The sequence below is a fragment of the Bradyrhizobium sp. SSBR45G genome (genome assembly GCF_030159255.1).
Lineage (GTDB): Bacteria > Pseudomonadota > Alphaproteobacteria > Rhizobiales > Xanthobacteraceae > Bradyrhizobium.
In genome coordinates this window covers 173015-288357 of record NZ_BSCT01000006.1, presented here as the reverse complement: position 1 = coordinate 288357, position 115343 = coordinate 173015, and the positions used below count along the sequence as shown (strand labels likewise).

Here is a 115343-nt window from a genome sequence, read left to right as displayed (position 1 = left end):
ACATGCTGTGCTCGCTGGCCGGCAATCTGCGCGTCACCCAGCTGGTCGACGGCAACAAGGGCATCCACATGCTGCTGCCGAAGGCGTATCTCTAGGTCCTCCTCGACCGGTTGAAGCTTGTTGTCAGCGACTAGCTTGCGAGTAATGGGCTGTCGCGGTGATGGCGCGCGGGCGACGCTTGCTCGCTGCCCGCCTCTCCCCGCGCGCGGCAGGGCTATCGCACATGACGCTCCTCGTATCGAACCCGTCTGTTCCCACGTCGTCATGGCCGGGCTTGTCCCGGCCATCCACGTTGTCCGGCACCTTTGGAAGGACGTGGATGCCCGGGACAAGCCCGGGCATGACGGAGACACTAATTGGCAGACGTAAGTGCTGCCATGTCCCATTTCGTCCAATCGACGCACATCATGCAATCCTGATCGACATGTCCGGCAGGCCCTCCAGCTTGCACAGCAGCACGTCGCCCTTGACGACCGGGCCGACATTCTCCGGCGTGCCGGAATAGATGATGTCGCCGGCCTTCAGCTCGAACGCTTCCGACAATTTCGCGATCTGCTCGGCGACGCTCCAGATCATCTTGGTGAGATCGGAGTTCTGCCGGACCGTGCCGTTCACCGCGAGCGAGATCGCGCCCTTGGTGAAGTGGCCGACCTTCGCCACCGGGTGGATCGGGCCGATGACGGCGGCATGGTCAAAGCTCTTGCCGATCTCCCACGGCTTCTTCTCGGCGGCCATGCCGTTCTGCAGGTCGCGCCGGGTCATGTCGAGGCCGAGCGCGTAGCCGTAGACGTGGTCGAGCGCAGACTCGACCGGGATGTTGGTGCCGCCGGACTTCAGCGCGGCGACCAGCTCGACCTCGTGGTGATAGTTCTTGGTCAGCGACGGATAGGGATGATCGGCGACCTCGCCGACGGCGACGTTCTGGATCGCATCGGTCGCCTTCTGGAAAAAGAACGGCGGCTCGCGGGTCGGATCGGAGCCGCGCTCGATCGCATGCGCCGCATAGTTGCGGCCGATGCAGTAGATCCGGCGGACCGGGAATACGCTCGGCTCGCCGACGATCGGAATGGTCGTGGCCGGCACGGCGAAGATCGGCTGCGGGCCCGCTTGTGCCGCGGCGGGGCGGCTCTCCGCCATGATTGCAGCCGCGGCAGCAAGGCCGCCGGCACCGACGAGAAGGTTGCGACGCGAGGTGTCTGTCATCTCTGTTCCTCCTGGGACAGCCGTTGCGACCGGCCGCTTGTTTGTCTGGGAGCGCTGATGTCGGCGCGCTCCAACTGATAAGCATATCCAGTATGCCAGCGCCACCATGCGCGCAGGCGCAATCGCTCTCGCGGCGCAACAAACGCCCGAAGCGATGATCGAGACCCTCACGTGAGACGCGAGGGCGCGGGGAAGACCGAGTGCCGACTGGCACCCGTGGCCCGCCTGCGGAAAAAATGCAGGCGGCAGGAACCACAGGTTCAGCCGGAACGACCCGGCCTTCCCCGCGCGATGGTCTTCACGGCTGCTCCGCGCTCTCCCCGGGGACCGGCTTGTTTGCCCCCGTCACCTGCCCCACACGTCATGTCGACAGCAAGCTTGGCGCCAGCATCGGGGCGCCAGGACCACACGGCTTGACCGTCCACGAGCTGCCAATCGTCCAGCGCAAAAGCACCTGGCAAGCCTGCGGCCACCGCTCCCCGCCCCTACGTATCGTGACGACGCGTACGCCCCTCTGCACGAGGCGGGATGCAGGGAGCAGAACATGATTTCCGATAAAAAGAAAGTCGAAAATATTTGCGCGGGGATCTGACGGAAGTGATCGTCCTGAGCGGACGGCGGAATTTCGTTTTCGGCGCACTCGCTACCCGGAGCTTGAGAGCGCCTCCAAACGCTGCCGGCAGCGCAGTTCGCGCTCCGCACCCAGGCTGAGTCGCCCGTCGGGCAACCGGGCGGCTGCACAGCAACGCGTTGCACTGCTTTCTCCGGCACGATGGAGGCGGACAGATCGGGGCCTCATGGTTCGAGACGCGCCGCAATGTCCACTGTTCGCGAGGCTTGACCGGTTGTACGGCGCTCCTCACCATGAGGGGCAAAAGCCGAGGCACTGCACACCGGACCTGAACACGCCGAGAGGCGTGTTCAGGTAGAGGAGCGACAATCCGCCAGACATGCCCGCACAACCTCGGACCTCATCCTGAGGAGCCCGCCGCAGGCGGGCGTCTCGAAGGATGGCCAAGGGCGAGACAATCACCGCCTGATCCGCAGGACCTTCGTCCTCGTTCCCTCGTTGACTCCAACCAGACGGCGCAACGCCATGACCGACACGACACCCCCGAGGAGACGCCGCATGCTGCTCTGGCTCACCGGCATCGTCGTGCTCGTGCTGGCCGGCGCCGCCATCGCCGCGGGGCCGCTCATGAGCCGGGTCGAACAGCCCAAATACGACGTCATCTCACGCGACGGCGACTTCGAGATTCGGGCCTATGCCCCGATGATCATTGCGCAGGCCGAGGTTCAGGGTGCGCGCAAGCCCGCCATCGAGGAAGGGTTCCGCATCGTCGGGGCCTACATCTTCGGCGCCAACCAGGCCAAGGCGAAGATCGCCATGACCGCGCCGGTGCAGCAGCAGGCCAGTGCCGCCACCGCACCGGACGATGGCGTCGCAAGCGATCGCTGGAGCGTCAGCTTCGTCATGCCGTCGACCTGGTCGCTCGACACCCTGCCGCCGCCGGCCGATACCAGGATCAAGCTGACCGCGCAGCCGGCCCAGCGCATGGTCGCGCTCACCTTTTCGGGCTCGTACTCAGACGGCATCCTCGCCGAGAAGACGCGCGAGCTGCGCGACTACGCGCAGCGCAAGGGACTGACCGTCACCGGAGCGCCGCTGCTCGCGTTCTACAACCCGCCGTGGACATTGCCGATGCTGCGGCGGAACGAGGTGATGCTGGCGTGTGGTTGTTAGAAGTGGCTGTTGCGACGTCAATGCAGCGCCTGATGCGTTAGGCCTCCGCTTTCACCCTGACATCGGTGCGCTCCCTCTCCCCGTTCTTACGGGGAGAGGGTTGGGGTGAGGGGCAGCCACGCCCACCGACCTTGCGGAGAGTCCCCCTCACCCGGATCGCATCTGTCGATGCGATCCGACCTCTCCCCGCAAGCGGGGCGAGGTGCACCGTGATTGCCGCTCGACCTGGTGTACCTTGCGGCGCACTCACTCAGAACTCAGTCCCGCCTCACCCTTCGATGATCGCCACCGCGCGTGTCCAGCCGGCCGAGGCGCGCTCGATCTTTACCGGGAAGCACGACACGGTGAAGCCGGTCGGCGGCAGCTGCTCCAGATTGTGCAGCTTCTCCAGGTGGCAATAGCCGATGTGGCGGCCGGCCTTGTGGCCTTCCCAGATCAGGCTGGCATCATGGGTCTCGGCGTATTTCTTTGCCGTAAACACAAAAGGCGCGTCCCAGCTCCAGGCATCGGTGCCGGTCAGCCGCACGCCGCGCTCGAGCAGATACATAGTGGCCTCGTAGCCCATGCCGCAGCCCGTGTTGACGTAATCCGGCTGGCCAAAGCGGGCGCCGGCCGCGGTATTGACCACGACGATCTCCAGCGGCGACAGCGTGTGGCCGATGCGCCTCAGCTCCTCGTCGACGTCCTTTGCCGTCACGACATAGCCATCTGGGAAATGGCGGAAGTCGAGCTTCACGCCCGGCTGCAGGCACCATTCCAGCGGCACCTCGTCGATGGTCCAGGCACGCTCGCCGCGGTTCATGGTCGGATGGAAGTGCCAGGGCGCATCGAGATGCGTGCCGTTGTGGGTCGACAGATTGACCTGCTCGACGGCCCAGCCCTGCCCGTCCGGCAGATCCTCGGCCTTCAGCCCCTCGAAGAACTGCAGCATGCGCGGCAGTCCCTGCTGATGGTCGATATAGGTGATGGTCGGATGCGTTCCCGGCGGGTCGGCCGGCACGTCGTTCTGCAAGGGCACGGAGATGTCGATCAGCTTGCGGGCCATGGGCGGTCCTCTCTTGTTGTCATTGTTCGTTTTTGTGATCGTCGGGAGGTCAGACGTCCTGCCGCTCGACCTTGTTCTTGAGCACGCCGATCTTCTCGACCTCGAGCTCGATGACGTCGCCATGCTCGAGATACCAGCCGAGCTCCAGGCCGCAGCCATTGCCGACCGTGCCGGAGCCGATGAATTCGCCCGGCATCAGGGTCTCGTCCTTGCTGATATAGGCGATCAGTTCCTCGAACGAGAACAGCATGCCCTCGCTGACGCCGCGCGAACGCACCTCGCCATTGACGCGCGCCTCCATCTTGAGGCGATAGGGATCGCCGATCTCGTCCGGCGTCACGATCCACGGACCCATGACGTTTCCGCCATCAAAGCTCTTGCCCTTGGAGGGACCGAGCCGGCCATCCATCTCGATGCGCTGGGTGTCGCGCGCGGAGAAATCGTTGAAGATGGTGAAACCGAAGATGTGGTCGCGCGCCTTGGCGGCCGGGATGTCCTTGGCACTGCCCCTGGTGATGATGCCGAACTCCAGCTCGTAGTCCATCACCTGGCTGTAGCGCGGCCACTTCACGATCGTGTTGGGGCCGCGCACGCTGAAGCGGTTGGTGATGTAGAAGATCGGGACCTTGCGATAGACCTCCGGCAGCTCGCCGAGCGGCTCGGCATCGATGCGCGCGAGTTCGTCCATGTCACCACGCTGGCGCGCCGCGAGCTTCCGCTGGCCGCGCGGCGCCTGCAGGATGTGCAGCGGGAACGACATGCCGTCGCGCATCTGCCGCGGCTCCGGCACCGGCGCGAGCAGCTCCGTGCCGGCGACGTCGCGCGACAGGCTCTCGTCACTGCCATAGCGCTCGACCAGCGCCCGCGCCGCATCGAGCGCGGCCTCGCCGGCGTCGATCAGCGACAGCATCGAAGCGAAGGCGGGGTTCGCCTGCCCGGCGCGATCAGCCGCAGCGGCAAGGTCGAACAGCCTGGAATCGCCGGCGTGGACCACGCCGATCCGCTCCCTGCCCTCGGTTCGAAATGTCGCAAGTTTCACGCCGGCCTCCCCTTGTGTTCTGTGTTAAAATATACAAACATAGAAAATATCGATAAACAAGAGGGGTCCGCCAATGGACCTCCGGGGGAGGAGTCACCAATGCGTCATCGGGTCATGCGTGCTTGGGTCGGGTCAGCGCTCACGGCGCTCGCCCTGGCGGTCAGTCCCGCGCGGGCGGACAAGATCCAGATCGGCTGCACCGCGACGACAGACTGTGCCTCGGCGATGGTCGCGGTCGACGAGGGCCTGTTCAAGAAGCACGGCCTCGATGCCGAGATGGTGTTGATCGGGATCAACTCGAACATCCCTGCCGCCATCCTGTCGAACTCGATCCAGATCGGCGGCCCGACCTCGACGGTGTTCCTGCAGGCGGCCGATGGCGGGCTCGATCTGGTTGCGATCTCGGGCGCCTCGATCATGAACAAGACCTCGAACGAGGCGGTCGCGGCCTTCGTGCGCAACGGCATCACCATCACCGGGCCGCAGGACTTCAAGGGCAAGAAGGTCGGCGCGCCCGGCATCGGCGCCTTCCTGCACGTGCTGTTCGTGAAATGGCTGGTCGAGAAGGGCGTCGATCCCCGAAGCGTCAACTTCGTCGAGGTGACGTTTCCGACCATGGCCGACACCATCAAGTCGGGCGGCGTCGATGCGGTGCTGACGGCCGAGCCGTTCTTGACGCGCATGACCAATGCCAGTCTCGGCACGGTCGGCGCGCGCTACGCCGCCGAGCTCGCCCGCACCGAGCCGATCATCTTCTATGCGGCCTCGCGCGAATGGGCCGAGAAGAACCCGGAGACGGTGAAGAAATTCCGCGCCGCCATCGCCGAGGCCGCCCCGATCGTCAACAACGACCGCGAGAAGGCCTCGGCCGCGGTCGCCAAATTCACCAAGCAGCCGCTGGAGCTGGTCAAGCTGACGGCGCCGAACTACGCCGAGCCGGTGCTGAAGCCCGAACAGCTGGCATGGTGGATCGACGTGATGTCGGCGCAGAAGATGCTGCAGAGCAAGCTCGATCTCAAGAAGCTGATCCTCGACTGATGACGGCAACGAACCCGATCCCGCAGACCGAGCCGACGAGCGACACGCTCAGCGAGCGCGCTGCCGCCTTGATCGAGCGCGACATCGTCGCCGGGGTTCTCGCTCCCGGCTCGCGTCTCGGGATCGTCGAGCTCGCCAAGCGCTATGAGATCGGGCCGACGCCGCTGCGCGAGGGGCTGTCGCGGCTGGTGTCGCGCGGCCTGATCGTCGGCATCGGCCAGCGCGGCTTTCGCGTCGCCGATGTCAGCCGCGACGATCTGATCGACATCACGCGGATGCGCACGGTGGTGGAGAAGGAGGCGCTGCGGCTGGCGATGCAGGGCGGCGACGATCGATGGGAGGCTGGCATCATCGCCGCGCTGCATCAGATGCGCCGCTACATCCAGCGCATGCAGAGCGAGTTCCGCGAAGGTGCGCCGGAGTTCGATCGGCTGCACAAGGCCTTCCACACTTCGCTACTCGCGGCCTGCGGATCGCAACGTCTGCTCGCGGCGCATTCCGATCTCTACGACCAGGCCTATCGCTATCGCCGCGTCATGATGCGCAGCTTCGACGACGGCAGCGGCTTCATCCGGGAGCACGAGGCGCTGGCCGATCTCGTGCTCGCGCGCGACGCGGCCGCGGCACAAGCGCGGCTGGAGGCGCATCTGCGCTCGACGGTCAACATCGTTTATCCCCAATCGAAGGGAGCCTGAGATGGCGGAGCCTGCCCTCGCACTGGTGCAATCGTCTCCCTCGCCTGCGCGCGCGCAGATTGCGTTCGACAATGTCGCGCTGATGCTGGGCGGCAAGGCGATCATCAACACGATCAGTCTCGACGTCGCCGCCGGCGAGATCCTCTGCGTGGTCGGCGCCTCCGGCTGCGGCAAGACGACGGCGCTGCGGCTTGCGGCCGGCCTCTATCAGCCGACCGGCGGCAGCGTGCGTTTCGAGGGCGAGGCGATGCGCGCGCCCCGGCGCGAGATCGCCGTGGTGTTCCAGGACTATGGCAAGGCGCTGCTGCCGTGGCGCACGGCGGCCGGCAACATATCGCTGGCGTTGGAGACGATCGGTATGCCCTCCGCGCAGCGCGAGGCGCGCATCACCGAGCTGCTGGCCAAGGTCGGGCTCGCCGGCCATGCCGCCAAATATCCGACGGAGATGTCGGGCGGCATGCAGCAGCGGCTGCAGATCGCGCGCTGCCTCGCGCAGGATCCCAAGGTGCTGCTGATGGACGAGCCGTTCGGCGCGCTGGACGCGATGACGCGCCAGGGGCTGCAGGACGAGATGCTGGCGCTGGTCGCCTCCACCGGCGCCACCGTCGTGTTCGTCACGCATGATCTGGAAGAGGCGATCTATCTCGGCGACCGCGTGATCGGCCTGTTGCCGCATCCCGGCCGCGTCGGCCTGGAATTGAAGATCGACCTGCCACGGCCGCGCGACCAGCTGGCGACCCGCGAGCATCCGGAATTCCTGCGGCTGCGTCGCGCGCTGTTCGACTTCATCAAGGCGAGCGAATGATCCTACCGGAGCGCATCAAGCCCGCGCTGCTGCCGCTCGCGGCGCTGCTGATCTTCGAAATCTGGATGCGGCTCGCCGACGTGCAGAGCGACTCGCTGGCGCCGCCGAGCGCGATCGCGCTCGCGCTGGCGGGCGCGCTGACCGACGGCTCGCTGCTTGCGGCGACGCGCGACACGCTCGCCGCTGCGTTTGCCGGGCTCGCGCTCGGCGGCGCCATCGGCCTGGTGCTGGGCATCGCGCTTGGCCTGTCGCATGTCTTCGACCGGCTGATGGAAGTCACGATCGAGGCGATCAGACCGATCCCCTCGGTGGCGCTGCTACCGATCGCGCTGATCGCACTCGGCTTCGGCTATCGCATGGAGATCGCAATCGTCAGCTTCGCCTGCGTCTGGCCGGTGCTGATCATGACGCGCGCCGCCGTCGGCGGCATCGAGCCGCGGCTGATCGAGGTGGCGCGCGTGCTGCGGCTGTCGCAACTCGATCGTGTCAGGAAGATCGTCATTCCCGCCGCCCTGCCCCGCATCTTCCTCGCCTTCCGGCTCGCGGCCGGCATCGCGCTGATTGTCGCAGTCACCGTGGAGATCGCGATCAATCCGCTCGGCTTGGGGGCTGGCATCATGACCGCGCAGCAGGCGCTGCGGCCGGACCTGATGCTCGCTTATCTGGTGTGGATCGGCGTCACCGGCTTTGCGCTCAACGCTGCGCTGATGGCGGCACAGAAGACGCTGTTCGGCCGCGCGGCAGCGATCGGAGACCAGGCATGAGATGGTCGGTGCTCGGCTGGCGCCTCGCGAGCTTCGCCGTCGCCGCCGGCATCATCGCGCTGTGGCAGCTCGCGGCCAATCAGCGCCTGATATCGCCGGTGTTCCTGCCCGGCCCCGATCGTGCCTGGGCCTCGCTGATGCGGGGCTTCACGAGCGGCGATCTCCTGACCAAGCTCATGGGGACGCTGACGCACATGGCCTATGGCTGGCTGCTCGCCTCGATCGCCGGCGTCGCGCTCGGCGCCATGATCGGCTCGTCCAAGGCGATGCGCATCTACGTCGCGCCGACCCTGGAGCTGCTGCGGCCGCTGCCGGTCTCGGCGATCATTCCGGTCGCGATCGCAGCGCTCGGCCTGAGCCAGGGCATGGCGCTGTTCGTGATCGCATTCGGCTCGCTGTGGCCGATGCTGCTCGGGACCGTCCACGGCTTCGCCGCGGTCGAGCCCAGGCTCTATGAGGTCGCGCGGGTGCTGCACATGTCGCGGCTCGCGGTCATCTTCAAGATCGCACTACCCTCGGCGGCCCCCGACATTCTCGCCGGCATGCGGCTGAGCCTCACGGTCGCGCTGATCCTCGCGGTGGTCTGCGAGATGCTCGCCGGCCTCGACGGCCTCGGCCAATGGGTGCTGCTGTCCGCGCGCTCGTTCCGCTCCGCCGACCTGTTCGCCGGCGTGATGCTGCTCGGCGTGATCGGCTACGTCACCGCGCTCGCGATGGGCGCCGCTGAGAGCCGGCTGTTGCGGTGGCAGGCCGCGCGGCGGTGATGACGTTGATCGTTGAGCCGAAGCCTCTCTTCACCTCTCACGAAGGGAGAGGTGGACGGAGGTCGCGGCTGGTGGCTCGGCCAAATCGAAATAGAGTGGATTTCGAACTGAAGTCAGCGTGCCAGGCCGGCGACGCGGCCGAGCGCGACGGCGGTCAGCAGGCCGTTGCCGGAAAGATAGCCCGAGGCATCGGCGCCGGAGACGCCGCAGGCGGCGCCGCCGGCTGCGAACAGATTGTCGATAGCAGTGCCATCCTTACGCATGACGCGGGCGCGGTCGTCGATGACGAGGCCGCCTTGCGTATGGAACAGCGCGCCGGTGACTTTCACCGCGCGATAGGGCGGCATCAGTTGCGGCACGCCGGCAAAGCTGCGGCCGTAGCGATCGGCGCACTGCTGCGCCTTGGCCTCGCGCACCTCATCGCATGTCGCCGCAAGCGCATCGGCCGGCACGCGCATCGCTGCCGCAAGGCCCGCGACATCGTCCGCTTCGAGCACCGCGCCATGGGAGACGGCGTTGCGAAAATCCTCGAACTGCGCGGCGATGCCGGCAATGCGCGCATCGAAGATCGTCCAGGCGATGCCGTCCGGCTGCGCCAGCACGTTGGCCGCCTGCTCGGAATAGCCTGACGCCTCGTTGGAGAAGCGCTCACCCCGCGCATTCACCTGGAAGCCGCCCTCGGTGATCGTGGCCCAGCTGATGAGAATGCCGGCGGGATGCGCCACCGAGCCGTGGCCCTGATGGCCGCCGAGATGACGCGTCGCCGCGCCAAGCTGCTCGCCCCAGGTCAGCGCATCGCCCTGATTGCCGACATGGCCGAAATAGGTCGCGCTCGCCATCTGCGGAATGTGTCGGCTGACAAGCGCCGGATTGCCCCCATAGCCGCTGCAGCCGAGGATCAGGCGGCGGCAGCCGACCTCATCGCTGCTACCGTCGGGCCGGATGAAACGCACGCCGGCGGCGCGCTGACTGGGATCGACCAGCAGCGTCGTTGCATGCGCGTCGCAGAGGATGTCGATGCCGGCGGTCTCGGCCGCCGTACGCAGCCGGTCGATCAGCTCGCGCCCAGCGCGGCTCGGCAGGCCGTGCATGCGATAGCGCGAATGACCGGGATAGGAGAAATTGTCGACCAGCGAGAACGGCAGCTGATGCCGGTCGGCCAGCCATTCGAGCGTCGGGCCGATGGTGGCGGTGACGAGCTGCACCAGCGCCGGGTCAGGCTCATCGTGCGCCTTGTGCATGATGTCCGCGGCGAAGCGCGCCGGACTGTCGTCGATGCCGAGCGCCGCCTGCCAGCGCGTGCCAGCCGCCGGGATCAGTCCGGCCGACAGCGCCGTCGAGCCCTGCGGCACGCCATCGCGCTCCAGCACCAGCACGCTCTCGCCGTTCTCGACCGCCGAGAGCGCCGCGACGAGCCCAGCCGCGCCCGCGCCGATGATCAGGCAGTCGACGCCGACCTCAGGCGCGCGGTCGATGATTTCGATGCCACTCATGTGCGCCCCTCACCACGCTTGCGACCGTCCTTCGAGACGCTCGCCTGCGGCGAGCTCCTCAGGACGAGGATCTTGTTTGCGGCAAGACTTTCAACCCTCATGGTGAGGAGCGCCCCTTGGGCGCGTCTCGAACCATGAGGCCCCGCAGGTGGCAGCGGACGACGACTTGGCTCATGACGCCGCCAGCTCCGTCATCGCCTCCGCGATCGAGGCCACGCGGCACACCGGCTTCAACGCGGCGATCGCGGTGGCATGCGTCTCGGCGGTGAACGCCGCGCAGCCGTCTTCCAGCACGACCGTCTCGAAATCGCGGATATGCGCATCACGCACGGTGGAAGCGACGCCGCCATTGGTGACGATGCCGGCGACATAGAGTTTTTCGATGCGGCACTTGCGCAGCACCCATTCGAGCCGCGTCATGTAGAACGCCGAATAGGCGATCTTCTCGATCGTGATATCGGCCGGCTGCAGCAGATCCACGAGCTGATGGCCCCAGGCGCCGGGCAGGAAGTCGCCCTTGGCCAGGAACGGCCGCAGCTGCTTCAGGTGCGGCGAGATCAGCGGCTCGCCACCCTTGCCCGGCACCAGGGTGAACTGCGTCGAGATCACGAAGCCGCCCTTGCTCCGCATCAGATCGGCGAACGGCTTGATGCGTGGCGGCAGCGCCGCGATGTCGGCGGCCGTCTGTCCGGCCCGGCCATAGGCGCCCTGGGCATCGAGGAAATCGTTCTGCAGGTCGACAATCAGCAGCGCGCTCTGCGCGGCCGGAATGCTGTGATCGCTCATGCGCTGCGCTCCACGATGACGTTGCCGAACTGGTCCACCCGCGCCTTGAAGCCGGGCGCGATCACCGTCGTCGCATCCGGCTGTTCCAGGATCGCCGGCCCCGCGATGTCGCTGCCGACCGGCAGATCGAGCCGCGCATAGATCGCGGTGCTCCACCATCTGCCATCGAACCAGACCTCGCGGCTGCCGAGCCGTGCCTTGGCGAGATCGGCGCTGCCGTCGGGCGCGAGCGCAGAGAGATCGAAGCGCGGCCGCACGCCGATCGCTGCTGTCCGCAGGTTGACGATCTTGATCGGCACACCCGGCAGCAGGCGGCTGAAGCTCTTCTGATAGGCCGTCTCGAACGCCTTGCGCACGTCCTCGACCGTCAGCGCGAGAACGCCGTCGCGCATCTCGGCCGGCAAGGTCGCGCGGATGGTGTGGGTCTGGCCGACATAGTGCATGTCGAGCTCGAACAACGTGTCGATGCGCTCGACGGCGAGCCGCGCGTCCTTCACCACGGCCTGCGCATGCTCGGCTTCGGACTGCATCCAGCGCGTCAGCGCGGCGATGTCGAGGCCATCGACGAACATGTTGAGCGTCTGCACCTGGTCGTGGCGGATGTCGGCGATGACGCAGCCGAGCGCCGAGGTGACGCCGGGATAGCGCGGCACCAGCGCCGCCTTCAGGCCGACATCCTTGATCAGCGCCGAGACGTGCAGCGCGCCGCCGCCGCCGAACGGGACCGCCGCGAAGCGCGCCGGATCATGGCCGCGCTCGATCGACATCAGCCGGATCGCGCCCGCCATCTTGCTGTCGGCGATGCGCACGATCGCTTCCGCCGCTTCCATCGTGCCAAGGCCCAAGGGCTCGCCGACATGCCTGGCAATGGCGCGCTTCGCCGCCTCGACGTCGAGCGCCTTGAGCTTGCCGCCGATCGGCCTGTCGGCATTGATGCGGCCGAGCACGACATTGGCATCGGTCAGCGTCGGCCGCTCATTGCCGCCGCCATAGCACACCGGCCCCGGACGCGAGCCGGCACTTTCGGGGCCGACCTGCAGCAGGCCGCCGGCATCGACATGAGCGATCGAGCCGCCGCCGGCGCCGATCGTCGTGATCTCGATCATCGGCGTACGCACGACGAGGCCGAAATCGATCGTGGTCTGCGCCGCCAGCGACGTCGCGCCATCGACCACCAGCGACACGTCGAACGAGGTGCCGCCGAGATCGCCGGTGATGACGTTGGGGAAGCCGGCCGCCTTGGCGATCTCCGCCGCAGCGATCACGCCGGCCGCAGGACCCGACAGCGCGGTGCGGATCGGGAATCGCCGCGCCGCGTCGGTCGACATCACGCCGCCATTGGACTGCACGATGTGGAAGCGGCCGTCGAAGGCTTCGCCCGCCAGCGCGTTCTGCAGCTTCTGCAAATACGAGCCGACCACCGGCTGCAGATAGGCGTTGAGCGCGGTCGTCGACGTCCGCTCGAACTCACGGATCTCAGGCAGGATCTGGCTGGAGCAGGCCACGTTGTCGTTGGGCCAGATCGCCTGCACGGCTTCGAGCGCACGGCGCTCATTGTCGGGATTGGCGAAGGCGTTGACGAACACGATCGCGAGCGCCTGCGCGCCCTTGGCGAGCAGCTCGCGCGCGACAGCCGTCACCTGCGCGACATCGATGGCGGTGCGGACCGTGCCGTCGGACAGCACGCGCTCGTCGACCTCGGCGCGCATGTCGCGCTCGACGACGGGTATGAAGTCGCCCCACAGGCCCCAGGTGTTGCGGCGGTCGCGCCGGCGCATTTCCAGGACGTCGCGGAAGCCACGCGTGGTGATCAGGCCGATGCGCGCGCCCTTGCGCTCCAGGAGCGCATTGGTGCCGACGGTCGTGCCATGCACGATCGAGCTGAGGTGCGAGACCGCGCCAAAACCTTGCAGGCCTTCGAGGAAGCCCACCGCCTCGTCGCCGCGGTTCGACGGCACCTTGTTGGTGCGGAAGGTCCGCTTGGCCTCGTCGAAGTAGAAGAGATCCGTGAAGGTGCCGCCGACATCGACGCCGACGATGGTGCCGAGCTTGCTCATGCCGCACCTCCCGCGCGCAGCGTGCGCGTCGCGGCTTCATCGACGGCGCCGTCGGCTGCCACTGCGACCTTGTAGACCTCACGCGCCTGTCCTGGCGAGACGAAGCCGAGCGCGACGTCATGGGCGACGGCCGCAACCGGCCGCGCCTCCGGCGGCCCCCAGCCACCGCCCCCTGGCGTTTCCAGACGCACGCGCTTGCCGGCCTTGAGATGCAGGTCGGTGATCTTGGAGACCATCGGCGGGCTCGCCTCGCCAGAATCGGTCTGCCAGGTGAAGCGGTTGAGCGCCGCGCTTCCGCCGCCGGCGACGCCGAACGGCGCCGCCTTGCCGCGCTCGCCGAGCAGCGCGACATCGGCATCGGCCAGCAGCTCGACCTCGTAGATGGCGCCGACGCCGCCGCGATGCGTGCCGGCACCGGCGGAATCCGGGCGCAGCGCCCATTGCGTGAACATCACGGGATAGGCTGCCTCAAGGATTTCCACAGGCGGGATGGTCGCGGTCGAGATCGGGTTGTTGGCGTGGTTGAGGCCGTCGGTCGCGGGATTGCCGCCGAGGCCGCCGCCGAAGAACGAGAACATCACGAAGCGGCTGTTGTCCTTGCGATGGCCGGCGATCGACAGCGCGTTGATGGTGCCGAAGGGGGCAGCGGTGGCGCGCGCAGGATCCGCCTTGGCGAGCGCGCCGAGCACGACGCCAATCAGGCGCAGGATCGTTTCGGTGTAGCCCGCGACCGGCTTGGGCGGCCCGGCTGCGAGCAGCGAGCCGTCGGTGATCGCAAAGCTGATCGGCCGGAGACAGCCGGCATTGGCGGGCACCTCGGTGAAGACGTGCTTGAGCGCGACGTAGCAGGCCGCGATCGTGGTCGAGCGCGAGATGTTGATCGGGCCCTTGCAGGCGCCCGACGATCGGGTGAAGTCGAGCGCCATCGTGTCGCCGGCAATGGTGACGTCGAGCGCCACCGTCAGCGGCTCGTCGACGATGCCGTCATTGTCGAGCACGTCCTCGAACGAATAAATGCCGTCGGGCAGCGAGGCGATCGCGGCACGCATCAAAGTCTCGGCGCGATCGGAGAATGCCTCGAACGCGTCGGCCACGGTCGCATCGCCGTAATCGTCGAGCAGCGCGCGCAAGCGGCGCTCGCCGAGATCGAGCGCGTTGAGCTGGCCGTTGAGGTCGCCCCAGTTCGACATCGGCACGCGCGAATTGGCCTCGAGGATGCCGAGGATGTCGTGGTTCATGCGCCCCGCGGCGATCAGCTTGACGGGTGGAATGCGCATGCCTTCCTGAAAACTCTCGACCGCCTTCGGATTGTAGCCGCCGGCGACGTTGCCGCCGATGTCGAGCCAGTGGCCGACCGAGGCGATCCAGCAGAACACGTGGCCGTTGCGGAACACTGGACGCACCAGGCGGAAGTCGTTGAGATGGGTGCCGCCGTCATAGGGGTCGTTGAAGATGAAGGTGTCGCCCTCCTCCAGGCCGCCATCCTTCTCGACCTTGGCGATGACGGCGCGCACGGCAAAGGCCATCGCGCCGACGAAGATCGGCAGGCCGCCCTGCCCCTGCACCAGGGTGTCGCCGGTGGTCGCATGATAGATGCCATGGCAGGCGTCGCGCGCTTCGGCGATGGTCGGGTTGAACGCCGAGCGATACAGCGTCGCGTCCATCTCGTCGGCGATCTGCTCCAGCCTTCCCTTGAGCACCGCGAGCGTGATCGGATCCAGGGTCGTCATGCCCGCGCCTCCTCGTCATCAGTCGCGTAACGGGCGCCATGGGCCAGGATGTCGGCGGTGCCCAGCATCGCGTTGAGCCCGGTGAAATCGAGCATGCGGTCGGCGAACGGCCGGGTCGAGCCGGCCTCGGCCAGCGACGCATAGTAGGCGCGCGCCGCGAAGGCGAGCGCACGCACGATGCCGCCGGGGAAGATCACGAGCTTGAAGCCGAGCGCGCCGAGTTCGGCCGCGGCATGGATCGGCGTCGAGCCGCCCTCGACCATGTTCGCCAGCAGCGGCCGCTTGGACGCCAGCCGTGCGGCGATGGCCGACAACTGCTCGCTGCTCTTCGGCGCCTCGACGAACAGCACGTCGGCGCCCGCTTCTGCATAGCGCCCGGCGCGCGCGATCGCGGCTTCCATGCCCTCGATCGCCAGCGCATCGGTGCGCGCGATGATCAGCGTCTCCTCGGACTTCCGCGCGTCGAGCGCGGCCTTGATCTTGCCCACCATCTCACCTGTGCCGATCACCGTCTTGTCGGTGAGATGGCCGCAGCGCTTCGGCGTCGTCTGGTCCTCGAGCTGAATCGCGGAGGCGCCCATGCGCTCGAACAGCCTGACAGTGCGCTGAACGTTGAGCGCGTTGCCGAAGCCGGTATCGGCATCGACCACCAGCGGCAGGTCGACGCGGTCGCGGATGACGGCGATGGTGTCGGCGACCTCCATCATCGACACTAGCCCGATGTCGGGACGGCCGAGCCTGGTATAGGCGATGCCGGCGCCCGTCAGGTACAGCGCCTTGAAGCCGGCCTCGGCGGCGATGCTCGCGGTCAGCGCATCGTACACGCCGGGCGCGATCGTCGTCTCGGCTGATGCCAGAGTGGATCTCAGGCTCATTGTCGTTTCCTTGTTTCTCACAATTGGACTGAAGCGCCGATCTCTAGAGACCGAGATAGGCCCGCTTCAGTTCGGCATTCGATTTCAGCTCATGGGCTGGTCCGGAGAGCGTGATCAGGCCGTTCTCCATGATGTAGGCGCGGCCGGCGAGCTCGAGCGACTGCACCACGTTCTGCTCGACCAGCATGATGGCGAGGCCAGAGGCTGCGAGCCGCGCGATCAGCGCGAACATCTCCTCCACCATCAAGGGCGACAGGCCGAGCGACGGCTCGTCGAGGATCAGAAGCTTCGGCTCGCTCATCAGGCCGCGACCGATCGCCAGCATCTGCTGCTCGCCGCCCGAGAGCGTGCCGGCATATTGCCGCGCGCGCTGCTTCAGCTTCGGGAAGGTCGCGTAGACCTGCTCGATCTTCTCGGCCCGGCCGCGCCGCGGCCGGCAATAGGCACCGAGCTCGAGATTCTCGCGCACCGACAGGTTCGGGAAAATCTTGCGTCCCTCGGGCACATGGATCAGGCCGGCGGTGACGATCTCTGGCGCTGCGGCGCGCTCCAGCGCCGCGCCATTGAAGCGGATCGTGCCCGATGTCGCCGGCACCACGCCGGAGAGCACCTTGTTCAACGTGGTCTTGCCGACGCCGTTGGATCCGAGCACGGCGACGACCTCGCCGGCGTTCACGTCGAGGCTGACGCCGCGCAGCACTTCCGTTCCGCCATAGCCGGCGCGGAGATCGCGGATCTCAAGCATGGGCCTGCTCCGCGCGCAGCCGCTCGGCGGCGCCATGGCCGAGATAGGCTTCGATCACCTGCGGGTCCTCGCAGACCGCCTTCGGCTCACCCTGCGCGATCATCCGTCCCTGCGACAGCACATAGACCTTGTCGCAGAGATTCATCACCGCCTGCATGATGTGCTCGATCATCAGGATGGTGACGCCCTGGTCGCGGATGGCGCGCACCAGCGGCAGCACGTCGCGGATTTCCGACGGATTGAGACCGGCCAGCACCTCGTCGAGCAGCAGCAGGCGCGGCTTGGTCGCCAGCGCGCGCGCCACCTCCAGCCGCTTGCGGCCGGCCACGGTGAGATCGGACGACGCCTTGGTCAGATCGGCGCCGAGGCCGACACGATGCGCGATATCCGCCGCCTGCTGCATCGCCTCCCTGGCGTCAGGCGTGTGCAGATAGGCGCCGACCGCGATGTTCTCCTGCACGTTCAGGCCTTCGAACGGCTGCACGATCTGGAAGGTGCGCGCGATGCCCGCGCGCGCCCGAACATGCGGGGCGAGCTGCGTGATGTCGCGACCGTCGTAGCTGACAGAGCCGCCATCGGGCTGCAGGAAGCCCGCGACCATCGCGAACAACGTCGTCTTGCCGGCGCCGTTCGGCCCGATCAGTCCGGTGATCGATCCCTTCGCGACCGAGAGCGAGGCCTGATCGACCGCAACGAGGCCGGAGAAGCGCTTGGTGAGCGTGTTGACCTCGAGCATCACGCCTCCCTCGCCTTGGCCGGCGCCCGCAGCCCGAGACTCTTCATCAGCATCACCAGGCCGTTCGGCGAATAGGCGACCGACAGCACGAGGATGACGCCGAACACCAGCAGGTCCATGCCGGGAATGCCCCCCGACACCATCTTGGTGAGCTCGCCCAGGCCAAGCAGCACGATCGCGCCGAGCAGCGGGCCGATCACGGTGCCAGAGCCGCCGACGATGGCCGCGAACAGCGCCTCGATCGAGATCCAGGAGCCAAACGCGACATTGGCGTCGATGAACAGATAGTTCTGCGCGTAGAGGCAGCCCGCAGCCGCCGTCAGCGCGCCGGAAATTGCGATGGCTTTCATCTTGACCGCGAACACGTCGACGCCCAGGGCCTGTGCCGCCTGCTCGTTCTCGCGCAGCGCCACCAGATAGGCGCCGAAGCGCGAATGCTCCAGCCACCAGCTCACCAGCAGGCCGATCGCGACGAAGCCGAGCGCGATCAGCAGGAAGTAGCGGCGGTCGGCGAATTGCAGATATGGCAGGCCGGTCTGCAGCTTCAGCAGGATGCCGGCCGCGCCGCCGGTGAAATTCGTGCTGTTGGCGAGGATGCGTGCGACCTCGGCGAAAGCGAGCGTGATCAGCGCGAAGTAAGAGCCCTTGAGACCGGAGCGGAAGCTGAGAAAGCCGATGAAAGCGCCGACCAGCGCGCCGAGCGCGATGCCGATCACGAGCGCGATCCACGCATTGACGCCGAAGCGGGTCTGCAGCACCACCATCGCATAGGCGCCGGCGCCGAAGAACGCAGCGTGGCCGAACGACGACAGCCCGGCATAGCCGCCGAGGATGTTCCAGCCCTGCGCCGCCAACGCGATGATCATCATGAAGATCATCAGATTGAGCAGGCTGCCCGAGAGGCCGGCCAACGGGACCACGGCGAGCGCGGCGACGATGATCGCCAGAGTGGAGAGACGCGGCCTGGTCATGCGCGCGCTCCGAACAGGCCGGTCGGGCGCACCAGCAGGGTGACGATGAAGATCAGGAAGATGCCGATCTGGCCGAGGCTGTCGCCGAGAAAGAGACTGGATGCGGCTTCGACGACGCCGATCAGCAGGCCACCGATCAGCGCGCCGGGGATCGAGCCCATGCCGCCGAGCACGACGATGGTGAAGGCGACCAGCACGAAGGCCGCGCCGGTCTTCGGGCTGACGTAGAAGGACGGCATCAGGAGGCCGGCCGCGACCGCGAGACAGGCGCAGCCGATGGCAAAGGTCATGGCGTAGACATGCGGCACGCTGATGCCGACGAGGCTGGCGCCGAGCTTCTCTTTCGCCACCGCGCGGATCGCCTTGCCGATGTCGGTCTGGTGCAGCACCAGCCAGAGCAGGATCGTGGTGGCGATGGTGACGCCGAAGCCGACGACGCGCGGGAACGACAGCAGCAGCGGTCCGAGCTCGACGACCTTGAATGAATAGTCGCTGGTGATCGTGCGCGTGTCCGACTGGAACGCGGCGAGCAGCGCGTTCTCGATGATGATCGACAGACCCAGGGTGACCAGCAGGATGCCGTTGTCCTTGCCGTGGCTGGCCGGGCCGATGATGAAGCGCTGCAGGCCATAGCCGAGCGCGAACATCGCCGGCGCGACAAACAGGATCGCCAGATACGGATCGAGCCCATAGCGCGCGCAGGCGAGCCACACCATGAACATCGCCACCGTCAGCAGCGCGCCGTGGGCGAAATTCACGATATGCAGCACGCCATAGATGAGGGTGAGGCCGAGCGCGATCAGTGCATAGATCGCACCCAGCATCAGCCCGTTCAACAGCGCCTCCACGACGATCTGGGGCGAGTACATCATATCCTCTGGTCGTCGAGAAAGCCCAACGCTTCCTCGGAGTGGCCGGACCAACTCCGGCACTTCGGGGCCTCATGGTTCGAGACGCGCCGCAGAGCGGCGCTCCTCACCATGAGGGTTTGCAGACGAGGCCACATACTCAGTCCTCATCCTGAGGAGCCCGGCGAAGCCGGGCGTCTCGAAGGATGGCCGCATCCACCGTAGCAGGCACGCCAGCTTTCACCGGTGATGAGGCTTACGCGCCTGGACCGATTACCCGTTGATCGGGAACACCGGCTTGGCGTCGGCATACTCGGCCGGGTAGATCACCTTGATGTCCTTGCCCTGCACCTGCGTGTTCAAGGGCAGCGCGCTCGAATTCTGGCCCTTGGCGTCGAACTTGGTCTTGCCGTAGGGCATGATGCCGCTGTCGAATTCGTTCGCTGCCAGGGCTTCGATGATCTTGGCGCGATCGGCGCTGCCGGCCTTCTCGACGGCCTGGGCAAATACCTTCACCAGCGAGTAGTTGATCGGCGTGTTGTAGGCGTAGAACTTGCCCGCGGCGGTGACCGTCTCGCGCAGCTTGGCCGTGATCGGGCTCTTGGGATCGCCCCAATGGTTGCAGTCCATCACGCCCTGGGCGGCCTCGGGGAATTCGTTGACGAAGCGGTAGCTCGAGGCGGCGCCGCCGAACACGGCGTAGATGCCCTTCGGCCGCACGCGTTGCTGCTGCAGGGTGCGGGCCATCAGCACGAACTCGTTGAAATAGTGCGACGGCACGATCAGGTCGGGATTGAGCGCACGCAGCCGCAGCACGACGTTGGTCATGTCGCGCGCCGGCGTCGGATGGGCGATGGTCTCGACGATCTGGAAGCCGAGCGGCGGCAGCTTCTCCTGCATGATCTTGGCGAGGCCCGAGCCGAACAGGCCATCCTCGTGCACGATCGCCACCGTCTTGATCGGCTTGCCTGCGTCGTCGTTGAGCTTGACGAGGTTCTTCAGCGCGACCGCGGTCGCCATGCTGAAATTCGGATTGAAGCGGAAGGTGTTCTTCAGCCCGCGATCGGTGATGGTGTCGGCCACGGCGCAGTCGACCACGAACGGCAGATCATAGCGCGCCGCGGTCTGGGTCGCGGTCAGCGTGATGCCCGAGGCAAAGCCGCCGAGCACGGCGGCGACGCCGGCCGACTGCAGCTCCTCGGTCGCCTGCGCGCCGGCTTCGGCATTGGAGCGGCTGTCGCCGATCACGAGCTCGAGCTTGGCGCCGCCGAGCGCCTTGATGCCGCCGGCGTCGTTGATCTCCTTGATCGCGAACTCGGCGCCGATCTTGGCGAGATCACCATCGAGCGCGAAGGCGCCGGAGATCGGCTGCAGCAGGCCGACCTTCACCGGCGCCGGCTCCGCGCGGAGAAGGCCGGGCGCCGCCAGCATCGAGGTGAGTGCGACACTGCTCTTGAGCACGGTGCGGCGTGACAGTGACTTCTGATGACGCGTCATGACTTCCCCACTTTCCTGACTGGCGGCCGCCGGCGCGGGCGCTCCCTGCGGTACACCTCGGCGGTCGGGCTCCAGTGCCGGTGCCCTTCGTCGCCCGTCCGTTCGAGGTTCATCTGCAATGTGTAGCGGTCGGGCCGGTAGAGCGCCTGCAAATGCTCCATCGGCTGCCCGTCCTTGCCGTAGACCGTGCGGCGCAGTGCCACGAGCGGCATCCCGACATCGACGTCGAGCGCTTCCGCCACATCAGGACCCGACAGCACCGCGCTGATCTCCTGGCGCGCCGAAGCGCTGGTGCGCCCCGAGCGCTCGATCAGTTCCAGCAGCGGCATACGCGCGAGATCCTCGCGCGAATAGCTGCGGCCGATGTGCTCAGGCACATGGGCGATGAGATAGGAGAACGGCACGCCATCGACGAGGCGGACGCGTATCGAGCGCTGCGAGCGCTCATCGGACGCGAGCTGCAGCGCCTCGCGGATCTGGTCCGGCGGATTGACGTAGTCGAACGACAGCAGACGAACGTCGGTCGTCCGCCCCATCTCGATCAGATGCGCGAACACATTGGCGACATCGGCCAGCACCGTGCGCACCTTCGAAGCCGGGCGATGCACGAAGGTGCCAAGCCCGCTCTTCTTCTGAATAAGATCCTCGGATGCGAGCAGGTCGAGCGCCTGGCGGATGGTGACGCGGGAGACGTTGTGCTCTTCGGCCAGCGCGAACTCGCCGGGCAGCCGCTCGCCGGACGCAAGCTCGCCGGACGCGATCTTGTCCTTCAGCAGCAGGTAGATCCGTCGTGCCTTCAGTGGCTCGGACGCGGTTCGCAAGGCGGGTGGCCCCGTGAATTTCGAGCTATCTTGCTTTCAATACAGTAGGTGTATAGAAAATATGACAGCTGCGGTCAACGGGCTCCGGCGCCGCCAGATCGAGGCAAGGATCAAGCCACCAATTGAGCCATGGGTGGCTTGCCGGGAGGATCACGCGATTTGTCGCAGCATCAGCCATATGCACAGGCCCTGAGCCCGCTCGACGTCGGCACCCTGCGCTTCCGCAACCGCATCTTCGTTCCCGCGCATACGACGAATTTCGGCGAACAGCGTCTGCCGAGCGCGCAGCACCTCGCCTATCACCAGGCCCGCGCGCGCGGCGGCGTCGGCGCCATCATCTTCGAATCCATCCGCGTGCACGCCAATTCGCTCGGCCGGCCGCAGGCGGTGTGCGGCTTCGATCCTGCGTGCATCGATCCGTTCCGACGCATCACCGATGCGGTGAAGGCGGAAGGCGCCTGCATGCTCGGCCAGATCATTCATCTCGGACGGCAGGTCGAGGGCGATTTCGAGCGCACGGTGGCGTGGGGCGCCTCAGCCGTGCCGTGGGCGATCTCGGCGCTGCCGCCGCGGCCGATGGACGAATTCGACATGGAGGAGGTGATCGAGGGCCACCTCGTCACTGCGCGCAATCTCGTCGCCGCGGGCTTCGACGGCATCGAGCTGCAGATGGCGCACGGCCATCTGCTGCAGCAATTCATGTCGCCGCTGTCCAACAAGCGCGATGACGACTATGGCGGCTCGCTGGAAAACCGGCTGCGCTTTCCGACCCGCGTGCTCGCGGCGCTGCGCGCCGAGCTCGGCGCCGGCTTCTGCCTCGGCATCCGCGTCAGCGGCGACGAGTATGCCGAGGGCGGGCTCGGGATCGACGAAGCCGAGCGCCTCGTGCCGATGCTGGCGCGGCAGACGAAGATCGATTTCGTCAACGTCTCGCATTCGGCCTATGTCGCGAGCTATTCGCTGGCGACGCAGATGGCCGACATGGCGTTCGATCCGGCCCCGTTCCGGACCCTGCCTGCACGCATCCGCCGCGAGCTACGGGCGGATGGATTCGACACGCCGGTGTTCGCCGTGTGCCGCTTCACGGAACTCGAAGAAGCCGACGCCGTGATCGCGAGCGGACAGGCCGATGCCGTCGGCATGGCCCGCGCGCATCTCGCCGAACCGGCGATCGTCAGGAAATCTATCGAGGGCCGCCTCGATGAGATCCGCCGCTGCATCGGCTGCAACCAGGGCTGCGCCGGCATGCTGGAGCGGAACCTGCCGATCCGTTGCCTGATCAATCCGATCGCCGGGCTCGAAGGCCGGTTCGAGGAACCCGAAGCGCTGCCGCGTGCTGCGACAAAGACGATCCTCGTCATCGGCGGCGGTCCTGCCGGGCTCGAGGCGGCGCGTGTCGCCGCCGCGCTCGGTCATGCCGTGACGCTGTGGGAGCGCATCGATCGGCTCGGCGGCCAGTTGCAAACCGCCTGGCTGATGCCGAAGCGTGCCAACTTCAAGACGTTCGTCGATTTCCAAATCACGGCGCTGGCACGGCTCGGCGTCCGCGTGGTCTTCAACAAGACGGCCGTTGCTGCTGACACCGAGGCCTTCGGCGCCGACCGCATCATCCTGGCAACAGGCTCGACCACGACGGCGATGGCCATCGCCGGCAACGGGCCGGTGTTCACCCTGCCCGATGCGCTGCAGGCGCCGGACAGGCTCGGCGCTTCGATCGCCGTGTTCGACCGCACCGGCGAATGGGGCACGCTGTCGGCGCTGGAGCATTTCGCCGATCTCGGCAAGGCCGTGACGCTGTTCGTGCCGGCCACGAACTACGCCTGGCGCACCACCGTCTACTCGACGCTCGCCAACAGCCGTCGTCTGCGCGAACGCAAGGTCCGGATCGCGACACTCCGCGCGGTGCGGTCGTATGACGGCGAGGCGCTGGAGGTCGAGGATCTCTCGACCGGTGACGTCGCACGCCTGACCGGTTTTTCGGCCCTCGTCGCCGTGGACCACAACAGCGCCGACCAGTCGCTTTACCTCGCCTTGCGGCGCGCCGGGCTGCCGGTGATGCAGGTCGGCGACAACAACGCGCCGCGCACGGCGCTGGAGGCGGTCTATCAGGGCCACATGGCGGCCCGCGCTCCCTTCCCTGCGGCGTCGGGGATCACGACAAGAGGATCGCGCGTTGACGACGGGATCGACTGAGGATTCGAGCGCATGACAAGTGGAGCGCGGCAGCCGCGAACGCTGTTCGACAAGGTCTGGGATGCGCATGTGGTGACGCGCCGCGAGGACGGCGCGGACCTGCTGTTCATCGATCGCCATCTGGTGCATGAGGGCTCGTTCCACGCCTTCAACAAGCTGAAGGACAAGCGCGCGAAAGTGCGCCGGCCCGATCTCACCATCGGCGTCGCCGATCACTATGTGCCGACGCGCACGCGAATCCTCGGCGAGATTGCCCCTGACATCGCCGGCATGATCCGCCAGCTCGACGACAATTGCCGTGCCCATGATATCCGCATCTTCGGCTTCGACGATCCGCGCCAGGGCATCGTCCACGTGGTCGGGCCCGAGCAGGGCCTCACTTTGCCCGGCCTCACCATGGTGTGCGGCGACAGCCACACCTCGACGCACGGCGCGTTCGGCGCGCTGGCGTTCGGCATCGGCGCCTCCGAGGTCGCGCATGTGCTGCTGACGCAGTGCCTCTGGCAGAAGCGGCCGAAGCGGATGCGCATTACGGTCGACGGTGCCACTGCGCCCGGGATCACCGCCAAGGATATCGCGCTGTCGATCATCGCGCGGATCGGCGCTGATGGCGCGCAAGGGCATGCGATCGAATATGCGGGATCGGCCATCCGCGCGCTGTCGATGGAGGGACGGCTGACGCTGTGCAACCTCTCGATCGAGAGCGGCGCCCGCTGCGGCATGATCGCGCCCGACGAGACCACCTTCGCCTATGTCGAGGGACGGCCGCTCGCGCCGGCGGGCGAGATGTTCGAACGCGCGGTCGCCGCGTGGCACGACCTCGCCAGCGACGCCGACGCGGCGTTCGATCGCGCGATCCTGCTCGATGGCAGGGACATTGCGCCGACGGTGACCTGGGGGATCAGTCCCGAGGATGCGCTGCCGATCGGTGCGTCCGTGCCCGATCCGGCTGCGATCGATGATGCGTCACGCGCGAGCCATGTCCGCGAGGCGCTGGACTACATGGGACTGACGCCGGGCCAGGCGCTCGCCGCGATCAGGATCGATCGCGTCTTCATCGGCTCCTGCACCAACAGCCGCATCGAGGATCTGCGCGCGGCGGCCCACATTCTCGACGGCCGCAAGGCGCGCGTGCCTGGGCTGGTGTCGCCCGGCTCGCATCTCGTCAAGCAGCAGGCGGAACAGGAAGGGCTCGATCGCATCTTCACCGACGCCGGTCTCGACTGGGTCGGCTCGGGCTGCTCGATGTGCGTCGGCATGAATGGCGATCTCGTGCCTGCGGGCGAGCGCTGTGCCTCGACGACGAACCGCAATTTCAAGGGCCGCCAGGGTCCCGGCGCGCGCACGCACCTGATGTCGCCGGCGATGGCCGCGGCTGCCGCGGTCACCGGTCATCTCACAGATGTGCGCACGATGTTGAGGAGCGGGGCATGACGCCGTTCGACATCATCACGACGACCGCCTGCGCGCTACCGCTCGCCAGTATCGACACCGATCAGCTGATTCCGGCGCGCTTCATGAAGCGCTCGCGCGCCGATGGCTATGGCCAGTATCTGCTGTATGACATGCGGTTCGATGACAACGGCGAGCCGCGGCCAGACTTTCCACTCAACGCAGCGGGCGCGCAGGAGGCTGCGGTGCTGGTCGCGCGGCGCAATTTCGGCGCCGGCTCCTCACGTGAGGCGGCAGTCTACGCACTGGCCGATTTCGGCTTCCGCTGCGTGATCGCGCCGAGCTTCGGCGACATCTTCGCGTCGAATGCGGTGAACAACGGAGTGCTGCCGGCGAAAGTCAGCGAGGCCGATGCGGAGGAAATCCTGACGCTGCTGCAGACGACGGGCGCAGATGTCACGGTCGATCTCCGCGACAGCCTGATCCGATTGGGTAACCGGACGTTTACCTTCTCGGTCGATCCGATCTGGCGGACCAAGCTGCTCAATGGCTGGGACGACCTCGACCTCACGGCGTCGTTGACGGGCGATATCGCAGGCTTCGAACAACAAGACGCCGCCGCACGCCCCTGGGTGCAGCTCCAGGGCCGCGATTGATCTGACCCACCTCCAAAAGAAAGAGGCCGCCAGCACGTCTAGTGCAGGCGGCCCAAGTCCAGGGAGGAAACGCCCCAAGAAGGGCTGAATTGGGTTTACTGGATCAGGCGATTCGTGGGTATCCGGTTGATACCGGAGGTTGCGCTCCGGCTACCGGGTTCCGATCCCGCCTGAGATACCTCTGCGAGATACCTCCGTCCTGCCATCAGGCGGCCTGACGCTGCTCGTGCTCGACGAACGCCATCGTGACCTTCTCGACATTGGCATCGATCCAGTCCGCCATCCGCTCCTCTTCCTGCAGCGACTTCTCCAGCGGACCGCGCGCTTCCTCGACACCTGCGATACGGCACAGCGCCAGCAGCGACTTGTAGGCCGCGATCTCGAAATTCTCGAACGCATTGTTGGCAAAGGTGTTCTTGAGAATCTCGTCGCCGGACATCGCGTGTCCCATGGCCATCAGGTTGCCCATCACCGATTGCGTCGTGTCCTTGACGGTCGAGCTGCTTTCGCCGCAGGCACTGAGGCATTGCTCGAGTCGCTTCAGCTGCTCCTTGGTCTCCAGCAGATGCGTCTGCAGCCGGGCCTTGACCTCCGGATAGTCGTCCATCCGCTCGGACTGCCGTTCCATCAACTCGCGCGCCTGGATCTCCATGGCATGCGCATTGCGCAGGCCGAGGATGAAAATATCTCGTGCTTTACTCATAGGTTGTTCCTGTCCCGGTGATGGGCGAAGGCACCATCATTGTCGGCACAACCGTCCGCTGCGCTCAAACGTTCCAAACCACCGGAGGTCTCGTTGCCGCGGGTCTTGTTGTTCGCAAAACGACCTGCTTGGAACGCCCTTTCGACGTCGACCTTCACCGGCGCAGGTAGCGGCACGAGGCGCGCAGAAGATCGGAATCAGAATCGGACCCGTTCGACAAGCAGCCGGCCGGGACTTCGCGCGGGACCATCGACAGGCAGTTGGAACAGCAGAAGACGCGCGGTGGCAACCGATCCCGTCTCAGCCCTGCATGAACATCAACAATCAAAAGGCGACTCGACCGGCAATAACAAGTGCTCGTGGGCGGCAACAAGCCGCCGTGATCAACGCCACATCGTCGGCGTGGCGAGAGGCCGCTTATGACGGCCGCCCTTGGACATCTTGCTGCGACCATCGGCAGCGGGATTCGTCTCCGGCTCGATCGCAGGCGACTGGTCGAGCTGGATCAGTGCCCCTGAAGCGGCTTGCGTCACGGAGGCCAACTCACCGTTCCCGCCGGGCGGGTCGGAACTCGGCTGAATACTCGGTTGGTCAGCGGGGTCGTGCATGCGGCAGCTCCGAGCCCTGAAGCGGCATTTACTAATCTCCTTGGAGATTAGGCGACATCAACTGCGTTAATCCATGCGCGATCTCGCCGCTCCCCGGCCTGATTCGACTGGAACGTGGCGGATCGTGGGTTCCATGCCACCTGTTCGTGGCTGCTCGATGACGGCTTCTGCGCTGCAAACTGATCGTGATCGCGCGCCAATGTCAGCTGCTGGGTGTCGCGACGCGGTCGAGCAGCGCAGCACAGTACGAATGCCGTCATAGAAGCAGTCGATCGTCACGTTCTCGTTGGGCGCATGATTGGCCGCGTCGGCATTGGCATAGGGAATCACGAAGGCCGGCACACCGGGATCTTGGTGAACACGTAGTCCGGCAGGCTGCCGCCCGTGCAGGGAATTCCAGCGGCGTCACACCCTGGGCAAGCGCGATCGCATCGCGGACGATCGCGGCGAACGGCGTGTCGAGCGGAACGCGTGACGGCAGCATGCCTCCGCGCGGGCTGAACTCGACTGCGCGCGCATGCCTCTTTTCATGCGCCTCGACCTATGCCGGCGTCATCGCCTCGACGCGACAATGTCGCACGTCACGAACACGGCGTGAGGCAGCACTGTCTGGGCCCGCCATGGAAGCCGTGATGATGACGTCGGATGGAAACATCAGCCGCTCGCATGAGCCACGCTCGGCCAGCGCATCGAGCCGGGTGAGACCGAGGCTCGCCTTGGCAGCATCGAGATCGAGCAGCAGACGCGCAACCGCTGCGAGATCCAGGGCGGCCGGCGGCACGATCGCATCGTGCACGCCGGCACTCGTGATCTCACCGGCGGCAGTCTTCATCGTCCCCTAACCGATGTACCAGCGCCCCGATCGGGTTCGGCACGATGCGATGAGCAGGCCGTGGTTCGTTGCGCCGATTGGGTCGAAGGCACCCTTGGCTCGGGCCAACTCCCACTGCAACGAGGTACGCGGCGGCGGGATGCACTACGGATAGCCCGTTTGCAAATCCCGCAACAACGTGTCCCGCGAACTATCTGTGCGGATCTGGAAAGACGAGGCTCCGCCAGCCGCCGCGGTCGAACGGCTGCCATTGCCCTTCCGGCTGGGCCAGCCGGTCTGCGACCGCGAACACCGCCGCTGGATGATGGCCCATCCCGCAATGGCTGCTTTCAACCTCAATGCTTTCCGAAATTGTCGAGTTGTTCTCCTTACAGCCCTGCCAGGCGCAGATACCATCCGAGCGGCTGAAGATCGCCGTCGTCGGCACCGGGGGCGGATCCGACAAAGCCCCGCCAAAACGCAGATCCTCCTCGTCGGCGCGCCGGCCGCTCGCCATCTCGTAGACGCGCCAGGCGTTGGTCGATTTGGGTGAACCAGCAAACGGGCTGCCGAGCGTGATCACGCTGCGCACCCGGTCCGGCATCACCTTGGCGAGCTGACGGGCATAGAGCCCGCCAAGGCTCCAGCCGACGAGCGAGATCTTGCGGCCATGGTGGTCGCTCATCTGCTCCACGAGGTCGACCATGGCCTGCTGTACACCCGGACGGAGGCCGAGATTGCGGCCCTGCTGCCAACCGCTCGCGGCGTAACCCTTGCCGTTCAGGAAGCTGCGCAGCGGCCGGGTCGACATATCAGAGGCAACGAGGCCCGGCAGGACAAGCACAGGATGCCCGTCGCCCCGCGGCGCCATGCTGAGCAACGGCAGGGCCGCGAGAAATGCCCCCAACTCAGGCAAAGCCCGCCCCTCCAAGAGCATCAGGGCCTCCGACGGGGGACGCAAAGCGTGGGCGGATGCGGACATGCTGTTCCTCTCTCATGCTGTGCGTGGACACTGCGCAGGCAGGCGCGATCTTTCCGCAATGCAGCGAATCTATTGGTTAGTTAATAAGTCAACCCCGCGCATTCAAGCTTCTCAGGCCCGGCCCGACAAGAGGCAGAGTCGAGATCACGGGCTTCTGTAGTGAAACGGTCACAACAAGCGCAGCACGAACTCAGCGGTATAAAGCGCAAGTCCGGCAAGGCCGCCGATCAGCGAACCGTTGAAGCGGATGTACTGCAGGTCCTTGCCGATATTCAGCTCGATCACAGAAATGAGCTGGTCCATGTTCCAGGACTTGACCTGGTCGGAGATGAATGTCGATACGCCGCGCTTCTGATCGGAGATGAAGGTCTGGAGCACGGTGACCAGGCCCCGATTGATCTCGCCGCGCAGTTCGGCATCGCCAGCCAGAGCCTCGCCCGCGCTGACGAACATCTCGGCGAGATGATGCCGCAGCACGTGCGTCTCGCCGCTCGCGCTGCGCTCGATGAAGGCGCGCGTGTTGGACCACACGCTTTGCGCGAGCTCGCCAAGCTCCGGGCGCGCCAACAGGTCGCGCTTCAGTGCGTCGATGCGCCCGGCATAGGCGGGGTCCGTGCCGAGTCGCTCCACGAAGGACAACACCATGCGATCGAACTCGCCGCGGAACGCATGATTGGGATCGCCGCGAACCTCCTCGAAGAAAGCGCTGGCTGACGCCACGATCTTGTTCATCAGGAACTTGTCGGCGCGATAGAGCCGCAGCAGAGTCGGCAATTCGGCCCTGATCTTGGCGCGGATCATCGCCACGGTCCCATCCTGTGTCAGCGTCTCGTGGATGACACGCAGGAAGTCGTCGAACAGCACTTGGTGCCGCCCCTCCTGGACGAAGGCACGCAGCGTGCCCGCGGCGAGCGGCGCCAGATTGATCGCCTGCAGCTGGCTGTTCAGGCGGCGGATGATGAAGTTCTTCAGCCCCGATGTTTCGGTCGCCGAGACCGCCTCGGGCAAGAGGCGCAGCGCAAAGCGCGCGAGGTCGTCGCTGCGTTTGCGATCGCGCAGCCAATCGGCGATGAAGGAGCCGAAATCGATCTCGCGCAACTTGGCCTCGACCGGGGCCTGCTCGAGAAAATGCACCTCGATGAACTCGCCGAGCTTGTCGGCGATGCGGTGCTGATTGCTCTGGATGATCGCCGTGTGCGGGATCGGCAATCCGAGCGGATGGCGAAACAGCGCCACGACGGCGTACCAGTCGGCAAGGCCGCCGATTGCTGCGGCCTCGGCGAAGGCGGCGACGAAGCCGAACGCCGGATGCGCGCCGATCAGAGACTTCGAAATCGCAAACAGCGCCAGCGCGCCGACCAGCACCAGTGTCGCTTGCGTCTTGACACGCCTGAGCTCGGCGGCGCGGGCGGCGTCGCCGGGCATGTCGAGTGAAAAAGAGCCGGTCTTCATCAACCAGAGCTATGCGGCCGTGCCGTAAAGAGAAGGCCCGCAAAACGCGAGCCTCCGGCGCCTCACTATCAGGACCGCTCAGGCGGTCTTGCGGACGACCTTCGAGAGGTTGTCTTGCGCGGCCTTCGCACCATTGGCAACCAGCTTCCCAAAATACTCAGTGGTCGACTTCGCGCGGTTGACGAGCACTTCGCCGTGCGCGCGCGCCAGATCGGACTGGATCTGCACGACTTCGCCGAGCGACCTGGCGGAAGCCAGCTTGTCGATGCCGGCAAACAGGGCCTCGGCGTCCTGGTACAGCGCCTGCTGGATGTTGCGGCTGACCTTCGCCACCTCGCTGACGGAATCGGACACCGCCGTCTCGATCACGGCCGTCACCTTCTCGGAGCCGGCATACGCCTCGGCAGCACGTTCCTTGGCGGTGTTGGCGGACTTCTTGACGAACTCGCGGGCAGCTTCGGGGAGTTCCAGGTTCTGAAGGCTCGTGAACGCTTCGGTCACAGGAGCAAAGGCTTCCTTGACGCTGTCGCGCAGATTGTGGGTTTCGGTGGTCATTGGCGTCTCTCCATCCTCTTGAGAGCTATGGGGCTCACCCCGTCCGGATTGGCCCGGGGCGACGTCTTCATACGATGAACGATGGTGCAGTGCAACATTAATGTTGCACTGCGATATCACGGACTCGTGAAAATAGGAAAGCGCTGAACTCACCTTCCCCCAGGCTCAATTCCGCACCCCTCCTGGAACTCCATAGGCCTCCAACTGGGCCCGAACCCGGGCGACGTCGTGCCCGAAGACGACGATGTCGTGCGTCTTGCCCGCGACATCGCGAACCTGGTCGCGCAACAGCCCCTCGGCGCGAAAGCCGAGGCTCTCGAACAGCGCAATCGCCCCGCGCTGGTCCACCGTCATCTGGACGGTGAGCTTTTCCAGACCGGCTTCGAGGGCGAGCGCGAAGGTCTCCTGCGACAGCGCCCGCCCGACCCCCTGCCCCCGTGCATCTGACGAGACCACCATCCGGATCTCGCCGACATGGGGCGACCAGGAATGCGGATCGCAAACCACGGCACTGCAGCCGACCACCTGGCCACCCCGGATCGCGAGGAGGCTCGTGATCTGCCCGCGCTCGATCTCGGCAATCCAGGCCGACAGCACCTTGGGCTCGCTGATGTTGCGCGGCAGGAACAAAAGGTCATGGCTCGGCAGCGTCCGGGCGAAATCGAGCACCGCGGCCTCATCGGCGCGCGACATCAGGCGCAATTCGATGTCGCCGACATCTGTCGTGACGCAACGGGGATAGGATCGCGCTTCACTCATGTGGATCGTCCACCCAGCCAGGAGTCCAGTTTGGGCCACAGCCGCCGGACGGCATTGGCGCCGGCGACGAGAGACACGTGGCCGCCCTTCAGGATCACCTCTTCCTTGTCGGTCGATCCGACCTTGGGGATGAGATGCCTTGCCGCTTCATACGGCACGATATGGTCGTGCTCGGCCACCGCGTGCAGGATCGGCACGCGGATCTCGGCGAGATCACATCGATGCCCGCCGACCGACATCGTGCCGTTGTAGAGCTTGTTGTCCCACATCAGGTCCTTGGTGATCGCGCGGAAATACTCGCCGGCGAGCGGCAGCGTGTCGGTCGCCCAGCGGTCGAACATGCGGTAGGACTTCACGTAATCGTCGTTCCAGATGTTTTCCCACAACTGCACCTGGCTGACCGCGCGCGAGGCCGGACGCAGCATTTCGAACGAGGAGAAGATGATTTCCGGGGGCACGTTGCCGATGGAATCGACGAGATGATCGACGTCGAAGTAGCGGCGATCCGAGAGGTTCTGAAACAGCGTCATCTCCCGGAAGTCGATCGGCGTGGTGAAGCAGATCAGATTCTTCATCGGCCCGTCGTGGAAGATCGAGGCATAGAGCAGCGACAGCACGCCGCCGAAACAGTAGCCGATGACCGTGACATCGTGCTCGCCGGAATCCTCCTGCACGCGGCGGACGCAATAGGGAATGAAATCGAGGACGTAGTCCTCCATCCGCAAGCCCTTCTCCTCCGGCTTGGGCGCAGCCCAGTCCAGCATGTAGACGTCATAGCCGCGCTTGAGCAGAAACTCGATGAAGCTCTGACCCGGCACCATGTCGAGGATGTAGCCGCGATTGGTGGTCGCCATCACGATCAGGATCGGCACGCGGTAGATCTCGTCGGCCTGCGGGCGATAGTGATAGAGACTCATCGTCCCGCGCACGCTCAGGACGTCCTTCGGCGTCGAGCCCAGCGTGGGACCCGAGGTCGTGAAATACTCCACGCCCTTGATGCTGCGCTGGATCGCGCGCTGCACCTCGGTCTGGATCCGCTCCGGAATGGAGGCCAGCTGGTCGAAGGGGGCGGACGCGTTCATGTCTGCTCTCCGGGCGGTCGCCTCGTGCGCGGCGGACGTGGCGACGGCGGCAGCCCCGCGCTCTGCGCGCCGGCTGCCGCGCCAGGCTGCATCAGCAGCGATTTGATCTCGGCGAGCTGCGCCTCGATCGACTGCAGGCGCACAGCCATGTCGACCATCTGGGCCCGGGTCGGCATGTTCAGTCCGCCGAGATATTTTTCCATCATCTCGGACATCTGCTTCTGCGCGCCCGCCGAAGCCCCGCCGGCCTGGTTCATGGCCTTGCTGAATTCGGGCGAGGATACGGCCTTGCTCGCGAACGCATTGAAGCCCTTCTCCATCTCGCCGAGCATGGTTTGCCACAGCGCCAATGGATCGTTGCCTTTGTCAGCCATAAGTTCCTCCGCAAAAATCAGGCAATTTCCGCTCACAGCCGCGCTGACATACCCGGCAGTCGAGCTACCCCCCGGCCCAGACGTCGAGCACGTAACGGTTTTTCGCGCCGAGATCGGCGATCCAGTTCGCTGCCGCCTCCGCATCGGATCCGGTGCAGTCGCGATGGATCTGGATCAGCGTCGCCTTGACGTCCGGCTCCATCTTCGAGCCGTCGCCGCAGACGAAGATGACCGCGCCTTGCTCGATCAATTCCCAAGCCCGCGCCTTCTGGGCGGCGAGCAGGTGCTGCACATAGGTCTTCGGTCCATCTCCGCGCGAGAAGGCCGTGAACAGCTCGCAGATGCCGCCGTCCGCGAACGCCTTGAGCTCATCGGCGTAGAGGTAGTCCTGCTCGGGATGGCGGCAGCCGAAGAACAGCATCGCAGGCCCCAGCGACCTCCCGGCCGCCTTTTGCGCGGCGCGCTCCTGCAGGAAGCCGCGGAACGGCGCCAGCCCCGTGCCCGGTCCGATCATGATGATCGGCGCTTGCGCGTCCTCAGGCAGATGGAAGCCGGCCTTGGTCTCGCGCACGGTGGCGAACACGCTCTCTCCCTCGCGACGCGAGGCGAGATAGTTGGAGCAGACGCCATTGTAGAGACCGCGGCCTGATAACGCCGGTCCCGCGACGACGCCGACGGTGACACTGCAGCGCGACGGATCGCCCGATGGCGAAGACGAAATCGAGTAGTAGCGCGGTGCCAGCAGGCTGAGCATTTCGAGGTAGGAATGGAACGGCAGCTCGCAGGCAGGAAACTCCTCGAGCAGATCGTACACCGATTTGCGCTTGGCGAGGATCTCGGCGCGATAGCGTTCGCCGGATTCGGCATCGTCGCCGAGGTAAGCGACTAGCTTCGGCCTGGTCACCGGGCAACGAGTATGCTCCGACATGATCTGGATCTGCTTACGCGTCGCGACCTGCTGCAACTCGACGAAATCGGTCAGCAGCCGACCGACCGACACGGCTTCCCCGGCCGGCAGCTGCGCACGACGGCCCTCGGCGACCCGCAGGCGGATCTGGTCGGCTGGCGAAAAGCCGAAGCGGCGCGCCACCCGGTCGACCAGTGTGGGATCGTTGCGTGGCACCACGCTCAGATGGTCGCCGACGCGATAGCTGGCACCCGCCGGCAATCGCACCTCGATGTGCCGCGTCGAGCGCTCTGACGGATTGGCACCCGACCTGCTCTGCAGCTCGCGATTCACCAGAATCGCCATCGGCGCCGCACCGCCGAGCGCCGCCACCGCGCCTGCCGCCGTCGGCGCCACCGGCTCCACGGAATAGAGCGGCGCATCCTCTGCGCTGCGGCTGAAGCCGGTGTCGAGGCCGAACTCCTTGACGGCGGCGGCGCCCAGCGCCGCGAACCAGGTCTCGAACTCGCCGTCGAGGTCGCTCCGCGCATCGCCCTCGCCGCGCTGATGGACGCGTTTGGCCCCGTGCGCCGCCAGCGCATCGTCGATGAAGCGCGGCACCGACTGATAGGTCGCGGTCCAGTCGCGGTTGCCGCAGCCGAACACGGCATAGCGCAGGCCCGCGAACGCATCCGGCGCCAGCTCACCTTGCAGCCAGCCCACGAACTTCCCGGCGTTGTCGGGCGGCGCTCCGTTGTAGGAGGCGCAGAAGATCAGCACGCCGCCGTCTTTCGGCAACTGGCCGGCGAATTCGTCGAGCGGGGCAAGCCGCGTCGCGAAGCCGTTGACCTCGGCGAGATCGGCAACGCGCGTCGCCATGTCCTCGGCGGTGCCGAGGTTGGAGCCATACAGCACCAGAAGCGGCGTGTTGTGCCCCGGCCGCGCCCGTTCGCGCGGTATCGTCGCGCCGGGCGCTGCGGCACCCGTGCCCACTGAAGGATGAGTGCTGCGATCACGGTCGCCGCGCGGGCGCACCTTGATCCTGAAGCCCTCCGGCTTCATCGTCAGCGTCTCCTTGAGATGAAGCTGGTAACGCTGATGATCGATCAGCCTGAAGCGCTGCAGGATCATGCCGAGCGCGAGCGCCGCCTCGTGCATGGCGAAGCCGCGGCCGATACAGGCGCGCTGGCCGTTGCCGAACGGCTTCCACGCATTGGCCGGGCGCTTGGCCTCCGCGTCCGGGCTGAAATTCTCGGGATCGAACGCATCTGGATTGGGTCCCCAGACGCTGGGATCGCGATGCAACGCGGTGACGAGGACGGTGATGAAGGTCCCCTTCTTGAGCTTGTACTTTCCGCCGATCATCTCATCCTGCAGCGGCGCGATGCCGTAGGCCGGCGCAGGCGGCCACAGCCGCAATGCCTCCTTCAGGATCTGCGTGATGTAGGTGAGTTGCGTGACCTGCTGATAGGTCGGCTTGGCATCGATCTCGGGGCCAAAGACGCGATCGACCTCGTCATAGGCCTTCTTCAGGACCTCGGGGTGTTTCAGCAGGGCATAGATCGTATAGGACAACAGGCCGCTGGTGGTCTCGTGGCCGGCGATCAGAAACGTGTTGATCTGGTAGCGGATATTGACGTCGTCGAGCTGCTCGCCGGTCGTGCGGTCGACGCCGCTCATCATCGCGTTGAGCATGTCCTTCTTGGCGTCCGCGGACGCTGCGCCCGCTTCGGCGTTCTTGCGCCGCTCGGCGACGATCTCGTCGACCATCTTGTTCATGAACGCGACGTCCTCGGCGAGCACGGTGCGCCGCCGTTGCATCCACAGATGCTCCAGCGGCAGGCCGCGGGTCATCATGATGGTCTCAAGCGAGCGGACCAGCCCTTCCACGAACGGGTGGTAGTCGCGCCGGTAGAACGAGTTGAAGCGGTAGTCGAAGCCGCACAGGCCGATGGTGTCGAGTGTCAGGGCCGTCATGTCGTGGACGACGTCGATCTCCTCGTCGGCGTTGAGGCGCTCCCACTTCTTGACGAGTTGCTCGGCGATATCGACCATGCTTCCGTGATAGGACTGCATGGCGCGGTTGCCGAACGGCTGCAGCAGGATGTTGTGCGCCTTGCTCCAGTTCGGCTCCTTGGTGTCGGCCGTGAACAGGCCGTCGCCCCCGATCGCCCGCACCCGCCGCAGCGCGCCGCGGACCACCTTGTCGAAGCGCTTCTCGTCTGAGAGTTCATCGACCAGATCATAGCCGGAGACGATCACGATCGGCGAGCCCATCATGTCGAGCCAGAAGATCGGCCCGTACTCCTTGGCGAGCCGGGTCAGATGCTGCACCGGCGCATTCGCGTCGAGCGACAGCATGTTGCCGACAACGGGCCTGGCCGGCGGCTGCGGGATCGGACTCAGTCTGTTGCTGGATGGCATTGCCGCTTTCGGTCCCTCATCTTTGCCGTTCCGGAGCGCGCAGCGCGAACTCGGAATCAATAACCACAGGCCATTGTTGCTGGCATCCTATTCACGATCTCTCGCGGATGCGCACTCGGAGCTTCGCGCCTCATCCGAACCGGCGACGCCGCCATTCGATCAGCTTGGCCGAGACCTCCTCCGGCTGCTCCTGCTGCGTCCAGTGGCCGCTGTCCTTTACGAGGTATTTTTCCAGGTCGGGCACGATCTTCTCCATGCCGTCGGTGGCCGAAGGCGGCAGCACGTGATCGTTCTCGGCCATGATCATGAGCGACGGCACTCGCACGGTCTGGTCGAGCCCCGCCGAGCGCTCCCAGTTGCGCGTGAAGTTGCGGTACCAGTTGATGCCGCCGGTGAAGCCGGTGCGCGTGAAGGTGTCGACGAAGACCTTCTTTTCCTCGGCCGACAGGATCGGCGTGCGCGGGTCGTGCCTCGCATCATAGTTGGCGATCATCTGCGGAAAGGCGAGGTTGAGCCGCGGCGAGGCGCCGACGCCGGCCACCGGCGGTTCGGGCGGCGCATTGTCGCTGCGCGGCGCTGGCTTGCGCATGAAGGCGTCGAAGGTCTGCTCGACGCGGCCATCGAAGATCTTATCGGCCGCGCGCGATGGGTCCTGGAACTGCACGATATACATATGCTCGCCGAAACGCTGCCGGAACAGCTCGATCGGATCGACCGGCGCGCGCGGCAGATGCGGAGTGTTGACCCCGACCACGCCCGCAACCCGCGCGGGATGCCGCAACGGCATCTGCCAGACGATGAAGCCGCCCCAGTCGTGGCCGACGAAGATCGCCTTGTCGATCTCGAGATGGTCGAGCAGCCCGACGAGGTCGCCGGTCAGATGCTCCATGTCGTAGTCCTCGACCGCCTCGGGCCGATCGGTCGCCCCATAGCCGCGCTGGTCCGGCGCGATCACGCGCAGGCCGGCCTCGCTCAAGGCCTTGATCTGATGGCGCCAGGAGAACGCCAGCTCGGGCCAGCCATGGCAGAGCACCAGCGGCGGCATATCGGTTTTCGGGCCCGCGTCGTAATAGCCCATGCGAATGCCGTTGACGGCGGCAAACTGCAGCGGGGGCATGTCGATCATGATCAGTTTCTCCACTCAATCACGCGAAGAGTTTCTCTTTCCGTTCGGGCCCAGCTCACCTCTCCCCACTTCCGGGAACAGATCATCGCGCTGTTGCGCGCCGGATGAGGAGAGCTCTTCACGACCGCGCTCTCCGAAAATTCCTTCATGCCGTCCCTCGCCTTGCAGGCGGGGGAGCGTACCACCGATGCCACCCAGCCAAGCCAACTCAAGTTGACGCTCGAACGGCTAGTTCGCCCCGTTCTTGCTCGGCGCCGGTGCGAACGCCTTGTCCAGCTGCTCGAATTCCTCGGGCAGCATGTCGCACAGCACCTCCACATGCGGAATGATGTTGGCGCCCGCGATGAACCCGAAATCGAGCTGGTCGCGATAGCTCTGCACCGTAATGTTGAGCGCGAGGCCATGGGCCGAGATCGAGACCGGAAAGATGTGCAGGAGCTCGGCACCGGCGGCATAGAGCGTCTGCCGCGGCCCTGGCACGTTGGAAACCGTGATGTTGGCGGCCGGCGGCAGCACGTCGGACAGGCTGGAGCGGCTGTAGAGCAGCGCCAGAATCTGCACCAGGATCGGAGTGCCGAGCATGGAGATGTTGGAAACCTGCGGCATGAAGGCGCGTAGCGGGTGTGACATCTCCTTCGACTTGGTCGACTGCGCGATGATGGTCTGCAGCCGCTCGCGGGGATCGGCGATATCGGTGGCAATGCCGCAGATCATGCCGAACACCTGGTTGTTTGACTCGGTGTTGCCCTCCTCGCGCAGCGATATCGGCACCGCAGCGGTCAGGGATTTCTGCGGCAGAGCCCCGTGCTCGTCGAGATAGCGCCGCACCACGCCGGAGGACAGCGCCAGCACCACGTCGTTGAGCTTGCCCCCCGCCCGCTTGGCGAGCGCCTTGGCCCGCGACAGCGAGATCGAGGCGCCGGCAAAGCTGCGCTCCGAGGAGATCGACTTGTTCAGGATGGAGGGCGGCGAAGCGATGCTGGCCAGACTTTGCCGAGATGCGGGATCGGAGACCTTGCTGACCACCTCCGATACGCTTTTCATCATCGAGGGGATGCTGCCGGCGAGACGCACCGCGCTCTCGATCTGATACATGGCGTTGTCGAACAGGATCGAGCCGATATCGCTCCTGCCCGAGCGCGGCAGCTCGATGCCCTTGGCGACGGCGGCATCGAGCGGCTGCTTCCACAGCTGGGTGTAGGCGTCGAGGAGGGTGGCCGCGATGTCACGCGGCTCCTGCCCGGCCTTTTGCTTCGCGGTCGGCGGATCAACTTGCCGCGGCACAGGCGTCAGGTCGTAGATCATGTTGGTCAGCGCCGCGCCGGCACCGCCGTCGATGCAGGCGTGGTGCATCTTGGAGTAGAGCCCGACCTCGTTGTCCTTCATGCCCTCGAAGACGTAGAACTCCCACAGCGGGCGAGCGCGGTTCAAGAGCTTGGCATGCATCCAGCCGACGATGCGCTCGAGGGTTGCCCGATCGCGCGGCTCCGGCAGGCTGGCGCGGAAGATGTGGCGGTCGATGTCGAACTGGTCGTCCTCGACCCAGGAGGGGTGATCGATGTCGAGCGGCGCCTTCTCGAGACGCACCTTGAGGATCGGGGCAAGGTGCAGCCGGGACGCGATCATCGCCTTGAACTGCTCGAAGAAGTCGCCCTTGTGGTCCTCGGGCAGGCGGAAGATCGCCATGCTGCCGACATGCATCGGCATCTCTGGTGTCTCGAGATACAGAAACGATGCGTCCAGCGATGACAGTTTCTTGCCGTCACCCATGTAATCCTCCCCTCAACGGACTCTGCGCATTCATCGCGCTAGTTAGTTAATTGGAATAGTGCCTGTTCCAGGGGCGCATAGGCAATGGCAAACGGCCCCGACCTGGCAAATTGCTTAAGATGCCCCTCGGCGTCGGCCCGCAGCCGGTGTCCGCCCCCAGCCGGCTGACGCCGAGCCCGACTTGGCCGGTGTGATCGATCTCGTGACTCCCGGCGGTATCCGAGGGACGCCGCGGCTGATCGGCAGTTGGCCACGCCGGCGGTACCGGAATTGAGTCGGGCCGGTCGGGACCGACCGTCGCCGAGCGACCGGACATCCCCCGGCATCGGCGCCATCCACGGCTCGCGACCGATAATCCGGGCAATGCCCAGGACAGGTGACCATCATTGCGCGACGCAGCACGAGTAGCGATACCAGCAGGCTCTCGTTGAACGCGATTGGCCTGCGGTCCACGCCAACGGCATCGCATGCCCGGCACGCGCATCGGATCCCCCGGCCGGTCACCAGCAAGCCCAGCACCAAGAACGATCACGTCAGCGTCCATAGCAAACCCCAGGCTGACCTCTTTCCCAGGAGTTACGGCTTCAGCAGCACTTTGCCTGCCTTGCCCGGCGTCAGCGAAGCCTTCACCGCATCGGCAACATGCGCGAGATCGAAGATGCCTTCGATCGGCAGTTTCAGTTCGCCGCTCGCGACCAGCCTCAGCAGCTCGCCGATCAAACGGCCTTTGGTTGCGGCCGGCATCGCAGCGCTGACTTTCGCGCCCCAGAATCCCTTCACGACGGCCTGCTTGAAGATCAGCTCGCCGGACGAAAGCTGCATCGGCTCGCCTGCGGCGGTGCCGAACGAGACGAGCAGCCCGTCCTCGCCGAGGAGCGACAGCAGCTCGCCGCTTGCCTTGCCGCCAATGGAATCCACCGCCGCGCGGATCGGCGCGCCGCCAGTGATGGCACGGACCTGCTTCTGCCAGCCTTCGGTCGCGGTCGAGACGGCGTTGGCGATCCCGAGCGCGCTCAGTTCGCCGACACCCGCGTCACGACGGACGAGATTGACGATATGCACACCGCGCGCGGCCGCGAGCATGGCCAGCGTCTTGCCCACAGCGCCGTTGGCGGTGTTCTGGATCACCCAGTCGCCGCTCTTCACCTCCAGAAACTCCAGCAGCGAGATGGCGCTGAACGGCATGGCGATCAATTGCGCGGCTGCCTCGTCCGAAATCGCGTCGGGTACGGGGACGAGCCCGGCAGCGGGCGCAACGAAATACTCCGCCCAGGTTCCGTGGACGGAAGCGACCGCGACGCGCTGGCCGATCGTCGCGCCGGTGACGCCGTCGCCGACGGCGTCGATCGTACCGACCGCTTCCGAGCCGCCAATGGCGGGCAGCTTCGGCTTGTAGCCATAGCTGCCTCGCACCGTCCAGAGATCATGGTTGTGAATCGGCGAAAGGATCGTCTTGATTCGGACCTCGTTGGGGCCCGGCTGCGGGGCGGCGCTATCACCAGCGACAAGGACGTCCGCGGGTTCGCCGAAAGAGCTGTGGATGGCACTGCGCATGACAACATTCCTGAGATGACATATCGAAACTAATCAGCAGCCGGAGCAATCCGGCCTGCGCGCATCGTACTAGGACGGGTTGGCGCGCTTGCGCTGCTCTTCGTCATAGAGTTCCTTTTTCGAGAGCTTGCCGACAGCGGTCTTTGGCAGCTCGGCACGGATTTCGAGCGCCTGCACCATTTCGTGCTTACCGAGCTTGTCTTTCAAGAAGCTCTGCAGCTCGCCGAGCGACGGCGCGTCCGCACCGGGCTTCAGCTTGACGAAGGCTTTTGGCGACTGGCCACGATACTCGTCGTGAATGCCGATCACCGCGACTTCCTCGACGGATGGATGTTTGTAGATCGCCTCTTCCAGCACCCGCGGATAGACGTTGTAGCCGCTGCACAGGAGCATGTCCTTGGTGCGATCGACGATGAAAACGAAGCCGTCATCGTCCATATAGCCGACGTCGCCGGTGCGCAGGAAGCCATCGAACGTGGTCACATCGGCGGTCGCCTGGGGGTTGTTCCAGTAGCCCTTCATGACGTTGGCCCCCTTGATGCAGATTTCGCCGCGCTGTCCGAGCGGCACATACTGCGTGGGGTCGTCGACACTGAGGAACTTGATCACGATGCCGGGTGAGGGCATGCCGCAGGAGCCCGCCTTGCGCATCGCGCCCGGCTGAGCCGGCGTGAATGTGCCGCTCGGGGATGTCTCGGTCATGCCCCAGCCTTCGGTCAGCTGACAACCGGTAATCGCGGCAAATTGCTGCGCGACCTCGAGCGGCAACGGTGCTCCCCCGGAGCCGCAATATTTGAGCGAACGCAGGCTGTGATTGGGCGTCTCCGGGTGGTTGATCAGCGCGGTGAACATGGTCGGCACGCCGCAGAAGATGCTCACCTGCTTCTGCGAGATTTCGACCAGCGCCGCCTGCGGATCGAAGCGGACCTGCTGCACGATCTCCGCGCCGTAGTGAATGGCGAACAGCACGTTCACTGTCAGTGCGTAGATATGGAAGGGCGGCAGCACCGCCAGCATCCGCTCGTGCCCTTCGGTGAGCAAAGGCGGATCGCCGCGGGTGGTTTCCAGGTATTGCTGACACGCGGCCGACAGATTAGCGTGTGTCAGCATGGCGCCCTTGGGCAGGCCGGTGGTGCCGCCGGTATACTGCAGCGCGGCGATCGCTTCGCGTGGATCGGCCATCGCATGGTGCTCAAACGCACCATCATTGTCGAGGAGGTCAACGAAGCTGATGTGGCGATCGTCCCAGCTGACGTCGCTCAACTGCTTGGCAGCCTTCATCTGGGCAGCGACCGCGTCCGGCGCCGCGGTCATCTCGGCCAGGCTCCCGACCACCAGCTTCTGCAGCCTCGTCTTGCCCAGCATCCCCGCCATTTGAGGATAAAGCGTCACGTGGTCGAGCGTGATCAGGACGTCGGTCCGGCTGTCCTCGATCTTGTGTTCCAGCACCTTCGCCGCATCGAGCGGCGAATAGTTCACGACCGTGCCGCCGGCCTTGAGAACTCCGAAGAATGAGATGATGTAGTGCGGCGTATTGTGCAGAAACAGGCCGACATGCACACCGGGCTTCACGCCGAGTTTTTGGAGCCCCTTTGCCGCCCGGTTCACATGATCGCCGAGCTCGCGATAGCTCAGGCGCCTCCCCATGAAATCGACGGCGGGGCGATCCGGCCACTTTGCGACGGCGTCATCGAGGATCTGCTGCACCGGCATGGGAACGATCTCGGCGTCCCAGCGGACCCCTGCGGGATAGGACTTGGTCCAGGGCATGTCGTTCATTGCAAAAGTTTCCCAAGCTTGAGAAGTCACCGTCACACAATGCGCGACGTCGCCGCGTTACTTCGGCTGAATCAGCTTCTGCAGGTTGACCAGGTTTTCCTCCCAGCGGTCCCGCGCGATCTTCCAGGCGTTGTTGCGCGACTGCGCTTCCATCTCGGCGAGCTCGCGAAAGTTCTCGAACGCCTTCTGGATGCCCAGGCTCACCGTTTCTGCCTGTTTGGTCAAACCATCCACGCTCACCCCGTTGCCGATGGCCGCCTGCCATTGGGTGAGCGCGTTCTGCAGCATCTCGTTGCGCCGCTCGATGAGCGCGCTCATCCCCGCATAAGCTTGCCGGTTCGCCTCAACCAGCGCCTCCATGTCCTTGCGCTGCCAATCGACCAGCGCCGCGATGTCCAGTCCCGGCAACTTGAATGCATCCCCGAGCTTCCTCAGTCCGTCGGACCATGCTGCGCTGCTCTGCGGCTTGCTGTCTGCTTCCATGACTCTCCTCCCCCTGTCTTGTTATGACGTTGTCGCAATTCGGATTCGGTGGACGTGCCTAAAACAGGCCGGCCGAGCCGTGCCCGCCTCACTCAGCACTGCTGCGCTGCGGATCTGGATAGAGCAGGCCACGCAGGCCGCTGCGGTCGAACGGCTGCCATTCGCCTTCGGGCAAGGCAAGCCGGTCAGCCACGGCGTAGAGCACGACCGGGTTGTGCCCCAGCCCGCAATGGCTGCCCTCCACCTCGATATTTTCAGTGGTCTCGCTCTCCCGCTCACGGCAGCCCTGCCAGGCGACGACGCCGTCGCTGCGGCTATAGATCGCAGTGCTCGGGACGGGAGGCGGCAGCTTCATGGCGCTGCGACGGGCGAGGTCGATCGGCTGGCCCCCGCTCAGTGTCTCGTAGACCTGCCAGGCATTGCTCGCCCTGGGTCCATTGGCGAAAGGACTGCCCAGCGTGATGACCTGCCGCACCAATGATGGCGTCCGCCGGGCTGCTTCGCGCGCATACACGCCGCCAAGGCTCCAGCCGACCAGGCTCACATTTCGCCGATAGCGCGCCGACAGCTCGGCGATGCGCGCATCGATGCCGTCTTCGACGCCGGGCCGCGGGCCGCGATTCTGCCCCTGCTTCCAGCCATGGGCGGCGTAGCCCAGATCCTTCAGAAACATCCGGAGCGGCCGGGTCGAGACATCGCTTGCCGCCAGACCGGGCAGGACGAGCACAGGATGCCCGTCGCCGCGCGTAGCCCGTCGCAGCAGCGGATACGCGGCAAAAAAGGCCTGCAACTCGAAGATGCCGCGCACTTCAAGCGCGAGCAACAGCCGCGATGGCGGCGCTACAGGCTCGGTCGCCCGCCCCATGCCAAACGTCCTTCCCCCTTGGGCGCGCGTAGCGCCCGTTAGTTAGCCATCAAGTGTTTCGCTTGAGAAGGATCGGAACGCTTCGGTTCTAACTCTCATGCGCCTTGATTTGGGAACGAAGCTATCGCGTAGCCCGCGTCCCGAAAAGGTGCAAATGAACCGCTCGGCCGGTGAATTTAGGACACGGCGATGGTGCCTGAGCCTTGCCGCACCGCACAGGACGATGTCGCCAGGCGAGCGGCGGGCGCTGGCTAAAACGTGTTGGCGGAGACGCGGAAATCGGATGGGCTCTTCCCCGTCCATCGCAAAAAGGCATGCCGGAAGTTCGCGGCGTCGCTGTAACCGAGGCGGCTGGCGATTTCCTCGTTGGTCATGTCCGTCTTCCGAAGGTACTCGATGGCAAGGCGCCGCCTGACGTCCGCAAGGATGTCGCGGTAGGACGTACCTTCCGCCTCCAGGCGGCGCCGCAGCGCCCGCGGATGTATCGCCAACTCTTCCGCGATCACCTCGATGTTCGGATAACGCCCAGTTCGCTCGATCAGACGCCGCCGGATCTCGGCTGCGGCGCTGCCGCCGCGATTGACCTCGGCGAGGACCTGCTCGCACATTTCGCGCGCCATCGCGTGGCTTCGCGGATCTGCAAGCGTCACCACACCGTCCGCAGACGACAGATCATAGCCATAGGTGTTGTTCCGCTGCCCGAACAGAACAGGACAAGCGAACAACTCATCATAGAGTCCGGCATGCTCGGGCTTATCGTAAGCGAGAGAAACATGGGAGAACCCGAATGAGGTGCCTGCGAGATCCCGGCTCGTCGTCAAATGCGCCGACAACGCGAACTCGACAGCAAAACGATAGGCGTCATCGGACGTATCAGCCCAATGGCGAGGCTCGATCGTGCAGACCACCGTGCTCTGCTCATAGGCGCTTGTTGCATCGCAAAGCGGGCCTGCCACCCGGATGTAACGGTTGCTGAACGCGCGGGCCTCTCTGTGACTTGGGCTGCTTAACAGCGCATAGCCGTACATGCCAAATCTCGTGACGTGCATGCGCAGGCCCGCGCGAAGCGCAATGGCGGAATCCCTGGACAGGTGAATAGCGTTGCGAATGACCGTGTCGAGCTGCTGGTACGAAACCTGCGTTGTGTGCAGGTCCAACTCGGCCAAATCCAGACCGGTGCCATCGAGCACGTCAGGTCCATTCACGCCTTGCGTGCTGATCTCCATGACGATCGCCGCAATCGAATGTGGTGAATAGATGCGTTGGACGAAGTCCGGTCGCGAGGCAAGCGAGTCACCATTGTGCGGGCACCGTTTCCGCCGCTCGCTCATAGTCCTCCCCGATCCAAATTTCTTCTCAGCTCCCTGCAGCGGGAAACCACAGACTACTCAGCGCGTGCGAAAAGCGCAACCAGGCGAGTTTCGGATGTCGCGCAGCTACTTGGAAGAGCGCGTGGAGCGCCATCAAGCCCTGGAATACCTCCCCTCCGAGTAGCCAACTGAGGCCTTCGACACGCTCTTCTCCCATCAGTACACCAGCGCTGAAATCAGGACTGCCTTGCCGGACAATCGCTCCAATGGCCATGCATGAACGCCCTTTTCGCGCGTAGCGTTTCGGCGCGCGCAGCTCCGAGTTGCACGGACAACGAGAACCTCGAGGGAAACGGGGGGATGCACGATCGGCGTCTGGACCTGGGTCGCTGACATTCTATTCGCATGGATGGGCAATCGCCATGCCGGCACGATCTCCCCTGCCGCTTCGGCATCCGCCCGCCTCCGTCTGACCCGCCATCATGCGATGGGACTCGAGCGGGCTCAAAGCAAATCGGTCAATTCACGAAGGGCTTCGTCGCCGGGGGGTTTCGTCGCCCACGACCAGCGTCGCGAGCCGCGCTGCGAGCAGCAGATCGAGACGCGCCAGGAGCGCCAACACGCCGGCCCCGATGCTCGGGCAACAACCAAGCCGTTGAACCTGATCAACAAGAAGCGCGTCGATGGGATCGACGTAGAAGCGATACAGGCTGCGCAGCTGCCCGAAGCAAATGTTGGGGCGACTCTGATTCAACGCTTGCCCACCGTGCCCTGCATGAGCCGCCGACTTCAGACCTGCCCCTGGTGCATCGTTCCCCGGATCGCCCCGGTATCTTCTGCCCCCATAGGCTTGAAGTCGACGTACATGTCGGCACCGGGGATAGCGGCCGCGCCGGCGCGGGCGACGGCGAGATCCTGCGTACCAGACCCGGAGCCCGCCGCCACCGCGCCGAGGATGAAGCCATCGACGCAGATCGGCAGACCGCCGATCAGGTTAGTCCAGCGGCTCTCATGCGCCAGCGTGACCTGGATTTCCACGTCTGCATGAGCCCCTCCGGTCGGCGCCCCCGACAGGGCCGAGGTCCGCGCCTTGTTGATGGACGAGGTCACGCTCAGTCCCTTCGCGCCATCCATGCGCCCGAACGCCAGCAGATTGCCGCCGCTATCGACCACGGCAATGCACATCGGCTGCCCGATGCGCGTCGCCTCGGCAATCGCCGCGTTCAGCACCTTGAGCCCGCCCGGAAGCGTCAGCGTCCTCGTGTCCTTGACGTCGGTCATGGTTGCTCCTCAAATAGGCCAATGGAGAAGTCCCGCGCCAGCGTGCGCGCCGCAGCGACCAGCGGCGCATCGCCGCCGCGCCAGCCGATCAAAGACAGCCCGACCGGAATCGGGCCGGAGGTCGCCACCGGCAGGCTCACCTGCGGCAGCCCCGTCAGTCCTGCGATGCAGGTGAGATCGACGATCCGGTGCACGGCCGCGCGGATCTCCGACAGCCGCGCATTGCGCGCAATCGGCAGAATGGGCGAGGTCGGCAGACACAGCATGCGCCGTCCGTCCAGGAGATCGTCGAGCCGCTTCGCGACGGCCGCGCGGAAAGCGCTCGCGGCCGCGAGCTCGTCCGTCGTGATCCGGCCGTCGTCAGCGAAGGCGCCGGCCACCTCCGAGGAGAAGCGCGGGTTGACCCAATCGATCCAGTCGCGAAACGTGGCGTGGAATTCGCTCTTCTGCAGGACGCGCTGATGCCGTGCCCAGTCGAGCAGCTCGCCGTCAGCCAGAGGCAACGAATGGGTCGCCGTGGCATTGCCGAGCCGGTCGACAACCGGTTGCAGCGCGTCCCTGACCGCCGCGTCGGCGACCGCGAAACAATCAGTTGCGATGACGATCTCACGGGGCAAGGCGTCGGCGATCGGCTCGCCGAGCAGCACGGCACCGACCCGGCCGAACGTCTGCGCGTCCCTCGTAAAATAGCCGACCGTGTCGAACGACGGCGCCTGGGTCATCAGGCCAGCGACGGAGATGCGGCCGTGCGTCGGGCGCAGGCCGTAGATCCCGCAGAAGCTCGCGGGCGTGCGCACCGAGCCGCCGGAGTCGGTCCCCAGGGCGACATCGACCAAGCCACCGGCAACGGCCGAGGCCGAGCCGCTCGACGAGCCGCCGGGGACTCGGTCCGGCGCGCGCGGGTTGAGCGGCGTTCCGTCGAACCTGTTGATGCCGAGCAGCCCGAGCGAGATCTCATCCGTGATGGTCTTGCCGGTCAGCGCGGCGCCGGCGCCCAACAGCGCGTCGACGGCCCAGGCGTCCGCCTCCGCGGCATCATGCGTGGCGGCCCAGTCGGGATTGCCGCAACCGGTGACCTCGCCCGCGACATCGAACAGGTCCTTGACCGCAAAGGTCAGGCCCGACAGCGGGCCGGACCGGTGTGGCGCCCGCCGAAGGATGGCGCCAGGAATGAAAGCCCCGAGAGTATCCTGCACGGCCTGTCCCCGATGAAGTGCAGGCGCGCCCGACCCGAGCGCGCCTGCCGTCTCTCACCCCGCGTCACTCCTTGTAGAGCTTGCGGAAGTCCGGATGCGTATGGAACCAGTATTCGAAGCCCTTGACGTTCTTCTGCACCGCATAGTCGGCAAAGCGGGTGTAGAGCGGGATGCGCGGCAGATCAGTCATGACGATGTCGACCATCTTGTTCAGGCTGGTCTTGTAGATCTCGGGATCCCGGGTGAAGCGGGCCTCGTCGATCACCTTGTCGAGGCTGGGATTGACGTAGTTGGCGGTGTTGAACACTGAGTTGTTGCCGCCATGGAACGTCCAGAAGAAGAAGTAGTCGGGGTAGTCGAGCCAGCCATAGAACTCGGCGATGACCATCGGCATCGTCTTGCTGGCCATCTGGGCGAACCAGTTCGAGCCGGGAACCTTCTCGATCGTGAGTTCGACGCCGATCGACTTCAGCGCCTCCTGGATCAGGATCGCGGCCGGCTCACGTACGGTGGACTCGCTGAGATCGATCGACAGCGTGGTCTTGAAGCCATTGGGGAAACCGGCCTCGGTGAGCAGCTGCTTGGCCTTCGCGAGATCCTGGCCATGCTTGATCGGGACCGGCCAGGTCGCATCGGGATAGGGCTTGGCCGGATCGCCGTCGAACATCGGCTTGGCGCGGTTGTAGAGCGCGGAGCTGACGATCTCCTTGTAGGGAATGGCGTAGGAGATCGCCTCACGCACCTTCGGATTGTCGAACGGGGCGATCTTGACGTTCATGTCGACGAACACGAGGTCGTTCTGCACGGGCACGCCGATGATCGTGACCTTGCCCTGCTCTGCCAGCTCGGCATAGTCCTTCGGCGGCAGGCCGACCGACATGTCGACGTCGCCCTTCTCCAGCAGCGCGCGGCGCGTGCCGGCCGAGGCGATCTGCCTGTAGACGACGCGCTTGAGCTTGGGCAGCGGACCTGACTTCCAGGCGTCGAACCGCGTGAACACGGTCTGCTGTCCCGGCGACCAGGACTCCACCTTGTAGGCGCCGCCGCCGCAATCGTTGCGCGACACCCAGTCGAACGCCCACGGGTCCTGCGCCGTCGCATGCTTCTTGGCCAGTTCGGAGTTGACGATGACGGGCACCGGCACGACGAGGTCAGGCATCGTCAGCTTGTTGAACTGATCGAACGTCGCCTTGAAGGTGTGATCGTCGACCACCGTGAACTGTTCGGGCTTGACCAGCGATCCCGCGGCCATCTGCACTGCCGGAAAGCCGCCGGCGGCGATGGCGCGGTCGAACGACCATTTGACGTCCTTGGCGGTGACCGGGGTGCCGTCGTGGAACGTCGCATCCTTGCGCAGATGGAAGATGTAGGTCTTGCCGTCCTCGCTGGCCTCCCAGCTTTCGGCCAGCTCCGGCGTCATGATCTTGGCGTCGTAGGACACCGTGCCGTCCGCCAGCGTCTTCTCACCGTGGCTGACGAGCCGGTCATAGGCCTGCCACACCACCATGCGGCTGTGATCATTGGCGGTCGGCACCATCGTGTCGAGACCGTTGGGACCCATCTCGGACACGATCACCAATGTGTCCTTGGCAATTTCGGCCGCATGCGCGACGGCGCCGGGCAGCACAGCGGACGCTGTGAGCAACGCCGCTGCAACGAGACTGCGATAGAGCTTCATATCGTGCGTCCTTTCTGGATGTTTCAGGTGGGTGGTTGGAGGCAGCGTCAGAGGCCGAGCTCGCTCAACAGTTTCGGCCATTGGGGAGCCCACGGACGCGCTTGTTCGAAGGCGCCGGAGGCGGCGAGCACGGTACGGTCCGCCAGATGGCGGCCGATGATCTGCATCCCGACAGGAAGACCCGTCTTGGTGAATCCAGCGGGAATGGTCGCCGCGGGCTGGCCGGTCAGATTGCAGATGAAGGTGAAGCACAGCCAGTCGCCGGTCGTGACCATCTTGTCCTCGATGATCTCGGGCCCCTGCATGTAGAGCGGGAAGGCCGGCACCGCGAGCGTCGGCGTGATCAGCAGGTCGTAGTTGGCCATGAACCGCCACATGCGGTTGCAGACCATCTGGCGGATCATCTTGGCGTCGGTGAATTCCTCCGCCGTCCATTGCCGCTGCAGCAGCGCGACGAGATGCGGCGACATCTCCTTCTCGCGCCCCTTCATCATGCGGCGCAGACCGGTGAGATCGGTGTCGCCGGCAACGATGGTCCAGAAATGCGGGAACGGATCGTCCCATCCGGGATGGGCGCGCTCGACCGTACAGCCGAGATCGGTTTCGAACACACGCACCGCCTCGGAGACGACGCGCCGCACTTCGGGATCGACCGGCGCATAGCCCCAGTCCTCGCTGTAGGCGATGCGCAGGCCCTTGATGCTCTCCTTCGTCGCCTCGACATAGTCGAAGTCGGCCGCAGGGATCGAGTAGCGATCGCGCGGATCTGGTCCGGTGATCGCCTTGAGCATCAGCGCGGAGTCGGCGACGGTGCGGCTCATCGGGCCGACATGTTCGAGCGACTCCCAGCTCGAGACGCCGGGATAGCGCTCGTCGCGGCAGCCAGGATAGAGCGGCACGCGGCCCATCGAGGCCTTGATGCCGTAGAGCCCGCACAGCGCCGACGGAATGCGGATCGATCCGCCGCCATCGGAGCCGATCGCGAACGGCGCGACGCCGGACGCGACCGAGGCGCCGGAGCCGGCGCTCGATCCGCCCGAGGTCATGTCGAGATTCCAGGGATTGCGTGTCGCTGGAAACACCGGGTTGTGGCCGACGCCGCTGTAGCCGAACTCCGGCACGTTGGTCTTGCCGATGATGACGGCGCCGGCCGCCTTCAGGCGCTCGACCACGATGTCGTCCTCGTCCGGCACGAAGTCGCGATAGAGCGGCGAGCCCATCACGGTAAGAATGTCCTTGGTGGCGACCAGATCCTTGATGCCGATCGGCACGCCCGCGAGCAGGCCTGGATCCTCGCCCGCCGCGATCTTGGCGTCGACGGCAGCGGCCGCAGCGCGCGCAACGTCGGGGGTCGGCGTGCAGAAGGCATGGATGTGCGGCTCGAGCTTGTCCATGCGGCGCAGAACCGCCTCGGTGACCTCCGCGGCCGAAAGGGTCTTGTCCTTGACCTTCGTTGCCACGGTGACGGCGTCCATGCGGCAGATCTCGTTGTCAGCGCTCATCGGTCCCTCCAGCGGGTGAAACAGCGAAGTGGCAGGCGGCGAAATGATCGGGCCCCATCGCGCGCAGCGGCGGCATGGAATTGGCGCAGAGGTCGGCGCCCTTGGGACAGCGTCCGTAGAAGCGGCAGGCATTGGGATCGGGATTGATCGGGCTGGACGGGCTGCCGTCGAGCCGGGGACGTGCTTCGCCGCGGCGCGCCGGATCCGGAATCGCGGCCACCAAGGCCTGCGTGTAGGGATGACGCGGCGCGGTGAACAGCGCCTCCGCCGGCGCGATCTCGACGATCTTGCCGAGATACATCACGACGACGCGCGAGCAGAGCAGCCTGACGACGTTGAGATCGTGCGACACGAACAGATAGCTCATCGACAGCCGGGCGCGCAGGTCGGCGAGCAGCCGCAGGATCACGGCCTGCACCGAGACGTCGAGCGCCGAGGTCGGCTCGTCCAGGATCAGCAGCGAGGGCTCGACCGCGACCGCGCGCGCGATGCCGACGCGGGCGCGCTGGCCGCCCGAGAGCTGATGCGGGTAGCGCTGCAGCAGTTCGTCCGGCAGCCCGACCAGGGCGGCGGTGGCGTGAACGCGGCGTGCGATCTCGGCGCTGTCGCTGAGGCCGAGCAGCCGCTTCAAGGGATCGGCGATCGCCTGAAACGCGCGGAAGGAGGGATTGAGGCTCTCGGTCGCATCCTGGAACACGACCTGGATGCGCCGCCGATGCGGAGAGGAAGCGAACTTCGCCTGCGTGATTGCAGTGAGATCCTCGCCCTCCATCAGAACCTGGCCGGTCGTGGGATCGATCAGCCGGCCCAGCAGACGGACCATCGTGGACTTGCCGCAGCCGGACTCGCCGACGAGGCCGACGCTTTCGCCGGCTGATATCGTCAGGCTCACGTCATCCACTGCGTGGAGCTTCGCCCCCTTCCCCGCTCGCTTGATCGGGTAGAACTTGGACAGCGACCTGACCTCGAGCAACGCCGTCATGACAGCGGAAACCGGCAACGCACGAGGTGCTGGGGCGACAACTCAGTCCAGGGCAGCTCCGCCTCGTCGCAGATGGGCTGCCTCAGCTCGCAGCGTCCGCTGAAGCGGCACGGCGGCAATGCGCCGCGCAGATCGGGCAGATGGCCGGGAATGGCATTGAGATCGTCGAGGCGCGAGTCCGGCACCGGCGTCGCCGCCAGCAGCCGGCGCGTGTAGGGATGCGCCGGACGCTCCAGCAGTTCCTCGGTCGGCGCGATCTCGACGATGTGCCCGGCATGCATCACGGCGATCCGGTCGCAATATTCGCCGGCGAGGCCGAGATCGTGGGTGATCAGCAGGGTCGACATTTGCGTCGCGCGGCTCATCTCACGGATCAGATCCATGATGACGGCCTGGGTCGTCACATCGAGCCCCGTCGTCGGCTCGTCCGCGATCAGCACGGACGGCGTGCAGGCCAGCGCCATCGCGATCATCACGCGCTGGCACATGCCGCCCGAGAGCTCGAACGGATAGGCCTCCGCGCGGCGCTCGGCATCGGGGATGCGCACGCGCGCCAGCGCGGCAATCGCCGCGGCCTTGAGGTCGCGCCGCGGCAGCGCGGCATGCTCCTGCAGCACATCCTCGATCTGCTTGCCGACCTTGCGGATCGGGTTGAGCGCGGTGCGCGGGCTCTGGAAGATCATCGCCATCTCGCGTCCGCGCAGCTCGCGCATCGCCTCCGGCCGCGCTGCCAAGAGATCGATGCCGCCCATCGTGATCGCGCCCTTGGTGATCCTCGCGGCCGCATCGTTGAGGCCCATCACCGTGTAGGCGGTGACGGATTTTCCCGAACCGCTTTCGCCGACCACGCCAACGATCTCGCCGCGGGAGACCGACAGGCTGACGCCATCCAGAGCCCGCACCACGCCATGCCGGGTGCGGAATTCCACCGAGAGATCGTCGATCTGGAGCTGCGCCATCACACGCGCTTCCTCGGATCGAGCAGATCGCGTAGTCCATCGCCCAGCATGTTGAAGGAGAACACCGCAAGCACCAGGGCGGCGCCCGGGAACATGAAGGCCCACCACTCGCCGGAAATGATGTAGCTCGCGCCTTCCGAGACCATGATGCCCCATTCGGGTGTCGGCGGCCGGACACCGAGCCCGATGAAAGAGAGACCGGCGGCATTGAGGATCGCCCATCCCATGTTGAGCGAGGCCTGCACCATCATCGGCGGCAGGATGTTCGGGACGATGTGGTTGATCAGGACGCGCAGCGGGCCGTTGCCGCCCATGCGCGCCGCCTCGACATAGCCGAGCTCGCGCCGCACGTTCACCTCCGCGCGGGCGAAGCGGCAGTAGAACGGCAGGTTGATGATCACGGTGGCGATGATGATGTTGGCGACGCTGTTGCCGAGCGCCACCACGATGCCCATCGCGAGCACGAACAGCGGGAACGCCATGATGGTGTCCATGGCACGGCCTATGATGCGGTCGGTCCAGCCGCCGAAATAGCCGGCGAGCGCACCGAGCGCGAGACCTAACACGAACGACAGCGCCACCGCCGAGACGGCCATGCCGAGATCGAGGCGCGTCGCCACGATGACCCGGCTCAGGATGTCGCGTCCCAGCGCATCGGTGCCGAACGGATGCGCGAGGCTCGGACGGGCGAGCTTTGTCGTCGCCGAGGTGAGCAGCGGATCGTAGGGCGCGATCGACGGACCTAAGATCGCGAACAGCGTCAGCAGCGCCAGGATGATTGCGGCCACCAGCGTGACGCGATTTTCGCCGAACGCATAGCCGGTGTTGCGGGCGAGCGTGACCAGACTCATGACTCAGCCCTCGAACCGCACGCGGGGATCGACCAGCGTCGCGAACACGTCGACCAGGAGATTCAACAGGACATAGAGCAAGGCCATCATCAGCACGAAGCCCTGGACCGCCGCGTAGTCGGAGGCGATGACCGCGGCCACCGCATAGGCGCCGACGCCCTGCCAGCCGAACACCTGCTCGATCAGCACGTTGGACCCGAGCAGGAACGAGAACACCATGCCGAGCACGCTCGAGACCGGCAGCAGCACATTGCGGAAGGCGTAGGCCATCAGGATCTTGCGCACCGGCAGGCCGCTGGCGCGCGCGGTGCGGATGAAATCGCTGCTCAGCGCCTCCAGCATCGCGGCCCGCGTGATCCGCGCGATCGGCGCCAGCGCGAACAGTCCGAGCGAGATCGCGGGCAGGATCAGCTGGGCCAGGGCCGCGCGGAGCACCGGCCAGTCGCCGGCGATGACGGCGTCGATGGTGTAGGCCCCGGTGACGCGGGGCGGCGGCGAGAAGGCGATCTCGTCGAGACGGCCGAGCGGCTGCGGCGCCCAGCCGAGCAGGAAGTAGAACAAATAGACGAACAGCAGGCCGACGAAGAAGGTCGGAAAGGCGGCGCCGACGGTGACCAGCGCGCGGCAGGCATGATCGACCCCGCCATTGATGCGCGTCGCCGCCCAGACCCCCATCGGAATCGCGATGCCGATCGCGAACAGCAACGCGAAGGATGACAATTCCAGCGATGCGGGAAGCCGTTCGAGCAGATCGGTCAGGACCGGCTGCCCGGTCGTGAGCGAGCGGCCGAGATTGCCCTGCGCGAGATCGACGATGTAGCTCACGAACTGCACCGGCAGCGGACGGTCGAGACCAAGCGTGGCGCGGATGCTGGCGATCGACGCGGCATTCGCGGCTGGCCCGGCGAAGAAGGCCGCGGGATCTCCCGGCAGCGCACGCGAGATGAAGAAGGTGAGAACGACGACGCCCACCAGGCTCGGGATGGTGCCGAGCAGTCGTTTCCAAACGAAAGCCATCAGCGGTTCGCCTGCCATCGTCGCCGCGGCGACGGCTTGCGCCGCGCGCCTCAACGGGTGAGGCCCCATCGACAGTCGGACGCAGCCAGGGGCAATTGGCATGCATCACAATCCTGTCGAATTCAAGCAAACGCTATGCCACCGTCGCACCGGCCTCTTGAAATGCAGGAGGGGAGAAAACCGCGCTCATTCTGCTTCGTAAAGAACTGCGGAACTCAGTGAGCCTCACGCTGTCTGCTTCCGTTCTCGCCACATGCATGAAATTCATGCAGCCGCGCGGACATCAGCGAGACGGCCGCAATGCCTGCACGTGGCCTAGTGGACCTGCGGCGTGTTGACCCAGACGATGCGCGCCTCGTCCGGTCCGACGTTGCGATAACTGTTGGTCAGATAGGCCTTGAAGAAGAATGAGTCGCCGGCGGTCATCAGATAAGTCGTGTCGTCGATGGTGAGCTCGATGGTTCCGGACACGAGATAGCCGACAGCCTCACCCTGATGAGTGATGAGATCGACCTTCTCACCGCCGGGAGCGACGACGTGAATGTTCGCCTCGAGCAGATTCCCTGCGGCCACCGGCACCAGGCGCTCGTAAATGACGCCCTTGCCGCCGCGCAGCGCATCGACCGGCACCTTCATCCGGTCCTCGGGCTTCTGCACCAGCTTGTAGTCATCGACCCTCAGGCCGAAGAACGAGGCCATGTCGCGGTCGAGCGCGTGGACCATCTTGTCGAGCATCGGCAGCGACGGCATGACCTTGCCGGCCTCGATCTTGGAGATCATGCTTTCATCGCAGCCGACGACGTGCGCGAGGTCACGCATCCGCATCCCCTTGGCCAGCCGGGCGCGCCGAAGGCGGGGTCCAATATCCAATGTGCTTTCCGAACTCACGCGACAGGTTCCAGCGATTTCAGCTGGCCGATCTATGCATAATAATCACGTGATTTACCAGCATGTTGTGCGGGCCTAAAGGTAATCAAGGGTATCCCATCGGGCTGCCGCGTTGAGCCAGGCCGCGAGCCCAGGCGGCACCGCCGCCCCCCCCCCCCCGAAGTATCGGCTGATATCCGGGGTCCGTGTGAAGCAAAGCACGCGTGTTCGCTAAGCCGGAACCCGAAAGGCAAGTTGAAGTTTTCGTTCGGAGGATTGGCCCGCGTGGCACCGCTGGCGCCGCGCGCGCGAGGTCAGGTCCCGAGCTGACACTTCTCATCCGCATGGTGTCTTTCGGTTCTGACAGTCGTCGACAGCTCTTGGCAGACCGCGAACACCAGACTTATCCGCCGATCACGGCATCCTTCACTGGAGGCCTGACATGTCGACCAAATCTGCACTGCTCGGCCGCACGGCCGTCATCGCTTCATTGACCACACTCGCGATCGGCGCCTTGAGCCCGACCAGTGCCGACGCGCGAAATGGCCGCTGGCACGGCGGCGGCGCTGCGGCCGGCGCAGCGATCGCGGCCGGTGCCGTCGGCACCGGTCTTGCGATCGCCGAGAGCCGCGACGCCTACGACCAATATGATGGTCCGGTCTATGGCGGCCCGGCCTACTACGCGGCGCCGTCCTATTACGGCCCGAACCCGAATGCCTATGGCAATCACCGCAAGGGCGAATACCCCTATCGGGTCTATGGCGGCGACAGCCCGAATGCGGTCTGCGCCCAGGGCACGACCTGGAACTGCCGCTGAGCTCGTTCTGACCGAAACTTCGGCGCGGCGGTCGTACCTCCTAGGCCGACCGCCGCCGATCCTGCGTATCTCGAAGCAAGGATGATCAGATCGCTCGCGGGCGGCGCGACATCGCTGCCCTCGCGCAGAGCCGCGGCAGATGGGATTCGATCGTTGACAATGCGAGGCGGAGTTATCTAACTTCCCCCGATAGGTATCCTGTCGAACTTGGCGTGCGCTGATCTGGCCGACGTCGTCCAGCTCTTTGCACCAAGTGCCTCGTTCGACGACGGACCCTCGACGACAAATCATAGACGCGGCATGTGAGCCATTCGTTGCCTCATTCGGGAGGTACGGGTGGCTTTTTCGTTTGCCGTAAAAGACTTGCCGTCAAGAAACGTCCGATGCGTCCGCCTCGCCAGAACCGCGGCGCATCTCCGAGTGCGAGCGTGCATCATATCGAGAGAGAGGATGAAGAACGATGGCAGCAACAGATCTCCACTATCTCGGACTCGTCGATATCGGGCGGAAGATCCAGGCGAAGGAGTTGTCGCCGGTCGAGGTGACCAAGGCCATGCTCGGACGGATCGAGCAGCTCGACGGCAAGCTCAAGAGCTTTGCCTATGTGATGGCCGACTCCGCGCTTGCCGAGGCTGCGGCGGCTGAGACAGAGATTGCCTCCGGCAAGATCAGGGGGCCGCTGCACGGCGTGCCGGTGGCGGTGAAGGATCTGTGCTGGGCCAAGGGTGCGCCGGCGGCGCATGGCATGACCATTCATCGTGACTTCCGTCCGACGGAGGATGGCACGGTGGTCGCGCGGCTCAAGGAGGCCGGCGCTATCATCCTCGGCAAGCTGCAGCAGACCGAGGGCGCTTACGCCGATCATCATCCGAAGATCGATCCGCCGAAGAATCCCTGGAACGCCGATCTCTGGCCTGGCGCATCCTCGAGCGGGTCCGGTGTCGCCACCGCAGCCGGCCTCTGCTACGGCTCGCTCGGCACGGACACCGGCGGCTCGATCCGCTTTCCGTCTGCGGCCAATGGTGTCACCGGGCTCAAGCCGACCTGGGGACGTGTCAGCCGGTACGGCGCGTACGAACTCGCCGCGACGCTGGATCACATTGGCCCGATGGCGCGAAGCGCGGCCGATTGCGGCGCCATCCTCGGCGTCATTGCAGGCCATGATCCCAAGGACATGACGTCGGTTCCGCTGCCGGTGCCGGATTATCTCGCTGGCCTCTCCGGCGACCTCCGGGGCGTGACGATCGGCGTCGACCGACGCTGGACGAGCGAAGGCACCGACGGCGATGCAGCCAAGGTGCTGGCCGAGGGTTTGCGCGTGGCGGTCGATCTCGGCGCTGAGATCAAGGAGATCAACTTCCCCAATCCGCAGGCCGCCATCGACGACTGGTTCCCGCTTTGCGGTATCGAGGTCGCGGTCGCGCACGAGGACACCTATCCGGCGCGCAAGGACGAGTACGGTCCCGGGCTCGCGGGCCTGCTGGATCTCGGCCGGCAACAATCCGGCATGGACTATCAGAAGATCGTGCTTCGGCGCGAGGCGTTTCGCGGCGCCGTCCGCGTGTTGTTCGAGTCGATCGATCTGCTGGCGGTTCCGGCGCAGGCCTTCGCTGCGCCGAGCCTCGCCAAGATGGCGACACTCGGCGAGGACGCGTCGCTGATCGGTGGCCTGCTTCGCTTCACATGCCCGTTCGACATGACGGGAAGTCCGACCGTGACCTTGCCCGGCGGCTTTGCGGCGAATGGCGGTCCGGTGGGATTCCAGTTCGTCGGCCGTCATTTCGACGAGGCGAGCCTAGTCCGCGCCGGCGATGCGTTTCAGCGCGTCACCGACTGGCACAAACGTCACCCTGGGATCTGATACAAACAGCGATCGCCCACAGGCAGAGTTAGGACCTCTCAGCCGCGGGCGCCTCCCTGATCTCGACGCGGATCGGCGTCGGATCGAAGCCGTTGCAGGGGTTGTTGACCTGAGGGCAGTTCGAGATCACGAACAGCACGTCCAGCTCGGCGGTGACGTCGACATAGTTGCCGGGCACTGAGGGACCATCCAGCACGGTGAAATTGCCGGTCGCCTCGATCGGCACGTTCATGAAGAAGTTCAGGTTGGAGACGATGTCGCGTTTGGTCAGGCCATGCCGCGACAGCTCCAGGATGAAATTCTCCCGGCAGGCATGCTGGTACCGTGTCGCCTCGCCGAAGCGCACGGCGTTGCTCTCACAGGAACAGCAGCCCGCGGACGTGTCGTGGCGGCCGCAGGTGTCGGCGGTGATCTTTGCCATCACCCGGCCGCGGTTGGAGATCAGCCGCGTGCCCAGTTCGAGATAGGCGGAGCCCTGAACGCGCAGCGTGTCCTGCGCGCTGTAGCGCTCGGCGGTGTCGGCGGCGACATAGATCAGCGCGTCCACCGCCTGCTCGCCCTCGCTATCGATGATGCGGAGCGTCTGGCCCTTCTTCAGCACCCTGGACCAGGGCTGCTCGGCGGGAATGTCCAAGGCGTAGACGAGAGAGCCGGGATCGGTCGATGACATGATCACGCTCCCTCAGGCGAACAGTTGATCGGTGAAGGCGTAGGCGCGCAGCGCCTCCGGCGATGCCGTGCGGCAGACGTCGTCCGCTGCGGGCGGCGGCAACCGGTGGCGTATCAGCGTGACCGATGCGGTCGCGGCCGGCCGCGCCGGATCGAGCGGATGGGCGCAGTTGGAGACCGCGACGATCAGGTTCATCTCGGCGCGCAGATCAACGAAGTCGCCGGGCCGCTTGCGCGAAGGATGCCAGACGAAGCGGCCCGCCGCATCCGTCGTCACTGGCGCAAAGAACGTCACACAGGGCGGGATGTCGCGCAGGCCGAGTCCGATCTTGGCGGCGGCCGAGATGAAATTCGCCTGCGTGTTGCGCGTCATCTCGCCATAGGCCGCAAGTGCTGAGTCCGCGGTCGAGCCGCCGACCAGAAGATCATGCGCGCCCGACGTATCCTCGATCACCGACAGCAGCACACGTCCCATGTCCGACAGGATCATGCGGCCTTTCGACAGCGCCGCGCTCCATTGCACCTTCACTGTGTCGGCGCAGTTGAGGCGCTCGGTCGGATCCTCGGTCCGCCACGCCAGCAGCGACACGCTCGAGCGGCCGTGGTCATCGATGATGCGCAGCGCCTCGCCGCGCGACAGCCGGACCGTCGTGTGCCAGCCGGGCGGCACCTGCTCAGCCTGGATGATCCCGTCGGACGAGATCGGCACGCCGTCGAGCGCTGTCGCTGCTGGCAACCGCTTGAGCTCCTGCCCGGCTGCACGCAGTTCCTCGTAGCGGCGGCGGTTGGCGGCGGCCCGCTCGGCCTTGCTTCCTCCGCTCATGCTGATGTCACCGTAAAATGCGCCTCGACCGGCTTCCCGGCCTTGCCGTTGATCGGCAGGATGTCCTGCGGACAGGCGGAGAACGCAATCACCAAATCCATCTCCGCACGCAAGCGCACATGGCCGCCGGGAACGGGGCGCGGCGGTGCGGCAAAGCCGAGCGTGCCGTGGGCGTCCCACGGAATGTTCATGAACAGATTGAGCGGACTCGGCACCTCCGGCGGCGTCAGGCCGAGCTCGGCCATGCCGGCAAACAGATTGTCGGTGCAATTGTCGTGATGACCCTCGTGCCCGAGAAACGCGTAGCGGTAGCGGTCGCAGGCGGCGATCAGGGTGTCGTGAATGCCGCCCGAGGTATCCTCGACCAAGGTCAGGATCGGCCGGCGCCTGTTGGTCCGGAGCACGTCGCCAGGCCGCGGCACCAGATGCAGCGAATGCGCCCGCGTGTGCTCGTTCGACATGAACTCGGAAAGGTCGGCGCGGCTAAAGGCCCAGGTGTCGACGACCTGCTCGCCATGGGTGTTGATCACGGTGACGACCTGGCCGGCCGCCACGAACGCCGCCTTGCCGCGCCGCGCGGGAATCTCGATTCGCTCCATTGCACTCTCCCTCAGGGCTTGTAGGCGACCAGGTCGATCTCGACGATGCCGCCGCGCGCCAGATCGCAGACCCCGATCGTGGTCCGGCCGGGCCTACGCGCATCGTCGAAATGGCTGGAGAAGATCGCGTTCATGGCGGCGTAGTCGCGCTTGAAATCGGTCAGGTAGATGCGGGCGAACACCATGTTCGCGAAGCTCATGCCGCAGCCCTTCAGCACGCGCGCGAGGTTGTCCATCACCTTGCGCGTCTGCGCCTCGATGCCGTCGGGAAGCGGCAGCGCGTCGTCATCGGGATCGGTCGCGAGCTGGCCGGTGACGAACAGGAACGGGCCGGCCTGCACCGCGTGGCTGTAGGGTGTGACCGGCTTCGGCGCATCCGGGAGCAGATGATAGATCGGATCCATGGCGTGTTCCCTCGCGTTGTTTCTATTTCAGCCGGCGGCGTAGCGCTGGATAAACTGCCGCGCGCGCTCGGTGTCCGGGTTGACGAAGAAGCGCTCCGGCGGCCCGGTCTCGACGACGCGGCCGCGATCGAGAAACAGGATCCGGGTGGCGGCGTCGCGCGCAAAGCCCATCTCATGGGTCACGATCACCATGGTGCGGCCCTCGCGAGCGAGCTCGCGCATCACCACCAGCACCTCGCCGACGAGCTCCGGATCGAGCGCGCTGGTCGGTTCGTCGAACAGCAGCACGTCCGGCCGCATCGCCAGCGCGCGCGCGATGCCGACCCGCTGCTTCTGTCCGCCGGACAGCCGCGCCGGGAACGCATCGGCCTTGTCGGAGAGCCCGACCTTGGCGAGCAGCGCCATCGCCTCCTCGCGCACCTCGGCCACGGGGCGCTTCTGCACCTGCACCGGCGCCTCCATGAGATTCTGCAGCACGGTCAGATGCGGCCACAGCGCGAAATGCTGGAACACCATGCCGATGCGCGTGCGGACCCGTGACAGCTCGCGGTCGGACATCACGACGCCGCCATTGTTGATGCCGATACGCTCGCCATTGAGATAGATCTGGCCGGCATCAGGCCGCTCCAGCCAGTTGATGCAGCGGAGCAAGGTCGACTTGCCGGAGCCGGACGGGCCCAGCACGCAGACCGTCTCGCCGCGCGTGACCGTGAAGCTGATGTCGGAGAGCACCTCGAGCGCGCCGAAGCGCTTGGAGATGCCGGCGACGTCGAGCACGGCCATATCGTCGGTCATCCCTGGCTCCCTTCAGCGCCGCGCCGCCGCCAGCCGGTCGATGCCGCTGACACCCGCCTCGATCACGAGGCACAGCCCCCAATAGAGGACCACGGCGGTGATGAAGGCGGCGAACGGCACATAATGACGCGACTGGATCGAGCTTGCGGCATGCGTCAGCTCGGGCAGCGCGATGATGGTGAGGAAGGCGCTGTCCTTGACGATCTGGATCATCTGGTTGCCGATGACAGGCCCCGCGGCGAGCAACAGCGGCGGCAGGATGATGCGCCGGAACAATCGCGGCCCTGAGAAGCCGAAGGCGACACCTGCCTCGATCGGCTCGCGCGGCTGCGCCGCCCAGGCGCCGCGCAGGATCTCGGCGAGATAGGCGGCGTGATAGACCGTCAGCGCCACCAGCCCCGAGCTCCAATTGTCGAGCCGGATGCCGAACGACGGCAGGCCGTAATAGACGATGTAGGCGAACAGCAGGAACGGCACGCAGCGCATGCCGTCGACGAACACGCGCACCGTGAGCGCCAGCCCGCGCCGCTTCGACATCAAAGCAGGCGTCAGCACGAAGGCGATCACGAGGCCTGCAATGGCCGACAGCACCGAGAGGATCGTAGTGTTGCCGAGCCCGCTCAGCAGCAGATCCCGCTCGCTCCAGACAATGGCGAAATCCCGGATCATGCGGCCTCGGCTGCGAGCTGGCGCCGCTCGATGAAGCGCTGCAGCGAGACCAGCGCGAACACGATCGGCGCATACATCGCGATCGCCACCAGGAACGGCGGCAGCGGCTCGTAGGTCTCGGCGCCGATGCGCACCGCGGCGCGGGTGATGTCGACGACGCCGACCACCGCCAGCACCGGCGTCACCTTGATCAGCAGCGACATCTCGTTGACGAGGCCGGGAAGGCTGACCCGCACGATCTGCGGCAGCACGATACGGCGGAAGCGCAGGCTCGCATGCATGCCGACGGACTGCGCAGCCTCGTACTGCTCCTTCGGGAAGTTCATCAGCGCGGCGCGCCAGACCTCGCAATTGAATGCCGAGGTGTTCATCACGAGCGCCAGGATCGCCGCCGACACCGGGCCGATCGCGACCCCGATATTGGGCAACGCGAAGAACAGCAGCAGCAACAGGGTCACGAGCGGAGTCGCGCGCAGCACCGAGACATAGATGGCGACGGCGCGGGCGATAAACGGAATGTTGGCCCAGCGAAGCAGCGCCAAGCCAAGGCCGATCGGCAGTCCGATCAGGATGCCTACCAAAGACAGCGTCACCGTGACGACGGCGCCCTGCAGGATGGCGAGCACGTCCGCCGCGCTCATCGCCGTCCATCCATGGCATTGTGCGGCCGGCGCACCGCAGCCAGCCGCGTCCCCTCGACGGTCGACGGACCATCAAAGGGACCGGCGCGCAGCGATCGCCACCCGCACATCAATTGCACCTCGCTCGCGGGATCAGAATTCCGGCTCGAACGTGACCGGCAGGTCCGGGAAGGCTTCGCCGAACCACTTCTTCTGCAACTCGGCGAACCGGCCGGTCTCCTTCTCCTTGGCGATGAAGCCGTTCAGGAACTCCACCAGCTCGGTGTTGCCCTTGGCGACCGCCCAGGCCGGATACGACTTGCCGGACACGGGCTGGCCGACAGCAAACACGTTCGGCTTCTCGGCGACCAGCGCCTTGATGTTGATGATGGTGTTGACGACGTAGTCGACACGGCCGAGCGCGAGATCCTGATAGGCCTCGGGATAGGAGGTGTATTCGACCACCTTGCCGAGCTTGCCACCCTCCTTCTCCAGCATGGCCTGGAGCTCGGGCAGACGGCCAAGCAGCGCACTGCCGGCCTGGACGCCGACGACCTTGCCGCTGAGATCCTTGATGGCGTTGATGCTCTTGTCATCCTTGCGCTTGACGTAATAGTGCGTCGCGTCGGCGATCGGGCTGGTGAAGTCGAGCGACTTCTTGCGCTCCTTGGTGATGATCGCCGCGGTGATGGCGACATCGTATTTGCCGGTGGAGACGCCGGCCAGGATGCCCGTCCATGGCAGGATCTGCTGCTTGATCTCGAACGGCGCATATTTGCGCAGATCCTCGATCAGCTCGTTGTCGAAGCCGGTCGGCTTGCCGTCCTTGACGAACTCGAAGGGACGAAAATCGTCCTCGGTGGCGACGATCAGCCCGCGCTTCTTGATCTCGTCGAGGCTGCCGGCCTTGGCGTTAAACGCGGCAGGCAGCGTCAGCGTGGCGGCCAGCACCGCAAGTGCGAGGCGCCGCGACGGCGCCGACAGGCGGGGAAACGATGGCTTGGTCATCTCGCATCTCCTCATATGAACTCATCAATCGAAGCTGAAGCCGTGCGCGCGCAGATAGGGCGGGAAGGCCGCGCCTTCCGCCTTCGCCGCCTGACGCGCCTTGTCCTCCGACCAGCCGTAGAACTCGGCCTCGCCGAACTCGGAATTGCCGCGCTGCTGGTCCTTCGGAATCGCGTGCCGGGCATGACGCCGCCGGTCGTAATCGTCGAGCGCCGCCGGCAGCGCGTCGTCGCCATAGCGGTCGAGATGCGTGGTGATGCTGCGCGGCAGCCGCAGGCTGACATGGCCCTCCGCGGCGGGATAGCCGAGGCACAGCCCGGCGACCGGGAACACCATGTCGGGCAGCTCCAGCACTTTGGCCACAGTGTCGATCTCGTTGCGGATGACGCTGATCGGACAGGTGCCGAGACCTACGGATTCAGCGCACAGGATCATCGTCTGCAGCGCCAGCGCCGCGTCGACCGAGGCGTTGAAGAAACCTTCCAGGGTACCGTTGCTGACCGGCTTGCTGCGCAGCTCGCCGATCCGCTGCAGCCGCCGTGCATCACCAAGTAAAACGAAGAACACCGGTGACGCGCCGATCCACGGCATGCTCGGAAACAGCCTGCCGATCGCCGCCCGCTTGCCGGCATCGCGCACGCGCATGACCGAGGCCTGCTGGAAATCCGACTTGGCCGAGGCGCTCAGCGCGCAGGCAACGAGGAGGTCGAGCAGCCCTTCTTCCGGCATCTGGTCGCTGTAGCGGCGCACCGTCTTGCGCGACAGCACGCTGCGCAGAAATGCATTGGGCTCGACGCCGCCACCATCGGGGCCGCCGTCTCCGAAGCGTGTCGCGAGGACATCGGCATGCTCGGACATCACGACGCCTCTCTCAAACCACACGCGACGCACCGTGTCGAACGAACGCCATTGGCCAGAGCAATGATCGGCGGGTCGCGCCGCAGCAGACATCGCATCGCTCACTCCACGCGCCGCGACATCGGTGTCGCTGCCCCAGATTCGTATCGCCCCGTCGCTGACGCGCAGGGCTCTTGTCGGAATGGGTCAGCAAGGGACATGCCAGTTCGCGGTCAGGCATTTCGCGCGGGATGCTTGTGCACCCGTTCGCGCCTCGGTCCGAGCCCCAAATGGGCAGCGACATGCGTCAGTTCCGGGCAAAACGCCGCGGCGGTGAAATGCGGTGCATGCTTCGTATTTGTGGTATTTGTTCCGGCGGCCGACGCCCCGGCCGGTGCGGCCCACCGACGACGCGCTGCTTTTCAGGCAGCACCATGCCCATTATCTAATCGAGACGATCGCCGTCGGCCCCGATCAGCCGGGCGATCGTGTCGCATCGAGCTTTTGGCCCTGCGCCTCGACGATCGCCTGCATCATGGCGATGAACCGCTTCTGATCGGCCTTCGTAAGATCCGCGATCGTCGCGAGATGCGCCGCCCGTGCCGGCCGCTCGATCTTGCGCAGCAATGCCGCGCCAGAACGGGTCAAACGGCAGGTCTGCGACCGCCGGTCGTGCTGTCCGACGCTACGGTCGACGAGGCCGCGTGCCTGCAGCCGCTTCAACGCCCCCGTCGTGGTGGTCCGGTCGAGCGCGATGTCCTGGGCCAGCGCCGTCTGGTCCGCCGTTCCCCGTTTCGCCAGCGCCGTCAACAGGCTGTACTGCAATGGCGTGATCTCATAGGCCGCGCATTTCTCCTGGAACAGCGCGACATGGATCTGATGCAGCCGCCGGATCAGATAGCCCGGACGCTCGTCGAGCGGCCACGATGTCCCTGCCCTGGGCTTGTTCCTTCCAGCCATTGAACGGCTCCCGCATAAGCGCTCATCACACTGCATCTTATTGAAGCTGTCTATGGCACGGATCTTGATGTAATGCGAAGCATGCTTCGTAAATTGGCCGGCTCATCAATCGTGCCGGCTCGTCGAGGAAGGCTTTGACCGGGGCGATTACGTTGCCCGGAAAGGAGACCTTGCATGTCCGTGAGCGCCTCGTTCGATCTGCTGCTGCGCGGCGGCCGCGTCATTGACCCCGCCTCCGGCATCGACGGACTGAAGGATGTCGCCATCCGCAATGGCCGCATCGCCGCCGTCCAATCCGATATCCTGCCGACCAGCGCCAGGGACGTGGTCGACGTCACCGGCCAGCTCGTGGTTCCGGGACTGATCGACACCCATGCCCATGTCTATCAGTACGTCACCGGCCGCTTCGGCATGAATGCGGATATGGTCGGTGTGCAGTCGGGCGTCACCAGCCTGATCGACCAGGGCGGCCCGTCCTGCATGACCCTGCCCGGCTTCCGGCACTTCGTCGCCGAGCCGGCGCAATCGCGCGTCTATGCCTTCCTGTCGGCCTATCTGGTCGGCGGCCTCGAGGGCCACTACTACCCCGATCTCTACCGGCCCGACTGCGTCGACATCGACGCGACGGTGAAATCCGCGGTCGCCAACCGCGACCTCGTCCGCGGCATCAAGGCGCATGCCGAGATCGGCGGCTTCGCGCGCTGGGGCATCCGCGTGATCGAGATGGCCGCGGAGATCGGCCGCCGCGCCGAGCTGCCGGTCTATGTGCATTTCGGCCAGCTCTGGGGCCTGCCCGCGAGCGGCACCAATGGCGAGGACGTCGACACCATCCTGGAGCGCGTGATCCCGCTGCTGCGTCCGGGCGACGTGCTGGCGCACCCGTTCACGCGGCATCCCGGCGGCTTCGTCAACACCAAGGGCGATGTACATCCGGTGATCCGGGCCGCGCTCGACCGCGGGCTCAAGGTCGACGTCGGCCATGGCAGCCATTTCTCCTATCGGCTGGCGCGCAAGGCGATCGACGCCGGCATCGTGCCGCATACGCTCGGCGCCGACATCCACGGCTACAACACCCATGTGCCCGCGCCTGCCGGTACGCCGGACGAACATGCCGATGACGAGAACCATCCGTTCGCCGGTCAGGCCAAGTTCAGTCTCGTGCAAGCCATGAGCTCGATGGTCGCGCTCGGCCTGACGTTGGAGCAGGTCGTGCCGATGGTCACGTCGAACCCCGCGGCCATGCTCGGCCTGTCCGATCAGATCGGCGCGCTGCGACCCGGGATGGACGCCGATGTCAGCGTGCTCCGGGAAAAGCAGGGCCGCTTCGTGCTGCGCGACAACGAGAAGACCGAGGTGATCGCCGAGAAGCTGCTGCAGCCGGTATTCTGCCTGCGCGCCGGCATCCGTCACGATGCGACCGCGCCGATCCTGCCCGCAGCGGTCGCGGCCTGACGTGACCGATGCTGCGCCGACCGCCTCGGATGCGCGCGCGCCACGCGGCGTCGGCGCGCGGCTGCTGCGCAAGGAGGACGACCGTTTTCTGCGCGGCCGCGGTCAGTATGTCGCCGACATCAGGCTGCCGGGACTGAAGGACGTCGCCTTCGTGCGCAGCCCGGTGGCGCATGCCCGGATCAAGGCGATCCATATTCCCGCCGCGTTTCGCGACGTCGTCTTCACGGCCGACGACCTCGCCGGCATCAAGCCGATCCGGGCCGTCTCCGGCCTGCCCGGCTTCAAGATCTCCGAGCAGCCGGTGCTGGCTGTGGGCAAGGTGCGCCACGTCGGCGAGCTCGTGGCGATGTGCGTCGCCGGCAGCCGCGCCGAGGCCGAGGACATTGCAGCAGCGGTCGAGCTTGAGCTGGAGCCGCTCCCGGCGGTCCACGACATGCGGCTGGCGCGCGCAGCCGGCAGCGTGCTGGTGCACGAGCATTGGGGCGACAACGTCTTCCTCGAAACGAACTTCGAGGTCGACATATCAGCCGCGCTGGACGCGCCGATCAAGGTGACGCGCGAGATCTCGACGGCACGCCAGTGCATGGCGCCGCTGGAGGGCCGCGGCGTCATCGCGACCTTCGATCACCGGCTCGATCAGCTCACGCTCTACACCGGCTCGCAGATGCCGCACATCGTGCGCAACGGCCTGTCCGACTGCCTCGGTATCGAACAGGGCCGCATCCGCATCATCGCGCCTGATATCGGCGGCGGCTTCGGCCACAAGGGCATCCTGCTGCCCGAGGAGGTCTGTCTGAGCTGGCTCGCCATGCACAAGGGCTGGACGGTGCGCTGGCTCGAGGACCGGCGCGAGCATTTGAGCGCGAGCGCGAATTGCCGCGAGCATGCCTACGACATTACGGTCTATGCCGATCGCGACGGCCGGCTGCGCGGCATCGACTGCGTGGCCATCGTCGATTCCGGCGCCTACTCATCCTATCCGTTCTCGGCCTGCCTCGAAGCAGCGCAGATCGCGAGCATCCTGCCGGGACCGTATCGGATGCCGGCCTATCGCTGCCGCACCTACTCGGTCGCGACCAACAAATGCCCGATCCTGCCCTATCGCGGCGTCGCCCGCACCGGTGTCTGCTTCGCGCTCGAGCTGCTGCTCGACGCCGTCGCGGTCGAGGCCGGGCTCGAACCCGGCGAGGTCCGGCTGCGCAATCTGGTACAGCCGCAGGACATGCCGTTCGATAACATCACCAACAAGCATTTCGACAGCGGCGACTATCCCGGCGCGCTGCAGCGGGCGCTTGTGGCGATCGACGTCCCCGCAGTTCGCGCGCGGCAGCAGCGCGGCGAACCGGACGGCCGGCTGATCGGCACCGGCGTCTCGATCTATTGCGAGCAGGCTGCGCACGGCACCTCGGTCTATGCCGGCTGGGGCATTCCGATGGTGCCCGGCCATGAGCAGGCCACCGCGCGCCTGACACCCGACGGCGGACTCGAGCTGCGCGTCGGCGTTCATTCCCACGGCCAGGGGCTGGAGACGACACTCGCCCAGGTCGCGTGCGAGATCCTTGGCGTCGATCCCGACAAGATCCGCGTCGTGCTCGGCGACACCGCGATGACGCCCTACTCCACCGGCACCTGGGGCTCGCGGTCGATGGTGATGGCCGGCGGCGCCGTGGGCACCGCCTGCGCGCAACTCGTCGCGCGCGCCACGCGCATCGGCGCCAAGCTGCTGCAGCTCTCGCCCGAGGCGGTCGTGTGGCGCGAGGGCCGCGCCTGCGGGCCGAATGGCAGCGTCAGCCTCGCCGAGATCGCTCACACCTGGTACCGCCGGCCGCAGGATCTGCCGGCGGATGTCGACCCGGCCGGCCTCGAGGTCACCAGCGGCTACAAGCCGGTGCGCGACAGCGGCACCTTCTCCTATGCGGCGCATGCCGTCACGGTCGCCGTCGATCCGGATCTTGGCGAGGTCGAACTGCTCGACTACGTCATCGTCGAGGATGGCGGCGTGCTGGTCAATCCGATGATCGTCGATGGCCAGATTCTCGGCGGCCTGGCGCAGGGCATCGGCACCGCGTTGTATGAAGAGATGCCGTTCGACGAGGCCGCGCAGCCGCTGGCGACGACGCTAGCCGACTACCTGCTGCCGGGTCCGACCGAAGTCCCTGCTCCGCGGCTGTTCCATATGGAGACGCCATCGCCCTACACGATGTTCGGCGTCAAGGGCATCGGCGAAGGCGGCGCGATCGCGCCGCCGGCTGCGATCGCCAATGCCGTCAACGACGCGCTGCGGCCGCTCGGTGCCGAGCTGATGCAGTCGCCGCTGTCGCCGCGCCGGATCGTCGCAGCGGTGCTCGCCGCAAAACAGGCGAGCGCGACGTGAAGGCCGCATCCTTCGCCTATGGGCGTCCCAACAGTATGAGCGACGCGCTCGCTCTGCTCGCAGACGCGGATGGCGAAATCCGGATCATGGCCGGCGGCCAGTCGCTCGGCCCGATGCTCAATCTGCGTCTTGTGCAGCCGCCGCGTATCGTCGATATCGCCGGCCTTGCCGAGCTTCGTTCGGTCGAGCGCGACGGCGAGGCTCTCGTGATCGGCGCTTGCGTCACCCATGCTGATATCGAGGACGGTCGCATCCCCGACGTGACTCAAGGCGTGCTGCCGCGGATCGCCCGCGGCATCGCCTATCGCGCGGTGCGCAACCGCGGCACCATCGGGGGCTCGCTTGGTCACGCCGACCCGGCCGCCGACTGGGTGACGACCCTTGCAGCGCTCGGCGCCAGCGTGCAGCTCACGAGCTCCGCAGGCCGACGCGACCTCGCCGTGACGGAGTTCATCCAGGGCGCGCTGCAGACCGCGCTGCGTCCGGGCGAGCTCGTCACCGCGATCCGCCTCCCCTCGCTGTCGCCCGCGGCGCGCTTCGGCTACGCCAAGGCCTGTCGCAAGCCCGGGGAATTCGCGCATGCGATGGCCGCCGTCCTGATCGAGCCGGACACGGCCCGCAGCCGTATCGTCATCGGCGCCATCGACACGACGCCCATCGTCATCGACGATTCATCCCTGTTCGGCGGAGCGATCACTGAATTCAGGCAGTCGTTCGATCGCGACCTCGCCGACCGCCTGCTGATGCAGGCCGGCGTGACCGATCCGGCCGCCCGGCACATCCATGTCAGCGTGCTCGCGCGCGCGATCGCGGAGGCCGCCCCGTGATGAAGCTCCAGCTCACCGTCAACGGCACCACGACCGAGGCGACGGTCGAACCGCGCACCCACCTCGCCGACGTCCTGCGTGACCAGCTCGACCTGACGGGCACGCATCTCGGTTGCGAGCACGGCGTCTGCGGCGCCTGCACACTGCTGCTCGACGGCGCTCCGGCCCGCTCCTGCATCACGCTCGCCGTGGCCTGCGACGGTGCTGCCGTGACGACCATCGAAGGCCTGGATGAGGATGAGATCGCAGCCGAGCTGCGTACGGCCTTCGCGCGCGAGCACGCCCTGCAATGCGGCTACTGCACGCCCGGCATGATCATGTCGGCGCGAGACCTCGTGCTGCGCCTCGACCGCCCGGACGAGCAGGCCATCCGTGTCGGCCTGAGCGGCAATCTGTGCCGCTGCACCGGCTATGTCGGGATCGTCCGCGCTGTCCGCGCCGTGATCGAGGCGCGGCGGCAGCGTGGCATTGCGGCCGTGGTCGGCGCAGGACGCACAACGCTCGGCCCCGTGGGATCGCAGCCGGGCGCGATCGCGACCGCCACCTCGTCGGCGCTGCCACCAGTGACCGAGATGAAGCTCTCCCGCGGCGTTGCCCTGGGCACGCTCGATCCTCCCACGGCCGTGCCCGCCAAGAGCTTCGACGCATCGTTCACGGTGAACGCCGCGCCCGAGCATGTCTTCGCGCTGTTCGGAAACGTCGAGACCCTGGCCGCATGCTTTCCCGGCGCCACGATCACGGCCATGCCGGCGCCCGATCACATCGAAGGCGAGATCAGGGTCGCCATCGGCCCGCTGTCGGCCGTCTTCCGCGGTTCTGCGCGCATCGATCGCAATGCGGCGGATTTGTCGGGCCGGCTCATCGGCACGGGACGTGACCAGCGGAGCCGCACCTCGACCTCCGGACAGATCAGCTGGCGCATGCTTCCGATCGACCAAGGACGGGCAACCCGCGTCGCGCTCACGATCGGCTACAGCCTCTCCGGCCCGCTGGCGCAAATCGCGCGTGATGGGCTCGTGCGCGATCTGGCGTCGCGGATCACGACGACCTTCGCGCAGAACTGCGACCGGCATCTCAACGGCACGACGAGCTCGGCCGAGACACCAGAGCCGCAGCGCCTCAACGCACTTGCCCTGCTGCTGGACGTCGCACGGCAACGTCTCACCGGCTTGGCCCGGCGCATGCGCGGGCCATGAAACCGCCGCTCGCCGGCGAATTGGTTCTCGCTCACGGCCAGCCGTGACATGAGCGCCGAACACCCGCGTGGGACATCGTCCCGGCACCTGTCTCCACGTTTCATACAGCAGGCATGGCTGAGCTTTCTCGCGGCGAGATGCGCCCGAGCTTTGCCATCAGTCGACCTCTTCCTTTCGAAGAAGAGGCGCAGGGAAGGTCGGGTATCGACTGATACCCGCGGTCCGCGTGCAGCAAATAAGCACGCGGCAGAACCACAGGTTCAGCCCAATATCCGGCCTTCCCTGCGCGACGGTTTGACGGTTTATAGGCGCTCTCCCCGGGGATCGGCTGTCTTGCCCCCGTCGCCGGCGGATCATCATCACCACCGGCTTGGCATCAGCACCGCGATGCCAGGACCACACCATTTCGCCGTCGCATCGCTCCGTTCGTCGGCGCGGGCTTTAACACCCGGCTGCAGAGCAACGCGCCCATCGCCTCCCCAGCTCGACGCTCGTGACGATCGCGAAACGTCCCTCTTCAGCGAGCCGGGATGCGCGGAAATGTGGAGGTGATTTGCCCGACGTGGCAAGGAATGAGTGCGCGACAAACTGGCACGACGGGCAGTTGGTGCATGCGAGGCGTGCAAGGATTGCCCGTCGGGCGGACGATCAGTCGCCGGACGACCACGTGTCCGCGAGTGGCCCCGCCGCTCTCCAATGGACATGGCCATGCGCGGTCACAGCCATCCACGTCGTCATTATCGCTAAGAAAGACGCGGATGCCCAGGCCTTCGTCGCGGGCCCCGCTCCTAAGGGGCAGCGAGGGGGTCTCGATAGCGAGCGAAGCTCAAGAGTTTTGTGCAGTCCAGCAGCGTCACCGCAATCGCGTCACCGTAATCGCTAGCGCCGTCAACATATTTCGGGCGGTCCCTTCTTGGCGGACTGCTCTGTCTCAACATCGTCCGGCTCGTTTGATCGGGGGCGAACAGTCGCCTGACGAGTCTCTCGTTCGCTACGCGCTTCATTAAATTCCTGCAGTCGAGCATTCAAAAGCTCTCGGGTCTGCATCGAAAAACCGTTGAAGAAATCGGTGTGATAAACACGAAAAAGCTGGTGTACGGCTTGCTTCGGGCTTTGCGTTGCCTGCTCATATTGAACTTTCAACATATCCTCCGGAGTTGCCTTCATTCGATGGCGATGGATCTGTTCGGGAGCGATGTTCCGGTTAATGTGCGGGATACCAAGCCCGCGCTTTGGCGCGACTACGTTTAGACGGAAGCGATGAGGAATGCTAAACCGTACACCGACGGTCTCATTGTTGATAGAATACCAACTCAACTCGCGCGTTCCCGGCATATATCGAAGATCATTGTCGCCGACCTTGCAGCCGATGAACTCGTTGACTAGAAACCTTGCCAACGTTTCACTCTGAGCGTGCTCAAGAGCACCCTTCGCCTGCAAGGCGGCATCCAGCGTAACGGCTCTAAAATCCTTGATATCATAGAGGACGATGAAAGCGGCTTCGCGCCACGTTGATAGGAGCGCACATTGTTCGCGCCAGACCATCGGCGCTTGAGCCAGCCATCTTAGACTGAAAAAGAATAGATTTAATGCGGCTATATTGGCCGCGCTCAAAGGCGAATTCGAAAATCCCATCGGCGCCGAGTGCACGTTCAGTTGCGCCTGGACCGCGGCCACGGAACTTGCGGTAATGAAGCGACCATTTCCAGGTTCCGTTAACCTCGTCGCCGGTGACGTAGACGCTACGCTGTCGCGTCGTCATCTGGCCACCGAGGATGGAACGGCGGACTCGCTGCTGCGCTTCATTCGCGCCGAGACCAGGGCGCGGCAGAAGCTGGTCAGCGATATCCTGCCGAAGGATTCCTATCGCCATGATCCACTCAGCTTTAACGTCTGGGTCTCGATTCCGAAGACTTGGACCCGGGCGGCGTTCGGCGATCACATGAAACCAACCGGCCTCGGCGTCGTGGCCAGCGACGCATTCGTTGCCGGCGGCAAGATACCCGAGGCGGTGCGACTGTGCATCGGCGGCCCGAAGACGCGAATCCAGATCAAGAACGATCTGGAATATCTCGCTCACGCCTTGCTCAAGACACCTGCCATGGCATCGGCCTTCCTATAGGCCTGACGTTATGCGTCTCGGCGGACAGCCGGCTAGCAAAGACGTTTTCCAGACTATCGTGAAACGCGCCCGCTATCGCTGTTGCAAGGCGTAGATCGGCTGACCTCCAATGACCTCGGGGGAGTCGTAGCCCTGCCCTCGTGAACCATTAGGACTGCAGTTCGCGCCGCCGCCTACACTGGCTGGCGGCCGCTGCAGGATGGAAACAGAGTCTATTTGACTTGTTCGCTGTCGAACGTGCGGAGTCCATTGACACGACGAGCAAAAAGTCGTTCCGCGCCACAATGCGCTCGAAATCCAAGGAGAGAAGCACTTCAAGCTCGTAACGAGTGCTTGCGAACAGGGCCTTGCATGTTTCCAACGGCCACTCTTAGACTGGCTCCAGTCTGCCGCCTCCGATAGGAGTTGTTGCGGGTGGGTACCGATGGCTGAGAACAGTTGTGTCAACCTAGCCCATTTTGCGACGCAGCAAAGACTTCTCTTTGCGGACTTCTTCAAGCACTACCTCGCCGTTGCACGCCCGTCGCGGATTTTCGTGATTGCGGCGGACGCAAAAGCGATCACGACCGCCCAAAGGCTCGCGAGTCGCGTCAACGAGATTCGATGCGTCGAGGGAAAGACTTTCGTCGAAATGGCGCTGCTGCGGGTACCGATCTCGTTCCGTGACGTCGCAGCCCAGATCGAGAAGTGGGTCTCGCCAACCCGTGATCACGGCCCTGCCATGCTCGTCGTTGACATGAGCTGGGGCCTCGAGACCAATTCCGCGACCGCCAATTTCGAGGGCTGGCCGGCGCTTGCGGAGGCGCTCACCCGGCAGTCCGTGCTCTCGATCGCCTCGCTTTACAACCGCCGGCTGCTGATTGACGAGCAGTTGCTCGTCGCTCTCCGCGGCCATCCGCAGATTCTCACCAGCGCCGGACTGGTCAGCAACCCACATTGGCTCCCGTCGCGGCTGCAGACACGCGGCGCGCTGCGCGAGCAGGTCGATTTCTGGCTTGGCGCGATTGCGCCGGAGCTGCGGATCGGAACGTCGGCGGCCGCGCTGCATGCGGCCGAAGGCGCCGACCCGATGTGGCTGCTGCGCCGATCGGCGGAGGAGCCTGGCGCGGTTCACCTCGACAGCCGCGACCGCTGGAAGATTCGCTGCTTCGGCCGTCTGCGGATCTATCGCAATGACGGCAGCCAGGTGAACTGGGACCCGCCAGGCGGCGCGACCCGCAAGACCAAGACGCTGTTCGCCTATCTGCTGCAGAAGGGCGGCCACGGCGCCAGCACCGATGAGCTCGCCGATCTGCTCTGGCCCAATGCCGACGATATCGAGGCGGCGCGCAACCGCCTGTATCACACCGTGCGCTATCTACGGCTGGCGCTGGGCCAGTCGGAGGGACGCGACGGCGGCCGCAACTACGTCCGGCGCGAGGGCTCGCGCTATGTGCTGGTGCCGCCAGAGCGCAGCTGGCTCGACATCTCGACCTTCGAGCAGCTGTGCCGGCAGTCCCAGGGACACATCAAGGCCGGCGCCAGCGACGAGGCGCTGATCTGCCTGCAGGCGGCGGATCGTCTCTACACCGGCGATCTGTTCGAGGACATTCCGGTCGAATATGCCGACGATGGCGAGCGCGACTGGTGCTGGAGCAAGCGTTATTGGCTGCGCGACATGTTCTTCAAGGTGCAGCGCGACGCAGCGCGGATCTATCTCGAACGCAGCGACTACTCGGCCGCGCTCGCGCATTGTCAGAAGGCGCTCGCGATCGACCCGTTGTGCGAGATGGCGCATGCCGAGGCGATGCAGGTGTTCAAGGCGCAAGGACGACGCGAGGCGATCGACCGCCAATTCAAGCTCTACCTCGACTCGCTCAAGCATTTCGACGACCGGCCGAAGAGCGCCTCGCTCCAGGAGCTGCATCGCAAGCTGACGGCTTGAGCCCCGCATCCACCGACCTCGCACCGGGCTTCGCCGGCCGTATCAAACGCCGCCACCACCTGCAAATTGACGATTTATCTCAATTTGTCATACAGTTACGGACTAAAGAAAACCCAAAGGCCGCCGCTTAGAGTGGGCCCATAACAAACGGTCGCCCTCAAGGGCGACGAATGGGAGGACCACATGCCAGGTTCGGCTGCTCAGCTGGCGCGATGCCCCTATCACGACGCCGCGAAGGACTTCGACCCGTTCGAGATGCGCGATCCGTTCCCGTTCTACGAATGGGCACGCGCCGAAGCGCCGGTCTTCTTCTCTGACGAGTTGAAATATTACGTCGTCGCGCGTCACGCCGACATCAAGGCGGTGTTCGACGACTGGCGCACCTTTTCGTCGGAGAACGCCCAGGCGCCGCTGCGTCCGATGTGCGAGGAAGGCCGGCGCATCATGCGCGAGGGCGGTTTCACCGCCTATTCCGGCCTGTCAGCTCGCATACCGCCCGATCACACGCGCATCCGCAAGCTGGTCCAGGGCTGCTTCGGACCGCGTCGATTCAGGGCGATCGAGCCGGAAATCAAGGCGATCGTTAACCAGGCGATCGATGCCTTTGCAGGGCGCGGCCATGCCGACTTCTTCCGCGAGTTCGCTTATGACGTGCCGGCCCTGGTGCTGTTCAAATTGGTCGGCATTCCCAACATGGACGTGCCGCGGGTGAAATCCTGGGCGGTCAGTCGCGCGCTCCTGACCTGGGGCGATCTCAGTGACGACGAGCAGATCGAGCACGCCCGCAACATGGTGGAATACTGGAACTACTGCCGCGATCTGGTGCGCCAGCGCCACGATCATCCGACCGATGATCTGCCTGGTGATCTGGTGCGACTGCAGAAGGACGGCGCCGAGATCAGCGATGAGGAGATCGCCGGCGTGCTCTACAGCGCGCTGTTCGCCGGCCACGAGACCACGACGACCCTGATGGCAAACGGCATGCGCGAGCTGCTGCAGCGGCGCGAGAACTGGGAAGCCATCATCGCCGAACCGCAGCTGATTCCCACCGCCGTCGAGGAATCGCTGCGCTTCAGCCCATCGATCGTGGCGTGGCGAAGGCGCGCGCTGAAGGACGCGGAGATCGGCGGCGTGCCCGTGCCGAAGGATTCCAACATCCTGCTGCTGATCGGCTCCGCCAACCGCGACGAGGCGGTTTTCGCCGAGCCGGCCCGCTTCGACGTCCGACGCAGCGATGCGAGAAGCCATCTGGCCTTCGGCTATGGCATCCATACCTGCGTCGGCCAGCAGCTCGCCCGCATCGAGTTCGCGATAGCGCTGGGAGAGCTGACACGCCGGCTTCCCGGCCTGCGACTGGCCGCGGACCAGACCATTGACTTCGTTCACAACATCTCGTTTCGCGTGCCGACGGCGCTTCGGATCGAATGGGACGTGGCCTGACGCGTCCCGTTCGTCTTTGGAACGTGCTTCACAAGTAACAACAAGCCCGGAAGTGATCCGGGTCACAAGGTGGGGAACAGACGCATGGGCGCCAACGCAGCCGCATCCTTCATCGTGCCGTTCGAAGCCGCGTGCGAGGCCGACTTCCCGCGCATCGGCGGCAAATGCGCCAGCCTCGCGCGCATGATCGCGCAAGGCGTGCGCGTGCCCGCAGGCTTTGCGGTCGCGACCGACGCCTACGCCCTGCATCTGCGCAGCAACGGGCTCGAGGCGACGATCAGCGAACGCCTGTCGCGGATCGTGCTGGACGATGTCGATGACGAGGAGAAGCTGTCGCACGAGATCCGCGACGTGATCATCACCCAGCCGATGCCCGGCGTGGTCGAGCAGTCGATCCGCGAGGCCTATCGCCGGATGTCGCCCAACGGCGAACTGCCGGTCGCGGTGCGCTCCTCGGCGACGGCCGAGGATCTGCCCGATGCCAGCTTCGCCGGCCAGCAGGACACCTATCTCTGGGTGGTCGGCGAGGACGCCGTGGTCGAGAAGGTTAAGGCGTGCTGGGCCAGCCTGTTCAATGCCCGCGCCATCTCCTACCGCGCCGAGAACGGACTCGGCCAGATCGACGTGCTGATGTCGGTCGGCGTCCAGAAAATGGTCAATGCGTCAGCGGCCGGCGTGGCGATGACGCTCGACCCGATCAACGGTGATCGCACCAAGATCGTGATCGATGCCGCGTTTGGGCTCGGCGAGCCCGTTGTCTCCGGCGAGATCACACCGGACAATTTCGTCGTCGAGAAGGTGCTGCTGCAGGTGATCAAGCAGCGCATCTCGGAGAAGGATTTCGAGCTGGTCGCCGATCGGGCGGCGCGGCGCACGGTGGAGCGCGTCATCGCGCCGGAGCGTCGTACCCTGCCCTCCCTGACCAATGCTCAGGTCCTCTCCGTCGCCCGGCTCGCCAAATCGCTCGAGCGCAGCATGGGCTGCCCGCAGGACGTCGAATGGGCGATCGATGCCGATCTGCCGGAGGACGAAAATCTGGTCGCGCTGCAGAGCCGGCCCGAGACGGTGTGGAGCCAGAAGAAGAAGCAGACGACAGCTGTCTACGAAACCGGCATCGCCGGCGTGCTGGGGACGCTACTCGCCCCGATCCAGGCCAAGCGCTGAGCATCACGACAAAGAACAACAGAGAGAATGAGGGGAAACGATCATGACGGCGCACGCGAAATTTCCGAGTCCCTATGACCTGAAGACGCCTGCGGGCGCCGAGGGCTGGGAGAAGCTCTATCCCTATTATCTGCAGTTCCAGAACAGCCTGCGCGACAAGGAGGACGGCAAGTTCTGGTTCTGCGATTCGCAGCACTGGCCTTCCCCGTTCAAGCCGTTCGATGCGGTCACGGTCGAATTCGCCGTGAAGTGCCTCGGCCAGTACAACACCCGGCACTATCTGATCCCGCCGGCCAACGGCGTCGAGTACCGCATCCACAACGGCTATTGCTACATGAGCCCGGTCGCGGTGGCGCCCGAGCTGATCGGCGGCCGCGTGCCGCATTTCATGGAGCGCGCCGGCTACTACTTCCAGAACTGGGATCGCCTGCTGGCCAACTGGGACAAGAAGGTCCGCGCCAACATCGCCGATCTCGAGGCCCTCAACTTCGAGCCGCTGCCCGATGCCGTGCCGCTCGACTGGATCACCGGCGGCGTCGGTCTCGACAACACCTATGCGCTGACCGAGACCTATGACCGCGCGATCCAGCTCCTGTACAAGACTTGGCAGTATCATTTCGAGTTCCTGAATCTCGGCTACGCCGCCTATCTCGACTTCTTCAGCTTCATGAAGGAGCAATTCCCCACCATTCCGGACCAGGCCATCGCCAAGATGGTCCAGGGCGTCGAGGTCGACCTGTTTCGGCCGGATGACGAGCTGAAGAAGCTCGCCAAGCTCGCGGTGAAGCTGGGCGTCACCGATGCGCTGAAGAGCGGATCGGTCGACGAGGCGCTCGCCGCGGTCGGCCGTGCGCCAAACGGCGCCGAATGGCTCAAGGCCTGGAAGGAGGCGCAGGACCCCTGGTTCAACTTCACCTCAGGCAACGGTTTCTACTCGACCGACAAATACTGGATCGAGCATCTCGACATTCCGCTCGGCTACATCAGGGACTACGTCGTCCGCGTCCAGCGCGGCGAGGAGATCGACCGGCCGACCGAGGCCATCGCCAAGGAGCGCGACCGCATTACCTCCGAATATGCCGAGATGCTCGACGCCGACGCCCGCGCCGCCTTCGAGGGCAAGCTCGGGCTCGCCCGCACCGTGTTCCCCTATGTCGAGAACCACAATTTCTACATTGAGCATTGGTCGATGAGCGTGTTCTGGCGCAAGATGCGCGAGCTCGGCGCGATCTTCCGCGATGCCGGCTTCTGGAAGGACGCCGACGACCTGTTCTATCTCAACCGGCAGGAAGTCCGCGACGCCTTGTTCGACTATGGCAATGGCTGGGCGGTTGGCGCGCCGGCGATCGGCCCGACCTACTGGCCGCCGGAGATCGAGCGGCGCAAGACAATCCTCGCGGCGCTCGCGACGACGCCGCCGCAGCCCGCGCTCAACAATCCGCCCGATATCATCACCGAGCCGTTCACGATCATGCTCTGGGGTATCACCACGGAAAGCATCGGCCGCTGGCTCGACGGCGCGGCGAACACGACCAAGCTGTCCGGCATGGCCGCCTCGCCCGGCATCGTCGAGGGCCGTGCCCGCGTGGTGCGCTCGGCCGACGAGCTCGGCCAGATCGAGCAGGGCGAGATCCTGGTCGCGCCGGTGACCGCGCCGAGCTGGGCGCCGATCTTCGGCAAGATCAACGCGATCGTCACCGACATCGGCGGCATGATGTCCCACGCCGCGATCGTGTGCCGCGAATATGGCCTGCCCGCCGTCACCGGCACGGGACGCGCCAGCTCCTCGATCAAGAACGGCCAGATGCTGCGCGTCAACGGCTCGACCGGCGAAGTCACCATTCTCTCCTGACCCCGAAACACGGGAGGCCGGCGACGCCGGCCTTCCCGCTAGATTGGCATTGCAATGCTCGACAGGCCCGAAATCGGCAGCCGGTATGATCAGGTGTGGCGCATCAGCGAGCCGTATATGCGCGCTCGTAAGAACGATGTGCACATCCCGTTATCATACGCCTATGCGCGCAAGCTGCTGGCGCACCATCCGGACGCGGACGAGGACATCGTCTCGCTCGCGATCATCCTGCACGACATCGGCTGGTACTCGATCGACATGACCGACATCATCGAGAAGGGTTTTGGACCCAACATGATGCAGTCCGACGTACGCTTCCTGCATGAGAGCGAAGGCGTACGCATGTCGCGCGAGGTGCTGGAGCAGGCCGACTGGCCGGAGCCGGTCATCGTCGCGGTCGCCGAAATCATCGACGGACACGACACGCGTCCCTACCCGCGCTCGCTCAACGACCGGATCGTGCGCGACGCCGACAAGCTGTGGCGCTTCACCACCACCGGCGTCGCGGTCGCCTGCGACTGGTTCAAGATGACGCCGCATCAATATGCCGCCCGCCTGACGACGCAATTCGCTCTGCTCGAGACCGAGGTCGGACGACAGATGGCCGAGGAGGCGCTGGCCAGTACCCGCGTCGCACTCATGCTCGACCTGATCTGAACCTGGGGCCTACGAACATGGACATGTTCATCGACGGCCGCTGGGTTGCAGGCCGAAGCGGCGCGACTTTCGACGTGCTGGATCCGGCCACTGGCGAGACGATTGACAGCGTTCCGGATGCAGGTCAGGCCGACGTCGATGCCGCGATCCGCTCCGCCGAGACGGCGTTCAACGTCTGGAAGGCAGTGCCGGTCGCGGAGCGCGCGCGGCTGCAGAAGGCCGCCGCGCGGCTGATGCGCGAGAACGCCGAGCAGCTCGGCCGCCTGCTGACCCGCGAGCTCGGCCGTCCGCTGGCGGGCGCCGTCACCGAAATCCAGCGCTCGGCGGAATTGCTGGAGATCTATGCCGAGGAAGGCCTGCGCCTTCACGCGGAGATGCCGCTGACGGGTGTCGCCTGCGAGAAGATCATCATCACCCGAGAGCCGGTCGGCGTGGTGATCGCGATCACGCCGTTCAACTATCCGGTGACCCTGCTCTGCTTCAAGCTCGGGGCGGCGCTGATGGCCGGCTGCACGGTGGTCGCCAAGCCCGCCGAGGATACGCCGCTGTCGACCTTGCGGCTCGCCGAGCTGTTCAAGACGGCGGGTTATCCCAACGGCTGCTTCAACGTCGTGACCGGCCGCGGCCCCGACATCGGGATGCAGATGATCGAGCACCCGACGCCGCGCAAGATCGCCTTCACCGGCGGCACGCGGGCCGGCAAGACGATTGCCGCGGCGGCCGCAGGCACGATGAAGCGTGTCACGCTCGAGCTCGGTGGCCAATGTCCAGCCATCGTCTGCGCCGACGCCGAAATCGGTGCGGCGGCAGCGGCGATCGCGCGTCACGCCTTCGCCAATTCCGGGCAGTTCTGCTACCGCGTCAATCGCGTCTATGTCGAGCGGGCTGCCTATGACAGATTCCTCGATGCGCTCACCGACAAGGTTCTGCAGCTCGACGTCGGCAACGGCCTGACCTCGACCTGCGCGCTCGGCCCCCTCGTCAACGAGAAGATCTATCGCAATAGCGAGCGGCAGATTGCCGATGCGCGCTCTCGCGGCGCGAGGCTGCTGACCGGCGGCGCAAGGCTGACGGGCGGGCTCTACGACAATGGCTGGTTCCTGCCGCCGACCGTCATTGCCGATGCCGATCCGGCCTCTCTCGTGATGACCGAGGAAACCTTCGGGCCGGTGCTCGGTGTCGCTTCCTTCGACGATCGCAAGGAGGCGCTGCGACTGGCAAATGCGACGGTCTATGGCCTTGCCGCCTTCGTATTCTCGCGCGATCTCGCGACCGGACTCACATTGGCCGAACGCCTCGAAGCCGGCTCGGTCTGGATCAACGACATCCAGCGCTCCAGCCAGAGCGCGCCGTTCGGCGGCGTCAAACAAAGCGGCATCGGCCGCGAGAAGGGCCGCTACGGCGTCGAGGACTATCTCGAATACAAGACCATCTATCTCACCTACGACGCGGAGCTGCGATGACGCATTTTCTGCGCGACCAGGATCTGCCGATCTGGCTCGCCGCGCGGCCCTGGCTCGACGTGCGATCGAATGACGAGCACACCCTGATTTCTTATCGGTTGGGCCAGGCCCTGCTGCGGATCCATCCCGAGGCGGACGCCTCCGTGGTGCTGCCCGCGATCCTCATGCACGACGTCGGCTGGAAGAAGTTCCCGCAGGAGCAGCTCGCCGCTGCCGTTGGTCCCAATCCAAAATATCCCGAATTGCAGCGCGCACACGAGATCGAAGGCGTGAAGATTGCGGCGGAAGCGTTCGGTCGGCTGGCGATCCCCGGCCTTCAGAACGAGACCATCCTTGCCATCATCGACGGTCATGACACCCGCAAGGCCGCGATCTCGCGGGAGGATGCGCTGATGAAGGATGCCGACAAGCTGTGGCGCTTCACCGGCCACGGCGTCGCTACGATCGGCTGCTGGTTCGATACACCGCCGAAGGAGACGCTGGCGATGCTCGAGAGCTTCGTGCTGCCGTCGATGCTGACCGACGCCGGCACCAGCATGGCCCAGGCGCTGATCGCCGAGGGCATGGCCTCCGCCTACATGCCCGACCTGCTGCATATCGAGGTGTCCGCATGAGCACGATCCAGCTGCATGGCAAGCGCGTGATCGTCACCGGCGCCGCCGGCGGGCTCGGCCGCGGGTTCGCCCTGGCCTTCGCCGCCGCAGGCGCCGAGGTCGTCACCGCCGACATCCGTCTTGGCGGGGTTGAGGAGACCGCGCAGCTGATCCGCGAGGCCGGCGGCAAGGCGCATGCCGCCGAGGTCGACGTCGCGAGCGAGCCTTCGACAGCAGCGCTGGCTCAATTCGCCGCCGCGCGCATGGGCGGCGTCGACGTTCTCGTCAACAATGCCGCGATCTATGCCGGGCTGGAGCGCCGCAGCTTCGAGGCGATCCCCGAAGCCGAGTGGGACCGCGTCATGCGCGTCAACGTCAAGGGCGTGTGGATGATGAGCAAGGCGGCCGCCCCCTTGATGCGACGGACAGGCGGCGGCGCCATCGTCAATGTCTCCTCGGCGACGGTGATGAGCGGCTCACCGATGTGGCTGCACTACGTGTCGTCGAAAGGTGCTGTGATCGCGCTGACCCGCGCGCTGGCGCGCGAGCTCGGCGACGACAGGATCACCGTCAACGTCATCGCGCCCGGCTTCACGCTCACCGAGGCCAGCCTCGGCCTGATGGAGAACGCCGCCGAATACGGCGTCTCGCGCGGCGCGCTGAAACGCGCAGCCGATATCGACGACATGGTCGGCGGCGCACTGTTCTTCGCCTCGCCCGCCGCGGCCTTCATCACCGGTCAGACCCTGATTGTCGATGGCGGCCGGCAGTTCAATTAGGATCAGCAACCACTCATGCCCAGGATCACTTTCATAGAACCCGATGGCACCCTGCGGACGGTGGATGCCGAGCGCGACGAAAGCGCCATGCAGGCGGCGAAGCGCAACAGTGTCGATGGCATTATCGGCGAATGCGGCGGCTCATGCATCTGCGCCACCTGCCATTGCCACGTCGACGCCGCCTGGATCGATCGCGTCGGCCCGGCCGGCGACATCGAAGCCGACGTCCTCGAATTTGAGGCCACCGACGTACGGCCGGAGAGCCGCCTGGCGTGCCAGATCGCGATCACCGACGCGCTCGATGGGCTGAAGCTTCACGTCGTCGGCCGCAGCCGCTGATCGTCCGAACGCAGCGCTGGTCTCCTCGTCTCCTCCACACGGTCGGCTTGTGACGCCTCCCGGGCTGCTCGCTCGAGCAGGTCGAAGCGTCTGATCGATACGAGTGCGTCGATCATCGACGCCATCAATCCCTTATCTCGCATCGCATCAACTCGTGAATGACGCCACAGCACGGCTGCGGTTCGCCTGCGCTTGAATTAGCAGCATGTAAGCTGTCGATCTGCATGCGCAGAACAACCTAAAGAAAAACCAAAGAACACATTCTACACTGTGTCACATAATATCGAGCGACGACCGATCAGTCCCAAGAAATAGATCGTACGTCCGACAGCAGCCGCACAAGGTTCGCCCCTTCAAGGGCGGCGCAGCGGCCGTAACGAAGAAGAACGAACGTGACCATCAAGCTCGGGAGGAGCAACGATGCCGAAGCTGCAGCGGCGGGATTATTACGACACGGCCCGCGACATGAACTGGGCCTTCTCCTATGTCAGCGAGGACGAGGTCTTTCCTGAGGAGCTCTCGAAGAGCTTCGGCATCCACGGCGAGCAATGGTGGGGGTGGGACGAGCCCTACAAGCTGACCTATCGCGAATACGTCCACAACCAGGCCGGCAAGGACGACGGCATCTACTCGATCCGCTCGACGATCGCGCGCTCCAATCTGTACGACAATCTCGACGCTGGTTGGAAGTCGGCGATCAAGGCGCATTACGGCGCGATCCCGGTTCCGGAATATTTCGCCTCGATCGGCGAGGCGCGCATGGCGCGGTTCGGCCGCGCCGCCGCCTGGCGCAACATGGCCGCGTTCGGCACGCTCGACGAGTGCCGCCACGGCCAGGCGCAGATCTACTTCCCTTATTGCCTGCTGGCGAAGGACCCGCAATTCGACTGGGCGCACAAGGCGATGCACACCAACGAATGGGGCGTGATCGCAGCGCGCAGCCTGTTCGACGACATGTTCACTGCCAACGACGCGGTGTCGACAGCGATCCAACTGACCTTCACCTTCGAGACCGGCTTCACCAACCTGCAATTCCTCGGCATGGCCTCGGACGCTCTGCATGTCGGTGACATCGAGTTCGGCGCGTTGATCTCCTCGATCCAGACCGACGAGGCGCGACATTCGCAACAGGGCGAGCCGACCTTGAAGATCATGATCAACAACGGCAGGAAGGCCGAGGCGCAGAAGATGGTCGACCAGATGTTCTGGCGATCATGGAAGCTGTTCGCGCTGCTGACTGGCATCTCTATGGACTACTACACGCCGCTAGAAAGCAGAACGATGTCGTTCAAGGAATTCATGCAGGACTGGATCTGTCGGCAGTTCATGGACCAGTTCAAGGACCTCGGCATGAACGTGCCGTGGTACTGGGAAGAGCACTTCCTGCCGGAACTCGACTGGGTCCATCATGCCTATCACATGGGCGTCTGGTTCTGGCGGCCGACGGTGTGGTGGAATCCGGACGCCGGCGTGTCCGCCGCCGAGCGCGACTGGCTGGAGCAGAAATATCCCGGCTGGAACGACCGCTTCGGCAAGCTGTGGGACGTGATCGGCGACAACGTGCGCACCGGGCAGATCGAGAAGACCTATCCAGCGACCTTGCCGATCGTCTGCAACTGCTGCCACATCCCGATCTGCAGCCCGAGCATCGGCAAGGCGCCGCGCATCACCACGCATAACGGCCGCAAGCTGAACTTCTGCTGCGAGGTCTGCGAGTGGGTGTGGAAGAGCCAGCCCGAGCGCTACGACACCCATCTCTCGGTCGTCGACCGTTTTCTCGCCGGCCACATCCAGCCGCCCACGCTGGAAGGCGCGCTTCAATATATGGGCATCACGCCCGACGTCGCCGGCAACGACGCCCAAGCCTACGCCTGGAATGGCGCATCCCGCCTCGCGGCGGAGTGAAGCGACCGCCGCCTGCGGCCAGCATGGCAGGAGGTGCCGCTCACGAGCGGCGCAGCTGATCGACACGACAACAGACAAACCAACAATCAAGACAACCAACCAATATGGGAGGCAAGCGTGGCCCTGTTCCCGCTCCAAGCCAACTTCCGTGGCGACTTCGTCGTCCTGCTTATTCCGGTCGACGACGGCGATGACATGAGCATCGTGGCCGATAAGGTCGCGCAGCACGCCGTTGGACTGCGCGTCGCCGAGAGGAGCGCGCCGAAATGCGTCTACTACAACGGCCGAGAGCTACCCTCGTCGATGACGATCGCGCAATCGGGCATCCAGCCGATGGATTGGATCGAGGTGGCCTATGTCTGACGATGCCAGCGTCACATGGCGCCAGGTCGCCACCTTGGACGACCTCTGGGAGGGCGACATCATCGGCGTCGAAGTCGACGGCGAGGAGGTGATCGTGGTGCACCTGCCGGGCGGCGAGCTGCGCTGCTTCCAGGGCATGTGCCCGCACCAGGAGATCCTGCTGGCCGACGGCAAAGTCGATTTCGAAGCCGGCACCATCACCTGCTCGGCCCATGAGTGGGAGTTCAGCATGGATGACGGCCGCGGCCTCAACCCGCGCGACTGCCGCCTCTTCCGCTACGAGGTGAAGAGGGACGGCGAAGCCATTCTCGTCGGCGTGCCCCGCGACGGCCGACTGCGCCGCCTGCGCCACAAGACCGAACAGGACGCATAGGACACAGCTCATGACCACGACAGCAGCACCGAAACTGGTCGGCCCCGTCATCCGCGGCGTCGACGAGGACATCATCGAGGCCGTGATCGCGGCGAGCGAGCAGGACAATCCGGACGTCGAGATCGTCGTCGAGGACCGCGGCGGCTACGTCCGCATCCAGGCCGACCGGAATTTCCGCCTGACGCAGAAGAGCATGCAGGCGGCGCTGGGGCGGCCGTTCCGGCTCGCCGAAATCGAGCCGAGCCTGGTGTCGTTCGGCGGCCGGCTGGAATCGATGGACGACGAATGGGTCTGGACCATCCACACAGCATAAATCTCGGGAGGACACGTCATGACCGCAATGACCGCGAAGCCGGCTGCGCGCAAGCAGAAGAAGACCTGGAGCCTGTGGACCGAGCGCCGGCTGCCGTCGGAATACGAGGCCGTCACCTACAAGTTCCACAGCCATTTCCGCCGCGCACCGGCGCCGTTCGAATTGTCGGAGAACTGGCCGGTCAACCAGTTCTATCTCCTGAACCGCGAGGGCTCGAGGTTCAACCTCGATGATTGGGAGGGCTATCGCGATCCCCTCACCTACACCTATCGGCGCTACGTCGGGGACCAGAAGGACCGCGAGGTCTATTGCGACAATCTGATCGACGAGTTCGAACGCCAGGACAGCTACCGCAAGCTGCCGGCGGCATGGCTCGACTTCCTCGGCCAAGCCTATCTGCCGGTGCGTTTCCCCGGGCATGCGATGCAGATGAGCGCGGCCTATGTCGCGCAGATGGCGCCGTCGGCCTTCGTCACCAACACCTTCTACTTCCAGATGGGCAACGAGATGCGCCGGGTGCAGCGGCAGGCCTATCTCGCCAAGGCGCTCGCGCTCGACACCAACCGCCCCGAGCTCGCCGATAGCAACACGGCGCGGGCGATCTGGACGCAAGCGCCGCACTGGCAAGGCCTGCGCGAGCTGATCGAGAAGCAGTTGATCACCTATGATTGGGGCGAGGCCTTCGTCTCCCGCAATCTGGTGCTGCGGCCGATCTTCGATCACATCTTCAATCGCGAGATCGCCGAGCTGGCGCGCGCGAACGACGATGACCTGCTGGCGCTGCTGCACGACGACTTCTGCAACTACGACCAAGCCTACGCGGTCGAGACCACCAAGGCCCTGGTGGCCTACGCCATCGGCAAGGTCCGCGCGCATGCGGATCTGCTGCGGGAGTGGAATGCCAAGTGGCTGCCGCTTGGCGAGCGCGCCGCGCGCGGCCTCAGCGAAGCTCTGTCCGTCGCACACGGCGCGGACGGTGCGCAGACGATTCTCGCGCGCACCATGACCGCCCAGGCCAAGCTGGTTGCGGAGTGCGGCTTATAGTTGGCAGCCGCCGTGAACATGCTGCGCAAACCGCCAAGCCCGAAAGGATGGCGTTCATGACCCGGCAACTTCGCATCGAGCCCGATGGTGTCGCAGTCGACGTCGCCGACCATGACACCATACTGCAGGCAGCGCGACGTGGGGGCGTCGCGCTGCCTTACCAATGCGGCTGGGGAAGTTGCGGGGCATGCAAGGTGACGCTCGTGGACGGCCAGGTCGATCTGATGTTTCCGGCCGCGCCAGCCGTCAACCCGCGCGACGCGCGGCGCAACCGCATTCTTGCCTGCCAGTCGCGCGCGATATCCGACATCACCATCGCGCGCGGACCTGGCGAATGGTCCGCGCCGGCGCCGCAATGCATCGAGCAACAGGCAATCCTAGTGGATGTCGAGGATCTCGCGCCGGAGATTCGCCAGTTCAGCTTCGAGACGTCAGAGCCGATCGCCTTCCGGCCCGGCCAATATGCGATCCTGCATCTCGGCGAGGGCCTGCGACGCTGCTACTCGATGAGCAACCTGCCCGGCAGCAGGCTCTTGCAGTTCATCGCCAAGCGCTACGATGGCGGCAGAGGCAGCAACGCGCTCGCGGAACTGGCGCTTGGCGCGCGCCTCACCATCGAGGCGCCGTTCGGCGCATGCACTCTGCGGCGCGAGCCGGGGCGCAAGGTGTTCGTGGCCGGCGGCACCGGTGTCGCGCCGATCCTGGCGATGCTACGCGAGGCGGCCACGGGGCGACTCGATTTCGAAGCGCCCTTGGATGTCGTGTACGGCGCGCGCACGCCGGCCGATCTCGCCGCCGGTGACATGCTGGCGGCGACGATCGCTAGGATTCCGCATGCGCACTATCTGCCCGTTGTCGAAATCGCGCCGGCGGGTTGGCCGCATGCGTCCGGCTTCGTCACCGACGCCATCACATCGACGATCGCCGAGCCGGCCGCGGCCGAGTTCTACGTCGCCGGACCCCCGGTCATGGTCAACGCAGTCAAGTCGCTGCTACGCAGCGCCGACGTTCCGATCACGCAGGTTCATTATGACAGTTTCGGCTAGGTCAAGGTTGCGCCGGTTTCCCCCGGCCTGGGCGATGGCTCCAGGACTGCGCCGCCTCGCGGCGCGTCGCGGCGGCTGCCCGCGATTGGCGCCGACCTGGCCATGCCACCAGCTCGACGACGGCGCGCCTGCCAGTTTCGCCGCGCACCTTGGCTCCTACGCGCGTACCCTGGCGGGTGTCGACGAAGTCCCCGCGCCCCTGAATGCCGCAGGCCACGCCTTCGCGCTCGACGACTCGCACGCGATGGGCCAGCCGGAGGCTTTCGTGTTCGCCCCGGTGTGGCTGGTCGTGCGCCCCGACGCATCGCTGCACCTGACCTTGCGGCCGGAATGGGCGCAGAAGATCGCGGCCAAGGGCTGGGGAACGGTACATCCCTTCGCGCGCTACATGGCGGGCGCCGTGCCGCCGCAGAGCCTGATCATCTACGCGCCCCGCGATGAGGGCGAGCTGACGATTGCCATGCGCATCATCGCGGCGGCGCACTGTTACGCGACCGGCCGCATCGGCGAAATCGCGCTGCCCGACAGCCGGTGGTGAACGATGACGGAGCTCCCAGCCAAGACCAATGCAAGCGGCGCCAAGCCATTTCGCGTCCGGCTCGAGCGGCCGGATGGCATTTTCAGCTTCGACGCAACGGCCGACGAGTATCTCCTCTATGCCATGATCGATGTCGGAATCGACAGTCCCTACATTTGCGAGCAAGGCTGGTGCATCGCCTGCGCCGCGCGCCTTCTGGCCGGCGATGTCGATCGCTCCGGCGCGCTCACGGCCTATCCCGAGGATGTCGAAGCCGGCTTTGTTCTGCTGTGCTCAACCATGCCGCGTTCAGACCTCGTCCTGAGCCAGGATCAGCGTCAAACCCGCAGAGACATGATGCAGCACCGGATCGAGCACAACCGGCTCGCACGGGCCTATCCGCCCGGCGCCCGCTCCCGGTTCCGACGTGGACGCGCCGCGGCGCGCATCGACACGCGTGATGACCACTCGTAACGATCCTGGTGCCCAGCCTTCTCGCAGGGGTGCGGCGCGCGGACTGATGCGCTGCCTCGGCGCGCCGGTCTCGCTGGAACACGTGCCTCACGGACTGCGGGGATTGGTTGGCCAGCTCTACCGTGAGGACAATGCGCACAAGTTGCGACGCTGTCAGGCTGGCCGAGTTAGTCAAGGTCTCGCCGGCGACGGCGTGACTAGATGCCGATCGGAAGCGGATTATGACTGAGTTGCAAAGCCAGCCCCCTGCCGATCGCGCTCCACCCCAACATTCTAAGGCGATACAAAGAGCAATTGTTGCGGCTCGAAAGTGCGCTCGGCAAAGGTGTGAGCGCAGGTGACGAGGAGGCTGCCGAAGCAATCCGAGATCTTGTCGAGACGATGACGGTGTCGAGAGATGACACAGGCCCGGGCGGGGTATGTGTCGAAATTGCTGGCCGTCTCAACTCGCTGATTGGCGGTGAGGCATGCCCAAGCAGAGTGAAGGGAGTGCAGGTCACGCGTGGTAGCGGGGGGATTCACGCTTCTCCCCCCCCCCCCGGAGATCTCTCCATTATCATCCAGGAAGCGGCAAAAATTAACAAAATCAAATAGATGATAAATCGTTTGGGGAGAAAAGGCATCATTGTTCTGCGATGCCTTTCAAGAGCCTGACCCAAACAACTGAACGAACTCGGCCGCAGACGAAGGGGCCTCAGAGGTGCGAATCGGTGACTTTGGCGAACCGCGCGGCCCCTTGTCTCGGCGGGGGTTCAAGTCCCTGGAACGCGCGTTCAGAACTCTGCGACCTTGTTGGGCTCGGGCCGTGCGAAACGCGCGGGCTCGTAAGGCCTGGGGTCGACGATCGGGCTTGCGGAGGTCACGAGATCGGCGATGAGATGGCCCGCACCGGGACCGATACCGAAGCCGTGGCCGCTGAAGCCAGCGGCGACGATCAGGCCGGGCAGCGCGGCGAGCTCGCCGATCACGGGCACGCCGTCCGGCGTCGAGTCGATATAGCTCGCCCAAGTCGCCGTGATCTGGCTTTGCTTCAACGCCGGGAGGAGTTCCACCGCGCGCGCATGGGTGAGGCGGATAGTTGCCTGATCCGGCTTCGGATCGAGGATCCGGGTGGCCTCCATGGGCGTCGGCTCATCGAGCCGCCAGCGGCCGAGCGTCTCGTGGCCGGCGCGGAAGCCTTCGAGCCCACCCGGCAGCAGGCTGCGCCAGCGCTTGGCGAACATCGGCAGGAAGTGCGGTGCGAAGCGCAGCTGCTGCAACGTGGGATCGACGCGGCCGCGCCCGCTGATCGCGAGCGTGTGGCCGCCGTCGCCGCGCCGCGTGATGGAAACGGCCGCGGTGTGCAGCGCCGGCGGCAACGGCTCTGCCGATGGCGAGAGCGCGAGCGCCGAGGCGCGGATCGAGGCAATGGGAAGCGCGACGCCGAGCTGATGGCAGAACGAAGACGCCCACGCGCCCGCCGCCAGCACCGCAACCCGCGTGCGGATCGTGCCGCGCTCTGTGATCACGGCCGACAGCCGGCCGCCGCTGGTCTCTACGCCGCGCACGGCGCACATCTGATGCACCGTGCCGCCGCTCTTCAGGATCGCGCGCGCCACGGCGGGCGCGGCATCGGCAGGGCTGGCAGTGCCGTCGGTCGGCGACCATACGCCGCCCTTCCAGCTGCGTCCCGTGGCCGCGCCGCGCTCGGTAGCCTGCCGGCTGTCGAGCATGTGCGTGGTCACGCCCGCCGTCTTTGCGAACGCGCCCCAGCGCGCCCAGCCGGCAAGCTCCGCCTCGTCATTGCTGAGATAGAACAGGCCGCAGCGCGAGAAGCCGGTCGCCTCGCCGCTTTCGACGCCGAATCGCTCCCAGAGGTCGAGACTCAACGTCGCCATCGGCAGCTCGCGCGCGTCGCGGTTCTGCTGCCGGCACCAGCCCCAGTTGCGGCTGGACTGCTCGGCGCCGATCCGCCCCTTCTCGATCAAGGCGACCGCAAGCCCGCGCCGCGCGAGGAAATAGGCGGCGAACACGCCGGCGATGCCGCCGCCGATGACTACGGCATCTGCGCGCTCGGGCAGCGTTGGCGGTGTTTCGACATGCACCAGCGGGGCAGGCATGGGGTCTCTCCGGCTTTCGGCAGCATCAGGTTAGAGCGGTAACCGGCACGTCGGGCGCCGGATTCGGCGCCCGCACGGCATTTGATTCTGCGGTTGGCGATATCCTCGGCGTATTGTTTTGCATCGCATAATTCGGGCGAATGCGGCCCCATTCTTGCTTTGAGGAAATTCCGATGGCGCCACGGCAGAATTTTCTGCTGTAGTGGGACAGGACGCATCCTCAACGGGACCCGGCTGCATGAAGCTCGATCGCATCGACATCAAGATCCTGCACGAACTGCAGAAGAACGGCCGCGTCACCAATGTCGAGCTGGCCGAACTCGTCAACCTGTCGCCGAGCCCCTGTTTGATGCGGGTGAAGAAGCTGCAGGCGGAAGGCTACATCGAGGGCTATTCGGCGCAGATCTGCGTCTCCAAGCTCGGCCAGACGCTGACCGTCTTTACCGAGGTCACGTTGAAGAACCACAGGCAGATCGACTTCGCCCGGTTTCTCGCCGCGGTCGAGAAGATCGATCAGCTGATCGAGTGCCACCTCGTCTCCGGCGGCTACGACTACATGATGAAGTTCGTCACCGCCGGGATCGGCGAGTATCAGACCATCATGGAGCGGCTCACCGACATGGACATTGGCATCGAGAAATATTTCAGCTTCGTCGTGCTGAAATCGCCGATCGTGAAGCCCTATCTGCCGCTGACCAGCCTGTTCCAGATGTAGGATGCGGCGGTGCGCGGTCAGCGCTGGCAATAGGCCCGGACCTGCTCGGGATCCTGGCGCAGACGGTCCAGCCAGGTCGGATCGAGCTTCGGTACCGAGGACAGCAGGAGCTGCGTGTAGGGATGTTCGGGTCGTGCCATCGCCTCGGGCGTGATCTGCTCGATCTTGCGGCCGCGATACATCACGACGATGTCGTCGCAGATCGCCTCGACCACCGAAAGATCGTGGCTTATGAAGACGTAAGCGAGGTCGAGTTCGCGCTGCAGCTCCTTGAGCAGATCGATGACGGCCGCGGCAACGACGGTGTCGAGCGCCGAGGTAATCTCGTCGCAGATGATCAGCTTGGGATCGGCGGCGAGCGCGCGGGCGAAGTTGACGCGCTGCTTTTGTCCGCCCGACAGCTCGGCCGGGCGTCGCAGCCGCAAGGCGCGCGGCAGCTTCACCATGTCGAGCAACTGATCGATCCGGGCGTTGCGCTCTCTGCGGGCCATGCCGTGATAGAATGTCAGCGGACGACCCAGAATGTCCTCGACCGTATGCGCCGGATTGAGCGCCGTGTCGGCGTGCTGGAACACGATCTGCACCTGGCGCAACTGGTCCGGGTTGCGGTTTCGCGCGCTGCGCCCGAGTTCGCGCCCATCGAACACGACGCCTCCCGCAAAGGGCGGCAGGATGCCTGCGATGGCCCGCGCAAGCGTCGACTTGCCGCAGCCGGATTCGCCGATGATGCCGAGATTGCGCCCGCGCGCCACGCGCAGGCTGACATTGTCGACCGCCACGATCGCCGGCTGGCCGTCCGAGCGCAGCGGACCGTAGCCGACCGACACCTCGTGAACCTCAAGCAGCGCCTCGGCCGCAGCCGCGGACGCGTCACGCCGCACGTCATGATCCGGTGCGACGGCCGCCAGCAGCTGCTGCGTGTAAGGATGCTGCGGGCGCTCGAGAATGTCGGCGGTTGTGCCGGTCTCCTGCACCTCGCCATTCCTCAGCACGACGATGCGGTCGGCGATCTGGGCGACGACCGCAAGATCGTGCGAGACGTAGATGCCAGCGATGCGATGCGCTGATATCACCGACTTGAAGGCCCTGAGCACCTCGACCTGGGTGGTGACGTCGAGCGCCGTGGTCGGCTCGTCGAAGATCAGCACCTTGGGGCTCGCGATCAGCGCCATGGCAGCTGCGAGCCGCTGCAACTGGCCGCCGGACACCTGGTGGGGATAGCGATCGCCGATGCTCTCGGGGTCGGGCAGCGACAGCGCGCGGAACAGCGCCTTGGCCTTGGCGCGCGCCTCCACCAACGGCATCACGCCGTGGATGCGCACGACCTCGATCACCTGGTCCATGATCCGGATCGCCGGATTGAATGCCGCGGCCGCGCTCTGCGGCACATAGGCAATCTTGGCACCGCGCACCGCCGCCTTGTCCTTTTCCGACAGCGCGACCATGTCGAGGCCGTCGACCGCGACCGAGCCGCCGACGATCTTGCAGCCGGCGCGCGCATAGCCCATCAGGCTCATGGCGATGGTGGTCTTGCCGGAGCCGCTCTCGCCGATCAGCGCCACGATCTCGCCCTCGGCGATGTCGAGATTGACGCCTCTGATGATCTCGATCGTACGGCCGGAATCGGTGGTCGCCTCGACACGAAGATCACGGATCTGCACCAGGCTCGTCATCTACGATGCCTCCCGGTCGCGGATCTTGGTCGGGAGATTGTCGATCAGGAGATTGACCGCAATCGTGAGACTCGCGATCGCCAGCGACGGGAAGATGACCGCCGGCGCGGCATAGGGCAATCCGCCGATGTTCTCGCGCACCAGCGCGCCCCAATCGGCGTAAGGCGGCTTGACGCCGAGGCCGAGGAAGGACAACCCGGACAGCAGCAGCACGATGAACACGAAGCGCAGGCCCAGATCGACCAGCACGGGACCGATGATGTTGGGCAGGATCTCTGCACGGATCAGGTAGGACAGGCTCTCGCCGCGGATGCGGGCGACCACGACGAAATCCATGGTGTTGATGTTGACGGCGAGCGCGCGCGCGAAGCGGTAGGCGCCGGGGATGTATATCACCGCCATGGTCACGATGAGAACCGGGATCGAGGAGCCCACGGCGGCGACGACGACCAGGCTGAACAGCTTGCTCGGGATCGAGTTCAGCGCATCGAGCAGACGGCTCAACACCATGTCGACGGCACCGCCCATGATCGCCGCGATCACGCCAAGCGTGACACCAGCCGCGCCGGCGATGATGACCGAAGCCACGGAGATGCCGAGCGTGTAGCGCGCGCCCATCAGGATGCGCGAGGCCATGTCGCGGCCGAGATAGTCCGAGCCGAGCCACAGCTCGCGGCCCATGGGACCGAAATAGTCGCTGTCGACGATGTCGCCGATCGGATGCGGGATGATGGAGGGAGCCGCGAATGCCACCACGATCCAGAATGCCACGATCAGCGCGCCGGCTATGCCGACGGCATTGATGCGGTAGCCGAGCCGAGACCTGCGGCCGGCGGATGTGGCGTCGCTCGTCATCGCAGCCTCGGATTCGACAGGATGGCGATGATATCGGCTGTGGTGGTCAGCAGCAGGAATCCGAAGCAGAAGATGATGGCGCAGCTCTGGATCAGCGGCAGATCGCGCGTCGACACGGCATCGACCATCAGCTTGGCGACGCCGGGATAGTTGAAGATGGTCTCGACGATGATGACGCCGCCGAGGAGATAGGACAATGACAGCGCAACCGCATTCACGATCGGTCCGAGCGCATTGGGCAGCGCGTGGCGCAGCACAATCCGGCCGCGCGAGGCGCCCTTGAGCAGCGCCATTTCGACGTAAGGCGTATTCAGCGTCTCGACGACGGCCGCCCGGCTCATCCGGATCATCTGCGCCGAGATCACGATGGTGAGCGTGACGACCGGCATCGCGTAGGCACGGGCGAAATCATAAGCCGTGCGGATCTCGCTGGTGAAGGACACGGCGGGAAGCCAGTTGAGATAGACCGCAAACAGAAGCACGGCGAGCGTTGCGATCATGAACTCCGGGACCGACACGATTCCGATGATCGCGATGGTGAGGCAGCGGTCATACAGCGTGTTGCGCAGCATCGCCGCGGTGATGCCGAGCGTCAGCGCCAGCGGCACTGCGATGATCGCGGTGAGCCCGGCGAGCTTGAGGGTGTTGACGAGGCGTCCACCGATCAGCTTCGCGACCGGCATGTTGTTGGCATAGGAGACGCCGAGATCGCCATGCACCACGCCCGCGAGCCACCGCAGGAAACGAAAGATCGCGGGATCATCCAGATGCATCGCCTTGCGCAGGCCCTCGACCGCCTCGGGCGTCGCGGCCTGGCCGAGCAAGATGGTGGCGGTGTCGCCCGGCAGCATTGCGGTGGCGAAGAACACGGCGAATGAAACAATGATCGCGGTGACCAGCGCAATGGCCAGCCGGGCAAGGACGAGTGAGGCGATCCGATGTTTCAAATTGCAGCCCGCAAGCAGAGGATGGCCGCGACAGCGGCGCAGGTCTCAGCGACCGGCGCTGCCCGTCTCACACGGCATTCACGAATCGAGCCAGACATATTCAGCGAAGGCATATCCCATCATGCCGCCGAGCGGGCTCGGCTCCAAGCCTTTCAGCTTGGAGGAGGTGGCGTCGATGTTGGAAATATAGGCCGGAACGATGGTGCCCGCCTCCTCCGCGATCATCACTTGCATCTCGGCGTACATCTGCTTGCGCTTGGCCTGGTCGAGCAGGCCGCGCGCCTCGAGCATCATCTTGTCGAACTTCTCGGACTTGAAGCGGCTTTCGTTCCACGGCGCTTCGGAGGCGTAGAGCAGCGAGAACAGGATGTCCGGCGTCGGACGCGGATTGATGTTGCCGAAATGAACCGGCGCCTTCAGCCAGTAATTGTCCCAATAGCCGTCCGAGGGAACGCGCTGCACGTCCAGGGTGAGGCCGATGGTAGCGGCGGAGGCCTGGATCACCATGGCCATCTCGATCGCGGAGTTCGCGGCCTCCGAGGTCACGACCGGGATCGAGGTACCGAGTACGCCGGCCTTCTGGAACAGGGATTTCGCCTTGTCCGGATCGAACGGCTTGGGCTTGAGCTCGGCATTATGGAAGAAGTTCGCCGGTGAGACCGGCTGGTCGTTGCCGACGACGCCGAAGCCACGCAGCACCGATTTGACGATCTGCTCGCGGTTCACCAGGTGCTTCATGCCATCGATGAAGTCCTTCTTGTTGCCCGGCGCCATGTCGAGGCGGATATTGAGGTCGGTGTAGTTGCCCGTCGTCGACTTCGACAGTGCGATCCCTTCCTTGCCCTCGATCAACCGGAGCGAGCGCGGGTTGATGCTGGCGGCCAGCTGGATGTCGCCGGAGAGCAGCGCATTTACGCGCGCATTCTCCTCGGTGATCGCAATGAACTCGATCTGGTCGAGATAGGGACCGTCCTTGAAGTAGTTCTTGTTGCGCACCCCGATGGAGCGCACACCGGGCTCGAAGGCCTCGCGGACGAAGGCGCCGGTGCCGTTGGCCTTCGAGAAGTCCGTTGTGCCGTCGGCGACGATCATGAAGTGATGCAGCGCAAGGATCATCGGCAGGTCGGCGTTCGGGCTCGCCAAGGTGATCTCGACGGTGGTCATGTCGACCGCCTTGAATCCGGTCATCTGCGCTGCGATCTTGGCGACCTTGGAGCCAACCGCCTTGTCGAGGTGCCGCTTCAGCGAGAACACGACGTCGTCGGCGGTCAACGGCTTGCCGTCGTGGAAGGTGATCCCCTTCTTCAGCTTCACGGTCCAGGTCTGCGCGTCCCGGGACTCGATCGATTCCGCGAGCTCCATCTGCGCCGCGCCGCTCTTGTCGAGCGTCGTCAGCCGGTTGTAGAACGAGCAGCAGCGCACATAGTCGGTCGAGAACGAGGCCTTGGCCGGATCGAGCGTGTCGGCCGTCGAGGTCGACCAGCCCGCGGCCTTGATCGAGCCGCCCTTCCTGGGGCTCGCCGCGAACGCCCGCTCGGCGCGGCCGAGGATGGAACCGCCGGCTGCGAGTGCGACGCCGTTGGCGACCATCATCTTCAGAAGATCACGGCGCGATGCGCCACGCCGGATCGCCGCCTCGACCAGCCCATCATCCTCAGCAGTCCAGTTGGTGATCTCGTCGCTCATGTCATCCGTCCCCTGTTTGCGATCCGGCAGAATGAAGCCGTCAGTTGCTCATCACGTCGCAGGCACGTGCTCCACGGCGTCGGCCAGCTCGGCCATGGAGTGGAAGTGGAAATCAGGCTTGGTGAAAGACGACGGCGCGATCGTGCCACCGTAACCCTGTTTGTCGTGGCGCCGCTCGATCCAGCAATTGGTGATTCCGAGCTGCCGGGAGATGCCGATGTCGTGATACTGGCTCTGGGCAACGTGCAGGATCTGCGACTTGCTGCCACCATCGCGTTCGACGAAATCGAACACCTGGGTGAAGAAGGCGGGGTCCGGCTTCTCGCTCCCGGTGTCGTCGACCGTGAAGGTCGCATAAAACGGCGAGCCCAGCTCGCGCTCGAAATGATCCAGCGCCCACCGCCGCGCATTGGTCATCGCGATCAGCCGGTAGCGCCTGGCGAGGCGCGCCATCGCCGCGGCACTGTCGGGAAAGGCTTTCCAGCGTGCGGCGGAATCGCGAAAGCGCTCGCCGAGCGTACTCTGCCTGGGCAGGCCGAGTTGCGGGGCAATGATGCCGTAGACGCGGACGAGATCATCCGGAAAGCGATCGGCATCGGCGGCGTAGCGTGCAGCGCGGTACAGGCTCAGCGCCTGCTCGCCATCGATCAGCTTGTTCGCTTCCGCCGCGATTTCGACGAGGCTCGAGACGATCCCGCCTTCGAAGTCGATCAGCGTGCCGACCACGTCGAAGGTCAGGTACCTGAATTGGGCGAGATCGAGCTTGCTCATTCTGCGAGGCCTTCCGCGTCGTTGATCCCCAGTGTGAAGCCGGCTTCCGGCGAAAACATCCGAATTGCGGGGGGCCGGCGGCACAAAATTGCGAATAGGAGCAGCCGCCAACATATCGGCGCTGCTGCACACGGGGCGATCTGCCGGTGCCCGCTTTCACGCCATCGCCTGGCGGACATCCGGGTCGGCCAAGGTCTGATCGAGCGTCCGCGCGGTGCGCTCGATGATGGCATCGATATCCGCATCGGTGCAGCACAGCGGCGGCGCGTAGCCCAGCACCCCCGTGGGGAAGGCGCGGATGACGAGGCCGTTCGCCCAGGCCCGATCAAAGATGCGGCGCGACGGCTCGGCGCCCGCCGGCAATGGGGTCTTCTTTTCCTTGTCGGTTACGAGCTCGATCGCCGCCAACAGGCCGCGACCGCGGACCTCGCCGACCAGCGGATGATCCCGCAGCGCACGCAGGCCGGCCATCAGCCGCGCACCGGCGCGCCGGCCGTTCTCCAACAGGCCATTCTCATAGAGGTCGAGCACAGCGAGACCGACCGCCGCGCTCACCGGATGCGCCGAATAGGTATAGCCGTGCCCCACCGCGGCCGCCCCTGCCCCGTCGGCGATCACGCCATAGACATGATCGGACATCAGCACCGCGCCCATCGGCACGTAGCCCGACGTCAAGCCCTTGGCCACCGTCATGAAGTCCGGGACGATGTCGTCGTTGGTGCAGGCGAACAGTGGTCCGGTGCGGCCAAAGCCGGTGATCACCTCGTCGGCGACGAACAGAATGCCGTGCTGCCGGCAGCGCTCGCGCATCGCCTTCATCCAGCCGTCGGGCGGCACCAGCACGCCGCCCGAACCCTGGATCGGCTCGGCGTAGAACGCCGCCACCCGCTCCGGGCCGCCGACCTCGACGATCTTGGCCTCGAGCGCGGCGAGCGACGCCGCGATGATCGCCTCGGGATCACTGCCGACGGGATTGCGGTACGCATAATGCGACGGGATCTTATGCTGCCAGTTCAGCGGCACGCCGAAATTGGCGTGGAAGGCCGGCAGCGCCGTCAGGCCCGCGCCGACCGTCGATGAGCCGTGATAGCCCTGCTGCAGTGTGATGAACTGGTCGCGCTGCGGCTGCCCCTTCGCATGCCAGTAGTAATGGATGAAGCGGACCGTGCTGTCGACGGCGTCCGAGCCGCCGAGGGTGAAGTAGACGTGGTTGAGATCGCCCGGCGCACGCTCGGCCAGCGCCGCGGCCAGCCTGATGGCGGGCTCCGAGGCGAGACTGAAATAGCCGGTGGCATAAGGCAGCTCGCGCATCTGCCGCGCGGCGGCTTCGACGATGCTCTCATGCCCGTAACCGGCATTGACGCACCACAGCCCGGCGAAGCCGTCGACCAGTTGGTGGCCGGAGGCATCCGTGACAACAGCGCCCTTGGCCGAAGCGAGAACCCGCGCGCCCGCGGCCTCATGTCCGCGATAGGACGCGACCGGATGCACCAGATGGGCGCGATCGAGTTCGATGAGCGAGTTGCTGAGCATGATGATCTCCGGTTCAGCCGAACGCCTGGCTGGCCAATGCAAATGATATGGGGGAGCGCCGCCTCGTATCGTCTGCGGCAGGCCTGTGCATGACGATGCCGCCGCCGACGTGATCGAGGCCGAGGCTGCTCAGCCAAGGCGAAAGCCCCATCTCGATGCCGGTATCGACGCGGATGAACTCGCCCTCGCGCCGGGCGAGAAAATGCGCGACCAGCGCCTTCGCGTCGTCGAGATCGGCGGCGACGACCGGGCCGATGACGAGGCCACGGCCGAAGCGGCGCAGCGCCGCAAAGCCGATCACTCGGCCCTGTCGCTCGAGCACGGCGAATTCGCCCACTGATGCGACATGCGCGAGCAGCCGACTGCGATCCGCGCCAAAGGCCGCGGCGTCGAGAGCGGCGACGAGGGGGATATCATCCGCCCTTGCGCCGCGCACGACAACGGACTGAGCCACCGCCTGCGCGAGTTGTCCCTGATGCTGTAGGATCTCACCCGTCCTGCGGAAGCCGAGCTTCTCATACAGTGGCAGCCCATCTTCGGTCGCGACGAGCTGTAGCCGACGGTCGCCGGCAAGCGTCATCGCCTGCTGCATCAGGCGCCGTCCGAGCCCCTGGCCGCGCTCGGCCTCATCGACGATCACCATGTTGATGGTCCCGGAATCGCTGCCATAGGGCGTCATCAACACGGTGCCGATCACCCGCCCGTCGGCAGCGACTGCAACGCAACCCTTGCTCACGGTGAGCGCGACCTCCCAATCCTCGCGGCGATGCGGCCATCCGGCCTGTCGCGACAGGCGCGTCGCAGCTTCCAGATGGTCGGGGCTGATAGCCATGAGCGTTGCCGCGGCGGAAATCATGTCGTGCGCTCCAGTTCTTTGGCGAGTCTGAGCGAGGCGCACCCGGCAGATCGTCTGAAGGCGCTGGGCCCCGCGACATCTTCCGCCGCAAAATCGGGGCAAAGCCGCATCTTATGCTGGCGTGCCGGCCTATCATCGGAGGCGAGATCATCGCCGGCATGAGGACCCATGAGCAGCATCCGTCCCAAATATCTGACTTTCGACTGCTACGGCACGCTGACCAATTTCGAGATGGCAGAGGCGGCGCGCGATCTCTACGGCGCGATTCTCTCCGAGCCAGCCATGGCGGAATTCGTCCGCGTCTTCGCGGCCTATCGCCTCGACGAGATCCTCGGCGCCTGGAAGCCCTATGCCGAGGTCGTCAGCAACGCGCTGGCGCGCAGCTGCCGCAAGATCGGCATTCCCTACAAGCCGGCGGATGGCGAGATGGTCTATCAGCGCGTACCGACCTGGGGACCGCATCCGGACGTGCCGGCGGGCCTCGCCAAGGTCGCGAAGGAAATCCCGCTGGTCATCATCTCCAATGCCATGACGGCGCAGATCCCGTCGAACGTCGCCAAGCTCGGCGCGCCATTTCACGCCGTGTTCACCGCGGAGCAGGCGCAGGCCTACAAGCCGCGGATGCGCGCCTTCGAATATATGTTCGACATGCTCGGTTGCGGGCCGGAGGACGTCACGCACTGCTCCTCATCATTCAGGTACGATCTGATGACGGCGCACGATCTAGGTATCAAGAGCAAGGTCTGGGTCAACCGGGGCCATGAGCCGGCCAATGCGTATTACGGCTACACCGAGATCAAGAACATTTCCGAGCTGCCCGGCGTCTTCGGTCTGTGAGCAGAGTGCCAGCGATGAAATATGTCTCCTACTGGCGCGACACAGCGACCGCATTTGCCGGCGGCCACGCCGGGCCCGTGGAGGGGCACTATGACGTCGCCGTGATCGGCGGCGGCTTCACCGGTCTGGGCGCCGCGCTGCAACTCGCCAAGGCCGGCGCCAAGGTCATCGTACTCGAAGCAGATCAAGTCGGCTCGGGCGCGTCGGGACGCAATGGCGGCCATCTCAACAACGGTCTGGCGCACAGCTATCCGGCCGCGAAGGCGGAACTCGGCGCCGAGCGCGCCATCGCCCTCTACAAGGCGTTCGACGATTCGATCGACACGCTGGAGCGCCTGATCGCCGAGGAGAACATCGCGTGCGATTTCCGCCGCTGCGGCAAGCTCAAGCTGGCCTCCAAGCCTGCCCATTTCGAGGCAATCGCGAAAAACTTCGAAGCCATCAACCGGGAGGTCGATCCGGAGACGGCGCTGCTCTCGCCGGATGACCTGAAGTCCGAGATCGGCTCGCCGTTCCATGGCGGGATGCTCTTTAAGAAGAGCGCGATGATGCATATGGGTCGCTTTGCAGCCGGCCTCGCCACCGCCGCAAGCCGCCGTGGCGCCATCATCGTCGAGCAGGCCGCGGTGACCGGGCAGGTGCAGGACACCAAAGGATTCAGCCTGACCACGGCCAAGGGCACGGTGCGTGCCGATCAGGTGCTGCTCGCGACCGGCGCCTACACCCCGTCGACCTTCAGCTATTTCCGCCGCCGCATCATTGCCGTCGGCAGTTTCATCATCGCGACGCGGCCGCTGACGGAGGCTGAGGCGGCGTCGGTGCTGCCGGGTCACCGCACCTACGTCAACTCGATGAACATCGGCAACTACTTTCGCCTGTCGCCGGACAACCGCCTGATCTTCGGTGGCCGCGCGCGGTTCTCCGCGACATCCGATCAGCAGTCGGACGCCAAGAGCGGCGCGATCCTGCAGGCAGCGATGCTGCGGATGTTTCCGCAGCTCGCAGGCGTCCCGATCGACTATTGCTGGGGCGGCCTCGTCGACATGACCGCCGACCGCTATCCCCGCGCCGGCCGTCAGGACGGGCTGTGGTACGCGATGGGTTACTCGGGTCACGGCGCGCAGCTGTCGACGCATCTCGGCATGATCATGGCCGATGCGATGCTCGGACGGTCCGACCGCAACCCGATGAAGGAGGCCGGCTGGCCGGTCGTGCCCGGCCATTACGGCAAGCCCTGGTTCCTGCCGTTCATCGGCGCGTACTACAAGACGCTGGATTGGATCCGCTGAGCCGTGCCGGCGGGTTGGCCCTCAGTAGCCGCGGCTGCGGTCGACGAGACCGACCGGATCGAGCCCGGCGCGATGCCGCCTGATGTTCTCGGCCACGGCGAGCGCGGCCGTTTCCGGCTGCGTGACGCTCGCGACATGCGGCGTGATCAGGACGCGCGGATGCCGCCACAGCGGATGATCCGATGGCAGCGGCTCGGGATCGGTCACGTCGAGCACGGCACCCGAGAGATGTCCGCTGTCGAGTGTAGCGAGCAGCGCCGCCTGGTCGAGCTGCGCGCCGCGACCGGTCTGCACCAGTGCCGCCCCTTGCGGCAGCTTGGCCAACAGCTCGGCATTGAGCAGGCCACGCGTCTCATCCGTCAGCGGCAGCAGGCAGATCAGGATGTCGGTCGTCGCCAGCATCCGGTCGAGGCCGTCAGCGCCATGATGCGTCGTGACACCGTCGATCGCGCGCGGACTGCGGCTCCAGCCGGACAATGGAAAGCCGAACGGCTTGAGCCGCTCCAGCACCGCCTGCCCGAGCAGCCCCAAGCCCAGCACGCCGATACGCCGCTCCTGCGCCTGGGGCTGCGGGACGGCGCGCCAGAGCTGCTGGCGCTGCTGATCGAGATAGACGGGCCAGTTCCGATGCAGCGCCAGCACGGCCAGCGTGACGTATTCCTGCATCATCCTGACGATGCCGTCCTCCACCATGCGGACGATCTTGATCTTTGCGGGCACCGAGGCGGCGTTGAACTGGTCGATGCCGGCGCCGATCGAGAACAGGATCTCGAGGTTGCGATAGACGCCGAGATCCGGCGGCACCAGCCAGCTGATCATGTAGCGGACCGCCGCGGGATCCGCCTTTGTCGGATCGATCTCGAAGGGCAGGTCCGGCAGTTCGCGGGCAAGCACCTCGCGAAAGATCGCGCCACGTTTGGCATCGGAGTTGAATAGGAAGGTCATGCGGTCATCCGAACGGCCGATCGGGCTGGTTGTGCCCCCTCGCCTGCCTTCAGACCATAGCGGGGACGGCCCATGGTCTGTGCTGAATGCAGAACAGGATTGAGAAGAATGTTGCGAAGATTGATCTCAGAAGCGTCAATATGCCGGCGTGACGGCACCATGCTTCCCTTGCGCCTCATCGGGGCCGATTGAGGCATGGCCGGCGGAACGAACGGCCGACAGGGAAAGCAGGCATGGACAGTCCGGACGTCGAGTCGCGCATCGTCGACGTATTCGAGATGCACCTGGCCGATATCGACAGCGTCGACGTCGCGCAGTTGCTCGCCTTGTCGATCGCCGTCCAGTGGCCGCACCGCGCGGAGGATTGGCAATTCATGCGCAGCATGGGACGCGGCGTCGTCGCGCTCGACGAGATCGGTCGCGCCTTGGGATCGGCGATGTGGTTTCCCTACAGCGATGGATTTTCCGCTGTCGGGATGGTGATCACCTCGCCACGTCTGCAGGCGCTTGGCACAGGCCAATGGCTGATGAAGCGCGTGATGGCTGAATGCGGCGGCCGCACGCTGCGCCTCAACGCCACCCGCGCCGCCTACCGCCTCTATCGGTCACTCGATTTCAAGCGCGAACAAACGCTGTTTCAATGCCAGGGTGAAGTGAACAGCCGGCTCGCAGCATCCGTTGCAAAGGACGCCATCCGCACACTGACCGAGGCGGATCTGCCGGCGCTGATCAATCTCGACGCGTCCGCTTATGGTTTGCGGAGAAGCGAGCTCATGACCGCGCTGTTTGCCCAGTCGCGCAGCTTTGGCCTGTTTCGAGCGGGACGGCTGGAGGCGTTCGCGATCTGCCGGCGGTTTGGACGCGGCCATGTGGTCGGCCCGGTGGTCGCCTCGAACGACAGCGACGCGATCGCGGTGGTGGAGCCGCATGTCACGGCTCACGCTGGCCAATTCCTGAGGCTGGACACTCACCGGACCAATGGCGAGTTCCGCGACTTTCTCGCTCGCGCGGGGCTTGCTCTGTTCGATGCCGTCACCACGATGTCGCTGTGGAGCGACATGAAGGGTGCCTACCTGCGCTGTAAGCAATCGCCGATGAGCTATGGAGTGGTCAGTCAGGCCTTCGGCTAGACCCTGCGTACCGATCAGAGCCAGCTCGCGATACGAGTTCTGGATACAGTCCTGGGCGACGTGGAGTCGGCATGCCGCTGCGGTGCCGCATCGGCGGTCGAGAATTGGAATGCCGAGCTTTTGGGCCCGCAACTTCGAGCCCCTCAATATCGCACCGCGTCAGCGGCGATTGCAGATTGGTCCGGGAACCGGCTCCTACGCAACCTCCTGCTCATAGGTCGAGGCCGGCGTCTCGGACTTCGAGCGGCGGTAGGCGATCGTGACGCATTCGGCGCCGAGCAGCTTGACTTGGTTGCCGACTTTGACGATAGCGCCGTCCTTGAATGCCACTTTGGTCCCAAAACCCGTCACATGGGCGCGGATCTGCACCTGCTCTACGGCGTCGAAACGGCCCGTGAACTCATCCCAGTCTGTGACCATCCGCTTCGTCGGCTGGGCCACGGTCACCGACGGCGCGGGAGCTGCCGCCGCATGATCCGACGGTTTGTCGCAGTTAGCGAGCATGAAGGCGGTGCCGACTCCGAGAAACAAGGTACTGTTGAGCAACGGACGGACGCCGTCGCTACTCGCGCTCATCACTTGCCGCGGTGAACCGCTCAACAGCTGCTCCCCCCACTCAACCATTGTGAGCATATCGTCAAATTCGGCGCCAGGGCTGCCTTTTCAAGAGATACAACGACGGCGCCCCTAAGGCCGAAACAAGCTTTTCCAGCTCGACCAAGCAACGCCGCTCTTGCGTCAAGAACGACACATTGATCGATGCCTTCAGCGGCTGCTTTCGCTGATTGACGTTGGCTATGCCGGACATGATTCGACGTCATTTGTCTAAGCGGTGCATTTCTCGCCCCAACGACTCCGGACCTATGACATGTGTACCGCGTTCGGCACTTACTGCCGCTTCGATCAATAGTCTCGACACTCGATCGACCGAGCTCGCTCTGGCCGACATTGGGAGGACCGGCTCCGCGATGCGTAGCATCAATCTCACAAGATCCTCGAACGGACGACTTTCCACACGCTCCTGATCCAAAAAGCCGGGACGCACGATCGTCAGCGACGGAAAGGCAAGCTGCTTCACAGCAGCCTCAACTTCCCCTTTCGTCCGCGTATAAAGAAAATAGGACCGAGGATCGGCGCCCACTGACGACACCAAAACGAACCGTTCAACACCCGACCTTCGAGCGTCTTGCGCAACTGTCAGCACCAGATCGAAATCGACCGCCCTGAAGGCGGCTGGGGAACCAGCCCTGACCCGCGTCGTACCTAACGCGCAAACGGCACTCTCCGCTTGCCATCGACTTTCTTGCGGCTGGACGATCCATCGATCGAATGGCGGATTTTCGAGCTTCACGTGCGCCGCGACCGGAAGCCTGGTTGGCGCGACGACCCGTGCAACGCGCGGATCCGAAAGAGCGATAGCGAGGACGCGCGATCCAACCACTCCTGTTGCTCCGCAGATCAGCAGCTTCGTCATCGCGGACGACCTATGGTGTTTCGGGCCGCCTGGTCGATCGCGTCCGCGACCGCCATCGGTCGCGAGATGTGTACCGCATGGCTCGCTGCAACTTCCCAAAGCTCGGCTCGGGCGCGGGACGCCATCTGGCGTTGGACTAACGGTGGAATGATCCGATCATCGGTGGTCAGCAAGTAGAAGCAGGGGCGGCTCTTCCATGCCGCCTGGGAAAGGGGAGTACCTAAGGCCCTGGCGGCGATTGGAACCTGCGATGCAGCAAGGAAGGCGGCTTGAGACGGTCCACAATCGTGTGCGAAAGCCTGAGGAAAACGTCCCGTATCGAAGAATAGAAAGTTATCCTGCGACAACTGCAGCGGCGCTGCCGGCCCGCCCCCGAGAAGGGACGTTACCGACTCGCCTATATCCGGGACGAAGGCAGCCACATAGACGAGGCCCGCGACATTGTCCGCCACCCCGGCGTGGGTGATGACGGCGCCGCCGTAGGAATGGCCAACCAGCAGAGCGGGACCGCTCTGGCGATCCAGAACGCGACGGGCAGCCGCGACATCGTCTTCGAGCGAGGTCAGCGGGTTCTGAACGATACTCACCGCATAGCCCCGCTGGTCCAAAATGCGATAGACCGATTGCCAGCTGGCACCATCTACCCACGCCCCGTGAACGAGCACGATGTTTTGCACGGCCGTCCTTTCAGGCGCTTGCTACAAAACGGATTGCGGAGCGCCACTCGGCGCAGCATCGTCGGTGATCGCGCTCAACGCCTTCTGTCCCGCGGCGAGGTGGAAGATCCCCAGGCTTTGCTCGTGCGGCGGCGCCAGTGCGATCCGGCTCAGATCCAGCTGAAGCCCATCGAAGGTGTCGGCAAACCCATGATTTACGTCGCGGTGATGCGCTTCGTCGGCGCGAACGATCAGCACAACGTCGCGCAACGTCGCGCCCTCCGCGAGCTTCCAGTACCTTTTCGCGATTTCCGGCGCCGGCGGATTGGCGCTTCGTCCCTCATCGATCTCCTGGAGGTACAAGGTGTAGCTCCAGACCGCCTCTTCCTCGAAGTAGCCGACTACGCGATGAGCCGTGCGCGGAGCCACGAGGTAGAGAGCGAAGAAGACGAGGTAAAACACCCACTGAGCCGCCAGGATCATCATACGTTCGAACCAAGTCGGCTTCGCGATTTCCACGAACGTCATCAGGTGCATGCGCTCGTTCTCGGCCTCGTCCAGCAGCGAGTGGATCCAGCCATGATCGTCGGACATGTGACGCAGGCACTTCAGGTGGGTCAGGGTTGCGGCCACCATGCCGGGGACCGCGGCAACGGTCTCGAGCACCACGGCGCGGTGGCCGTAGCGTTTTGCAAAGAACGTGTCGGCACCGAAGCGCAGGACTTTCGTGAAGCCGAGCGCAAAGCGGTCAGAGACCCCTTTTGGTAAACGATGGACGGGCAGTTGGTTCGGTGTATCCGGCATCCGGTTCTCCTTGGAAGGGCGCACGGCCTCCTCGCCTCGCTTCAGAAGCGGAGTCCCGCCGCGGCCACCGCAATCGCCATCGTCCGCCCCCTGGTCTGGAGCGGAAGGCGATGGTAACGGCCCCGGTGAACGACAGATGGCCATTGATTGGCTCACATGTCCGAAGATGGGATGTCGCTGGCATGCCAGTGGGGTACGCCATCGACAGTCAGAGTTGATCGCACATGGCACACGCTAGGAGGGCGTGCGCCGCCAAGCAAAGACCTGCGGGTATTCAGCGCATATGCTTAGGTCGAGGGGATGATCTACCTTAGTCGAGTTGGCGCACAGCGCGGCCGCAGGGTACCCTCACGACAAGCATCGTCGCCGGTCCCGAAGGTCGCACGCTCGTCGCGCGTTGGAGGCGATCGTGAAGATTGACAGCAGGTCCCCGACCGCGATTGATTTCATGCAGATGTCAGATCGCGTGGCCAGGCTCGCCTCTCTGAGCAGACAATGGGAACGCTTCGATCCGACCAGAATTGCGGGCTCCGTTCTGGACGCACTTCTGGGTCTGCTTGAGCTAGACTTCATCGGTCTCAGATTCAGCGCGACGTCTCATATCTTCCTGAGGGTCAGCACAACGGCAACTGCGCCCAAAGACGCATCGGCCCTGCGTGTCGCGCTATCGGCCGTTTTGGAAGCCGACGATCGTCAAAGAGGCTCCGCGACGTCGATCGCTATCGGTGCCGATCGCTGGCAGATCGCCCGAGTGTCCATGGGCGCCGTCGCGACAATCGGCGACATCGTGGCAGGGTCGCGCAGGGTCGCCTTTCCGGATCAGGATGAACAAGCCCTGCTGTCACTGGCCGCCATGCAGGCCGCCCTCGCCTGCCGCGAGATCCGCGCACAGAGTGAACGCTTGCTCCTCGATCCCTCGCGCACGGACGAGCTCACTGGCACCCAACTCGCAGAAAGTGAACACCGCCTTCGCCTCATCATCGACACCATACCCGCCCTGGTTTGGACCGCAACGCCGGACGGCATGGTCGAGTTCGTCAACCAGTACTTCCTGGATTATATCGGAGACACTTTCGATGCCGTTGGCGGCCTCAATTTTTACGCAATTTTCCATCCGGACGACCGCGACAACCTTCTGTCAACCTGGCAACGGACGATGGCCTCCGGTCGCGGGCATGACGTGGAGGGACGCATCCGGCGGAAGGATGGAGAATATCGCTGGTTTGCCTTCCGGCAAAATCCAATCGTCGATTCGGCAGGGAATGTGGTCAGGTGGTACGGCGTTATCACCGACGTTGAGGACCGCAGGCGGACCGCCGACGCGCTGAAAGCCAGCCAGGCCGCCCTGGCGGCCAGCGAGCAAAATCTCAGCCTCATCATCGACTCGCTGCCCATTCTCGCGTTCTCGGCCAGACTCGATGGCAGCGCGGACTTCATCAATAAGCAATATCAGGACTATGTCGGTCTGCCGGCCGAGCGCATTCTCGACTGGGGGTACATCGATTGCTGGCACCCCGACGACGTCGAGCCGATGCTGCGCCGCTGGTCTGAAGATCTCAACAGCGACTTCGCCACGAACCGCGGCCGCATCCGCCGGTGGGACGGCGAGTATCGCTGGTTTCATTTCGGGGCACGCAAGATCACCGATGCCAACGGCGCGGTTCGCTGGTTCGGGGTCGCTGTCGACATGGAGGATCTGGAGCAGGCAGAGCTGGCCCTGAAAGTCAGCGGAACCGCCCTCCGAACCAGCGAACACAGATTGCTCCAAATCATCTCCTCGATCCCGGGCCTGGTCTGGGCCGCAGATACCCGCGGCGGCACGACATTCTGGAGCGAGCAGTATCTGGCTTATGCGGGCATGCACCCTGAGGACGTTCTAGGAACCGGATTTCACGACCACATTCATCCGGACGACCGGCAACGAGTCATCGAATTCGCGGATGCCACCGTGAAATCAGGCACGAGCGCCGAAATCGAGGCCCGGCTGCGCCGCGCAGATGGCCACTACCGCTGGTTTCTGATCCGAGCCAATCCATTCCATGACGAAAATGGCGCGCTGACCCAATGGTTCGGTGTCAACATTGACATCGACGATCGGATCAGAGCCGAGGCCCAACTTCATCAGATCGAGAGCGAACTCGCGCGGATGACGCGCGTCGACACCATCGGCGAACTGGCCCTTTCGATCGCGCATGAAATCAACCAGCCCCTCATGGCCGTCGTCACCAATGCCAGCACTTGTCTTCGCTGGTTGAGCGACGCACGGCTGGACGTGCAAAAGGCCCGCGAGGCCGCGGAGCGCGTGGTGAGTGACGGGCACAGGGCGGGAGACATCGTCATGGGGCTCAGGGCGATGGTGGACAAATCGCCTCCCCGCATGGAGCGCGTCGATCTGCGCCGCACGATCGAGGACGTTGCTCGACTGGTCCGTCCCGAACTGCAACGGCGCAGCGTCGCCCTCTTTCTAGCGGGACCCGATATGCCGGTCACGGTCTGGGCTGACCGCATCCAATTGCAGCAGGTCGTCATGAACCTGATGATGAACGGCGCGGAAGCAATGAGCGACATAGGTGTTCCATCGCGTCACCTTTGGGTACGATGGACGATCGCATCTGACGATCAGGTCGTCGTTCGGGTTGCTGACAATGGATCTGGCATCGTGAGCGGCCTGCAGGCGCGCATGTTCGACGCGCTCTTCAGCACCAAGCCCGGTGGCCTCGGCATGGGCCTTGCGATCTCACGGAGGATCGTCGAGGCGCACGGAGGACAGATCAGCGCCGCCAACCAGGAGCCCCACGGATGCGTCGTCACGTTCACTCTTCCATTGATGATTTCCGAGGCAACCCCATGCCGGTGACCGACCGCGCATTGCCCCCCCTCGTCGCCGTCGTGGACGACGACGAGGGGGTCCGCGAGGCGCTCCGTGGCCTCTTCGAGTCGGTCGAGCTCGCCGTCGAAGCCTTCGGCTCGGTGCGGGATTACATGGCGAGCGAATGTCGAAGCAGGGCAAGCTGCCTCGTTCTCGACATCCGTCTGCCAGGGCAGAGCGGCCTTGAATTCCAGGACGCACTGATCCGCGCCAGCGAGTTCACCCCCATCGTGATCGTCAGCGCGCATGTCGACGTCGCCATGGCCGTCCGCGCCATGAAGAACGGTGCTGTCGACGTGCTCACGAAACCGGTCCGAGAACAGGATCTTCTTGAGGCGATCAATCGTGCCCTGGCCCGCAAGGAACAACAGCGCGACGACGGGGGGAAATTAGCCGAACTGTCCGCGCGCTACGCGACACTTACGGACAGGGAGCGCCAGATCATGACGCTCGTCGTATCGGGCAAGCTCAACAAGCAGATCGCCGCCGAGATCGACGTCGTCGAGGCAACCGTGAAGCTGCACCGCGGCCACATGATGCAGAAGATGAAGGCCTCCTCGATTGTCGAACTCGTTCGAATGGCGGACGCCTTGCGGAACGTCGGATGACACCAGTGTTCATTGGCCTGCGTTCTTTGATGCGCAAGCATGTCGTTGGTCGGACTTCCATTTGGGGCGGTCTAAGGCCCCGCGACCGATCGGCAGGCGGCCTCCGTTCGCCACGACCAGCCCGTTCATCGAGAAATCTCTGCGGCATGGTTCGTGAGGAGGCGCAGGCGGGTCACTTTGACCGGACCGTCGGCAAGATCATCTAGGATCGCAAACCACGACTGCACATGCGGCGTGCGGTTATGCGCCTCGAAATCGTCCAGACTTCGAAACATTTCATAGAAGACGAAGCGCCCAGGTCGTTCCTGATCTTCCTGCAGGAAATAAAGAAGATTGTTTCTCTCAGCCCGAACCTTCGCAATCAGCGGAACCGTCGCATCGCGCAACGCCGATTCCTTTCCGGGCTTGGCCTGGACTTCGGCCACAACGGCGTAGGCGGTCGACGGGATCTCGGCGTACCAGATGTCCGAATGATCCTCCGCCAACGCCGGTGTGAACATTATTGCAGCGAATGGAGCTGCCATCATCAGTCGAACGAGTGTACGCATAGTGCACCTCATGCGAGGTTTGAGGTTTTTGTAATGGCCGCCCAGTTGCGGGGGCGACTCTTAAAGGCGGCCGGCGCCAGGCTGCCGACGCGCTGCGACCGCTCTGTCGAACACCTGCTTCACCGGACCGAGCGCCTGAACGAACTCCAACTGCTCACCTTCAGGGCCCTTGCAGTAGATCAGCCTCCAGCCGTTAGACTTGCCTTCGGTGATGCCATTACTGTTGCTCGTTATCGACGCGGCCCGCCGCGCCTCCTCGGTTGCGACGCTGATCACCCGGTTGGCACGCACCTGGACCATGCCGCGGCGCGCCGATTCAGCTTCGAGATCGGCAATGAAGCGGTTGAAGTCGACATCGTCACCGATATAAAAACAGATATGCATCATGCGTGGGAAGGCCGGACTCATGTAATCGAGAGGCTCGGCGAACGCTGCGCCATGGCCGCTCGGCTGTGCGGCATCGCGGTACTGAAGCAGCTCGATCACCACGTTGTCGAATTGAACGAACCGCACATCGAGCCTTTGGGCACCGCTACGTAGATCCGGGATTCCCATGGTCATTGGATTGACGTTGCGGCGGGCCGCCTCGATCACCTGATCTGTTAACAACGTGTTGTGAATGGCGTCGCCGAAAAAGTCACCATCGCGCATCACCTCCGTGCCGCCGAGCACCTCGGTGTAGAACTCGAAGGCGCGATCCATGTTCTGAACCGTCACACCGAAGTGCTGAACGCCTTTCAGGCGGGCGCCGAGCGAACCGCCATCGCGAGCCGGACCACCAGCGGGTGATCCAGTCTGGGCAGAAGCCGCGTTCGAAGAAAGCGAAAGACCCCCAACGACCGCTGGAATTGCCGCCTGCAGCAATGTTCGTCGAGCCATATCCGTATCTCCCTGCATCATGGCCTCCTTTCATCCCTCAACACGGTTGGACTTTGCTTCCAAAGACGGATGGTGGCGATCGACGCCTGCATGTAGCCCGGAGGGTCGCTGTTGGATCCCAACGGGGCCCGGCTCGTGATCGTGTTCGTGGTCAGCGTTCCGCCCACATACGGCGCACGCAGTCCGCTGAGGATCAGATGACAGTGGACCGGAAAAAGCCCCTTCTCGGGGTTGTCGAGCAACAGGGCCTGGCACTCGCCCCGTCCCTTCATCGCCAGCTGTCCCAGTTCGATATCGGCATGGAAGTATTGCCGCGCGGCCTGGTCTGTGGCCCCGAAGCAGCCGCGCAGCGTCGCAACACGACGCCGATGCCCGTTTAACACCCTGCCGGCCCGATCGGCGCGCACGCTCCAGAAGCTGAAAAGCCGTTCCGCGTCATGGGTAAACGGAGCGAAGCCGATGCGCTCCGCCGCACAGAACCCAGCGTGTGCCGCAGCTGGTTCACGGACGCTTCGCAGAATGAAGATCTCTTCACGACCGCGATCGGTATCGCGCGGCTGTCCGGCACTACCTCCTGAAGTTCCAAGCGATGCGACCACCGCCGCGCCTAGCAAGCACATGTGCCAATTCATAGGGACAACCACCCCAAAGAAGGCGCAGTGAGACTGTGGATATACAGGCGCCCTCCAAATTCCGTTGCGCCTGTCGTTTCGGGATACGCTCCAGAGGGGTCCTGCAAGGTTTCGACAATGACTCCGTGCTCATTGAACGCGAGGACATGACCATATGGCTTGCCCAGCGGGAGAAGGGCGCGCGGCAACCGCAGCAGAACCTTTCGGAGAAAGGGATACGGCGCAAGGCGGTCAGCGGCCGGGTTGCGCGGACGAAACAGACCTAGCCAATAGCGGCCGCCCTCGCCGCGCGTAAGGTTGTCAGGGTAACCAGGAAGATTGTCGAGCAGAACCGACGCCTGATCCGTGCCATTGCCGATCCCGATATTTCTGGCACTGCTCGCGACCTTCCAGACTCTGTAACGGCCGGTCTCGCTGACGAACAGCAACTGCCCGTCTGCCGAAACAGCGATCCCATTGCTGAAGGAAAAGCCGCGTGCCACGATCACAGTGCGGCCCGTTCGAGGATCATAGGCCAGCACGCGGCCGGTGGCTGACTGCTCCATGATGTCGAGCACGCTGGCCTGATAAGTGCCGCCCCATTCTCTCGGTGCGAAGCGCGTAGACGAATCGGTAAAGTAGATCGTTCCATCGGGCCCAATGTCGAGAGCATTCGCGTAGCGGATCGGATCGCCAGGCGCCACCTGCTCGGCGAGAACCGAGATTCCTCCCGCCGCATCGATTGCTAACAAGCCGCGCATGGCGTCGGCGAGGATCATCCTTCCGCTCGCATCGAAAGCGATACCCAGAACACGACCGCCGGTCTCGGCGAGGATTTTCAAGTCTTGTCCATCTGGATCCAAGCAAACGATCGCCCCACTCGTCATCGCGGCGCAAACTCGACCGTCCCGCGCTATGGTGACATGCTCTGGTCCGACCTGGCCGCCCAGAGCGATCATCCGGAGGTGCTCGAGACGACGATTGGGAGCAAATCTGCCCGTGAACCCCGGCGGCGGGGGAGCAGCCCAAACGACTGGCGATGCCGGAACAGGGAAGAGGGCGAGGTAGCCGAAGAGAAAGGCGGCCAAGCTCGATGCAATCAGCGCTGCCAGCGTCCATCCAGACACGGCCTACCTCCCTACTCGTCGGCGTTCGTCAGCCAAATGGCACGCGACGAGGCTAAGCCTTTGCAGGGTCGATATGAAACGGTCAGCAGTCGCCAAAAAATATGCTTTGGTCGTATCATTGTTAGACGTTGGTACAGATCGCGATTGCGCGGCACTTTGCGGAATAGGCTTGCGAGCTAGACAGCTCCGCTGCCTGGCGACGCAGGACCTCAGCGTGGTGATGCCAGCTCGATCCACTAGTGCGCGCGAAAACGCTGCCGGCGCAAGCCGTTGAAGAATGGGCGATGGGCTTACTTTTTCGAGCCACCGACCTGGTCACGCAAGCAGGGCTGCGAGATCAAAGCTGAGGCATTAGGCAAGGATTACACGGCTGCAGTAGAGCGAGCCGAAACGGTCTTG

Annotated in this window: 109 protein-coding genes (2 of these 109 running past the window's edge); 41 read left to right on the top strand and 68 right to left on the bottom strand. The window is 65.1% G+C overall.

The window, feature by feature from the left end:
- Positions 1-95: the final stretch of an acetamidase/formamidase family protein gene (locus tag QQL87_RS10975; protein WP_284417554.1), read on the top strand. It extends 844 nt beyond the left edge of the window; the window shows 95 of its 939 coding nt (coding positions 845-939); the start codon falls outside the window, past its left edge; its stop codon occupies positions 93-95.
- A 310-nt stretch (positions 96-405) separates the two neighbouring features.
- Here QQL87_RS10975 and QQL87_RS10970 read toward each other — a convergent pair whose 3' ends face one another.
- Positions 406-1203 (bottom strand): fumarylacetoacetate hydrolase family protein, encoded by a 798-nt coding sequence (locus tag QQL87_RS10970; RefSeq protein ID WP_284417553.1) that lies wholly within the window; start codon positions 1201-1203, stop codon positions 406-408.
- Positions 1204-2332: 1129 nt separating this feature from the next.
- Between QQL87_RS10970 and QQL87_RS10965 the strand changes: the two genes are divergently transcribed.
- Positions 2333-2947: an SOUL family heme-binding protein gene (locus QQL87_RS10965; RefSeq protein WP_284417552.1), complete on the top strand. Its 615-nt coding sequence runs from the start codon at positions 2333-2335 to the stop codon at positions 2945-2947.
- A gap of 268 nt (positions 2948-3215) precedes the next feature.
- Here the strand turns inward: QQL87_RS10965 and QQL87_RS10960 are convergent, their stop codons facing one another.
- Together QQL87_RS10960 and QQL87_RS10955 are read right to left on the bottom strand one after the other, a co-directional pair.
- Positions 3216-3992: a cyclase family protein gene (locus QQL87_RS10960; protein WP_284417551.1), complete on the bottom strand. Its 777-nt coding sequence runs from the start codon at positions 3990-3992 to the stop codon at positions 3216-3218.
- A gap of 49 nt (positions 3993-4041) precedes the next feature.
- A complete protein-coding gene (locus tag QQL87_RS10955; protein ID WP_284417550.1) occupies positions 4042-5031 on the bottom strand; it encodes a fumarylacetoacetate hydrolase family protein in 990 nt (329 codons plus the stop codon).
- Positions 5032-5130: 99 nt separating this feature from the next.
- Between QQL87_RS10955 and QQL87_RS10950 the strand changes: the two genes are divergently transcribed.
- From QQL87_RS10950 to QQL87_RS10930, 5 genes are read left to right on the top strand one after another with little or no spacing between them, the layout of a single operon-like run.
- Positions 5131-6069, top strand: coding sequence for an ABC transporter substrate-binding protein (locus QQL87_RS10950; protein ID WP_284417549.1), 939 nt, complete (start codon positions 5131-5133; stop codon positions 6067-6069).
- Positions 6069-6764, top strand: coding sequence for a GntR family transcriptional regulator (locus tag QQL87_RS10945; protein WP_284417548.1), 696 nt, complete (start codon positions 6069-6071; stop codon positions 6762-6764). Before QQL87_RS10950 ends, QQL87_RS10945 begins: the two co-directional genes overlap by 1 nt.
- A gap of 1 nt (position 6765) precedes the next feature.
- Complete coding sequence (locus QQL87_RS10940; protein WP_284417547.1) at positions 6766-7569, top strand: ABC transporter ATP-binding protein; 804 nt, start codon at positions 6766-6768, stop codon at positions 7567-7569.
- Positions 7566-8333 (top strand): ABC transporter permease, encoded by a 768-nt coding sequence (locus QQL87_RS10935; RefSeq protein ID WP_284417546.1) that lies wholly within the window; start codon positions 7566-7568, stop codon positions 8331-8333. Before QQL87_RS10940 ends, QQL87_RS10935 begins: the two co-directional genes overlap by 4 nt.
- Positions 8330-9097, top strand: a complete 768-nt coding sequence (locus tag QQL87_RS10930) for an ABC transporter permease (protein ID WP_284417545.1) — start codon at positions 8330-8332, stop codon at positions 9095-9097. Before QQL87_RS10935 ends, QQL87_RS10930 begins: the two co-directional genes overlap by 4 nt.
- A gap of 113 nt (positions 9098-9210) precedes the next feature.
- Here QQL87_RS10930 and QQL87_RS10925 read toward each other — a convergent pair whose 3' ends face one another.
- From QQL87_RS10925 to QQL87_RS10875, 11 genes are all read right to left on the bottom strand, one after another.
- Positions 9211-10590, bottom strand: coding sequence for an FAD-dependent oxidoreductase (locus QQL87_RS10925; RefSeq protein WP_284417544.1), 1380 nt, complete (start codon positions 10588-10590; stop codon positions 9211-9213).
- A gap of 171 nt (positions 10591-10761) precedes the next feature.
- Positions 10762-11376: a cysteine hydrolase family protein gene (locus QQL87_RS10920; protein WP_284417543.1), complete on the bottom strand. Its 615-nt coding sequence runs from the start codon at positions 11374-11376 to the stop codon at positions 10762-10764.
- Complete coding sequence (locus QQL87_RS10915) at positions 11373-13433, bottom strand: hydantoinase/oxoprolinase family protein (protein WP_284417542.1); 2061 nt, start codon at positions 13431-13433, stop codon at positions 11373-11375. Before QQL87_RS10915 ends, QQL87_RS10920 begins: the two co-directional genes overlap by 4 nt.
- A complete protein-coding gene (locus QQL87_RS10910) occupies positions 13430-15163 on the bottom strand; it encodes a hydantoinase B/oxoprolinase family protein (protein WP_284417541.1) in 1734 nt (577 codons plus the stop codon). Before QQL87_RS10910 ends, QQL87_RS10915 begins: the two co-directional genes overlap by 4 nt.
- A complete protein-coding gene (locus tag QQL87_RS10905) occupies positions 15160-16038 on the bottom strand; it encodes an isocitrate lyase/PEP mutase family protein (RefSeq protein WP_284417540.1) in 879 nt (292 codons plus the stop codon). The genes QQL87_RS10910 and QQL87_RS10905 overlap by 4 nt, the downstream gene beginning before the upstream one ends.
- Positions 16039-16081: 43 nt before the next feature.
- The gene (locus QQL87_RS10900; protein ID WP_284417538.1) at positions 16082-16783 is read right to left on the bottom strand and encodes an ABC transporter ATP-binding protein; all 702 of its coding nucleotides are present in this window, start codon (positions 16781-16783) and stop codon (positions 16082-16084) included.
- Complete coding sequence (locus QQL87_RS10895) at positions 16776-17519, bottom strand: ABC transporter ATP-binding protein (RefSeq protein WP_284417537.1); 744 nt, start codon at positions 17517-17519, stop codon at positions 16776-16778. Before QQL87_RS10895 ends, QQL87_RS10900 begins: the two co-directional genes overlap by 8 nt.
- Positions 17519-18490, bottom strand: coding sequence for a branched-chain amino acid ABC transporter permease (locus QQL87_RS10890; RefSeq protein ID WP_284417536.1), 972 nt, complete (start codon positions 18488-18490; stop codon positions 17519-17521). The genes QQL87_RS10895 and QQL87_RS10890 overlap by 1 nt, the downstream gene beginning before the upstream one ends.
- Entirely contained in the window at positions 18487-19359 is an 873-nt protein-coding gene (locus QQL87_RS10885) for a branched-chain amino acid ABC transporter permease (protein WP_284417535.1), read from the bottom strand. Before QQL87_RS10885 ends, QQL87_RS10890 begins: the two co-directional genes overlap by 4 nt.
- Positions 19360-19611: 252 nt before the next feature.
- Positions 19612-20835 (bottom strand): ABC transporter substrate-binding protein, encoded by a 1224-nt coding sequence (locus QQL87_RS10880; RefSeq protein ID WP_284417534.1) that lies wholly within the window; start codon positions 20833-20835, stop codon positions 19612-19614.
- Positions 20832-21656: a GntR family transcriptional regulator gene (locus QQL87_RS10875; protein ID WP_284417533.1), complete on the bottom strand. Its 825-nt coding sequence runs from the start codon at positions 21654-21656 to the stop codon at positions 20832-20834. The genes QQL87_RS10880 and QQL87_RS10875 overlap by 4 nt, the downstream gene beginning before the upstream one ends.
- A 159-nt stretch (positions 21657-21815) precedes the next feature.
- On the opposite strand from QQL87_RS10875, the gene QQL87_RS10870 reads away from it, so the two are divergent.
- The 3 genes from QQL87_RS10870 to leuD are packed head-to-tail and all read left to right on the top strand — an operon-like array spanning position 21816 to position 25897.
- Positions 21816-23849, top strand: a complete 2034-nt coding sequence (locus tag QQL87_RS10870; RefSeq protein ID WP_284417532.1) for an oxidoreductase — start codon at positions 21816-21818, stop codon at positions 23847-23849.
- Positions 23850-23861: 12 nt separating this feature from the next.
- Entirely contained in the window at positions 23862-25283 is a 1422-nt protein-coding gene (gene leuC, locus QQL87_RS10865; protein ID WP_284417531.1) for a 3-isopropylmalate dehydratase large subunit, read from the top strand.
- Positions 25280-25897 carry a 3-isopropylmalate dehydratase small subunit gene (gene leuD / locus QQL87_RS10860; RefSeq protein ID WP_284417530.1) on the top strand — a complete coding sequence of 206 codons (618 nt, stop codon included), beginning with the start codon at positions 25280-25282 and terminating at the stop codon, positions 25895-25897. The genes leuC and leuD overlap by 4 nt, the downstream gene beginning before the upstream one ends.
- A gap of 205 nt (positions 25898-26102) precedes the next feature.
- On the opposite strand, the gene QQL87_RS10855 is transcribed toward leuD, so the two are convergent.
- The 26 genes from QQL87_RS10855 to QQL87_RS10730 form a co-directional block, all read right to left on the bottom strand.
- Entirely contained in the window at positions 26103-26600 is a 498-nt protein-coding gene (locus QQL87_RS10855; protein WP_284417529.1) for a ferritin-like domain-containing protein, read from the bottom strand.
- A 1149-nt stretch (positions 26601-27749) separates the two neighbouring features.
- Positions 27750-28040 (bottom strand): hypothetical protein, encoded by a 291-nt coding sequence (locus QQL87_RS10850; RefSeq protein ID WP_284417527.1) that lies wholly within the window; start codon positions 28038-28040, stop codon positions 27750-27752.
- Between the two features lie 190 nt (positions 28041-28230).
- Complete coding sequence (locus QQL87_RS10845; protein WP_284417526.1) at positions 28231-29001, bottom strand: esterase/lipase family protein; 771 nt, start codon at positions 28999-29001, stop codon at positions 28231-28233.
- 168 nt (positions 29002-29169) lie between these two features.
- Complete coding sequence (locus QQL87_RS10840) at positions 29170-30453, bottom strand: DUF445 domain-containing protein (RefSeq protein ID WP_284417525.1); 1284 nt, start codon at positions 30451-30453, stop codon at positions 29170-29172.
- Positions 30454-30531: 78 nt separating this feature from the next.
- Positions 30532-31008: a phasin family protein gene (locus tag QQL87_RS10835; RefSeq protein WP_284417523.1), complete on the bottom strand. Its 477-nt coding sequence runs from the start codon at positions 31006-31008 to the stop codon at positions 30532-30534.
- 165 nt (positions 31009-31173) lie between these two features.
- Positions 31174-31767 carry a GNAT family N-acetyltransferase gene (locus QQL87_RS10830; protein ID WP_284417522.1) on the bottom strand — a complete coding sequence of 198 codons (594 nt, stop codon included), beginning with the start codon at positions 31765-31767 and terminating at the stop codon, positions 31174-31176.
- A complete protein-coding gene (locus tag QQL87_RS10825) occupies positions 31764-32849 on the bottom strand; it encodes a PHA/PHB synthase family protein (protein WP_284417521.1) in 1086 nt (361 codons plus the stop codon). Before QQL87_RS10825 ends, QQL87_RS10830 begins: the two co-directional genes overlap by 4 nt.
- The gene (locus QQL87_RS10820; protein ID WP_284417520.1) at positions 32846-33223 is read right to left on the bottom strand and encodes a poly(R)-hydroxyalkanoic acid synthase subunit PhaE; all 378 of its coding nucleotides are present in this window, start codon (positions 33221-33223) and stop codon (positions 32846-32848) included. The genes QQL87_RS10825 and QQL87_RS10820 overlap by 4 nt, the downstream gene beginning before the upstream one ends.
- Positions 33224-33287: 64 nt before the next feature.
- Positions 33288-36533 carry a bifunctional cytochrome P450/NADPH--P450 reductase gene (locus QQL87_RS10815; protein ID WP_284417519.1) on the bottom strand — a complete coding sequence of 1082 codons (3246 nt, stop codon included), beginning with the start codon at positions 36531-36533 and terminating at the stop codon, positions 33288-33290.
- A gap of 130 nt (positions 36534-36663) precedes the next feature.
- Positions 36664-37659 carry an alpha/beta fold hydrolase gene (locus tag QQL87_RS10810; RefSeq protein ID WP_284417518.1) on the bottom strand — a complete coding sequence of 332 codons (996 nt, stop codon included), beginning with the start codon at positions 37657-37659 and terminating at the stop codon, positions 36664-36666.
- A gap of 228 nt (positions 37660-37887) precedes the next feature.
- The gene (locus QQL87_RS10805; RefSeq protein WP_284417517.1) at positions 37888-39429 is read right to left on the bottom strand and encodes a WS/DGAT/MGAT family O-acyltransferase; all 1542 of its coding nucleotides are present in this window, start codon (positions 39427-39429) and stop codon (positions 37888-37890) included.
- Between the two features lie 576 nt (positions 39430-40005).
- Positions 40006-40983, bottom strand: coding sequence for a zinc-binding dehydrogenase (locus QQL87_RS10800; protein WP_284417516.1), 978 nt, complete (start codon positions 40981-40983; stop codon positions 40006-40008).
- Positions 40984-41052: 69 nt separating this feature from the next.
- Entirely contained in the window at positions 41053-42762 is a 1710-nt protein-coding gene (locus tag QQL87_RS10795; protein WP_284417515.1) for a long-chain-fatty-acid--CoA ligase, read from the bottom strand.
- A 57-nt stretch (positions 42763-42819) separates the two neighbouring features.
- Positions 42820-43245, bottom strand: coding sequence for a phasin family protein (locus QQL87_RS10790; protein WP_284417514.1), 426 nt, complete (start codon positions 43243-43245; stop codon positions 42820-42822).
- Between the two features lie 88 nt (positions 43246-43333).
- Positions 43334-44110, bottom strand: a complete 777-nt coding sequence (locus tag QQL87_RS10785; protein WP_284417513.1) for an esterase/lipase family protein — start codon at positions 44108-44110, stop codon at positions 43334-43336.
- Positions 44111-44361: 251 nt separating this feature from the next.
- Positions 44362-45336: an AraC family transcriptional regulator gene (locus QQL87_RS10780; protein ID WP_284417511.1), complete on the bottom strand. Its 975-nt coding sequence runs from the start codon at positions 45334-45336 to the stop codon at positions 44362-44364.
- 607 nt (positions 45337-45943) lie between these two features.
- Positions 45944-46174 carry a hypothetical protein gene (locus QQL87_RS10775; RefSeq protein ID WP_284417509.1) on the bottom strand — a complete coding sequence of 77 codons (231 nt, stop codon included), beginning with the start codon at positions 46172-46174 and terminating at the stop codon, positions 45944-45946.
- Positions 46175-46209: 35 nt separating this feature from the next.
- Positions 46210-46701: a GlcG/HbpS family heme-binding protein gene (locus tag QQL87_RS10770; RefSeq protein ID WP_284417507.1), complete on the bottom strand. Its 492-nt coding sequence runs from the start codon at positions 46699-46701 to the stop codon at positions 46210-46212.
- Positions 46698-47897: an amidase gene (locus QQL87_RS10765; RefSeq protein WP_284417506.1), complete on the bottom strand. Its 1200-nt coding sequence runs from the start codon at positions 47895-47897 to the stop codon at positions 46698-46700. Before QQL87_RS10765 ends, QQL87_RS10770 begins: the two co-directional genes overlap by 4 nt.
- 64 nt (positions 47898-47961) lie before the next feature.
- Entirely contained in the window at positions 47962-49575 is a 1614-nt protein-coding gene (locus QQL87_RS10760; RefSeq protein WP_284417505.1) for an ABC transporter substrate-binding protein, read from the bottom strand.
- Between the two features lie 47 nt (positions 49576-49622).
- The gene (locus tag QQL87_RS10755) at positions 49623-51077 is read right to left on the bottom strand and encodes an amidase (RefSeq protein ID WP_284417503.1); all 1455 of its coding nucleotides are present in this window, start codon (positions 51075-51077) and stop codon (positions 49623-49625) included.
- Positions 51067-52059: an ABC transporter ATP-binding protein gene (locus QQL87_RS10750; RefSeq protein WP_284417501.1), complete on the bottom strand. Its 993-nt coding sequence runs from the start codon at positions 52057-52059 to the stop codon at positions 51067-51069. The genes QQL87_RS10755 and QQL87_RS10750 overlap by 11 nt, the downstream gene beginning before the upstream one ends.
- Positions 52056-53018, bottom strand: coding sequence for an ABC transporter ATP-binding protein (locus QQL87_RS10745; protein WP_284417500.1), 963 nt, complete (start codon positions 53016-53018; stop codon positions 52056-52058). Before QQL87_RS10745 ends, QQL87_RS10750 begins: the two co-directional genes overlap by 4 nt.
- The gene (locus QQL87_RS10740) at positions 53018-53869 is read right to left on the bottom strand and encodes an ABC transporter permease (protein ID WP_284417499.1); all 852 of its coding nucleotides are present in this window, start codon (positions 53867-53869) and stop codon (positions 53018-53020) included. Before QQL87_RS10740 ends, QQL87_RS10745 begins: the two co-directional genes overlap by 1 nt.
- 3 nt (positions 53870-53872) lie before the next feature.
- Positions 53873-54889: an ABC transporter permease gene (locus QQL87_RS10735; RefSeq protein WP_284417608.1), complete on the bottom strand. Its 1017-nt coding sequence runs from the start codon at positions 54887-54889 to the stop codon at positions 53873-53875.
- 312 nt (positions 54890-55201) lie between these two features.
- A complete protein-coding gene (locus tag QQL87_RS10730; protein WP_284417498.1) occupies positions 55202-55774 on the bottom strand; it encodes a cupin domain-containing protein in 573 nt (190 codons plus the stop codon).
- A 421-nt stretch (positions 55775-56195) separates the two neighbouring features.
- On the opposite strand from QQL87_RS10730, the gene QQL87_RS10725 reads away from it, so the two are divergent.
- Together QQL87_RS10725 and QQL87_RS10720 are read left to right on the top strand one after the other, a co-directional pair.
- Complete coding sequence (locus tag QQL87_RS10725; protein WP_284417497.1) at positions 56196-56570, top strand: hypothetical protein; 375 nt, start codon at positions 56196-56198, stop codon at positions 56568-56570.
- Positions 56571-57030: 460 nt separating this feature from the next.
- The gene (locus tag QQL87_RS10720) at positions 57031-58431 is read left to right on the top strand and encodes an amidase (RefSeq protein WP_284417496.1); all 1401 of its coding nucleotides are present in this window, start codon (positions 57031-57033) and stop codon (positions 58429-58431) included.
- Positions 58432-58459: 28 nt separating this feature from the next.
- Here the strand turns inward: QQL87_RS10720 and QQL87_RS10715 are convergent, their stop codons facing one another.
- The 10 genes from QQL87_RS10715 to QQL87_RS10670 all read right to left on the bottom strand — a co-directional run bounded on the left by QQL87_RS10715 (position 58460) and on the right by QQL87_RS10670 (position 65815).
- Positions 58460-59101 carry an urea amidolyase associated protein UAAP2 gene (locus QQL87_RS10715; protein ID WP_284417494.1) on the bottom strand — a complete coding sequence of 214 codons (642 nt, stop codon included), beginning with the start codon at positions 59099-59101 and terminating at the stop codon, positions 58460-58462.
- 12 nt (positions 59102-59113) lie between these two features.
- Positions 59114-59923: an urea amidolyase associated protein UAAP1 gene (locus tag QQL87_RS10710; protein ID WP_284417493.1), complete on the bottom strand. Its 810-nt coding sequence runs from the start codon at positions 59921-59923 to the stop codon at positions 59114-59116.
- Entirely contained in the window at positions 59920-60522 is a 603-nt protein-coding gene (locus QQL87_RS10705; protein ID WP_284417492.1) for a DUF1989 domain-containing protein, read from the bottom strand. The genes QQL87_RS10710 and QQL87_RS10705 overlap by 4 nt, the downstream gene beginning before the upstream one ends.
- An 11-nt stretch (positions 60523-60533) precedes the next feature.
- Positions 60534-60926: a RidA family protein gene (locus QQL87_RS10700; protein ID WP_284417491.1), complete on the bottom strand. Its 393-nt coding sequence runs from the start codon at positions 60924-60926 to the stop codon at positions 60534-60536.
- Between the two features lie 27 nt (positions 60927-60953).
- Positions 60954-61721: an amino acid ABC transporter ATP-binding protein gene (locus QQL87_RS10695; protein ID WP_284417490.1), complete on the bottom strand. Its 768-nt coding sequence runs from the start codon at positions 61719-61721 to the stop codon at positions 60954-60956.
- Between the two features lie 12 nt (positions 61722-61733).
- Entirely contained in the window at positions 61734-62390 is a 657-nt protein-coding gene (locus QQL87_RS10690) for an amino acid ABC transporter permease (protein WP_284417489.1), read from the bottom strand.
- Complete coding sequence (locus QQL87_RS10685; RefSeq protein ID WP_284417488.1) at positions 62387-63031, bottom strand: amino acid ABC transporter permease; 645 nt, start codon at positions 63029-63031, stop codon at positions 62387-62389. Before QQL87_RS10685 ends, QQL87_RS10690 begins: the two co-directional genes overlap by 4 nt.
- Before the next feature lie 132 nt (positions 63032-63163).
- Positions 63164-64018: a transporter substrate-binding domain-containing protein gene (locus QQL87_RS10680; protein ID WP_284417487.1), complete on the bottom strand. Its 855-nt coding sequence runs from the start codon at positions 64016-64018 to the stop codon at positions 63164-63166.
- Positions 64019-64042: 24 nt separating this feature from the next.
- On the bottom strand, positions 64043-64876 hold the full coding sequence (locus QQL87_RS10675; protein WP_284417486.1) for a nitroreductase family protein: 834 nt from the start codon (positions 64874-64876) through the stop codon (positions 64043-64045).
- A gap of 453 nt (positions 64877-65329) precedes the next feature.
- Entirely contained in the window at positions 65330-65815 is a 486-nt protein-coding gene (locus QQL87_RS10670) for a MarR family winged helix-turn-helix transcriptional regulator (protein WP_284417485.1), read from the bottom strand.
- Between the two features lie 174 nt (positions 65816-65989).
- Here QQL87_RS10670 and QQL87_RS10665 point away from each other — a divergent pair, with 174 nt between their 5' ends.
- From QQL87_RS10665 to QQL87_RS10650, 4 genes are read left to right on the top strand one after another with little or no spacing between them, the layout of a single operon-like run.
- On the top strand, positions 65990-67267 hold the full coding sequence (locus tag QQL87_RS10665; RefSeq protein WP_284417484.1) for an amidohydrolase/deacetylase family metallohydrolase: 1278 nt from the start codon (positions 65990-65992) through the stop codon (positions 67265-67267).
- A gap of 1 nt (position 67268) precedes the next feature.
- Positions 67269-69641, top strand: a complete 2373-nt coding sequence (locus tag QQL87_RS10660) for a xanthine dehydrogenase family protein molybdopterin-binding subunit (protein ID WP_284417483.1) — start codon at positions 67269-67271, stop codon at positions 69639-69641.
- Complete coding sequence (locus QQL87_RS10655) at positions 69638-70468, top strand: FAD binding domain-containing protein (RefSeq protein ID WP_284417482.1); 831 nt, start codon at positions 69638-69640, stop codon at positions 70466-70468. Before QQL87_RS10660 ends, QQL87_RS10655 begins: the two co-directional genes overlap by 4 nt.
- Entirely contained in the window at positions 70468-71664 is a 1197-nt protein-coding gene (locus tag QQL87_RS10650) for a 2Fe-2S iron-sulfur cluster-binding protein (RefSeq protein ID WP_349817264.1), read from the top strand. Before QQL87_RS10655 ends, QQL87_RS10650 begins: the two co-directional genes overlap by 1 nt.
- A gap of 888 nt (positions 71665-72552) precedes the next feature.
- Here QQL87_RS10650 and QQL87_RS10645 read toward each other — a convergent pair.
- On the bottom strand, positions 72553-73278 hold the full coding sequence (locus QQL87_RS10645; protein WP_284417479.1) for a hypothetical protein: 726 nt from the start codon (positions 73276-73278) through the stop codon (positions 72553-72555).
- Between QQL87_RS10645 and QQL87_RS10640 the strand changes: the two genes are divergently transcribed.
- The 18 genes from QQL87_RS10640 to QQL87_RS10555 all read left to right on the top strand — a co-directional run bounded on the left by QQL87_RS10640 (position 73265) and on the right by QQL87_RS10555 (position 90032).
- Positions 73265-73786, top strand: coding sequence for an aminotransferase-like domain-containing protein (locus tag QQL87_RS10640; RefSeq protein WP_284417477.1), 522 nt, complete (start codon positions 73265-73267; stop codon positions 73784-73786). The two genes, QQL87_RS10645 and QQL87_RS10640, sit on opposite strands and share 14 nt — an antisense overlap.
- A gap of 631 nt (positions 73787-74417) precedes the next feature.
- Positions 74418-75710 (top strand): AfsR/SARP family transcriptional regulator, encoded by a 1293-nt coding sequence (locus QQL87_RS10635; RefSeq protein WP_284417476.1) that lies wholly within the window; start codon positions 74418-74420, stop codon positions 75708-75710.
- 183 nt (positions 75711-75893) lie between these two features.
- The gene (locus QQL87_RS10630) at positions 75894-77150 is read left to right on the top strand and encodes a cytochrome P450 (protein ID WP_284417475.1); all 1257 of its coding nucleotides are present in this window, start codon (positions 75894-75896) and stop codon (positions 77148-77150) included.
- 84 nt (positions 77151-77234) lie between these two features.
- Positions 77235-78314 (top strand): PEP/pyruvate-binding domain-containing protein, encoded by a 1080-nt coding sequence (locus QQL87_RS10625; RefSeq protein ID WP_284417474.1) that lies wholly within the window; start codon positions 77235-77237, stop codon positions 78312-78314.
- A gap of 43 nt (positions 78315-78357) precedes the next feature.
- A complete protein-coding gene (locus QQL87_RS10620; protein WP_284417473.1) occupies positions 78358-80166 on the top strand; it encodes a PEP-utilizing enzyme in 1809 nt (602 codons plus the stop codon).
- Positions 80167-80283: 117 nt separating this feature from the next.
- Positions 80284-80823: an HD domain-containing protein gene (locus QQL87_RS10615; protein WP_284417472.1), complete on the top strand. Its 540-nt coding sequence runs from the start codon at positions 80284-80286 to the stop codon at positions 80821-80823.
- Between the two features lie 17 nt (positions 80824-80840).
- Positions 80841-82286, top strand: coding sequence for an aldehyde dehydrogenase family protein (locus QQL87_RS10610; RefSeq protein WP_284417471.1), 1446 nt, complete (start codon positions 80841-80843; stop codon positions 82284-82286).
- Positions 82283-82900: an HD domain-containing protein gene (locus QQL87_RS10605; RefSeq protein ID WP_284417470.1), complete on the top strand. Its 618-nt coding sequence runs from the start codon at positions 82283-82285 to the stop codon at positions 82898-82900. The genes QQL87_RS10610 and QQL87_RS10605 overlap by 4 nt, the downstream gene beginning before the upstream one ends.
- A complete protein-coding gene (locus QQL87_RS10600; RefSeq protein ID WP_284417469.1) occupies positions 82897-83658 on the top strand; it encodes an SDR family NAD(P)-dependent oxidoreductase in 762 nt (253 codons plus the stop codon). Before QQL87_RS10605 ends, QQL87_RS10600 begins: the two co-directional genes overlap by 4 nt.
- 15 nt (positions 83659-83673) lie before the next feature.
- The gene (locus QQL87_RS10595; RefSeq protein WP_284417467.1) at positions 83674-83997 is read left to right on the top strand and encodes a 2Fe-2S iron-sulfur cluster-binding protein; all 324 of its coding nucleotides are present in this window, start codon (positions 83674-83676) and stop codon (positions 83995-83997) included.
- 420 nt (positions 83998-84417) lie between these two features.
- Entirely contained in the window at positions 84418-85902 is a 1485-nt protein-coding gene (locus QQL87_RS10590; protein ID WP_284417466.1) for an aromatic/alkene/methane monooxygenase hydroxylase/oxygenase subunit alpha, read from the top strand.
- Positions 85903-86019: 117 nt separating this feature from the next.
- The gene (locus QQL87_RS10585) at positions 86020-86265 is read left to right on the top strand and encodes a toluene-4-monooxygenase system B family protein (protein WP_284417465.1); all 246 of its coding nucleotides are present in this window, start codon (positions 86020-86022) and stop codon (positions 86263-86265) included.
- Positions 86258-86638 (top strand): monooxygenase system ferredoxin subunit, encoded by a 381-nt coding sequence (locus tag QQL87_RS10580; RefSeq protein ID WP_284417464.1) that lies wholly within the window; start codon positions 86258-86260, stop codon positions 86636-86638. The genes QQL87_RS10585 and QQL87_RS10580 overlap by 8 nt, the downstream gene beginning before the upstream one ends.
- Before the next feature lie 10 nt (positions 86639-86648).
- A complete protein-coding gene (locus QQL87_RS10575; RefSeq protein ID WP_284417463.1) occupies positions 86649-86951 on the top strand; it encodes an MmoB/DmpM family protein in 303 nt (100 codons plus the stop codon).
- 18 nt (positions 86952-86969) lie between these two features.
- Complete coding sequence (locus tag QQL87_RS10570; protein ID WP_284417459.1) at positions 86970-87995, top strand: ferritin family protein; 1026 nt, start codon at positions 86970-86972, stop codon at positions 87993-87995.
- Positions 87996-88051: 56 nt separating this feature from the next.
- Positions 88052-89041: a 2Fe-2S iron-sulfur cluster-binding protein gene (locus QQL87_RS10565; protein ID WP_284417458.1), complete on the top strand. Its 990-nt coding sequence runs from the start codon at positions 88052-88054 to the stop codon at positions 89039-89041.
- An 85-nt stretch (positions 89042-89126) separates the two neighbouring features.
- Entirely contained in the window at positions 89127-89579 is a 453-nt protein-coding gene (locus tag QQL87_RS10560; protein WP_284417456.1) for a luciferase domain-containing protein, read from the top strand.
- Between the two features lie 3 nt (positions 89580-89582).
- Positions 89583-90032, top strand: a complete 450-nt coding sequence (locus QQL87_RS10555; RefSeq protein WP_284417455.1) for a 2Fe-2S iron-sulfur cluster binding domain-containing protein — start codon at positions 89583-89585, stop codon at positions 90030-90032.
- 773 nt (positions 90033-90805) lie between these two features.
- On the opposite strand, the gene QQL87_RS10550 is transcribed toward QQL87_RS10555, so the two are convergent.
- Positions 90806-92131 carry an NAD(P)/FAD-dependent oxidoreductase gene (locus tag QQL87_RS10550; protein ID WP_284417454.1) on the bottom strand — a complete coding sequence of 442 codons (1326 nt, stop codon included), beginning with the start codon at positions 92129-92131 and terminating at the stop codon, positions 90806-90808.
- 238 nt (positions 92132-92369) lie between these two features.
- Between QQL87_RS10550 and QQL87_RS10545 the strand changes: the two genes are divergently transcribed.
- A complete protein-coding gene (locus QQL87_RS10545; RefSeq protein WP_008962239.1) occupies positions 92370-92846 on the top strand; it encodes an Lrp/AsnC family transcriptional regulator in 477 nt (158 codons plus the stop codon).
- A gap of 17 nt (positions 92847-92863) precedes the next feature.
- On the opposite strand, the gene QQL87_RS10540 is transcribed toward QQL87_RS10545, so the two are convergent.
- The 7 genes from QQL87_RS10540 to QQL87_RS10510 all read right to left on the bottom strand — a co-directional run bounded on the left by QQL87_RS10540 (position 92864) and on the right by QQL87_RS10510 (position 101167).
- Positions 92864-94519 carry an ABC transporter ATP-binding protein gene (locus QQL87_RS10540; protein ID WP_284417452.1) on the bottom strand — a complete coding sequence of 552 codons (1656 nt, stop codon included), beginning with the start codon at positions 94517-94519 and terminating at the stop codon, positions 92864-92866.
- Entirely contained in the window at positions 94520-95374 is an 855-nt protein-coding gene (locus QQL87_RS10535) for an ABC transporter permease (RefSeq protein ID WP_284417451.1), read from the bottom strand.
- Complete coding sequence (locus tag QQL87_RS10530; protein ID WP_284417450.1) at positions 95371-96321, bottom strand: ABC transporter permease; 951 nt, start codon at positions 96319-96321, stop codon at positions 95371-95373. The genes QQL87_RS10535 and QQL87_RS10530 overlap by 4 nt, the downstream gene beginning before the upstream one ends.
- Positions 96322-96399: 78 nt before the next feature.
- Positions 96400-98007 (bottom strand): ABC transporter substrate-binding protein, encoded by a 1608-nt coding sequence (locus QQL87_RS10525; RefSeq protein WP_284417449.1) that lies wholly within the window; start codon positions 98005-98007, stop codon positions 96400-96402.
- 51 nt (positions 98008-98058) lie between these two features.
- Positions 98059-98778 carry an HAD-IA family hydrolase gene (locus QQL87_RS10520; RefSeq protein WP_284417448.1) on the bottom strand — a complete coding sequence of 240 codons (720 nt, stop codon included), beginning with the start codon at positions 98776-98778 and terminating at the stop codon, positions 98059-98061.
- Positions 98779-98934: 156 nt separating this feature from the next.
- Entirely contained in the window at positions 98935-100311 is a 1377-nt protein-coding gene (locus tag QQL87_RS10515) for an aspartate aminotransferase family protein (RefSeq protein ID WP_284417447.1), read from the bottom strand.
- A gap of 13 nt (positions 100312-100324) precedes the next feature.
- A complete protein-coding gene (locus tag QQL87_RS10510; protein ID WP_284417446.1) occupies positions 100325-101167 on the bottom strand; it encodes a GNAT family N-acetyltransferase in 843 nt (280 codons plus the stop codon).
- A 168-nt stretch (positions 101168-101335) separates the two neighbouring features.
- Between QQL87_RS10510 and QQL87_RS10505 the strand changes: the two genes are divergently transcribed.
- Both QQL87_RS10505 and QQL87_RS10500 read left to right on the top strand, forming a co-directional pair.
- Positions 101336-102004 (top strand): haloacid dehalogenase type II, encoded by a 669-nt coding sequence (locus QQL87_RS10505; protein ID WP_284417445.1) that lies wholly within the window; start codon positions 101336-101338, stop codon positions 102002-102004.
- Positions 102005-102018: 14 nt separating this feature from the next.
- Positions 102019-103293, top strand: coding sequence for an NAD(P)/FAD-dependent oxidoreductase (locus tag QQL87_RS10500; RefSeq protein WP_284417444.1), 1275 nt, complete (start codon positions 102019-102021; stop codon positions 103291-103293).
- A gap of 21 nt (positions 103294-103314) precedes the next feature.
- On the opposite strand, the gene QQL87_RS10495 is transcribed toward QQL87_RS10500, so the two are convergent.
- Positions 103315-104238: a 2-hydroxyacid dehydrogenase gene (locus QQL87_RS10495; protein WP_284417443.1), complete on the bottom strand. Its 924-nt coding sequence runs from the start codon at positions 104236-104238 to the stop codon at positions 103315-103317.
- A gap of 233 nt (positions 104239-104471) precedes the next feature.
- Between QQL87_RS10495 and QQL87_RS10490 the strand changes: the two genes are divergently transcribed.
- The gene (locus tag QQL87_RS10490; RefSeq protein WP_284417442.1) at positions 104472-105368 is read left to right on the top strand and encodes a GNAT family N-acetyltransferase; all 897 of its coding nucleotides are present in this window, start codon (positions 104472-104474) and stop codon (positions 105366-105368) included.
- Positions 105369-105563: 195 nt separating this feature from the next.
- On the opposite strand, the gene QQL87_RS37250 is transcribed toward QQL87_RS10490, so the two are convergent.
- The 4 genes from QQL87_RS37250 to QQL87_RS10470 form a co-directional block, all read right to left on the bottom strand.
- On the bottom strand, positions 105564-105968 hold the full coding sequence (locus QQL87_RS37250; protein ID WP_349817262.1) for a hypothetical protein: 405 nt from the start codon (positions 105966-105968) through the stop codon (positions 105564-105566).
- Between the two features lie 217 nt (positions 105969-106185).
- Positions 106186-106842: an NAD(P)H-binding protein gene (locus tag QQL87_RS10480; RefSeq protein WP_284417441.1), complete on the bottom strand. Its 657-nt coding sequence runs from the start codon at positions 106840-106842 to the stop codon at positions 106186-106188.
- On the bottom strand, positions 106839-107519 hold the full coding sequence (locus tag QQL87_RS10475) for an alpha/beta fold hydrolase (protein WP_284417440.1): 681 nt from the start codon (positions 107517-107519) through the stop codon (positions 106839-106841). The genes QQL87_RS10480 and QQL87_RS10475 overlap by 4 nt, the downstream gene beginning before the upstream one ends.
- 21 nt (positions 107520-107540) lie before the next feature.
- Positions 107541-108302 (bottom strand): alternative oxidase, encoded by a 762-nt coding sequence (locus QQL87_RS10470; protein ID WP_284417439.1) that lies wholly within the window; start codon positions 108300-108302, stop codon positions 107541-107543.
- A 409-nt stretch (positions 108303-108711) separates the two neighbouring features.
- On the opposite strand from QQL87_RS10470, the gene QQL87_RS10465 reads away from it, so the two are divergent.
- Entirely contained in the window at positions 108712-111159 is a 2448-nt protein-coding gene (locus QQL87_RS10465; RefSeq protein ID WP_284417438.1) for a PAS domain-containing sensor histidine kinase, read from the top strand.
- Positions 111150-111779 (top strand): response regulator transcription factor, encoded by a 630-nt coding sequence (locus tag QQL87_RS10460; protein WP_284417437.1) that lies wholly within the window; start codon positions 111150-111152, stop codon positions 111777-111779. The genes QQL87_RS10465 and QQL87_RS10460 overlap by 10 nt, the downstream gene beginning before the upstream one ends.
- A 125-nt stretch (positions 111780-111904) precedes the next feature.
- Here the strand turns inward: QQL87_RS10460 and QQL87_RS10455 are convergent, their stop codons facing one another.
- Genes QQL87_RS10455 through QQL87_RS10440 form a run of 4 tightly spaced genes read right to left on the bottom strand, consistent with a single transcriptional unit; the run spans position 111905 to position 114944 of the window.
- Complete coding sequence (locus tag QQL87_RS10455; RefSeq protein ID WP_284417435.1) at positions 111905-112327, bottom strand: putative quinol monooxygenase; 423 nt, start codon at positions 112325-112327, stop codon at positions 111905-111907.
- Positions 112328-112387: 60 nt separating this feature from the next.
- On the bottom strand, positions 112388-113224 hold the full coding sequence (locus tag QQL87_RS10450; protein WP_284417434.1) for a VOC family protein: 837 nt from the start codon (positions 113222-113224) through the stop codon (positions 112388-112390).
- On the bottom strand, positions 113224-113838 hold the full coding sequence (locus QQL87_RS10445) for a hypothetical protein (protein WP_284417433.1): 615 nt from the start codon (positions 113836-113838) through the stop codon (positions 113224-113226). Before QQL87_RS10445 ends, QQL87_RS10450 begins: the two co-directional genes overlap by 1 nt.
- Positions 113835-114944: an SMP-30/gluconolactonase/LRE family protein gene (locus QQL87_RS10440; RefSeq protein ID WP_284417432.1), complete on the bottom strand. Its 1110-nt coding sequence runs from the start codon at positions 114942-114944 to the stop codon at positions 113835-113837. The genes QQL87_RS10445 and QQL87_RS10440 overlap by 4 nt, the downstream gene beginning before the upstream one ends.
- Positions 114945-115214: 270 nt before the next feature.
- Here QQL87_RS10440 and QQL87_RS10435 point away from each other — a divergent pair, with 270 nt between their 5' ends.
- A protein-coding gene (locus tag QQL87_RS10435) for a hypothetical protein (protein WP_284417431.1) crosses the window boundary here: on the top strand, positions 115215-115343 show its 5' end (the start). 252 nt of this gene lie beyond the right edge of the window; the window shows 129 of its 381 coding nt (coding positions 1-129); it begins with the start codon at positions 115215-115217; the stop codon falls past the right edge of the window.

Excerpts from the sequence above, each read along its gene's own strand:
- QQL87_RS10670 (WP_284417485.1), bottom strand. The coding sequence starts at position 65,815 with ATGGCTGGAAGGAACAAGCCCAGGGCAGGGACATCGTGGCCGCTCGAC.
- QQL87_RS10480 (WP_284417441.1), bottom strand. The coding sequence starts at position 106,842 with ATGACGAAGCTGCTGATCTGCGGAGCAACAGGAGTGGTTGGATCGCGC.
- QQL87_RS10450 (WP_284417434.1), bottom strand. The coding sequence starts at position 113,224 with ATGCAGGGAGATACGGATATGGCTCGACGAACATTGCTGCAGGCGGCA.
- QQL87_RS10495 (WP_284417443.1), bottom strand. The coding sequence starts at position 104,238 with ATGACCTTCCTATTCAACTCCGATGCCAAACGTGGCGCGATCTTTCGC.
- QQL87_RS10715 (WP_284417494.1), bottom strand. The coding sequence starts at position 59,101 with ATGTCATCGACCGATCCCGGCTCTCTCGTCTACGCCTTGGACATTCCC.
- QQL87_RS10700 (WP_284417491.1), bottom strand. The coding sequence starts at position 60,926 with ATGGATCCGATCTATCATCTGCTCCCGGATGCGCCGAAGCCGGTCACA.
- QQL87_RS10950 (WP_284417549.1), top strand. The coding sequence starts at position 5,131 with ATGCGTCATCGGGTCATGCGTGCTTGGGTCGGGTCAGCGCTCACGGCG.
- QQL87_RS10510 (WP_284417446.1), bottom strand. The coding sequence starts at position 101,167 with ATGATTTCCGCCGCGGCAACGCTCATGGCTATCAGCCCCGACCATCTG.
- QQL87_RS10835 (WP_284417523.1), bottom strand. The coding sequence starts at position 31,008 with ATGACCACCGAAACCCACAATCTGCGCGACAGCGTCAAGGAAGCCTTT.
- QQL87_RS10755 (WP_284417503.1), bottom strand. The coding sequence starts at position 51,077 with ATGAGCGCTGACAACGAGATCTGCCGCATGGACGCCGTCACCGTGGCA.
- QQL87_RS10635 (WP_284417476.1), top strand. The coding sequence starts at position 74,418 with ATGGCGCTGCTGCGGGTACCGATCTCGTTCCGTGACGTCGCAGCCCAG.
- QQL87_RS10625 (WP_284417474.1), top strand. The coding sequence starts at position 77,235 with ATGGGCGCCAACGCAGCCGCATCCTTCATCGTGCCGTTCGAAGCCGCG.
- QQL87_RS10885 (WP_284417535.1), bottom strand. The coding sequence starts at position 19,359 with ATGTACTCGCCCCAGATCGTCGTGGAGGCGCTGTTGAACGGGCTGATG.
- QQL87_RS10820 (WP_284417520.1), bottom strand. The coding sequence starts at position 33,223 with ATGGCTGACAAAGGCAACGATCCATTGGCGCTGTGGCAAACCATGCTC.
- QQL87_RS10890 (WP_284417536.1), bottom strand. The coding sequence starts at position 18,490 with ATGACCAGGCCGCGTCTCTCCACTCTGGCGATCATCGTCGCCGCGCTC.
- QQL87_RS10570 (WP_284417459.1), top strand. The coding sequence starts at position 86,970 with ATGACCGCAATGACCGCGAAGCCGGCTGCGCGCAAGCAGAAGAAGACC.
- QQL87_RS10605 (WP_284417470.1), top strand. The coding sequence starts at position 82,283 with ATGACGCATTTTCTGCGCGACCAGGATCTGCCGATCTGGCTCGCCGCG.
- QQL87_RS10895 (WP_284417537.1), bottom strand. The coding sequence starts at position 17,519 with ATGCTCGAGGTCAACACGCTCACCAAGCGCTTCTCCGGCCTCGTTGCG.
- QQL87_RS10970 (WP_284417553.1), bottom strand. The coding sequence starts at position 1,203 with ATGACAGACACCTCGCGTCGCAACCTTCTCGTCGGTGCCGGCGGCCTT.
- QQL87_RS10555 (WP_284417455.1), top strand. The coding sequence starts at position 89,583 with ATGACGGAGCTCCCAGCCAAGACCAATGCAAGCGGCGCCAAGCCATTT.
- QQL87_RS10745 (WP_284417500.1), bottom strand. The coding sequence starts at position 53,018 with ATGGCGCAGCTCCAGATCGACGATCTCTCGGTGGAATTCCGCACCCGG.
- QQL87_RS10810 (WP_284417518.1), bottom strand. The coding sequence starts at position 37,659 with ATGATCGACATGCCCCCGCTGCAGTTTGCCGCCGTCAACGGCATTCGC.
- QQL87_RS10910 (WP_284417541.1), bottom strand. The coding sequence starts at position 15,163 with ATGACGACCCTGGATCCGATCACGCTCGCGGTGCTCAAGGGAAGGCTG.
- QQL87_RS10565 (WP_284417458.1), top strand. The coding sequence starts at position 88,052 with ATGACCCGGCAACTTCGCATCGAGCCCGATGGTGTCGCAGTCGACGTC.
- QQL87_RS10685 (WP_284417488.1), bottom strand. The coding sequence starts at position 63,031 with ATGAGCGCGGCGGACGTGCTCGCCATCCTGCAGGGCGCCGTCGTCACG.
- QQL87_RS10580 (WP_284417464.1), top strand. The coding sequence starts at position 86,258 with ATGTCTGACGATGCCAGCGTCACATGGCGCCAGGTCGCCACCTTGGAC.
- QQL87_RS10575 (WP_284417463.1), top strand. The coding sequence starts at position 86,649 with ATGACCACGACAGCAGCACCGAAACTGGTCGGCCCCGTCATCCGCGGC.
- QQL87_RS10590 (WP_284417466.1), top strand. The coding sequence starts at position 84,418 with ATGCCGAAGCTGCAGCGGCGGGATTATTACGACACGGCCCGCGACATG.
- QQL87_RS10610 (WP_284417471.1), top strand. The coding sequence starts at position 80,841 with ATGGACATGTTCATCGACGGCCGCTGGGTTGCAGGCCGAAGCGGCGCG.
- QQL87_RS10620 (WP_284417473.1), top strand. The coding sequence starts at position 78,358 with ATGACGGCGCACGCGAAATTTCCGAGTCCCTATGACCTGAAGACGCCT.
- QQL87_RS10595 (WP_284417467.1), top strand. The coding sequence starts at position 83,674 with ATGCCCAGGATCACTTTCATAGAACCCGATGGCACCCTGCGGACGGTG.
- QQL87_RS10920 (WP_284417543.1), bottom strand. The coding sequence starts at position 11,376 with ATGAGCGATCACAGCATTCCGGCCGCGCAGAGCGCGCTGCTGATTGTC.
- QQL87_RS10690 (WP_284417489.1), bottom strand. The coding sequence starts at position 62,390 with ATGATCCGGGATTTCGCCATTGTCTGGAGCGAGCGGGATCTGCTGCTG.
- QQL87_RS10805 (WP_284417517.1), bottom strand. The coding sequence starts at position 39,429 with ATGGGTGACGGCAAGAAACTGTCATCGCTGGACGCATCGTTTCTGTAT.
- QQL87_RS10720 (WP_284417496.1), top strand. The coding sequence starts at position 57,031 with ATGGCAGCAACAGATCTCCACTATCTCGGACTCGTCGATATCGGGCGG.
- QQL87_RS10790 (WP_284417514.1), bottom strand. The coding sequence starts at position 43,245 with ATGGAAGCAGACAGCAAGCCGCAGAGCAGCGCAGCATGGTCCGACGGA.
- QQL87_RS10460 (WP_284417437.1), top strand. The coding sequence starts at position 111,150 with ATGCCGGTGACCGACCGCGCATTGCCCCCCCTCGTCGCCGTCGTGGAC.
- QQL87_RS10515 (WP_284417447.1), bottom strand. The coding sequence starts at position 100,311 with ATGCTCAGCAACTCGCTCATCGAACTCGATCGCGCCCATCTGGTGCAT.
- QQL87_RS10815 (WP_284417519.1), bottom strand. The coding sequence starts at position 36,533 with ATGCCATCCAGCAACAGACTGAGTCCGATCCCGCAGCCGCCGGCCAGG.
- QQL87_RS10825 (WP_284417521.1), bottom strand. The coding sequence starts at position 32,849 with ATGAACGCGTCCGCCCCCTTCGACCAGCTGGCCTCCATTCCGGAGCGG.
- QQL87_RS10850 (WP_284417527.1), bottom strand. The coding sequence starts at position 28,040 with ATGAAGACTGCCGCCGGTGAGATCACGAGTGCCGGCGTGCACGATGCG.
- QQL87_RS10900 (WP_284417538.1), bottom strand. The coding sequence starts at position 16,783 with ATGCTTGAGATCCGCGATCTCCGCGCCGGCTATGGCGGAACGGAAGTG.
- QQL87_RS10665 (WP_284417484.1), top strand. The coding sequence starts at position 65,990 with ATGTCCGTGAGCGCCTCGTTCGATCTGCTGCTGCGCGGCGGCCGCGTC.
- QQL87_RS10445 (WP_284417433.1), bottom strand. The coding sequence starts at position 113,838 with ATGAATTGGCACATGTGCTTGCTAGGCGCGGCGGTGGTCGCATCGCTT.
- QQL87_RS10545 (WP_008962239.1), top strand. The coding sequence starts at position 92,370 with ATGAAGCTCGATCGCATCGACATCAAGATCCTGCACGAACTGCAGAAG.
- QQL87_RS10960 (WP_284417551.1), bottom strand. The coding sequence starts at position 3,992 with ATGGCCCGCAAGCTGATCGACATCTCCGTGCCCTTGCAGAACGACGTG.
- QQL87_RS10695 (WP_284417490.1), bottom strand. The coding sequence starts at position 61,721 with ATGACCGACGATATGGCCGTGCTCGACGTCGCCGGCATCTCCAAGCGC.
- QQL87_RS10630 (WP_284417475.1), top strand. The coding sequence starts at position 75,894 with ATGCCAGGTTCGGCTGCTCAGCTGGCGCGATGCCCCTATCACGACGCC.
- QQL87_RS10650 (WP_349817264.1), top strand. The coding sequence starts at position 70,468 with ATGAAGCTCCAGCTCACCGTCAACGGCACCACGACCGAGGCGACGGTC.
- QQL87_RS10760 (WP_284417505.1), bottom strand. The coding sequence starts at position 49,575 with ATGAAGCTCTATCGCAGTCTCGTTGCAGCGGCGTTGCTCACAGCGTCC.
- QQL87_RS10540 (WP_284417452.1), bottom strand. The coding sequence starts at position 94,519 with ATGACGAGCCTGGTGCAGATCCGTGATCTTCGTGTCGAGGCGACCACC.
- QQL87_RS10925 (WP_284417544.1), bottom strand. The coding sequence starts at position 10,590 with ATGAGTGGCATCGAAATCATCGACCGCGCGCCTGAGGTCGGCGTCGAC.
- leuD (WP_284417530.1), top strand. The coding sequence starts at position 25,280 with ATGACGCCGTTCGACATCATCACGACGACCGCCTGCGCGCTACCGCTC.
- QQL87_RS10800 (WP_284417516.1), bottom strand. The coding sequence starts at position 40,983 with ATGCGCAGTGCCATCCACAGCTCTTTCGGCGAACCCGCGGACGTCCTT.
- QQL87_RS10525 (WP_284417449.1), bottom strand. The coding sequence starts at position 98,007 with ATGAGCGACGAGATCACCAACTGGACTGCTGAGGATGATGGGCTGGTC.
- QQL87_RS10490 (WP_284417442.1), top strand. The coding sequence starts at position 104,472 with ATGGACAGTCCGGACGTCGAGTCGCGCATCGTCGACGTATTCGAGATG.
- QQL87_RS10770 (WP_284417507.1), bottom strand. The coding sequence starts at position 46,701 with ATGACCGACGTCAAGGACACGAGGACGCTGACGCTTCCGGGCGGGCTC.
- QQL87_RS10750 (WP_284417501.1), bottom strand. The coding sequence starts at position 52,059 with ATGACGGCGTTGCTCGAGGTCAGGTCGCTGTCCAAGTTCTACCCGATC.
- QQL87_RS10505 (WP_284417445.1), top strand. The coding sequence starts at position 101,336 with ATGAGCAGCATCCGTCCCAAATATCTGACTTTCGACTGCTACGGCACG.
- QQL87_RS10785 (WP_284417513.1), bottom strand. The coding sequence starts at position 44,110 with ATGGGGCGGGCGACCGAGCCTGTAGCGCCGCCATCGCGGCTGTTGCTC.
- QQL87_RS10535 (WP_284417451.1), bottom strand. The coding sequence starts at position 95,374 with ATGACGAGCGACGCCACATCCGCCGGCCGCAGGTCTCGGCTCGGCTAC.
- QQL87_RS10615 (WP_284417472.1), top strand. The coding sequence starts at position 80,284 with ATGCGCGCTCGTAAGAACGATGTGCACATCCCGTTATCATACGCCTAT.
- QQL87_RS10845 (WP_284417526.1), bottom strand. The coding sequence starts at position 29,001 with ATGTCCGCATCCGCCCACGCTTTGCGTCCCCCGTCGGAGGCCCTGATG.
- QQL87_RS10830 (WP_284417522.1), bottom strand. The coding sequence starts at position 31,767 with ATGAGTGAAGCGCGATCCTATCCCCGTTGCGTCACGACAGATGTCGGC.
- QQL87_RS10550 (WP_284417454.1), bottom strand. The coding sequence starts at position 92,131 with ATGCCTGCCCCGCTGGTGCATGTCGAAACACCGCCAACGCTGCCCGAG.
- QQL87_RS10725 (WP_284417497.1), top strand. The coding sequence starts at position 56,196 with ATGTCGACCAAATCTGCACTGCTCGGCCGCACGGCCGTCATCGCTTCA.
- QQL87_RS10840 (WP_284417525.1), bottom strand. The coding sequence starts at position 30,453 with ATGAAGACCGGCTCTTTTTCACTCGACATGCCCGGCGACGCCGCCCGC.
- QQL87_RS10500 (WP_284417444.1), top strand. The coding sequence starts at position 102,019 with ATGAAATATGTCTCCTACTGGCGCGACACAGCGACCGCATTTGCCGGC.
- QQL87_RS10520 (WP_284417448.1), bottom strand. The coding sequence starts at position 98,778 with ATGAGCAAGCTCGATCTCGCCCAATTCAGGTACCTGACCTTCGACGTG.
- QQL87_RS10965 (WP_284417552.1), top strand. The coding sequence starts at position 2,333 with ATGCTGCTCTGGCTCACCGGCATCGTCGTGCTCGTGCTGGCCGGCGCC.
- QQL87_RS10710 (WP_284417493.1), bottom strand. The coding sequence starts at position 59,923 with ATGAGCGGAGGAAGCAAGGCCGAGCGGGCCGCCGCCAACCGCCGCCGC.
- QQL87_RS10915 (WP_284417542.1), bottom strand. The coding sequence starts at position 13,433 with ATGAGCAAGCTCGGCACCATCGTCGGCGTCGATGTCGGCGGCACCTTC.
- leuC (WP_284417531.1), top strand. The coding sequence starts at position 23,862 with ATGACAAGTGGAGCGCGGCAGCCGCGAACGCTGTTCGACAAGGTCTGG.
- QQL87_RS10905 (WP_284417540.1), bottom strand. The coding sequence starts at position 16,038 with ATGAGCCTGAGATCCACTCTGGCATCAGCCGAGACGACGATCGCGCCC.
- QQL87_RS10470 (WP_284417439.1), bottom strand. The coding sequence starts at position 108,302 with ATGCCGGATACACCGAACCAACTGCCCGTCCATCGTTTACCAAAAGGG.
- QQL87_RS10935 (WP_284417546.1), top strand. The coding sequence starts at position 7,566 with ATGATCCTACCGGAGCGCATCAAGCCCGCGCTGCTGCCGCTCGCGGCG.
- QQL87_RS10680 (WP_284417487.1), bottom strand. The coding sequence starts at position 64,018 with ATGACCAAGCCATCGTTTCCCCGCCTGTCGGCGCCGTCGCGGCGCCTC.
- QQL87_RS10780 (WP_284417511.1), bottom strand. The coding sequence starts at position 45,336 with ATGGAGATCAGCACGCAAGGCGTGAATGGACCTGACGTGCTCGATGGC.
- QQL87_RS10600 (WP_284417469.1), top strand. The coding sequence starts at position 82,897 with ATGAGCACGATCCAGCTGCATGGCAAGCGCGTGATCGTCACCGGCGCC.
- QQL87_RS10675 (WP_284417486.1), bottom strand. The coding sequence starts at position 64,876 with ATGTCCGAGCATGCCGATGTCCTCGCGACACGCTTCGGAGACGGCGGC.
- QQL87_RS10855 (WP_284417529.1), bottom strand. The coding sequence starts at position 26,600 with ATGAGTAAAGCACGAGATATTTTCATCCTCGGCCTGCGCAATGCGCAT.
- QQL87_RS10945 (WP_284417548.1), top strand. The coding sequence starts at position 6,069 with ATGACGGCAACGAACCCGATCCCGCAGACCGAGCCGACGAGCGACACG.
- QQL87_RS10940 (WP_284417547.1), top strand. The coding sequence starts at position 6,766 with ATGGCGGAGCCTGCCCTCGCACTGGTGCAATCGTCTCCCTCGCCTGCG.
- QQL87_RS10930 (WP_284417545.1), top strand. The coding sequence starts at position 8,330 with ATGAGATGGTCGGTGCTCGGCTGGCGCCTCGCGAGCTTCGCCGTCGCC.
- QQL87_RS10795 (WP_284417515.1), bottom strand. The coding sequence starts at position 42,762 with ATGAACGACATGCCCTGGACCAAGTCCTATCCCGCAGGGGTCCGCTGG.
- QQL87_RS10455 (WP_284417435.1), bottom strand. The coding sequence starts at position 112,327 with ATGCGTACACTCGTTCGACTGATGATGGCAGCTCCATTCGCTGCAATA.
- QQL87_RS10740 (WP_284417499.1), bottom strand. The coding sequence starts at position 53,869 with ATGAGTCTGGTCACGCTCGCCCGCAACACCGGCTATGCGTTCGGCGAA.
- QQL87_RS10880 (WP_284417534.1), bottom strand. The coding sequence starts at position 20,835 with ATGACGCGTCATCAGAAGTCACTGTCACGCCGCACCGTGCTCAAGAGC.
- QQL87_RS10705 (WP_284417492.1), bottom strand. The coding sequence starts at position 60,522 with ATGGAGCGAATCGAGATTCCCGCGCGGCGCGGCAAGGCGGCGTTCGTG.